This window comes from Pseudomonadota bacterium (assembly GCA_036141575.1).
Lineage (GTDB): Bacteria > Pseudomonadota > Alphaproteobacteria > UBA2136 > JAPKEQ01 > JAPKEQ01.
This window is the reverse complement of sequence record JAYZXF010000017.1, coordinates 1-105,141: the sequence shown is the minus strand read 5'-3', so window position 1 is coordinate 105,141 and position 105,141 is coordinate 1. Positions and strand designations below refer to the sequence as shown.

Genomic DNA, 105,141 nt, shown 5'->3' with positions numbered 1-105,141 from the left:
CTTAAGCGCCGGCTGCGCTTTGCTCCGCAAAGTACTAGGACACAATAGAAGTGTTGGCCTATGAGAGTGTGAGGCGAGTAGCCGAACCAAAACGTTCAGGCGTTTTGGGCGGTTTAAAAAAGCTAAAAGCAGGACGGAGTACTGTTTTTACAAGGAAGGTTTTAAACCAAGACTCTAGCTTGCGTTGAATTTTATTTTACAAATTTTATATTTGAAAAATAAAAGACAGGAAGCAAGCTACAAAAAACTAAGTAATCGGCTCAATGTAAACCGCTGTACCTGTTGCAGCAACAAGAAGCATTGTCTTATCACCACCTGATACCTCACCGTAGTCAATATCAATACCGATAATGGCGTTACACTCAGATTGCTGAGCCTGCACTTGGATTTCATGAAGAATAGATTCACGCGCATCTGCAAGAGCATTTTGGAACGCACCAGAGCGTCCACCAACAATATCACGTACTTTTGCAAAGTAATCCTTAAACAGGTTGGTACCCATGACCGCTTCACTGGCTACCATTGGGCCGTAACGGCGAATGGTGTAACCTTCAACATAAGGTGTTGTTGTGAGTAGCATTTTTATCTCTCCCCTTGGCCAATTTATCTATTGGCGCTTGTTCTTTTAAGAAAATTCGTTTTTACTAGTATGGTAACAAACCTAATTTTGAACAAGAAAAAGAACATAAACCATGTCTTACGAATCAGAAAAGCGCCAAATTAATATTGTATCTGTGATTATTCTGGCACTTTCAATTGCGGTCGCTTACCTGCTCTTCACAATGATGAGCCAGAAAGTAAAAATTGAAATTGCTCAGCAAGAAATTACCCGCCTTGAGTCTAACCTTGATATTTTCTCAAAATCTCTTGGCCAGCTTGAAGCAAAACAAAGCGTTTACATGAACAATGAAATCCCTGCTCCAATTAGCCTAGACGCCATTGGTGGCCCACAGTTAGATAACCTACAAGGTAGCCTAGATGAACTGAACAGCAGCCTGAGCATTGTTGACGACATGATGAAGGTTCTTGATGAACTTGCTATAAAAGCAAAAGAGCTTGAAGAAGCTGAAGCACGCGGCGAAGACGTAAGCGAGCAAATGGAAGAAATCAGTAAAGAGCTTAAAATGATGGAAGACAGCATGATGGAAATGACAGGTCTTACACCTGATAAAGTTTCTATGGATACTCACATGGACTCAATGATGGAGCCGATGATGGAACCAATGAATGAGCCGATGATGGACTCACTCACAGATGACATGCCTGAAGAGTTCTAAGCCTTCAAAATTTAAAAAGTCCCGCTACTGACGGGACTTTTTCTTTCGATGGGGAGACTGAAGAACAGCTCCAAGCAGGTTTAAGGCTTCATATGCCGCAGCAATAGCTTCTGGTGTTTCTTTATCAGGAAACTCTTCCAGATGGCGTTGATAAGCTCTTTTGAAGGTCTTCACGTCTTTGCCCCGATACTGGAAACAAATCGCAAGCTCCTTCTCTACAAATGCTTCACCCATAATGTTGACTGCCCCTTCATAAAAGAAAGGCACAAAATGCAAATGCATGAGGGCTTGCGTGTCTTTGTAAGGCGGGATGAAAAACCTATAATGATGCTGCTTCGCGAGACGAAACGCTTCATTGGCGCAATGGATCAGCGCCTTCACATGGCGTTCTTGGATACGACCCTCCATTACTGCCCATTAAAGGCACTACGCAAAAACGTCAGGTTTATCACAATGGCCTCACGCTCCGCATTACCTTCTTTTACACCGTCCAAGGTGGCAATAATCTTGTCCACATCATCACCGTCAATGGCATAGCTCTGGGCACGTAACATACGCAAGGATTCATCATCACCAAAGCGAGCTCTCAGCACAGCAACAGCATGAGATAAACCCATAGTACTCATAACGAAGAACATGCCCTTATCATGACCCGGGCCAGATTTATACAAATCCATTGTTGTCTCACACAACACTTGGATACGTTTAGCCGCCTTTTTGCCTTTACGGTCAAAAAGTGCGAATTTAATCTTCTGAGGAAGTGAAAACTGCATCAGAAAAACTCCTTGAAAACAAAAGATAAGAGATCAGAATTGATTTCAACATAGCGAGCCACTCATGTAACGTCAAACAAAAAGCCCCTTACACAAAAGGGGCTTTTCTCGATTTAGTCTGCAGAGCTCAAAAGGCGTGCCACGTCAAATACGCGATCACGGCTTACTTTGAACTCTGATTCAACACCGTCACCATCATAAGCATCAATGAGTTTGAGCACGGCCTCGCGGCACGGCTTATAACCAAGATCACTCAGAGCATGAGCCACACTGGCACTGCTCATCTGGTGATGTTTACGCAGCACGTCTACAGCAAGGCAAACAAACATCAAATTTAAAGTGGTGGTCCCTTTATGGGTCACAGCTCCGTCTTCGCTTACGCTAAATATTTCAAAGTCAAGCTCTTCAGCCTCTTTGAGCACTACGTCAAAATACGTCATAATCGCTTCATAAAGCTGCTCTAGCGTCGCGTCTTCCCACCGTTCAAAACCTAAAGGCATGAGGTTAGTCCTTAGAAAAAGAAAGAATTAGATTGAGATACACCCTCATCGTAAAGATTCACTACGACGCTGTCAAACTGAAATGCTATTCATAAAAAAGGAGCCCCATGAGGCCCCTTTTCTGTGTTCTTTAAGAACTTAAGCGCACGCACATTTGCCAAGGCAAAGGCCGTCTTCTTTATCTGCAGTGTACAGGCCTTTTGTGGCTAGGCTGTTCATTTTAGCGCGGTGCAGGAATGTTGCACGCGCGTTTTCAACAGCATCATCACGTCCGCCCCAAGCTTGTAGAGCCGCACCTTGAAGTGCACGTCCGTAAGAGAAGCTGAGTGGCCAAGGTAGGTCACCATCAAGTTTGTTCATCAAGTTCAGGTGCTCAGTTGCTTGGATATCTGTTTGACCACCAGATAGGAACACAACACCAGCAACGTCTGCAGGCACGCTTTCCTTCAGGCATTTAACAGTCATCTCTGCCACTTGCTGCGTTGTCGCGCACACGTCGCACACATGACCTTCAATGACCATGCTCGGCTTTAGCAGAACACCTTCAAGGTAAACACCATGCTCTTTAAGTTTAGCAAAGAGTGCTTTATGCACACGTGTTGTTGCTGCGTAAGCTTGGTCAATTGTATGAACAGCATCTGCGGCATCCATCAGCATTTCAGGCTCAACGATTGGCACAATACCCGCCTGCTGGCACATTTTTGCGTAGCGCGCGAGGCGGTCACAGTTTTCTTCAACACACTCAGCACTTGGCAGCGTATCTGTAATGCTAAATACGCTGCGCCACTTGGCAAAACGTGCACCCAGCTCAAAGTACTCAGCCAAACGCTCAGGTAAACCATCTAGGCCGTTTGTTACTTTTTCACCCGGCTTAAAAGCATCTTCTAGACCTTGGTCAACTTTAATACCTGGAATGACACCATGCGCCATCATATCTGTTGCAAATGTCATTTTGCCGTCTAGGCGTTCTTGACGAAGAGTCTCATCAAATAGAATTACACCACTAATGTATTCAGCTGCACCGCTTGTGCTAAAGAATAGATCGCGCATTGCACGACGGTTATCTTCTGTGTTTTCCATACCAATGCTCGCAAGGCGCTTACCAGCTGTGCCTGTGCTTTCATCAGCGGCAAGAATACCTTTTCCTGATTTCACCAGATTATCTGCGGTGGTTTTAAGAGCTGCTTTATCCATAAGAGATGTGCCTTCTTCTTGTTAAAAATTATTGGTTAAAAGGGTACGCCTAAAGTGCCATTGACGCAAGCAATAGCTTCTCGGCGTAAAAAAGGCCTGACGAGCAGGCCTTTTGAATATTTTGATATTAACGAGACATACCGTCGTCAACTTGCATTTCCATCTCACGTCCCGGCTTAAGCTCTGGGGCTTCACCTGTTGTACGAATGTAGCTATGACGCATATTCGTCATCACTGCCTGTACTTTTTCAGCTTGCTCCGGGCTAAAGTTACCATGCGCTTCTAGCTCTCCAACCGGCTGGCCGACCTCAAACTTTTGCCCCATAAAATGTACTGAATCTTGTAGCTGAGGTTCCTCACCTGAAACAGCACTTTTACGAGAAAGCTGAGTCACAACAACTTGACCGTCATGATCTCTTCCAAGCTGCATCATACACTCATCTCTACCAGGCATATGATCTTGGCTATATACTTCTTCAGCAAACAGCTGGCCATCTTGCTCTAGACCAAATGCAATTTGCTTCTCAAATACATGTCCAGGTGCCTCTCGCTCTGCTTTTTGATTCGCATGTACTGCTTCACCAACACCATGGTTAATATGTACGGCAGCAGTCTCTAGATACTTCTCCGCATTTTCAAATGTTTTATACGCTCTGTCAGAGGTCGCAAGTTCAAGGTCCTTTACCTCACCAGACATGGGGCCACCAACAGAAAAACGTACACCTTCAACATCAACATGTTCTGGATGTGTATAAGCTTCAAACTCTTCATTTCTACGGTCTTGGCTTAGGCCTTCATCAGCTTGCATGCGTTGAGCAAAACGTACTGTAGATGCACCAGAGCGATGAATTTCATCAATAACAAATGCACCATCCTCACCTTTAGAACCAGTAATGTAATAGGTATCTTTGTTTGGAGCATCAGCAGCAGACATAGCCTGACCTTCAGTCGCTTTTGCGCGCTGCTCCATTGTACCTTTGTGCAAAGCTTCAAAAGTTCCGTTATCCAGATCTCTTTCAAAAACCATTGTGTGCTTTTCAGACATTTTACTGTTCCTCCCTAAGGCCTACATAGACTGTTCAAATTCTCGAGTTGGCTGGTTACCAGCATCACGGTCTTCTGTACCGTGCACCCTTTCACTCCACTGTTGGCGTGATTGAGTCACAACCATTTCATTCATATCTACAGTGACAGGGACTTTTTCACCGAAAGCTTCCTGTGACTGACTAAAATCTGCGCGCATTTCATCGAATTCTCGCTGTGCTTGGTAATCCCCTGCTTTATCTGGATCTACCATGGTAATTTCATGACCTTCTTTAAGGAGCATACCATGAATTTCTTTTCCTTCAGGCTTAACATGATACTCAACATCACGCTCTGTGGCCTCACCTCTTGCAAAGGCTGCTTTAATCTCATCTGTATAGGCATCGTCACGTGTAAGTGAATTTACAACAAGCTTACCATCTTCATGCTCTTTAAACGTCACAACGTAACGTTCTCTTGTTTTATCCTCATGTGAAAGCCCAACATAGTTTGGGTCATGTTCCTTAAAAGGAGTAGAATACATCTTACCGTCGTTGGTAAATCCAACGACCATTTCTCCTTTTACGGATCTGTATCCATTTTGATCACGCATGTGCAGATTCCTCCTAAACCTAACTACCCTGAGTATTTATAGTGTGTAGAAAAAGCAAAACCCTGCCATTCCTGACAGGGTAAAGTATTTAAACTTTAAGTCTTTTTAGCTTTCAGACTTATATTGAGCACCAAGCACCCTGTAATGCTCAGCTGACCAAGGAAGATAGTCAATCTCATCTTGTGTCATATCACGCATCTTTTTCGCTGGCATTCCACTCCAAAGCTCGCCCTTTTTAACAACCTTACCCGGGCTAACGAGTGCACCAGCAGCAACCATAGCACCACTTTCTACACGCGCTCCATCCATAACAATTGCACCCATACCAACAAATGATTCCTCTTCAAGCACACAGCCATGCAAGATAGCGCCATGCCCAACCGTGACACGGTCACCAATTTCAAGAGAGAACTTTTTGTTTGTTACATGGCAAACCGTGCCATCTTGGATGTTTACGTTTTCACCAATACGCACATGATGCACATCACCACGAATGGCAACATTAAACCAAATGCTGGTCCCTGCCCCAATGTGGACATCACCCGCAATTGTGGCACTTGGCGCCACGTAAGCTGTTTCATCAATAGCTGGAAGCGTTCCCTTGAATGGTAGGATAAACGCCATATTTTAAGAATTCTGCGCTTTTTTCAGGAAACTTGCTGGCGCTTCAGCTGTTGAAGCCGTTTTCTGCTGCGTTTCTTGTGTATTTAGAGATGTTCCTGCAACCACGCGAGGTGTTTGCTGTGAAAGCTGTTCTGCTGCCTTTTCAAAACCGCCATGCGTTGGCGCTTTCTTTTGCAGAACAGGGCCAGAGTTTTTAGCAATTGAGCTATGCTGAACACAACGACCTTCTAGGCGAGCCCCTTCAGCAATGTGGATTGAACCATACTGTACAGAACCGCGGATGACTGCGCTTGCACGTAACTCTAAGCGTCCAGAAACATTTACATCGCCAAGGATTGCACCGTCACACACCAAATTGCTACACTGCACAGGGCCATTAACAACAGACCCTTTAGAGAGGATCACAGAGCCGTTTTTACCTGCATGTACGCCAACTTTACCGTCAATACGGCCGTCAATACGGAATGTACCAGAAAAGACAACATCACCGGTTACACGCATGCTCCCTGCCATATAGCAGTGTCCGTCGTGTAGACCTGGCTCTTCTACAATGTCGAGTGAGCCTGTGTTCTCTTTCTTCTTAAATGGCCACATGAAGTGTTTCCCTTAACGCATTATAATTGTTATTTTTCCCCAAGAACGCTACAGAATGCGCGTCCCTTAACCTTCTTAATATAGCAAATATGCGGATAAATTCCAATCAGAGATTTCTTAATTCTTTGCTTCATGTTCTCGCTTTTTTCATTCGCTACGCTGCTCCAAAAAGGCGATAACTCGCAAAGCATGGTCTTGGTTTAAACCCCTTACTTTCAAAAATAATGCTCCGCCTTATTTTTAAATGCTTTAAACCGCTCAAAACCTCTTAAGGTTTTGGCTCCGCTTCACTACGCACTCGTTTATGAAGCACCACGAAGACTTCTTTTAATATATTTCTAGCATATATAAAAAAGCAATTTTTGCAGGATAAAGAGCGCCATGTATGGACCAATACATAAGCAATGAAGCGTGTAAAAGATGATTTTTATATATGCTAGAAAGCTTTCCAGCAATGACCGACAAGCTCATTTGTCCCATCTTTGTAAGCACGCACATCAAGCATGCGGAGCTTATTATCAGGCAAAGTCACATCGAGACTGCCCTTCATTGTGTAAGACTTCTTGAACTTCACTTCTTTCACATCATCGCCGTCTTGAATTTCCATATTTTCAAGATCTGATGCTTTCACACCACTCATCACATTGACAACAATTTTATATTTTTTAGACGTTGTATTGTTCTGGTTTTGATGGAGGAAATTGACGCCATACTTAAGCGTTCCCTTATTCAGACTGGTGGTAATGTTATAACATTGAAGCTCACCCACTGTTTCTGATGGGTTTAGAATATCTTCGTAAAACTTGGTGCTGGCACGTAGATCAATCACTTCTTGCTCAAGCTGCTGGGCTTTATTGGCAAAAGATGAACGCGCATTTTCAGCAATGGCAATGCGGGCTGCAAGCTCACTACGTACAGCCTGCTCTTCTTCAAGCTCTGTTGTAATGCTCTTGAGCCTCGCCTTTAGAAGAGTGTTCTCTTCTTCCAGAGTATATACACCACTGGCTAGGCCTGTAATCTCTTCTTCCATACCCTGCGCCTTTTTAACGGCGTACGTTGGCATAATGTGGAAAATAATTGTGTAATGCGCCAGAGATGGCAGCACCAAAAACAGCATTAAGCATATCCAAAACAAAGGTTTACGGATCTTAAAATGACGCCCGCCTCTGCTGGTGTTATCTTGTGTGAAGATGGTAATGTGGTATGCCATGAGCCGGATGATACACAAACTATGCCGATTTTTCCATGCTCATTTTCAAATAATTCACTTGGCAAAATAAAACCTCTCAGGTAACAAAGGGATACACAAAATCTATCTTTTCCCTTTTTCTTTTGGAGGCTCTCTTATGAAACTTTCAGGCATCGCCCTTGAAGAGTACATTGTTGCCAGCATTGAAAAACAGCTGTGCTACTACTTTGTGTCAGACACAAGAGCATATAAACTTGCTGCACAGAACACCCAAGAAAATGTGCCCGTCAATGAAGACGACCTACTCCCCGTTACACTTGAAGAGTGGCAGTTTCTCTGCAAAATCATCTCTGATGGTCGCGCCCATTTAAATAGTAACTGGAAGCTTAGCCTCATGAAAGAGCAAGGCGCCACATTCTATCAAATTCTTGAGGCGTCCGCGCTCGACAGGCCCGAAACGCCGCCTCCAGCCTCGCCAACAGCTCTCAGCAATGATGAGATCATGCTCCTTAAAGCCATGACAGGCGCAGGCCCGCGCGTACGGCACTTCCCTGCTGGTCAGCATGTTAAGCGGGGGTGCATTAAGGAGTACTACGCCGCAGAGGATGCAGGCGAAGACACCTCTCACCTCATGGAAGACCATGACGCTTACTCTACATCAGAGCATATGAATGCCTGCTGCCTGATCCATAAATGGAGAGACAACAAACCCTACCATGGTGTTTGGTTTGCAGGCGACTGGGGCGTTGAGCTTGACTTTGATGAGAATGAAATGGTCATTCTACAAAGCCTGATTGATAAAGGCGTTGTCACCCTTGGTGAAAAGACCCCTTACTATCACCTCGAAGCTCAGAGCATCTTTTCGTTCTGGACGGCAGATGATTGAAGCGATTATTACCAGCCCTTCGGGGCTGTTTTTCATTTGTGTACTTGCATAACACCACCAAACTGAATACAATCCCAACATCTTACATCTCCCTCCCTTTTCTGAAAGGATCTCACATGTCTCAATCTCAAGCGGTTGCTGAAATGGTGAAGCGCATCCATGAGATGGATGTTCAATTCTTCATCACAGTCTCACATGGCGTTTACATCAACCAGCCTAAAAAGCAGGGTCATCTTGGTGAATCCAAACTGCCTGCTATTAGCCTGCGAGACTGGCAAGTGCTGTGCGAAGCCTTTGCTTGTAACGCACTCACAACCCTCTCAACAAAAGGCCGTTACGTAGAAGGCCTGCCCCTTTTTCAGGTTATTTTGGGGAACTATATCCACGCAAACCCTGAACCATTTGTGACCCCTCGCGCCTTCAGCAAAGAAGAACAGAACGTGATTCCTCTTCTGCGTGCCATTCAGCACCGTGAAGCAAGCGCTCTCATTTTTCAGCCGGAAACGGGCATTTATCACTGGTTTTATGAGGTAGAGGAAGGTTCCCCTCGCCGTCGCGAAAGCCAGCTTTCTCCCACAGAGATACAAGGCATTCAGCAGCTCGTCAAACGTGGCCTGCTCCATACAGGTGGCACATTTGAAGACTATTGGAGCCAAGAACCGCACCAGCGGGTCTACTGGGACCAATAAACGAACCTAAACAGCCCTTCGGGGCTGTTTTGTTTTGCAGGAAACACCTTGCCAAGCCTCTCTACTCCTTGTAAAAATAAGGCAACTCATATCTTTGATTTTCTTTTTCTCTGGAGCCTCTCCATGAAACGACTCAACAACGACGCCCTTTTGGTTTACGCCCGCATTTATACGCATCAGCGTTTCTACTTTGTGAATGAAGAGCACGGTTATTACCGCGATGCCCACAAAGGCGATGAACTTAAACCCATTCCGCCGAGAGAGTGGCAAGCACTGTGCGATGTCATTAACGCTGGCTATAGCGCACTTAAACCCAATATCTGCCGTGTGGTAGAGGGTAAAAGCTACATGCAAGCCATGGCAGAAAAATCTAAGGACAACGGCATTGAACTGGTGCCCTTTACATCTGAAGAAATGAAGTTTTTGAAATCGGCGACTCATAAATATTTTTATATTGCCCTCAAAGACAACCAATATGGCGGCACTTTTTTCAAAGCTGGAAGCAGCCACAACCCTTTCATTGATGTGAGCTATAAAGAAGAAGAACTTCTTCGAAACCTCATTCGGCGCCAAGTCATGTCGCTTGGCGATGTCTCTGATCTGAGCGACACATCCATTATCCGCATCATTCACGTGCGCGGAAAATAAAACGACAAGAAGAAACCCCGCAGCATAAGCTACGGGGTTCTTTTTTTCGATTACGCACAGCTTAGTCGCGAGGACCACAGCCGTTTTCGCCCATCCAGCGTGCATTCCAGTCATTCACATTGCCTTTGTGAACACCGAAATCTTCATAGCACAGATTGCCAGAACGCAGTGCGCTCTTCAGGTCACGGTAGTCCGAGTTGGACAGGCGCCCCGTTTTTTGGCCATGGCTGATCAGTTCTTCAGCGCGGGTACGGTTGGGGTTTGTGGCACGGGCTTCTTGTTTTTCAACAAGGGTCCAAAGATTCGACATGGATATATCCTCCGTTAGAGTCGAGAAAAAAGTCAGATAAAGATGAAATCTTCCACACTGTATACAAATGAAAATATTTAAGCAACAAAAAACCCCCGCAGTGCGGAGGTTTTTGAATGTGTCGGTCTCGAAAGATTAACGCTTCGAGAACTGAGGGCTACGACGAGCCTTCTTAAGACCGTATTTCTTACGCTCAACAACACGAGAGTCACGAGTGATAAAGCCACGTGCTTTAAGTGCTGGACGTAGGCTCTCATCGTATTCGATAAGCGCTTTAGTGATACCGTGACGGATTGCACCAGCTTGGCCAGATAGACCACCACCGTGTACGTTTACGTTCACATCAAATTTGCCTTCCATTTCCACAGTTTGGAAAGGTTGGCTAACAATCATACGAGATACTGGACGACCAAAGTAAGTTTCCATAGAGCGACCGTTAATTGTCACTTCACCTTTACCTTTAGTTAGCCATACACGAGCGACAGCGTCTTTACGCTTACCCGTTGAGTAAAACTTACCAGCTTTTTTGTTAGCGGCTTTAATGTTTTGTGCAATGCTCATTTACTTATTCCCCGCTTACTTGTGGTTTTTCTTAGCAACCATGCCGGCTACATCAAGAGTTTCAGGTTTTTGTGCAGTATGTGGGTGTTCAGTACCCGCGTACACGTATAGACGACCAAACTGAGCACGACCAAGCTTAGTTTTTGGAAGCATACGCTTCACACCACGCTGAACAACACGCTCAGGGTGCTTACCTTCAAGTTCTTTACCTGCGATCACAGATTTGATTCCACCTGGGAAGCCTGTGTGCCAGAAGAATTCCATTGTGCCCATCTTACGGCCTGTAAGACGTACTTTCTCAGCGTTTACAACAACAATGTTGTCGCCACAGTCAACGTGTGAAGTGAAGCTAGGCTTATGCTTACCACGTAGGTGTGATGCGATTACAGTTGATAGACGGCCTAGAGGCACATCAGTCGCGTCAACAACGTACCAGTTGTTTTCAGCGTTTGCAGGTTTCAAACTTTCAGTCAGTTTCATGACGGTCTTTACTCTTTTATAATGGTCGTTTTAACAAATATTTTTTGTGCCACTTATATAATTTCTTATACCCCTAAAAAGCTAGGGTTTTCGCACATGTTCTGTGTATTTAGGTGAAGTAGGATAAAAAGTCAATAGATTTTTCTGATTTTATTTGTTTTCTCACCTCCCCTTGACATTTAAATACATAATACGTATACAAAAAGTATCTATCATCTGAATTAACGCTTCCCTAACCTATGAGGTCTGTTGTGATTTTCTCAAACCCCTTCCTTTTTGTGCTCCTTCTTGTGGGCCTGATCATCGGCGCGTTCATCCTATTTGACCGTTTGGTCGGCAATACCACACTGGATGAAGAACGCCCAACCACCAGCCACAAAACATCTGGCGAGCTGGTTCCAACCATCTTTCTGATCGGCTGGGACTGGGTTGTTGGCAGTGCTGCCCGCCTGATTGCCAAGATTACCCGTCTGGAGAATCTGGGCCTGCGCTTTTTGCTGACCATCGCGATCAGTGTTGCAGGTTACTTTGGTACTGGCTACATGCTGAACACCTTCGGAAACGCTGGTATCTTTGCTATGATCTGGATTGGCGCCATTGCGCTTACCAGTGCAATTACCGCCGTGCGTGCCATGGAGCCCAATGAGCTCTACCTGATGGCAGGCTTGTTTGCCTTTTGGCTGACCACCGCATCTGGCCATGTTCATGCTGACGCTATCACCAATGAAATGGACTGGGTTCTGCCGGCTCTGGCTGGCATCATGTGGTTCCAATGGGTCTACGGCACAGTGAAAGAAGCAACCCGCTTCCGCATGTAACTCTTTTCATCGATAAAGCAAAGCCTCCCATTTGGGAGGCTTTGTTGTGTTCGATTCATCTAGCAGGCTCTTATATGCCCTGCGGCAATAAGCTCTTCGCCCGTAATTGTATGAAACTCATAGGGTCCCAAATGACGATAACTTTTCATAAAGGCTCTACGGATAGGCGCTGGATAGTAACGTGCAATGGCACGTGACGTATGCTGAAATGCAGGCGTTTCAGTATAGTTAGCTACTGAACTATCCCAAGGGCCATGGAACATAAAGCGAGTATAAGGCGCAGTGCACACATTGCTGACCCCAAGATACATCGTACAAGCCGAAATGCATTCAGGTGCAATAATACGTACACTTTGGTTACGGGCCTCAATCACATTTTCAATGTAATGAATACGCGGATAAACCAGCCCACCATCATCTTCAGTAATGGTAACAACACCGTTTTGTGTATTGCGTTTGGCAAGAGTGATATACCAGTCTTCTTCAGGAATAGCGACGGCACAAGCAGACAGAACAAGAAAAGAGAGCAGCAAAAAGCCGCGCAGACAGGTCTTAAGCATAATGACCTCACAAAAATAGAAACACCTCAGATCAAGGATAAGAAAACGGAAGACATATTTTCTATAGAATGCGTCAACTTTACAGAGCCGCTCTATACCTTTCAATGAAAAAAACTATTTAAAAAAAACTTCAGCAGCGCGCAAATAAAAAGCCCCCAACACAGGGGGCTTCTCGATTTTTTATAGCGCATGATCCTCAAGAGCTTGCTTCAGCTCGTCTTCGGTAATATCGAGCGCAGCATAGCGCTCTTTATTGGTTGGGTGCGTATTCATAATGGAAGAGGTTTCCTCCATTTCATCAATCGCATCCAGCGCTTTTTGTTGCATGTCTTCAAGCCATCCTTCTCTAGGGGGTGCCCCAGTTTGAGGGTGACGGAAATCTTTGTAGAGCTGCCCTTGCCTCACCTTCTTTTTCAGAAGCTCTTTAAAGGCAACAAAAGTCCAGTGCAGTGCAACCGCCATATCCATACGGTTTTCCCAGCCAATTAAAGCGGCAGCACCACCATCAGCCAAATACTCTCGGTAGCGTGAGTGCGTATTGAGCGCAATCTTCAATCCACGTAAATAGATGAAGGTAAACCCCAATAAAAACACAAGAAAGAAAACACTGTCAGCAGACTCTCCACCAGCCATAGCCATTGGAACAGACAAAATAAGAGCAAGCATAGCCATTGTCACCATATGCAGGATGGTTGCCCTCTCAACAAGGGTCATATCCCCGTGCAGCATATGAGACAGCTCATGAGCGATCACAGCACGTACACTTCTCTTCCCATAAAGAAAAGCACCTGTACTCAGGATAATATAGGGGTCCCGTCCAGGGGGATGGCTTGCAAAACCGTCAAAGCCTTCACTTTCAAACACAATAAGCTGAGGCCTCCAATCCACACCTGCACGCTGGCAAAGCTCCTCAATCATAAGGAGAGCCTGACGATATTGAGGTGAGGTTTCAGGAATAGCCTTACGCGCAAATTCTTCAGGTGCTGAGCGCACCGTTTTATAGGCTTGAAAGCGAGAAACACCAAAAAGCAAGACTGCGTAGAAAATGGCACTCATAAAGGTTCCTACCCCGCCATGCAGCCCAAGGGCAATACATATAATCACGGGATACATCATACCTAAAGCTAAATACCAGCTTCGCGCCTGTATGCTTTTTTCATGCCATAGGGCATAGGGCGCTTCATTGCGCCCAGCAGGAACTGTATAGCGCATGATAACGCCTCGTCAGTTAGGAAACATTAAAGAAGATTTAAGATATCTCTAACCTAAAGGCGTTTTTTAAAATTGGGTAGTTCTTTTTTAATTTTTAACTTAATAGCCAACAATATAGTGTATACCAAGCGATGCACTATTTCTGCAATTAAGAGGGTCATGATGAGAACAAGCCCTTTGACCAGAAGCTAAAGCATCAGACCAAGTCACATGGCTCTTACGCATATCATTAAAAATCTGATATAAAGCATTTGTATCCCCACGACGACCACATCTGAAAGCTGTTCCTTTAGCAACAGCTATTCTTTTATCAAAACTTCCATTCACCATACGGCCATTTAGAATGGTTTTATTTTGGTTTGCAACAGTACGGATTGTCACAGTATCAGAGTCAGAGACATGCCATCTCCCGCCAATTTTCACATAAGGCTGATAAGCATAACAATGGTCATAAGCATGATCTTCATCATCCCATTGCCAACCCCAGCCTCGGATATTACCGACAACTTGATATGTTTGATAATTTCCAGAGTCATTAATCTGATAGATACGTGCAGGAGAGCCACGAGTTACTCCACCGCCTCCAGTTTGCTCCCTGCCATGTTCCACATTAAAATATTGGTTTGTTGGCACAACCTCTGTTGCCATATCAATTTCATTTACTTCCCCAGAGCCAGACATCGCAGAACAGCCATCCACATCTGCCGCCTGATTTTCAGGCGTATACAGCATGTTTTTATCTGCACAGGTTTTAAAAGCGTCAATCATACGTACATTCTCTGTAATGCTTACCGCCTGAGCAGCAAGCTGAGCACGAGCAGTCGCAGCAAAACTATCCATAGAGGACTTTAAGGCTTGTACTTGACGAGCAATTCCTTCACTCGCTTGCACATAATTCACGATTCCAATCACACACACAGCAGTTAATGCTGATACTTTAAGCATATGCCTCACTTTGTAAGGGACCCCTCTTTTTTATAACCCTGCTTTCTCTTATAGGTTAACACACAAGCTCATATCTCCTAAAAAAAACACCCAAAACCTTGAATTTCATTAAAGGGATGATCACAATTTCATCACTACTGTAATCTTTCGTACATTTTAAGGAGAAAACACATGTATCTTGCATGGCTTCTTCTCTTGCCCCTTCTCACACCTCTCATTGCAAAAGCATTGAAGTATGACCTGAACTGGCAAGAAATCCTCATGCAGCTCGTTCTCGTGACAGCGCTGGTTTTTGGCGGCTACAAGCTGACCGAAAAAGGCATGATGGCTGATACCGAAATTTGGAACGGCTCAATTGCAGACAAAAAGCGTGTTCGCGTTTCCTGCGAACACAGCTACCAATGCAATTGTGTCACCGACAAAGACGGTAAACAGACCTGCCAAACATGCTATGAGCACTCTCACGACTATGACTGGCGTGTTTACACCAATGTTGGCGACTTCAACATTCGGCGTATCAACCGTCAGGGAACCAAAGAGCCACCCCGTTTCACGGAAGTGGTTATTGGTGAACCTGCTGCAACTGAGCACACCTATGATAACTACGTACAGGCCGCCAACGGCAGCCTCTACAAAACGCAAATGCTGGACTATGAGCATCTGGCCGACGTGCCTGAGTACCCACGCGTGTTCGACTACTACCGTGCACACCGGGTGCTGACTTCAGGCTTCAGCTTGAAAGATGCTGACCACTGGCAAGATCTGCTGAATCAGGAACTGATTCACCTTGGCCCAAGTAAACAGGCCAACGTGAACCTGATCATCACCACAGAGAAATCCCGTGAATATGTCTTCAAAGTTGAAGCCGCATGGGATGGTCTCAACAAGAATGATGTGGTGGTTATTCTGAGTGTTGACGCAACCGACACTATCAATTGGGCCCATGTGCTCACTTGGGCTGGCGGATACGGCAACGAAGAAATGGCAGTGTATCTGCGTGATGAACTTCAAAACATTGGCACTATTTCTGACCCGCATGCAATTGTGCACGCCATCTCCGAAGAGGTGGACGCACACTTTGTACGCCCACAGATGAAACAGTTTGCCTACCTCAAATCCCAGATCAACCCACCAACATGGGCTCTGGTCATGCTTTTCCTTGTTGGGATGGGCGCAAGTCTCGGTCTAACCCGTTACTTCCATCGCAACGACGTGCGTTTCCTCTAGGAGCACACAGGAAATATAATACTTGCTTGGGCGGTTTTCCGGCCAAGCTTTCACCCTTCCTTCTCAACCTTTCACATCATGGAGAATCATCATGAAAGGTCTTATTATCGCAGCAATCGTCGCAGTCCCTCTGGCTCTGGCAGGTGGCGTGGCCATTTCCACGTACAACACCGGCATCAGCCATGAGAATGGCATCATGGGCACCTACGATGAAAACAAAATCAAATACAACGCGTTCGCTCAGTCGGTGACCGAATCCGCTGGCGTGGCCGATGCCTACAAGGACGCGGTCGCAGAAGTGATTTCTGGTGCACTCCAGAACCGCTACGGTGATGGCGGTGCCAGCGCCCTGCTGCTGGCCCTGACCGAAGACAACCCCGAAGTCGACATGACCCTGTACAAAACCATTCAGGATCAGATCGAAATCGGCCGGACCACCTTCGCCAATGCGCAGAAACTGCTGATTGACAAGTGCGTCGCCTACACCAACTCGCTGGAGAAATTCCCCGGCAACCTGGTCTACGGCCTGATGAACTTCCCGGCCAAGGTCGACCCGAAGCAAAAAGAGCCCGGCAGCGTCTGTGCTCCGGTGGTCAGCGCCGCAACCAGCCAGACTTTCGAGACTGGTGAAGATGGCGGCGTCAACCCATTCGGCAACAACGACTAAAACGCCAAAGCAAATCGACGTAAATAAAGAAAGCCACCCTTCGGGGTGGCTTTTTTTTAGATAAATCCTTTAGCGCTCAGCTTCAATATCGCAGTTGAGCTCTCCAAGCTCCACTTCAACCTGCATACCAGCGTAACGGGCAAAAGACCCCTCGCCGTACTGCATTTCAAAGTTTGCTGCAATCTTCTCAGCCTGAATAGAATTAATATAAAACTGCTCAAGGTGACCAAGCTCATTAATACGACCAAGAATCTGTTGATCTACTTCATCATAGCTGACCATGCCGCGCTCAACCTGCTTAGCAACATTATCAAACTCTTTATAGTGCTCAAAAGCACGATCACTATAACCTTTATAAGCCTCAAATGCATTGTCCCCTTCATGGAGCTCGGCATAAGCTTGCATATAGCCCTGTGCCGCATCATCTTTAGGCTGAAACTGAACTTGATTATCAACCACAAAATCATTGGCTTGCCACTGCAAGTATTCCAGATCACTTGGAGAGCACACCTCGCTCATGCCATCAGGCACAGGTGCATTGGCATCGTAATTCAAGTTCGGAAAGTCGTGGTCATGTGCAGCAGCACTTGTCGCCGCCATTAAAGCGCCAACAGCTGCACTCCCTTTAAATACTTTACTCATGAAATCTATAAACCTCCCATTTCATGCTTATTTATAGGAACTTCCATTAATTTAAAAACCAATAATGTTTGTCACACGCAGTGTTGAAGCTCGCGAGTCACTATCATGATAAGATGCACGTGCATTCATACCATTGTGATACGTAATGTAATTAACCTTCATTCCCATATTTAAATCCCCTCCGTTATTATAACAGCTATGAGATGTACGCTTTACAATCGCAATTTGGTTTTGGAATGTGCCATTATAAACATGGCCTGCCACACGCGTTTTAGACACATTGGCAAGCTGTTCAATTTTAATAGAATCACCGTTTGTAGAAACCCAACCACTACCAATCTTTACATAAGTATTAGCATTCCAACAACTGAACTGACCCTCATCATGAGAACGACTACCACCACCAAAAAGATTACCAGAAATCAGGTAGTTGTTATAATTATCAGGATCATTAATACGATAAATCTGCGCATAAGAACGGCCACGTTTTGATGGAGACCCATTTGATGAATGCTCACTAAAGTTATAAGGGTGTAGCCACCGGCCTGTTGCCACAAGCTGGCTTGACACATCAATTTCATTGAGCGCTTGTGTTGAGGTGACGCGCTTACAGCCATCTGCATTCGCTGTCACATCATCAGGGGCATACATCATCCCGCTTTCAGCACAGGTCTCAAAAGAGTCAATAATTCTTACGTTTTCAGTAATACTCGCTGTATTGGACGCAATTTGCGCTCTTGCAGTTGCTGCAAACCCATCCATTGCTGTTTTAAGAGACTGAATTTGCCTTGCAATTCCTTCTGAAGCTTGCGCATTTACTGCACACAAAAGCGCCAACGACGCAATCCATACTGTGTGTCTCATTAAGATATTCCCTTAGTCATTTATAACCAACCTGATTTCTTATAGAGCGTAACACAAATAAAAAAGCCGCCCAACAGGGCGACTTCCATTTCGATTCAATCACATACAGGCATCAAGGCGTGCCTTCTTCGTCCTTTTCGGGCATCAGGCTTAGGCTTGAGTCAGGCAAAGCCCGAGCGGCAAGCAAAAGCGGAAGCACGAAATATCCAAAAGCCAGTCCAACGCAAAATGCAACAGGTGTTAGCAAGTTATCCTCCATAGCAGGTGACAAATAAAAAGGTAAACAGGTACTCAATAAGTATTTCAGAATGGGCGAATATACTGGATTTCCCAGACCTGTCAACCACAAAAGAAAAAGACCGCCCTGTAAAGGGGGGCCATATACTGTTTATTTTGCAGCATCAACATGTCTAATTTTGCCAGCTTTATAACGCGCGAGCATGCGTTCAACACGCTCTTTAGAGTATGGTTTTGACTCTGCCGTCATTTTTTCCATCGTCTCCTCCCAAAACCATTCGGATTCATCCAGGGTCAGAAACGTATAGCGCACCTCTGTTACAACAGGCTTAAAACGCGAATTCTGCTTACGAGGCGTTTTTGTAATCTGCTCCACAATGGTTAACCGGTTGTAGTGTTCACCATTTCCAGAAACAATGTCTTCATCATAGCAGGCAAAATGGTCTAAGCTTTTCCGGTAGCGCTCTTTGTCCCTTTCAGGCTGCCGGGCCTCATAAAAAGCGTTTACTTTAAGGAAGGCCTGCTCCATAAGCCACGAGGCAGCAATCCACATTCCAAAGATTTGAAACCCCAAACCAACATAAGGCAGCAACGGCTCAAGAAAGCTGAATACCATTGATTAAGTACTCCTAGAAAAAGAAAGAGAAGATAAATGTTGCAGGGCAGCATACAATCCACCTTTAATTTGTCAACAAAAACAAAGTCACCTTTATTTTTTTGATATTTTTTTGATTTCAGCCCTTGAAATTCTTCCACATCTGCAATATTTCCATTTGTGCAAAAGCACAGCCTGTGCGATACTACATTTAATAGGTAAATGAATAACCGTAATGGTAGCTCGCTACCATATAAGGAAAATTTAATGACAAAGAAAACAACAGAGAGCCCTTACAACCTACCTGAGGCTCTAAAAAAGATTTTGGAAAAGAACGGCATGTCTGCATCTGACCTGTCTCGCCAGTCTGGTGTGTCGATGGCAACGCTCTCACGCATCCTTGGCGGACAAGTAAGCCCTTCTCTAGATAACGTGGTTAAAATCGCCACGGTTCTTGGTGTATCGCTAGACAGCCTAACAGGCGGCACGACATCATTTGCAGCCGTAGCAGCCCCAACGACTGATGAAAAGCCAGACTCACGTGGTCGCCGTAAGGAAGACCAAGGCTTTAACCCAGAACAAGACATCCTTGTTAGCTACCAGTACGAGAACACAACATTCAGCCAAAACGAATGCGGTAACCTTCTTGTAAGCGCAGCAAACGGTGACTGGGTGGAAAGCTGGACAGGTTCTCTTGTAGACCACGAGACAGTGCCACAAGTAAAACTGCTTGAAACAAAGCGCGTAGATAGCTCTACAGTTAACGTAAGCCTGATCATCCCACAAGAAATGGTAGAAGCAGGCTCTATGGTCAGCCTTATTAGCGTGATCAGTGCCCCTATTACATCTACAGGTGCACGTATTGTTGATGCCCGCATTCCTGTTGGGCTTGCACGTACATTTAAAACACCTTCATACGGTGTGATTGGTATGCGTGACCTTGCCAGCAAGTACGGTCGCCCACTGCTAAGTAGCACAATGCGCCCAATGAACGGCCTATCACCTAAGATGTACGGCCGTGCGGTGTACGAAACACTTAAAGGCGGTGTAGATATGACTGCCGACCCAACCATGATGCACAGCCTGCCAGACAATAGCTGGCGCCGTCGCTTCCGTTTTGTGGCTGAAGCTGCCTTTGCTGCACAGCAAGAAACGGGCGAAGTGAAATACCACGCTGTGAACATTAGTGCCCCAACAGTTGAAGATATGACAGCTCGTGCAGAATATGCAAAAGAGCTTGGCATCAACATGATGATTGTTGATAGCTCTGCTGTCGGCTGGAGTGCTCTTGCAAGCATGGTGAACTGGTGTCAGAACAACGATGTGATTATTGGTGCCATGGGCGGACGTAGCCTCATGAGCGCAACAATGACAGAAGGCCTGATTGCGAAGCTTCTTCGCTTCACAGGTTGTGACATGGTAAGTATCGGTAGTCCACTGCGTGGTGATACGGGTAACCGCCGTCACGTGAAAGGTATTGTTGATATGCTTGTTGAAGATGCACCAAAAACATCTGTTGAAACAGGTATCATGTTTGACCAACCCTCTGTAGGTGGTGCCACTGTATGGCCTGCTGTGGGTGGTGGACACAACCCATGGCACTTCCCTCGCCTGATGGACGCAATGGGCGATGACATGATCATCCAGTGTGGTGGATCAGTAATGGGTCACCCTTGGGGCCTAGGCAGCGGTGCAACAGCTTGCCGTACGGCGATTGAAGCCATTGCACAAGCCCGTGGTGAAGGTCATAACCTAAGTGTTGACGGTCGTACAATTCTACAACGTGCAGCCCGCTACAACAGCGAACTGAAAGCCGCTCTAGAATTCTGGAACGAAGGAGCCTTCCTGTTTGGTGTTGTGAAAGGTGACGCAGCAACAGGTGCTAAGATTGAAGAAACAACAACAGCGCCAAAAGTTGTAACCCCACTGAAACCCGTAACTGATGACACTCGTCCAGGTTTGGATGACTAAGAAAGGATAAAAACAATGAGACGTTTTGAAACATTTTCATTCCTACCGCCTCTGACGAGTAACCAAGTGCACATGCAAGCACAAAACATGCTTGCAGAAGGCCAAGTGCCAATGATTGAGTTCTCAGATGCACCAACACCTGAAGAGGTGTACTGGAAAATCTGGCCAATTCCAGAGCACAAAGAAGTCAGCGCGAGCTGGGTGATGACGCAGGTTGATGCTTGCAGCCGTCGCTTCCCGTACTCGTACGTTAAACTCAGCGGATTTGATCCGAAGAAGAAAACATACGGTCAGAGCTTCCTTGTGAAAATTCCACTGGAAATGAACTAACTTCATATCTCTTGGAATAAAGCTTAAGCTTGAAATACCCAGCCTATATGGCTGGGTATTATTTTGATCATCTTCAAGTTTCAGCATTACGCTTGACGTATACGACTCTGCCCCGTAGGGTCAGCTCTGTTTTATAAATCTGTTTCTTTTTCCTTTTTTCTCAGGAGATATTCCTATGAATATGAATCTTGCTAAAGCTGAAAACTTTCTTGGTGCAGCCCAAATGGCTGTACGTGAAGCCAGTAAAGCACTCAAAGCCGATAATCTTGCTATGCTCACTGCAACTGCAGAAGCCGCCCTTGGCCTGTTTTCCGAAGTGAAAAACATGATTGTCCGCGGTGAAGTGAGCGCTGAAGAGATTGCCACTATGATTGGTATGCCAGCACATGCCTTGGCAACCGGCGAAAAAGGCCTGAAAGGCCTTGAGGATCTGATTGAAAGAACCAAAACTGAGAACCCTGGTGCTCTGATTGGTTTGAACCCGCTGGCAGAAGCCATGCGCACGTTCCTTGAGCTGGCCCGCGGCTAACCCCACCCTTACCTTAGGAGACCATACGCAGTACTGCTAAATCGAGATAAAGCCCCTTCCTATAAAGGGGCTTTTTCATTGCCACATGTTTAAAGCCACGATATAAAAAAAGAACTCTTCAATCTTTGAACACGTTTTATACAAGGAGATGCTTATGTCTCTGTTAGACACAAAGCTTAAAGGGCTCATTCAGCAGATCAATGATCCGCGCCAGAATGTCCTCTTGCAAATTTACCGTGATTTCCACGACCTCTTCCATACTGCTCCAGGCTCTACCCATAACCACCAAGCTTGGCCTGGCGGCTATGCAGACCATATTGCAGAAGGCCTTCGCATTAACGATGTGACCTATGACGGCATGGAACAGATTCGTCCACTGCCTTTTACCAAAGGCAGTGCTGCGGTTACGTTTTTCTTCCATGACATTGAGAAGATCTTCAAATTTGCAGACCCTACTGATCCGCGCGTGGCACACTGGCATACAGAGCTTCAACATGTTGTTCCAAAATATTGGGAATTCATTAAGAAGCGTATCATTCTTGAGCTCATGAAAACTTATGATTTTGAACTGACTGATAATGAGTGGAACGCGTTGAAATATACCCATGGTGAAGGTGATGATTACACCAACACCCACCGTGTCTCTTGCCCGCTTGCAGCCCATGTTGGCAACTGCGACCGCGCCAGTGCACGCCTCTGGCCAGAAGAAGGCCAAGGCCTCGGTTAAATCGAAATCAAAGACAGCTCTCGCAAGGGGGCTGTTTTTATATATTGACAGATCTCCTGCTTTCCCCTACTTTCTGCGCTCCTAACAACCCACCATACCGTTTTACAGAGAGGTTCTATGACTCTATTTACGCCTTTGGGTACTCTTCAAGCCATGCATACTTACACGCAGGCTTACGCCAACGTAACACGGCAAGCGCAAGAACAACTTGTTTTTACGCCTATGCGTCAATGCAGTGCCCTGATGGTGAACTTTGCACCAACGCCACCAGCCAAGCTGGCTGCAGCACTCATCCAGCAGCAGACTGAAAACACCATCACGCTTTCCAAAGCCATTGGCCAGTCCTTCTAAATCACTCGAAAGCAAAGCTTCCCAATTTGGGGAGCTTTTTTGTTTTTCATTTCCCATTTAAGTTTGACAATGCAACACCTTGGCGTATACAACAGGGGTGATTTTGATCTATCACCCTTCCCTTTTTTTAGACAATGGAGATTCTTATGTCTGAACAATCCCCTGAACTGCTGATGGCAAAAATTCAAGTGGAAGCCTCCAATATGATGGCTGCTGCAGAACGCGACGATGATGCTGGCGCAATTGAGCCTCTGGCCAATTTGGTTGCACTTTGTCAGGAGTATGTAGCTCTGCCCAATACCACCGTCTCGAACCTTGCACAAACCGTTTTCAGTGGTGAAGCTTTTGAGGTTCTGCAACAGCTGGAATACCTCCTGCCAGAATATGCAGAAGAAAAAGCAAAACTGCAGGCCAGAGGCGAAGCTGGCGAAGCTGAACTGCAGGTGGTTAATAGCACCATGCAGCTGCTTGTGATTTTGACCAAAGCCCTGTTTGAAGAGCGCGCCAAATACTACGACGCCTTCCTGGAAGCCAACGGCATTGGCTAAATCTGTTCAGGCTCTTAACAAGTAAGAGCCTGTTTCCCTCACCCCATTGACTGGAGAGTTTGATGACTGATACCCGCACAAATGAAGAGCTTTTGGAAGCTATTCAAGAGACAACCCGCCGCATGACGGAACATGGTAGCGAAGGCGAATTTGAAGCCGCCAATACCACCTCAGAAGAGCTGATTGCTCTGCTGGAAGAGTATCTGAAGCGTGACGATGTTGACTTCCTTGAGCTGATGAAAGCTCTGGCGCAAGGTCCGCGTTCGCCACTGGAAATGTTTGAAGAAGCCAAAGCCGCTGTGAACGAGTTCGCTGAAGACTTCGAAAAAACCGTCAAAGCCAATGGCCTCGGTTCTGCACAACTGCAGCAGCTGAAGAACATGTCTGTGATGGCCGGCATGCTGGCTCAGGCCTATGTGGCCCAACAACAGAAAATTTTTGAAAACTTTCTGACTGGTCTGCTGAACCCTGGAGGCAAATAAATCGATTTTTCGAAGCAGCCCTTTTTCAAGGGCTGCTTTTCATTTGACGTATACATTTTCCACTCGTAGGGTGGCTTTATTCAATATCTGTTTTTCTTTTTCTCCAACTTATGAGGCCCACCATGTCAACCACTGACATTATGGCTATTGCTGCAGAGTCTATTGAACTCTGGGGAGAGTCACTCACCCTCATCAAAGCTGAGGATTTTAGCGTTGCGAGCTTGAAACTGGACTTGGCCATTGTAAAAATGGATAAAGCGCTTGCACTGAAAGCCAAACATCCTGCGTTTGAGCATATGTTTGAAAAAGACGATGAGTTCCGAACCAACATTGAACGCATCGGGCTTATGGTCCAAGTGATTGGTGAAACACTCAAAGTGCTCCCCCCTCCGGGAACCTGTGGCGAGTCTCTCTATAACAAGCTGCTAAGCTTCTTTAAAAAGCTGTGTGATTACTATGATGAATCATGCCGCCTTTCCTCTATCTTTGATCCTTCCTGAAAGGTTTTCAGATGTCTCAAAACCTCTTTGAACTGACAAACTTGGTTTTTGAACGCCTTGGCGATGCTGCCATAGAGTTCTACCACGATCAAATGGGTACCGCGTCCTTGAAACGCCAATCTGCAAGAAAGGCGCTGGACACACTGGTCGCAAGCCATGAAAAAGGCGAAACCAACCCGTTTGCTGGTGACCCTGATGCTGTGAATTTTCTGTATGGTTCTCTCAGCCTGATGCTGGAAAAGCAAATGGCACTTGCCTATATGGGCGATACGCAAAACCTGAAGGTGTGCAATACCATTATCCAAGACCTTGTGGATCTGGGTATGGTGCTTGGCTTTACCATTACCATCTTTGATGAGAATGCCGATAAAGAGCCTGAAAGCACCCAGATGCAGGATCAATACATGACCACCTTCCTCAGACACTTTGAGGATGGTCATAACCCTGAACTGGACATTGATGGCAGTATTTGGAGCCTCAAGAAGGCTCGCTCACGGCTAGAGAGCTTTATCTCCACCGCAGGAAGCGCTGAAAAGCTGGTGAACATGATGAATGTTCCTGGCGATACGCCGAATGAACTGCTGACAAACTTGCTGGATCTGGTTCGCAATTGCCGTGCACATGCAGAGGCAGAAAGCAATCCGCAGGTTAAGTCCTACTGGAACCTGAAAGCTGAAATTGTCTCGATTGTTCGTGAATATTTCAGAGATCAGATCTACCCTTAAAAAATCGATTTTTCACCCTGCGTTTTACGTGGGGTGATTTTGTTTTCAGGAAAAGAAGTTGCTGCAAGAGCCAAAGGCCGTTACATTCAGCCCACACCACATCTCTTTTGACGTTTCCTCATTGTACGGACTTTCCAATGACTCAACCCACAATTATGCTCAACTCTCTGCATATGCATATTGAAAGGCGCCGCGCAACAGACCTGATGCGTGTGCTTTGGCGCCATAAATATGGCAATGAAAGCAATCAAGCCAACGCTGCGGCTGCCATGCTGACACTCAGACAAACCCTTGAGGTTTACTTGCTCTCAGGTGGCGATCCGCTGGACGTTGCGCCTATTTTTGAAATCAAACGCGCAGATGTGGCCAGCATGCTCCATGAAACCAGCAAAACCCATATGCACTGGCAAAATAGCGCAGATATCATCAGCGATAATGACAATCGCTCTGATGACCAAAAGATCAGCATTCGCATGGTTGCTGAAATTTACAAACTTCTGAAAGATAGCATCACTCAAAAGATGCACAAAACAGAAGGATAATCGATCACATGCAGAAGGCTCCCCATTTGGGGGAGCCTTTTTGCATCGTTAGTGCATTTGTGCTGGCTGAACGCCTGAGCCTTGAAGCGGTGGCGGCGCGCCAACCATCGTGTTCAGAAAATCCCGCGTAGCACTGCCAGATGCAGAGCGGATTTGGCCGTTCCCGCAATCAACAACCAAGCCGCAGCGTACCATGTAGCGCAACGCATTCACGGCATTGTGGTAGTTGCTGTGCGTGAAAACATACTTGAGCAGATGCACGTTCCAGCCGAACGGGCGCTCAGGAAAAGTGTGTTCATGAGCCAGAAGATCTTGGCCCCAGTAAGCCTGAATCTGGTTGAAGGACGCGCCAACCAGATTGATATCCTGAATATTCCAATTCATCTGTGCAGCACGATCAAGAATAGCAGACATAGGAAGTTACCTCGCTTAGATAAGGAAAGGAACGAAGAGAGTCTTATACAGTTATATAAAAGGTATATGAATGATTGCTTAGACGATCAACCCCTTGCACCCATTTCTACCATGGCGTCTTCTCTATCACGCTCTGTTTCCATATCAATTTCATGGATATTGACCTTGAGCTCTTGCCCGGTAATATGGGCACGCGAAGCAGCATCAAATAAAGAGCCAGCAGTATGCTCATTATAACGCGCCATTGGGTTGGCTTTTCTAAATCGTTCAGCAATGCGCCACTCTAAAGAACCTTCTGGTAATTCTGCTGCGGGTAGAATAATTTCTGTCCCTACACGACTGGCACCCTTATCTACATGACCAAGCAGCTGGCCTGCACGGTCTGTAAAGCTACCTTCTGCTGAAATAATACTGCCTTCAATCACATATGTTTTATGGAGAGATGGATCCATATGCGTTGCAGAATTTGGCTTCACACGGAGTACTGGCGGGTCATAGCTATGAATTTCAACGCCATCAAACTGTTTCAGCACTTCCATACCAATACCGCTCGCCACATTTCCGCCAAGGCTTTGCCCTGCAATCACAATATCGTAATCTTTTGTTTCTGCATGACGTTTCAGGTTTGCAATAGCGTACTGTACTTCAAGTGTCGCCATCTCTACCTGAGTGAGGCTATTTTTACCAACAGCTTCATAAGCTTCTTTAATGCCTGTTGCGTTTGCCTCATTGAGGCATGCAAAACCAATAATCACCTTTTTTGTGTCATGGTTAATAAACGCAGCAGACTGCAAACCACTGGATTGATGATCAATAAATCCTTCTGGAGCTTCATTACCCTTAATGTGTCTCTGCCCGTACTCTGGGAGAGGTGTATAGCCGCGCGGCATTAACATGCCTGAGCGCATAGATTGCTCCATATCGTAGAATTCTGCGTAGGCACAATCCTCTTTTAATGAACCATCTTTATTATAATAGAATGATTTCCACATACCGTTTTGCGCAACGCTATCGGCTGCCACACATACAGCAAGGTCATCACGAATATCACTCAGTTCTTCAACAGAAATAAAACGAGGGTCATCTTTATACTTATGCTCAGCATAGTTTAACCTGCTTGGAAAATCTGCTGTCGCAGTGCTCATAGGTGATTGTCCGGCTTCCTCAGCCGCGCTCTTTACAGCCGTTTGCGCCTTCTCTTTATATGCGGCAATTGCATCATGGCCTGGCTTCATGTTGAGAGGTTGCCCCATAAGAGCGTGCTTGAGATACTTAATCATGCGACAGATTTCCTTTTCATAACCTCTTATGGTTGTAAGCCAGAAATCGAGATCTTACATGTCAGTAAACATAGCGAGGATCAAAAAAGTCGCGTGTTTTTTCAGCTTCTTCAATCTTGTAGATGCCTTCCATATCTCCACGCTTGAGCCATGTTTGCACTTGAGCTTTTTGCTCTTCAATGGTGAGCTTATCGAGCTTGTCTTCAAGGGCTTCTACAAATAGCTCAACCTCAGCATAGGTCATGCGTTTAAAGTCACCTTTGAGTTGTTCGTATAGAATTTTACGAACCTGATTGCTGTTGATCCAGATTGGTGGCACAGGTGAGCGTTCAGCCATACGATGGTCAATATACGCCTGAAACACCATACGCGGTGTAATAGGATGTCCACCAAGAGAGCGATTAAAGAGCGTTGATGTTTGCGCTGAAAGTGTTCCGCTCACGCAGAGTGATAGCATCAGAATATGGAACCATTTCATGTTGTGCGTCTTTCTTGTTTTTATCTTCTTTATTTTATGGCATCTCACAAAAAATAGAAACGCCTTATTTTACTATTGCATTACAGGGTCATACATCCTATATAGCCATTATAACCTCATCTCAATGTCCCTCTAGACTCATGGAGTAAAGGCCATGAAAGATCTTCGTTACGCCACCATCGGCACCCTTCTTGAACCTCTGTTCTTTAGCAGAGAAACAAAAACTTCACATCAACTTCTGTTTGGCCCTGAGTACAAACGCTTTACAGAAAACCGCACCAAACGGCGCATTGTTGTGACAACACATATCACGTACACGCCCAAATGGAGCGACAAAGCGCCACTGGCACTCGGCCAAAGTGAAACAACCTTCCATGGACACTTGGTGTACTACCAAGACCATTCCACAGAAGCCATGTCGCCGCGCAAAGCCAGAGAACTGGACGCCCTATGGAAAGAGCGCACCGACAGTGTGGTTCATTTCCGCTTTGGACAACGTGCTGCATGATGACTCGATAAAAACACCTCGCTTATGCGGGGTGTTTTTGGTTATACCTTGAAAAGGTACCAAACTTTCTTATATATGACTTTATATACCACCTACTTACTGTTTTAACGGAGAGCTATCATGGCTAAAAGTGCAACTGATAGAATGGTTTCTTTTATACAGGGCCTCACGAAAGATGTAGAGAAAGCCTACCAAAACGCTAAACCGCTTTCGTGGGTATCAACAGATCCATGTAATTCACCCAAAGGCAAATGCTCATACCCTCGCAGCATCATGAGTGACGTAAGTCGCCACGATGCCATTGATGAAATCAAATGCAAAGAGGCATTCAGTAAACTTGAAGCGGCAGCAAAAGAAGCTGGCTATCAAGTAATGCATGCCAGCGGAAAAAAACGCATCCGCTTGCTGAAACAAATTGAAGCCCGTGGAGTTCTCATTGAAATACATTGGGATCGCCTATAAATCGATAAAAGCCCCTGCATCTGCAGGGGTTTTTTCGTTAACATACTCTCTTTTCAAACGGTCTAAAGCCAAACCAAAAAGCCAGCACACCACCAATAATGGCATAATCTTCTTGTGTGAGTGTAATGCCGTGGGATCTGGCATAGAGATACCAACCCATTGCGGCAAAGGTCACAACAGGGCGTACCATGCTACGTAGTCTATTACTAAACAGGTCCTCTTTCACAAAGGTTGCCGTATCATGGGCACGAGCATCCTTTACAAAATCATTCAATTGCGTGCGTGCGCGCTCATCTTTTGAGAGATAAGCATCCACGCCCTTAAGCACAGCACCTACCGTGCTTTCATCTACCCCTGCCCTACGTGCAATGGCACTTTTACCGTTACTGAGCACCGAAAGCACCCCTCCAGCTAAACCAAGTAAGCTCACTATTTCTCCCTCCTTCTTTCCCTATCATCATGAAATAAAAAGGGTCATCTGCGAAGAAGGCTTGCTTTTATGGCTTATGCCGCCTATACCTTTTGCATCTTATATTTTGTGTTCTGTTTTCTGGAGGAGGAAAACCTCAATGAGCTGGAAGTCCTTTGTTGACGCCTTTGCACGGCTGGTTCACCAATGCCTGACTGACTGCAATGAGCATGAAACCGTGATTCGGTTTGAACGGACCCCTGATGGCAAAATCAAACGCGTTGACCGCCTTTGCCGCGGCAGCACCGTGTATAACCGCACTGTCAGCCACACCAACCCTGTGAACGTCATCTATGACCAAACAAGCTGCTTTTCAAACGTGGCTAATGACGCTTTGGAAGCTGCCATTGAAGACGGCCTGCGCAACCAACTCTTCACCCAAGAACAGGTTGATGAGTCCCGCAAACGCTGCCGTAACTGCTAATCGATTAAGCCCCAGACCTTCTGGGGCTTTTTCATTTTGTCTTGACGTAAAGCGCCCCCTCACCGCATAGTGAGGCCACACACACTCTTTCATTCCTTTTCTGTAGGAGAAGAGCATGACTCTCCCTAAGACCCCTCTTTTTAGAACTGTTGGCGGCGTAATGCTATTTCGCCCCAAAGGTAAACTTCTGATTCTTGAAGATGCCTTAAAGCCCGGTGAATGGGAATGCCCCCAAGGCGGTATTAATCCTGGTGAAAGCATTATTGAAGGCGCTCTTCGTGAGCTTTATGAAGAAACCGCCATCAACCCTGAACATGTACAAAACATTGTACAGGTGCCCTTTTCAGGACAGTATATTTGGCGACGTGAAAAGCGCTTTGAATACGCTGAAAAGCACGGCATTGAGCCTGATACCATTGGCGTCGACCTCAACATTATCATCGGCACACTGCCACAGCGTGTAAAGGTGGATATCAGCCGCGCCAAAGACAAAGAATTTGCCAGCCACAAATGGATGAGCTTCTCAGACGCCCTGAAGCGCATTAAACCGCACAAAGGTCGTATTTATACGGAAGCCATTCAGTGGTATCGCCAACGTGAAAAAAACACCCCTGTTTAAACGATAAGATCCCCCCGCTTTTTAGCGGGGGTTTCTTTTTTGCCTTGAACTTTCCAGTGCTTAAATGTATACCAATACTCATTCTCTATCTCACCCTTCCCTTTTCCTTTTAGGAGATACCCATGCCTAAGGCCAATTATCTTGTGATTGTCGCAACTGCTGTTGTAACTGCTGTCGGCACTTTTGGTGCCACCACATTCTTCACCCAAACTTCAGCTGAAGAAGCTGCGGCCCTCCAAACCCAAGTGACCACGCTGGAAGACAGCCTTGCCTCTTTGGAAAACCGCCGTCAGTTTGCCATGGACCGCAACACAGCTCTGGAAGCCCAGAACAACGAACAGCGCATTCTTGCTGATCAACTGTCTGTGCAAAACCAAGCAGCCCGAACCAACTTGGAGGAAACCCAAGCCCATTTGAAGCTTCTGGCAGAGCAGTTCAGCCAAATTGAAGCTGAACTCAAGCGCGCGGATGCAACCATTGACGCAGCCGAGCAGCATGAAGAGCTGGCCCGCACCATTGCCCCCACACAGGACAATGGTGCTGTGCACATCACCACTGTTTTGGAAAAACGAGGCGATGTTCGCCTGATTCAGAATGAAACGGGCACCGTCACTTACATGTTCCGCCGCGGCCAACAGACCGTCCTGATGTACGATCTGGACCCACAAGGCATCAACGCTCTGGAAGAATGTATGGAAACCGGCAAATGCCTGCCAATGAGCGAGCACCCGCTGATGAGCCATCGCCAAGGCCACAATGATGGCAACGGTAGCCATATGGAGCAAAAGACCACCCTGTTCCAACTGGTCGACTGGGATGCCCGTCTGGTGTTCTTCTATTACACCCATGACACCGGCGCCCCCATTTCTGTCTATACCTTTGACGATTTGGACAATGGCCACCTGATGCATGCTGAAGCAGACCTGCTGCGTGAGCGCCTGATGGCAACGCCTCAGACCGCTGAATAAAACGACACAAGAAAACCCCCGCTATATGCGGGGGTTTTCTTTAGTTCGATAGAGACCTAGGTCTCGTCCTTGTCATAGGGCTTGGTTTTGCGGTAACCGCGCTGATGATACTTCAGCATCATCATGCCACCAAAGAAGGCAACAGCGCCAGCAGCCACAGCAGCAAGATCATATCCCATGGCAGCCAAGATAGCCGAGCCAAGAATGCCCAGAAGGGTAATGGCACAAGCCACATAGGTTTTCTTCAAATGCACGCGATGCGGCATTTCAGTCTCCTTTCTAAAGAGAATCAAACAGAACGAAAGAGTGATAGTGCCTTTTATATGGGAGTTCAGGCTTTCTATGTCAAGGCCCCAAGCAAAAAGCCCCCAAACATGGGGGCTTTTTATTCGTTTAACCGCGCACCAGATAGTGCGGATTTTGTACTTTCAGCTTAAAGGCTTGGCCAGGATTATCAAAAATCCGTTCTGCAATCTCTACAGCTTTCACCGTCACATGGTTATGCTTTGCTTTTTGCTCATCTGTGAGATGTTCAAAACTGTCAGAGGCAATCACCTCCCCCAGCTGAACCCAAAAGTACAGCGGATGCACATACAGAGCAGCTTCACGCCAACGGCTGACAGCCATGTGCGTCAAGATTTCAGCCTTAAAGTCTGTCAGAAGATCAAGACCATTACGCCGTGCAATTTTGAGCGCAAAAACAGCTTCATCACTACCGCAGCCACGCATCAGCTTCAACACTTCGTCTTTCGGGATACGGAACTCATCGGCCGTAAACGTGTCGACAAAAGCATCATCCACATCCTTATTCAGAGAAGAAAGCATCAAACGCGTGAAGATGGCATTAAAGCCAGGCATGTAATGCTCGCAAATGCCCTCTTGAATGAGGCCAAATGGCGTCTGCAAACGAATGAGCTCTTTGGTGGGGGCATTGAGTAGAAGCACTTGAGTTTTGCGTGCACCGTTAGCCATTTTCAGGTCCTTTTCCAGAAAGTTTAATGCGTTCTTCAAACACGGCCTGCGGGTTATCCAAGGCCTCGTTGAGGTATTTGCGGAGAATCAGAGTCACTTCACCGAAGATCAGTTTCTCTTCTTCATTGAACTTGGCTTCCTTATTTGCCATAGCCTCAATGCCGCCACCCATGCACAGATAGTGCAGAATAAATGCGGATTTAATGGCTTCAATATAGCGCCCCTCAGCAAGAGCAACAGGGCCAATGACACTGTGCATTTTGATATTGCTCGGACGCTTCATGCCCGTCATCAGAGCGTCATGCAGGTTGCCTGCAATATTTTGCCAATAGTCGAGGCTTCCCTCGCCCTTGAGCAGGTCTTCAAGCTCAAAGCCATCAATGATAGAAAAATCATCTACAAAATTTGGCATATTGGTTTCAAAAATCTCACCCAAAAAGCGGCGTGCCACATAGGCATTTACCCCCTTCAGGTAAGGTTCGAACATATCCTTTGCAAACAGAGCCAGCAGATAAGGATGGTTGATGTATTCCTCCGGCGGAGAATTGAGAAGTTTTGTACCCATAACATGGGTCCTCCAAAAAGTGAATGGGAGATAGATAAAGTTGCATACACTATAAAGAAGCTGCGGTCCCTTCGCAAGATGTTTATCTGCTTTTAGAGTAAATCCTATGGATGAAAACATGCAATTGATTCAAAAAGTAACGCCCCTTCTCAAAATCCATGAAGGGTTACGCCTTAAGCCATATACATGCACTGCTGGAAAACTCACCATTGGTTATGGCAGAAACCTTGATGATGTCGGCATCAGCAAAGCTGAAGCTGAGCACCTTCTCACACAAGATATCAACCGTGCCATTCATGATATCCGCAGCCTTATTTCTAATTTTGAGAGCCTCTCTCTTACCAGAAAAGCGGTATTGGTTAACATGATGTTTAACCTTGGCATGCGCCGTTTAAGTCAGTTTAAAAACATGATCCAAGCCATTGAAGAGTATAACTTTCAGAAAGCATCCTTTGAGATGTTAAATAGCCTGTGGGCGGTTCAAGTGGGTACAAGAGCCACTCAACTCGCAGATATGATGGAGCATGGTGTATAACACCTTGACACGAATCAACTTACTGTATACAAATAAAGCAACTTTTCCTCTCCCTTCCCGTTTAACAGGAGTTTTCCTATGAAACTTGATACCAGTTCTGTATATGACCCGCTCCCCAATTGTGAAGAGCCCAAACCGGAACCACCGAAGAAGAACCAAATCATGTTCCCTTCGTCCATTTGGCTTCCGTCGCGTGATGACATGGCACGAAACTTCCCACTGACACTGGGTGCTGTTGCCGCTATTCCTCTTATGATTTGGGGTATCTTTGCTGCATTGGGCGCGTTTTTCAGCATGTCCCTTTCTGGCTACTTGGTGGCCCTGCTGTTCTGTGGCCTCTGTATCATGAACGCAAAAGCTGTCTTACTGATTGCCCCCGATTACGGTAAGTCACGTATCATTCAGTATATTATGGCGGCTTGCATGACAGCCATGCTTGGCGTCTTCGGTATGCTCATCTCTGTGATGTTCAGAGCCTTGCTCTTTGATATTCACGAGCCCTCGCTGCTTGGCGCAGTGCTGCTGACATTGACCTTCCAGTGGACGGCCATGTGGTATATCTATGACTGGGGCAACAAGCTCTTTCCAAAAGAGTAGGACCCGCAAAATTCTGGAACTGGCTATAGAGATTAAGCCCATCGAAAAGTAAAAACCCCCGCATATAGCGGGGGTTTTCATCGTTTATTGCTTATGCAGCTTTCTGCTCTTGCTCAAGGGCTTTACCAAGCACCTCTTTGAGGTTCTTAGATACGCCTTCGCGCGCCAGCATACGCTCAATTTCAGCCTTCATCAGGGCAGCACGTGCCGTGTCCATTTTGTTCCATTTCAGGAACGGCGCCACAATGCGACCAGCCACACCAGGGTTAAAGCCGTCCACGTACATTACCTTATCGGCAAAGTATGTGTAGCCAGACCCATCAGCCTTATGGAACGCGCGGGTGTTGCCACCAAACGCCCCCCACAGAGAACGAATTTTGTTCGGGTTTTCACCGTCAAACGCGCTGTGGTTTTCCAGAGCTTTCACAGTTTCCAAAGCGTCTTCACTTGGCACTGTCGCATGCATAGAAAAGAAGGCATCCATCACTTGTGGATTGGAACGGAACTGACCTTCAAAGGCCTTGCACTCAATTTCTGCATCCACACCAGCATGAACAAGGGTACGCAGCGCGCCCACTTTATCCGTGTAGTTGGTTGCCTGCTCAAATTGAGCCTGCGCCATGTCAGTCACATAGTCTTCCATAGGTTTGTTGGTGTCCATATCAATCACAAAGCGATCCATCAAATCAGACAGATGTGACAAACACTGGTTTTTCAGTGCGCGACGACCTGCTTGTGCCCCATCAAAGGCCCATTTTTCTGGCACATTCAAACGTGTGTAATGTTCCATCAATGCACTCTGACAGCGACTCGCGATGATAAATTTCAGATAGTCGTACGCCTCATGGATTCTATCCAATGGGATGACATCATACTTCTCCATCAGTTCACTGATGGCAGGCAGCTTGATCATTTCCGCTTTGACTGCATCATCAATCCCATCATCCGCCAGAACTTGGTTGATCATGCGCATGATTGCGCTATCAGGCACAGTTCTGTTGCCATCAACCCAACCTTTCAGATGATCCATCAACAGACTTTGCACCATTTCGTAACGGTTGTAGCCGTCACTATCATGCTGCGCGAGGAACATCTTTTGCTCAAGGCTCAGGCCCGCTTCGGCGTAAATCGGTGCGCCAAAGTTACGGTTCAGAGAGAGCACAGGCTCTTCTGCCACATCTTCAAACACCAGCATCACGCTTTCGTCCATCAGGTTCACCAGCTCTTTTTCTGCATCAAACAGAGGCCAGCCGTCCTTAGTGCTGTTGGTTTGAACCTTCATAGGAATATCCTTCCCATCTGGCCCAACCAAGCCCAAGCGCACAGGAATATGCATAGCTTCGGTACCTGTGTTTGCCGGCGTTGCAGGAACAGACTGGGTCAGCGTAACAGTGAACGTTTTTGCGTCCGCGTCATACTGCGTTTGAGCCGTTACCGTTGGCGTACCAGCTTGGCTATACCACAACGCAAACTGTCTGAAATCAGCATCGTTTGCGTCGGCCATCGCTGCACGGAAATCATCACATGTTACGGCCTGGCCGTCATGACGATCAAAGTACAAGTCTGTGCCTTTACGGTAGCCTTCAGGGCCAAGCAAAGTATGATACATGCCAATCACTTCAGCACCTTTTTCATACACTGTTACCGTGTAGAAGTTGTCCATGCTCTCCACCACTTCAGGGCGGATTGGGTGAGCCATCGGACCAGAGGCTTCAGGAAATTGGCGTGCTTTCATGGCAGCAGCATTCACAATACGCTCAAGCGGCGCACTATGCAGATGGCTTGTAAACTGCTGATCACGGAAGACTGTGAGGCCTTCTTTCAGTGTCAGTTCAAACCAGCTTTTACATGTGACACGGTCACCTGTCCAGTTGTGGAAGTACTCGTGACCAATCACCGCTTCAATATACTTCAGGCGGTTGTCATCAGCCGTATCTTTATCACCAACCAAAAGGCTGTTATTAAAGATGTTCAGGCCTTTGTTTTCCATCGCACCAGCATTGAAGGTATCGGTCCCAACAATCATGAACAGATCCAGGTCATATTCACGACCGTAAGCTTCTTCGTCCCATTTGAAAGAACGAATCAACGAATCCATTGCATGACGAACACGCGGCAGCGTTTCCGTCGGCATCCAGATTTCCAGCTTTACATCACGGCCACTCATTGTTGTGAAGGAATCTTCCATCACATCAAAAGCGCAAGCCACAAGCGCGAACAGATAGCTCGGCTTTTTGTGCGGGTCATGCCAAACAGCATGGCCACCAGTTGTATCACCAGCAATGCGGTTACCGTTTGAGAGTACCGTTGGGAACTGCGCGGCGTCGGCGTTCAGCTCAACCTTGAAGGTTGTCATCACGTCCGGACGATCAGGCCACGGAGTAATACGGCGGAAACCTTCGCTTTCACACTGGGTGATAAACGTGCGGTTCCCTCCTTCACCATCCATATACAGGCCACTGCCCGTCTTGTTTTCGGCAGGGTTGATCTTCACCGTTGTTTCCAGCGTGAATTTGGCAGGCACATTCTTCAGAGTCAGAAGGTGGTTTTCTGTATCGAACACGTAGTCCGTCACAGTGTTGCCATCAATGAGGATCTGATCGATCTCCATCTCTTCTGCATTCAGAACCATGTCTGTGCCGCTCTCAGCATTTGTGTTCACCACAAACACTTTAGCGCGTACCACAGTGCCCATCTCTTTGAGGTCGAACGCAAGTTCAACTTCGCCAAGTTCAAATGGATACGGGGTGTAATCAGCACGCTTCATCGCGGTGCGTTTAATATCGGCCATTTTGGCTTCTCCTTCTTAGAAACTTATAGAAAAAAGGGTAACAGATTTGTAAATCTCCTTAAAGTATCAAAAACAAGTATACAAAACAAGCATAAAGGGGTTGAAACAGAAAGATTTACCGCCCCAAAAACTTGGTTTTATTTTGACAATTCAAACTTTTCATAGTATACAATCTGAAATATCAAACCTCTCCTCCCTTTCTTTGCATAAGGATTCTCCCTCATGAAAAAACTTTTGACTGTTACTGCCCTGACTGGCCTTTTGGTTTTAACAGGCTGTGGCGACGATGAAGAAACCAAGCAGAAAGCGCGCATTGAAGCCAATGCAGCCCTGCTGAAATCTCAACAGTTGCAGATTGATGCAACCGTTCCGCAAATTGCAGACCTCACAGCTCAGCTGGAAGCCCTGCAAACAGAACTGGCAACAGCCGAAAGCACCATTGCTGCCAAGAACGCTGCCGAGGCCCGACTGGCTGAGCTTCGTTCTGAATCTGCGGAACTGGAACAAGCATTGAACAGCATTGAAGAATTTCAGGCCCGTGCCAAGCTGGTCAACCCAGACGGTGATGGCATTTTGAAAGTCAATCCAGTGAGAAAAAACGGCAATTCCATGCGCACAGCTCGCTATGTTGATCCTGATTTCAACACGCTGATGTACAGGATTGGCGCTCAAGGATCAACAATCCTGCTGGACTCCATCTCTGCAACAGCAAGTGCCCGCATTCAAGAATGCATTAACGGCAATGGATGTTTGGCTCCTTCTGCAAGCACATATGCAGGTAGCAGCAGCACCTACCGTATCATTGACTGGGACGCTGGCCTTGTTGTGTATGGCTTTTACTCTGGCACAGAAAAGTTTGAAATTCGTCACTTTGAAGAGTTTGGCGAAGAGTTTGCCACGCGGATGCATGCTGAAGCTGACCTGCTTCGCAGCCGCCTGACCTCTCAATAAACAATCGAACATCAAAACCATCCCCTCTGGGGGTGGTTTTGCTTTGACAACAAACATCCTTCAGTGGTATACAATCAATAATATCAAACTCTTCCTTCTCTTTTCTTTAGGCTATGGAGACTTTTCCATGAAAAAACTTCTATTGGGTACCGCCCTCGTTTCTTTTGCTTTTCTGACTGGTTGTGGCGAAGATGAACGCGCTGCAAAAATTGCAGAGCAAGAGGCAACAATTGAAGCCAATCAAACACTGATTGGTGTTCAAGAAGAAACCTTCCGCCTCAACGTGGCCAAGCAGGCCTCTCTGGACGCTGACATTGCTGCAAAGCAAGCGGAACTGCAGAGCCTTCAAGCACAGGCTGACGCCCTTGCGCCCGTATTTTCTGAAGCTGAAAACGCAGCGCAAGCTGTGGCATCTGCCGAAGCACGCTTGGCTGAAATCCAAGCGGAATCTGACGCACTCAACGCAGCACTTGCACAAATTGAGACCTATCAAGCCCGTGCTTTAACCGTTGCGCCAGCCTCTTCAGAAGGTGTTGTACAGAGCCACGACGTCTCACCTGTAAAAAACTGGGACCTTTACCGTGTCTCAGACCGCTCAACAGGCCTGATCACGTATAAGTTCAGACGTGGTCAAGTCACTCTGAATTATGCAAACTTGAGCCCTCAAGCTCAAGAAGCTCTCACTGAATGCTACAATGCTGGAACATGCATGAAACTCAGCATGAGTTACAGTATCGAGGATGGTAATTACAGGGTAGACCGCCTTGTGGACTGGGACGCACGCGTTATATTCATCTATACTCTTACGGATGTAGGTGCTCCTGTGCAAGCCTTCTCGTTTGACGAACTGTTAAACGCAGAAGAGCTGCATGCCGAAGCAGACGCTCTGCGCGCAGAGCTGAACTCTCAGTAAAAAATCGAATATGAAACCACCCCTTTTTTCCAAGGGGTGGTTTTGTTTTGACAACACCTCTAAGTGCATGATACCCAATAAAGTAATCTCTGATCTCTCCACTCACTTTTCACATAATGGAGCTACTCTGTGAAACGCAACTTTAAAGGTATCAACTTTGCTCGTATCGGCTATTGGATTTGGAATAACCCGATGATAGCCCTCTGGATGCTCACCTGTTACGTGCTTGTCCCACTCACAATGCACATAAACTTGGCACTGTTCTTTATTGTGCCCAGCACCATGTACTTTACCAACCACTTCATGCAAACCACTCAGCTTTCTGAGCAAGAAAGCGAAAGGTTGAAAGGTTTAAGCCTCTACGGCGGGATTCTCTCTGTTGTAGGCACTTTTGCAATCTATTATGTTTGCAAAGAGTCAGGCGTAGCTACGCAAGCAACACATGACATGGCTGCAAAAGCTATGATTTCTGTGCTGTTCCTCTATTACGCTGCATACTTTTTTGCGGTTAAGGAATATGAAGGTGGTCTCACCTTTTATCAGCTGGTTAATAACAAGCTCAAAACTGCTGCAGATGACTGGGATCGCAAGAACCTAGACGACTAAAATAAATCCGATATATAAAGCCACTCCTTACGGGGTGGTTTTATTTTGACATATATAGCAAGGCAGGTTACACAGGCGGCAACACCTATCTCTATTTCCTGTTTCATATATCCCGAAAAGGATAATCCCAATGAAAAAGCTTTGGTTTTATAGTACAACCCTTGTGCTTTTAGCCTGTGCTTATGTACACTTCAACTACGCTGAGCCTATGGCTTTGCTGGTCTTCTTCGGCACACTTGTCCTTATGTTTTTTGAAGGCAAAAATGTGGGCCAAAGGCTCATCATCTTTCTTGTCGCGTGGTGGTTCTGCGCAATGGACCAAGCCATCGTGACAGAGTCTCGCTACGCCAATGAAACCATGTACGGCTTTAGCCTCGGCTGGCTGACATTGATTCTCTTTCTTGAGCGCTGGAAGTGCTTTCTATCTCTGCGTAAGGAGCGGATATAATCGAAATGTAAAACCTCCCCTACTGGGGAGGTTTTAGTTTAGGCCTTCTGAATACTCCTCTCATCTGGCTGTGTTTTTTGTCTGGTTGTAAGCAGGCCACTTTTTGCCATAACCACCAAACTTGCGCCTGCTGTGAGTGTCATTAATACAAGCAGTGCAACCATCGCTGCTTTAACACCGTAAGCTTCTGCCGTTGGCCCCGCTACAAATGTGAGCGGTACAAATGCGAGCCTGTGAAGGACACTCCCCACACTCATGACAGTAGACCTGCGGTCACTCTCAATACGGCGGTTCACAGCAGCTTCCATGAGTGGTCTGCCCATTCCCCACGCAAGTCCACCTAGGAACAGAGCGTAAATACCAGCCCCAAACGGAAGCAACACAGCAAGCCCGTATGAAAGCAGTGGCAGTGCCGCAATGATAGCCACCATTTGCACAAAACGCAGACGACCTTCTAGTGCGTAAGCAAGGCTTGAACCCAGCGCGTTTACCATCATGCCAATAGCCATCAGGATTCCGAACTGCTTGGTATCAATACCACCTTCAATCCAGTAGCTTTGGTGCAGGAAGAACATCAAGTTACATACCACAAACACACTACTACTGAAGAGCAGAATACTCGCGACTTCCTTGTGTCCGCCAAGGGCGTACTTCACCACGCTGGCCATTTCTTTCAACGCATTTTTCTTCCGCGTTTCTTTAAGGCGTGTTACCTCAACAAGTCCAAGAGAAGCTATAGCTGCAAGCGCCATTGCGAACGCACTCAAGATTGTTGGGATCTCAACACCCACGCTGTAAATGTAACCACCAGCCAGAGCACTCACTGCCGCACCCACCATGCCGTAAGCGTGCATGCGACCACTGATTTTACTGTACTGCGCCACACCAATTTTCTTTGTGCTTCTACTAAACAAGTTACCCAGCAGAACAGCTTTGTAGCGGCTACGTGACGGGCTATTTGTAAGCCATTGCGTGAGAGCTGGGCCACTTTCACTCACCTTGCTGCTATTTACATGAGCACCAGTGCCAGCCAAGCTAGTTGCTTTATTTCTTGAAGAGGCACGGCTACTTACGTAGCCAGCGCCACTTTGTGCCCCTTCGCTCAAAAGCTCTGAAGCTTTTGCTCGCACACTTGTGCTCGTGTCTCCTGTATCAACATTTGAGTTTTGTGCATCTGCACCAAGTAGACTATCGTAGATCAGCGCGCTCCCTGTACCACTCACAAAGCTCATACCAAGACCGCAAATAGCCTGTGCAATGACCATCAGCAGGAACCCTTCCCCGAGCCACATTACAACAAATCCAACCGTTTGAATAACAAACCCAAGAGCCAGCGTGTACTTACGCTTCCAGTGGTCACTAAGGTACCCGCTTGGTACTTCCATCATGACCATGGCCAAAGCAAACGCAGCTTCACTTACTAGAAACCCAGTAAGCCCTACGCTTTTTTGTGCGGCGTAATACACCACAATAATCGGCACAACAAACATGGCATTATTCAGGAAAGATAATGCGTTTGTAATGATAATGTTTTGTCTCGCAATCCTATTTGCGTCCAGTACGTCACTCATGACGTTTTCTCCTGTGGTTTTACCCCAGTTCTATGGACAGACTTTGCTTAAATATAAAAAATTCGACCCTAGAACTGGGTCGATTGTGTTGTTTTTATTCTGGTAACGACCCTTTTACCCGATGAAGCGATTACGTTTACACGTAAACATGCCATACATACCCCAAGTGGAGTGCATATGGTTCATCATAGGTTTTTGGTCGTTAAATCTTTTCATAACTAAAAGCATGACGCGTATTTTTAGGCGTTGCAACCCCTTTTTTGAGTTTTTTTCGCAACATAGGTCATTCTGGAAACAAACTCTTAGCGTCGCAATATAAAATGGCAGTTTAATTAATGCTATGATCCATAAAATATTACTGGGACTTGATAAAGGGGTATTGCTATGAAATACAAGAGTTTAATTATTACAGCAGTTGTTTGTACATCTGTTGGCTTTGCGGCGTTTGCACAAACGATACGTGGCGAAGGACTATCTCGCCAAGTTATCTCTCTTAAAAGCATGATGGAAAGCTTTGCCAATGACATCCGCCCACGCATCAACACACTAGAAACCGATGTTTCAGACCTTCAAGACCGTGAAAATGAACGTACGACGTGTAACAACATTTCTGGTGATTCCAGCATCTACTGGCCAAACCATCCAGAAGCAGATGCGACAACAGGCTGTGTTTCTCACGAAGACCTTGGTACAGGTGAAACTGTAACAACAGGTGCAGGCTGTCAAAACCGTACGGTATCATGGACAGCTAACGGCAGAACATGCAGTGGTAATGCGAGCTCAATTCCTGATGGGCTTACATATGTATTTAACTACAACACTGCCCCGAGTCCAACTTGCCAAAACAGATACACCACAGGCGTACGAGGACAAGCCACCTTTAGATGTAATAACGGAACATATGAGCATGTAACATCAGAGCCAACTGTTTGCGAAGGCGTATCAAGAAGCCATCCAGACTGGGGCGGCAGTTGTCGATAGATAAAGGACATTATGATGAAATTTCAGAAACTACTTATTGTAACAGTATTGAGCGCTTCGCTTGGTACAGCTGCCTTTTCACAAACGCGTGCAGGTGAAGGTATTTCTCGCCAAGTGGTCTCTCTCAAAAACATGATGGAAAGTTTTGCCAATGATATACGACCTCGCATTACAACCTTAGAAACTGAAATGAATGCTGCTGAAGCGCAAATTAACGCACTTACAGCTCAGGAAAACAGACGAACGGCTTGTAATGACCGTACTAATACAAGTATCTATTGGCCTGATCATCCTGATGCTAATGGAAATGGCTGCGTCTCTCATAATGACCTTGGTACAGGACAGACAACCACCACAACCAACCAAGGATGTGGTGTGCAAACTATTACATGGACAGGTAATGGGGCTACATGTATGGCAAGCACTCCTCCAACACCTGATTCTATTGAAATTATCATCAATGATCCTGACACAGGTTGCCGAGATCAATATCTAGGATCAGCTCGAGTACGTTGCTCTAATGGTTCATACTCATTTGTTGGAACGGGTAGAACATGTAGACGTACTTGGAATAGCTGTCGTTAATTAAACAAAAGAAAAAGCTATGAAATATACAAAACTTATTCTCACAACAACTCTCTGCGTCTCAGTAGGCGTGACTGCCTTTACGCAAACAACGCGCGGTGAAGGGCTGTCTCGTCAAATGACATCCCTCAAAAACATGATGGAAAGCTTTGCCAATAGTGTAAGGCCTCGCATTGATACACTTGAAAGTGAGATGGATACAGTTGAGGCGGAAATGGATGCCGCAGAAGCACAAATTAATGCACTTACCGCGCAAGAAAACAGACGTACGGCTTGTAATGACCGCAGCACTACAAGTATTTACTGGCCTGACCATCCTGAAGCCAATGGAAGTGGTTGTGTCTCTCATGAAGATCTCGGCGGCACGGATACTGTTTCATCAGGTAACGGATGTGGGCAAGTTACAATTACATGGACAGGTTCATATGGCAGCAGAGCACTCACGTGTACTGCACGCACATCTCCAACACCACATGGCGTCATTTCTTCAACATCTGATGCTTACGGCGGAGAATGTAGCCATGACACCAATTATGGTACAGCTTTTGTCCGTTGTAATAACGGTAGCTATGAAATTCAAAGTAATAGCTTCTGTCGCTACAACTCTAACGGCGAATGGCGCGGCGATTGCCGATAATCTAAAAGTCCCTCAACTGAGGGACTTTTTATTATGCTTAAGACTTGAAAAAGCGTGCCCCCTACCCCATTTTAAGGTGACGTAATATCTTCCTTCCCTAACCTTATGAGGTTTACCATGGCAAATACGCCTGCACCTTCCTCCGAAACCACCGCAACGAACATCGACCTCTCCTGGCAAAATGTCTTGGAGACGCTGACCACGTTTTTTGGCGGCTTGCCAGGCACCTTTATGGAGCTGTCAGCACTGATGCAGTACAGCATTGGTGCATTGACCCTCAGCATCCTCATTTCATGGATTGCGACACGCTATAACGCCAACCTCATCGGCAACATTTCGTTTTTGGGCATTCCCCTGTCCATTACCGCAATCTGCGCTGGCCTGGCTGGCTATAATGTTGAGGATTTCATCAACATCTTCTAAACGATTAAGACCCAAAGCTCTGCACATGTTGCAGGGCTTTGGCTTTTAGAGGTTGAAAGCATATAAGAGAAGCACTATATAAAAGCCATAACTTTCAATCTGCACCCCTTTCAAAGGATCAAAAACATGAGAACACATAGCCGTGTTTTAAGAGATCTCGCCTTCCTCAAATGGTTTACTTTTCGCCATGTTGAGAAAGAGATTCTTTCTGTTGCGCCAATTTACTTGGCCGCTCTCACCTTGATTGGTGTCTCACTTGCCTTCTTGGGCACAGGCTTTATCGTGGTGTTTTTGCTTGCTTACCTGATGAGCGCCAAATACACCGTTCATGACGAACAAAGCCTCGACATCATGATTCATGACTGCAATGCCAAAACTGGTGAGGAATTCGAAAAATTCCATGCAGAATGGCAAAAAACGTGGGATGCGCACCAAGCAGAAAACAAGCTTTACGGCCTTAAGGCTAAAGTGGCTTGCTGCTGCGTACCTGTCACATTTGGCGTCAGCCTAATTCACCCCAGCGGCCACCTGATTGGCTTTGCACTTGCCCTTTTCGTTTGGGATGTGCCCATGCCATGGCTGATGGAAAAGCGCAATGCTGTTGCCAACAGCTATCACGCTCTGAAAAAACGGGTTGATGAAATTGCCGTCCCAACTGATTAAGCGATAAAGTAAAACCCCTGCAATGTGCTGGGGTTTTACTTTTTGCCTCTTGAAAATAAAGGAAACCAACCCCATAACACAAGGTACTAACCCAATCTAAACCGTTCTTTGCATGAGGTACCTCCCATGAAACCGACATTCATCACACTTGCCAAGCAAGATTTTGCAATGTTTGCCCTCAACCACCTGAAAGGTGGACTCATTTTCTGGCAAACCTTTGCAACTGTTCTGACCTATGGCGGGCTCCTTTGGTTCTTTGGCAGCTATGCCATCGGCCTTCTCCCCCTTGTGCTGCTTGCCTGCTGGGCAAATAGCACCCAGCGTGGAGAAATCGTCGAGCCTCCCCATGGTGATATGACCTACTATGAAGGCGACCCTCAATGGGAAGAAGATACCCACAGGAGAGATTCGACGGCAACGTTTTCAAGGATGGGCGCCATGGCCATCCTAGTTATTTTAGCGATGGCATGGACCGTCACGACTCCGCCTGCATGGGCCGATACAAACCCGTATAGCATGCTCGAGCGTGCTCCCATTATGCACGGGCTAAACAGCGTTGCCTTTTTCATAGGCATCGTCTCCTGGTTCTTTTTTCTTGCTGAAAACAAGATCAAATCTTTTTCAGGCTCTTTCCAGAGCCAGTAACACACTTTCCCTGTGAGTTATCGATAAAACATAAAACACCCCGCTTTTGCGGGGTGTTTGCTTTTGCTTATAGCTACCTCTCATTCAACATATGGTGGTGCCTCATACATAGAACACTGAAAAACACGCCCATAACCATCAAGATCAACAACCCTGTCATCGCGACTTTTGCGTTATACATATCCGCGAGAGGCCCAGCCAGAAGCGTTAAAGGAATAAAGGCAAAGCGGTGCACCAAGCTCTTTACGCTCAAAACTGTTGCACGCCTTGAACTCCCCACACGGTGGTTAATTGCGCTATCCATAAGCGGCTGACCAATGCCCCAAGCAAAACCACCCAGCATAAGCGTATAAATACCCGCAGAGTATGGCAGTACAATAGAGAGCCCATAAAAGATAAAAGGCAGTGCCGCCATAAGGCTCACAATATGAATAAAGCGCAAACGTTCTTCCAGCTTATGCGCAAAAAATGCCCCTACAGCATTAAAGCCAACACCAATGGCCATCAGCACACCAAACCAAATTTCACTGATACCGCTTTCAATCCAGTAGCGCTGCTGTACCCATAGCATCAAATTACAAGTCACAAAGATGCTGGTAATAAAGGCAATCAAGCAGGCCAGCTCTTTATGGCCATGAAGCGTATATTTCATAACGCTCAACATATCTGCAAACGGGTTTTTCTGGACGGTCTCTTTATGACGCTCAGGCTCAATCATAAATACACAAATTAGTACAGCCAGCATAAGAGAGACAATAGAGATCAATACTGGGAACTCTGGATGGAGCGTATAAAGGTAGCCACCCACCAGAGCCGTACTCGATGAGCCAATCATACCAAACATAAGTCGGCGCCCATTAAGCTTACTAAACAGTTTTTCCCTCCCCTGAGAGAGCAAGGTATCGTATAGCAGCGCACTGTTGGTACCACTATTCAAGCTAGCGCCAATGCCAATAAGGCACTGCGCGAAAAGAACCATAGCAAAACCGCTCCCGAAAAAGAGCACACAAAGACCAATGGTCTTCCAAACCATGGCAATGGCAAGCACCTGCTTCCTGCGCCATACATCACTTAAATAACCGCTAGGAATTTCCATAAAGATCATCACCAGAGAAAACAGAGATTCACCAATTAAAAACCCAGTAAAGCCAACACCTTTTTGTGCCTCTAAATACAAAACCACAATCGGCACAATAAACATGGCATTATTTAAAAAGCCGAGCACATTGAGAAGATAGACGTTTCTGTTGAGGTGACTGTTCATACTTTTACTCTGTTGTGAGCGTCTAAAACAGGCAAGAAAAAACCACCCCCTGCACATGCAAAGGGTGGTTTTATGGTTCGATTATGTGCCTTTTGGCGCAAACATATGGTGCCTTGCCATACAGATGAAGCTGAGCGCCACACCTACAATCATGAACACCAACAAGCTCGCCATAGCAACCTTTGCGCTATAATCGTCTGCAAGTGGGCCAATCAAGAGGCTCAATGGCAGAAAGATCAAACGGTGTACTAGGCTTTTAACACTTAACACCGTTGCACGGCGATGGCTTTCAATGCGTTTATTGACAGCGGCATCCATAAGCGGCGTTCCCATACCATAGGCAAGGCCACCTAGCAATAAAGCAAAGATACCCAACCTATGCGGCATAAGCACAGCAAGCCCGTAAGCCACAAATGTCACAAACGTCAGTACACACACAATATGCACAAAGCGTAATTTGCTTTCTATACGGTGCGCAAAGCCCGCTCCAATGGCGTTAATACCCATACCAACAGCCATCAAAACACCAAACATGCTCTCAGGAATGCCACCATCAACCCAGTAGCGTTGGTGCAGCCAGAACATCAGGTTGGTTGTCACGAATACGCTGGTCATAAAGAGGATTAGGCATGCCACCTCTTTATGGCCGTGAAGGGTATATTTCATCACACTTACCATATCAGCAAGTGGATTTTTCTGTACCTCTTGCTTGTGACGGTTCGGCTCCACCAAAAACAGAGCAACCAAAGCAGCAAGCGCAACAGATACAACAGTAAGCATCGCTGGCAAATGCGGTTGAGCTTCATAAAAGAAACCACCCACAAGTGCACTCACAGCACCACCGATCATACCCCAAGTGTGTAAACCACCGCTATGCTTGGTATAAGCAGCAGCCTTGCCACGCTCTTGCAAGCTATCGTAAAGCAGTGCCCTGTTGGTACCACTGTAGAGGCTTACCCCTACTCCAACGATAGATTGTGCAAGCACCATCATGAAGAGTCCATCTCCTAACCAAAGGAGACCGAAACCAAGAATCTGCCAAGCCATACCAAGCCATAACACAGACTTACGGCGCCATACATCACTCAGGTAACCACTCGGAACTTCCATCAGAATAACCACCAGAGCGAAAGCCGCTTCCCCGATAAGGAAGCCTGTAAAACCGACGCTTTTATGCGCCTTGTAATACACCACAATAATCGGAATGACGAACATTGCGTTGTTTAAAAAGGCAAGTAGATTTAGTAAGTATGTGTTTCTATCAAGCGGATGCTGTGTGCGTAAAGTCCGCATAGGTCTGTCTCCTTATTGTTAGGGACCACAGTTACAGAGAGAGAATTTTAGAGTTTAAAAAACCGACCTTGGAACTGTTGGTCGGTGTTTATTGTATGAGACCGACCTACCGCTGAGGGTTACCACCAGTAATGGCAAGTTTACCTTCAGACACAACAAAATCACCCATAGAACGAGTGGCTTGATTTTGTGCTGGTACATACTGTCTCATACTTAAAGTGTATGCATAAAAAATAGGCATTGCAAGCCTGTGGTGAGATTTTTATTTTGACGGCCTCCCCTAACCACCTGTATACCTCGTTGTAATTCATAACCTTTCCTTCCCTTTTCTGGAGATACCTCCTCATGAAAACCTTGATTGCAAATACGATGGTTCTGGTGCGTGAGCGCGTAGAACTTCTGTTCATTCATGCTGTTGGGCTGGTGCTTTCAGCCTTTGCAGTGATCATGGCCCCCAGCCTTGCTGTTGCCACACCTTTCATTTTGGCAATTGGCGGCTTTATCCACTTTTGGGTTTGGAAGTTTACCGAGTACGGTACCAAATCTTTTGAAATGGCAGCCTATGAACGCAATGGCCTGATGGGCATATACTGCCTGTTCTTTGGCCTGATCAGTATGAACTTGTTCATGATGGGCTCTGCGACCAATACGCAGTTTACTCTGATTCAGCATATTCTTCTGGGCTACTACGTGGCAGCACGCCTTCTGCCCCGCCCTGTTGGCCGTGCAACTGAGTTTGTTTTTGAATGGCTGACCGATGCACTGGCGCCTTTCCGCGCTGCGGTTGCCCGTAAATGGGCTTCCATGTGGAAATGGGCTGAGAACAACAAAGCCTAATCGATATGAAAAGCTCCCCCATGTTTTGGGGGGCTTTTTCTTCATGCTAGGGTTGATTTAAAATAGAACCTCCCTATATCCACCTTAATACTTACATCTTCCTTCCCGCTACTTACACGGAGCTTCTTCATGAAATCCTATTTTGCAAATGCACTGAATTATGTGCTGAACTTTTCAGGTTATGTCGTAGGCCATCTATTCATGCTGGTTTATGTTATGGTCTCCTTCATTGACTTCACCCCTGCAACTGGCGCCATGATTTTTGGCCTGTGTGTTCACGGCCTTGCTCTCTCACATGGCGAGGACTACGAGTCCAACCCTCACCCTAAAAAGGGTAACCTGATGGACTACTACGCCATGCTGTTCATGACCTGCTTCTACGGGTTTGTCATCAGTCTGGTCCTCATGATTTTTGGCCTGAACTATATCGGCAAAATTTTACTAGTGATGTACCTACTCTTTGCGACCGTGCCCTTTTTGGGAGAAGCTTACATCCTGCTCCTGTCTAAAGCACTGAGTGTTTTTTCTTTTAAAGCCAAACAGAAGAAAGAAGACTTGCAGAAGTTTGCTGATGACAATGCGCCCCAATAAAGCCTAATCGATACGAAAAGCCCCGCTATGACAGCGGGGCTTTTTTTTGCCTACCTCTAAGCAACATTAAAACAGATCAATGTCATCATCGTCTGTAATGTTTACCTCTTCTTCAAGAGGTGTATCACCAGTTAGGCTAAACACCTGAACCTGGTAATCCATGTTATATGCGTATTGTGAAAGCGTACCTGCCACACTGTTTGTTGCGTCTACATCTGCTTTTAGAGTATCCATACGCGTGTTGAAGTCTTCAATGGCATCCACCATATTGCCGTAAGCTGTCATTTGGCTGTCCATGGTTTGGTTCAGGTGCTGCACCTTACCTTCTACATCACCAAGAATGGTACTTACACCATGAATTTCACCAACACTATCACGAACATTCTCTGCCATTTTTTCCATAGCAGATTTAATTTGTGCGTTAGACTTTGCTGCACTTTGTGCAAGCTTGCGAATTTCATCTGCAACAACAGCAAACCCTTGCCCAGCTTCACCTGCACGCGCAGCCTCAATGGCAGCGTTTAGGGATAGCAAGTTAATTTTGCCAGCAATCTCATCAATAGAGTCTGTTACGAAAGAAATTTCATCTGCATTGGTTTCAAGGTCTTTTACAGAAGCGTTTACGGCACTTAAGTTCCCTGTCATCTTCTGGATCATATGTGTTGCAACACGCGCGGCCTCGTTTGCGTTTGTTACCGCAGAGCTAGACGCATCCATTGCTGTTTGAATATGGCCAATACTCTTAACTTGATCGTGGCAAGATACACTCATGCGGCTCGAGTTAAGAGCCACCTTCTGCGTTTCTTCCATAAGGTCTTTAGAGGTACCGCGTACCGCTTGAATCACCCCTTCCAGGTGTTCTGTAACGTTATTGTACGTATCACCCAACTTAGAAAACTCATCATGACCGTACAGATCACAACGGCGAGACAGTTCACAGCTTTTAAGTGCTTCAAGAGCGGCTGTGACTTCATTTACGCCTTTGCGAATACGTCCAGCAATCATCCAACCAAACCACGTCATCAACAGAAGAAGGGAAACCACACCAAAGGTCCAAGCTGTAAAGCTTCTCAAAATCATATTTTGCTCTGCGAGCATCTCCGTGTTCACTTGCGCCCAAATGTGGCTAGAGAGGTCGTCTAGAGCCTTTATGCTACGTTCATAGGTGCCTTCATCTGTACCAGCAAGGTAAGCCATCACATCCTGCTCACCCATAGAGAATGAGAATCGCTCAACATCTGGTAGAGATTGACGAATCAGAGCGAGATATACTTCTGCTTTTCCTGCGGCATGAGGATAGGTTTTCACCTCTTGTGTGCCTTCTGGAAGCAGTTTTAATTGTGCTTGAAGCTCAATGCTAGACAATGCGTACGTCGCATCCATAGCTGTGAGGAGCGCTAAACTACGCTCAGCCATACTCGGTGACAGAGCAATCGCCTCTTCAAAAGCAATGCGTAAATCAGCCAAAATCTCTGTATAACTCTCATAAACGAGCGTTGCATCCGTTAATTCTTCAGATTTAATGCCAAAACGCAGGCGCTCTAAGAGCTCTGAGGTTTGAAGAATTTTTTCAATCAGAGCAGATTCAATCCCCTCGTCTTTAATCCATGAATTTTCTTTAGAAAGCTTATCCTGTGCCGCCTCTAAACGTGAGAAAGCAGCAGAGACATCTGCATGAATGTCTGCCAGCTTGTTTCTGTTCTCTCTAAAAGCACTCAGCGTATAAATCACGCTTTCACGTTGTTCTTCAACAAGGCTTGTGTGCAAGCTAAAGAGCGTGCGGTGTGTATCCAGCAGGCTTTGTTCTTCAGTGATCTGAACGTAGTCATACCCTTTAGGGTATAAAATATTAATACCTAGCGCACAAATGGCAATAACAGGCACCAGGCCAAACAGGTAAATACGAAACAGCAGGCTATCTACAAACCCTTCAAAACGGTCACGAAACGAAAGCCCATCTTTGAAAAAGGGCAAAGAAAAAGGCGTCAAACGGCGCATAAATTCTTACTTTTTATTATTATTTGTTCACCATCATAAACTAAAAACACCATAGTGAAAACCTTTGTTTCTTTGGGTCTTCAGAAGAATTTTTTTATTAATTTTAACTTTTTTGTTTGATCACCCTTGAAATTGTATGCAAGACTTATCATATCCTAATTACCAGCGAGGAAACAGACATCAAACTTCCAAGCTGCACTGGTACGGTCGCCCCAGTATAAAAAAACCTTAGTGCAGTTAGCACAAACCTACCTAACCTTTTTGGAGAAGCACGCCACACACGGATCGGCGCGCAGTCTCCTGAGCTGACTCTTCATAGCAAGAGAACGCTCAACTGCTCCCTAAAATTAGGGAAAACAGACTAAGTACACACAAACCAAAGCCTGTAATGGAGGAACATATTATGACAGCAAACTTTGAAGTGATGACATTGAGCGAAATGCTAGAAGACGTACCTGGCGTACTAAATGTTAAACAAGACCTTGAAGATGATACTAAGGCAACTGTTGAAATGAAAGACACAACAGTATCAAAAGGTTACCTAACACTTATGCTTAAAGCATCAGATGTTGATATTGAGCATAACGAAGGCAAAGGCACAATCCGCATGTCTGGTCGCCAAGACCGCATCCTGCGCCACGTTTCACCAAAGATGGTGAGCCACTAAGCCAAGCCTTTCAAACAGTTTTGCGCATGGATTTAGGACGTTCTTATTCCCCTCCTTATCCCCCTACCCAACGTCTTAAGTCCTTTCGCAAAATCCAAAAACTCCCTCTCACCCCGAGGGAGTTTTTATTTGTCTGATACTGCTTTATTTATATCTTGGTGGGGCGGTATTTTTTCTTCACTCTCAGCCCACTATTTTTCAAATATAAAATTTGTTAAATAGCGTACCCCGTGAAGTATGGTCTTGAAAATGCCCATTCTTTTGCATGCTGCACGCTTTCCAAGCGCTTGCATAACTGGGCATTTCCGCCGTAGCGCCTGAACGCTACGGCTACGCTGTCGCACCGCGATGCATGGGGAGACGGTAGAGGTGTTTGCCTTATAAGGTGCGAAACGAAGTGTAGCCAAAACCTTAAGAGGTTTTGATCGGTTTAAAGCAACTAAAAATAGAGCGGAGCGCTATTTTTGCAAAAATAAGCTTTAAACTAAGACCATACTTCACGGAGAGTTTCATTTTGAAAATTTTACATTTTCTAAATGGAAGGCTGAGAGTGAAGAATATAAATAAAGCAGCCAGTGGCTAGCACCAATACTTCACCACCTTCTCACCTCAGTATACCCATGCTCCAATACTTCCAAATATTTATGCATAAATAGGAAGGATATAAACACATGAGTCAACATGGTTTGAGCATTGCCAATCAGGCATTTCCAAGCTTTAGAAGCGACCTAAACAGTGCGCTCTCAGCTCTTAAAAGTATGAACAGCGGCACGACGGCGCCAAGTAGCCCTGTTGCGGGCATGCTGTGGTACGACACAGCAAACAGCCTGCTTAAAATGTACAATGGTAGCGCTTGGGACAACATTCCTGCCCCATCTACCGTAGACTTTGCAGCCCTTACAAACAGTGCGGTCGCAAGCACAGCTGAAGCTGAGGCTGGTACAGCGACTGATAAGCTTATGACACCAGAACGTACAGCTGAAGCGATTGCTGCCCTTGGTGGTGCAGGACTCAAGCATACGTTTGTAGGCCGCAGCGGTAGCCAAAGCATTAATACAAACACACTTACAAAAGTGCAGTTTAATAGCGCAATAGGTGACTTTACCGATAATGAAAGCTGGTTTGATACCACAACCAACCACCGTTTCCAGCCCACAGAATCAGGTTCATACCTTGTGCGTATGGACTGGAAGTTTAACAACGGTACGGATGGTGCTTATACATACGCTTCACTCTATAAAAATGGTTCAGCTCATACGCCATCACTTTGGGGTCTTTCTCAATATGCGGGCACAATTAAGTCCTCATTTTCTGCCAGCTACATTGTACAGATGAACGGCACAACAGATTACCTAGAAGGTTACGTTTGGCATAGCCATGGCAGCAATCAAAACCTGTCTCAATACACAGGTGACACGACATTTACAGCCATTAAGCTTTCAAACTAAGCGTCTAAAAAGGAATTTAATTATGAACCTCAATTTCATCTCAAAAGCCATTGATATTTACGGAAAAGAAAACGGAAAAACAATTAATAACATGACTGATTTTGTAATTATTCATGATGGTCAGAGTACTATTATTGATGGCTGGAACGTTGCAGGCCTTGCAGAGCCAACACTTGAAGAGTTGGCCCCATATGTCATGCAAGCAGAAGCAGAACATAATGCCACTGTTTATAAAACAGAGCGTAAAAAAGCTTACCCAGATATGGGTGAACAACTGGATGCCATCTGGAAAGGTTTTGCTGCTCTTGAAGCAAGTGGCACAACACTAGATGCATATACATCTGGCATGCTTGAAACTGTACAAGCCGTAAAAAGCATGTACCCAAAACCTTAGTAGGTTTACAGCACACAAAAAGGCCTCCCGTTTGGGAGGCCTTTTATTCGGTTTCAATACAGAGAATCAATCCTCTGTCGGCTTGTTCCAAGCTTCATCTTGATTATTGATCCACTTGCGTAAAGCGGTCATCAGCGAATCACGCGGCGTTTCAGGCGGAAGAACAATCCATGTATATGCCAGCGTAAAAACAAAAACTACGGGCGCAAACACCATGGCTTCGGGGTGCAGGGCCAGAATAGTTGCCAGAACAGAAAACAGGAAGAAGAAGATGCAAGCCGCCAAGTAATAAGACGATAAAGATTCATAGTGCTTATACTCAGGCTGCCTCTTGTTGTGGTTCTTTTTGGTTTTTTCATAGCCCGTCACACGACGACCGGCCCAAACCCCCATGGATAGAGTTGCATATGCAAACACAATCATTGGGCGGCCCAAAACGGCAACAACAGCCACAGTTGCCAGAAAAGCTGGCACCATAAGCACCCAGTAGTTAGAAATTAGATTCAGGTGGCTAAAAAAGCCACCTACGAGCCGCTCCAAAAAGCTGCTCCCACTCAGTGTCTTGACCTTCATGATGACCTCATGGGTTAGAGAACGTGATAAAAGATTGAATAATCAACATAAATGTATACAAAGTAAACATCCCTGTCAACATAAAGAAAGCTCCACAAGGGAGCTTTCTTCAATCGATTCAAACAGCTTAGTCTTGGCCACTGCCATTCCACTGTTCATCAGCTTTGTAGACAGCCTCTTTGAAGCGCTCAAGCAGCGTTGGACGGCTTTCATAGGGCTCAATGATAATCCACTCATACAGCGCCATAACGCCAAGGGGAATCAATAGAGTCCAGCCGTTTCCACCCAGCCCTTCATCATAGTAGATGCCGGTCATAATGGCACTTGCAATCAAACAGACAGCAGCCACAATAATGCCCCAACCATACTGGGAACCTAGACGGTCAAACTTTCCACCAACACTGGCTTCAGGGCTGCTGCTACCATAATAAAGATCATGGTAGTTTTGATAGCTTGTGATGTAGTGTACACCCCAATAGCCGATGATATAGCCAATAAACACAAGCCAGGCCTGTGTAAATCCCAATACCACCAGAAGCAGAAGTGTCCATGGCCCCATCCAAAATGGATGATCCACATGGAATTTAACGGGCTTAATTAAAAGCCCTGCAAGGGTAAACCTTGGTCCTTTCATGGGAAAACCTTATATGTAAAAACGAGAAAGATAGATGAGTTGCTGCCCTCTGTATACCACCCCTCCTTTTAGACAGCAATAAAAACCCTAAACTTTTGGAAACCCTTTAAAAAGAAGATGCGAAAGGATCTGCAAGGCAGCATACAACAAGCCTACAAAGCCTATCCTTACCACAGAATAGAAATCACCAGTATTAATATATAATACTGGCTAAATATATTCAGGGTGTCCCTTGTACATAAGGACTGTGCCGCCAATTACTGCTTTATTTATATCTTGAAAAGGCACGGCTACGCTGTAGCCTACCCTACACTGTGCCTTTTCGCTCGGCGCTCTTATGCGCCGGCTACGCTATCGCTCTGCGAAACATGAAGATATAGCTGAAGCGCTGACCTTCCCCATCATATAAGGTGTTGCCCTGCACACAAGCACTCTGCCTGCCACAGGCTGTTTTGTGTATGTTTAGCTGCCCCGCCGCACGCTCCGCGTGCTGGTGAGGCTTACCCTGCGAGGCAGCATCGAAAGCGCTGGCGCTTTCGGCTCACTGCATTCGCAAAGTAATATGAATCAACAGAGGTATCGGCCTCATAGAGTGCCCAGTGAAACGAAGCCAAAAGTTTAAGAACTTTTGAACGGCATAAAACAGCTCTGCCCAGATTGTGAAAGATGGGCAGGCAAAAGAAGCTTTATGCCAAGACCATAGCTTGTGTTGGATTTTATTTTGTAAAATCTACGATTTTCAAAATGAAAGACAGAGAGCAAGCCAAACTAGTGAATCATTGTTTTATCAACCATGTGCGTTGGTTCAGGCATGTCTTCGCCGTCCCCTTCATCGCCCATAGCTTGGCTGTACTTCCATTTCAGATCTGCAAGCTGGCTCACAAACTGAATGTGATGGCCCAGCATCGTATGGAAGTTCTCTAGAACCTCAGTATCGTTTGTCACCATGTTCACCGTACGAAGGCGCTGCTCAATGAGGCCAAGTTCTGGCGTTGTGAGCGTTTCTTCATCTGGTAGAACCAACGGTTCACCCAGCACATCTGCTGGTACAAGGTTTTCAATCACCGCCTCAGGTACAAAGTTCAGGCTCACCTCAAGCGTTGTCCCGCCCTCCTCAATCCTGTCGAGCAGCTCATACACCATAAACATACGGTGGTCACTGATATCACTAAAGATGTTGCGGTCAAAGTTTTGGCTCAGAATAGCCGTTACACCAATTTGGCCCATTTCAGATAGGTCATACACAAAGAAGACACCGCTATCTTCTACAATCACATTGCCTTTTTGCAGGTCAAACGTGTGCGATTCTTCTTTATGGTCAATAATCTCAACAGTCTGATGCTCACCTGCTTGGTACACATGTGTCTCACCAAGTGAAAACAGCTCACCATCCACCTGCATTTGGGTGAGAAGCAAAAAGTCCTCACCGTGCTCTGCTAGAGGCGTAAACTCAACCATGGCATCTTCAAGGGCTTGTAGCATGGCCTTTTTATTTCCAGCAAACTGGATTGGGCCACCTTCTTGCTCTTGCGCTACCTCTACTTCTGCCTTAGCAAGCGTAAACGCATCCTCAAGGATGTCGCTGTAGCTGCTATCTAGCATTGTAATAAGGAGGTCTTGTTCCATTTCAGGGTCATCCATCATATGCACCACATGCGCCGCATGGCGGTAAAATAAGCATTCAAATGGATCAGCTAAAATTTCAGTGAGTTCTTCAAAAGAGATATGTTTTGCAGTTGTCATATATATATTTTGTCCTCCTTCACAAGTAAAAGCAAGTGTTAAGGCACTGAAACATGCTCAATTTATGGGCTATGTTCTTCTTATTGATACATTTTTCTAGGCTCACGCTTGAAACTGACGCCCCCCATAACCATATCTTTATTATTCATGGTAAATAGGGAGATAAACCACGTCATGTCACAGGATCAAAACATTCAGCACGAGCTGCTTAATGAAGACAATCTATTTGTTGGCCACGGTCCAACATCTACACAATCTGGTAAATTGATTCATTCAACAAACATGTCTGGCCCAAGCCGTGATGAGGAACCTCATACACCAAACGATGACTATGAGGGCGATAAATATTTTGAAGACAATCCAGCAGAACGCAGCACGCCTGCATTTGATGAGCTTGTTGCAGATAGCATGACTGATAGACAGTTTGATGCCGTGCGTGATCTTTGCTGCCTGCCAAGAGACGTACGTGAGAATGACCCTGCGTATCAAAACCTTCTAGAGGATGTGACACAAAACATGGTCTACGTTCTTGAAGAGCGTAATGAAGGGTTTGACTTTGCCGATGAAACAAACGGCCTTGGAGATAGAGATGTTGAAGAGCTTTCTCCAGAAAAACGACAAGAGATTATACGCGGTGCCCTTGGCGGTGCCACTGACCGCTACGAAGAGCTCAGCCTGCGTGCCAATTACCAGCCAATGAGCGCTGAAGATGACTCTCACCCACCTCTAGACGAGGTAGAAAAAGCTGAACTGCGTGATTATGAAGCAGAGATCCGCCGCGCTGTTGCAGATTATTACGATGTAGACCCTATGCGTGGCAACGAAGAGCCTGATCTTTCCAACCGAGAGGTACCAGCGCTCCAAGCCGCTATGGACTCTTTTGAAGCTGGTGTAAACCGCAGTAACCATTACAAACGTTACTGGTCTAACAATACAGATTTTCAAGATGCAGATATTGAGTACATGGACCTCAAAGCCATCCAAGATGAACGAGACCTTTATGAGAAAGACCCTGAAGGGTACTGGGACGAAGAGCCACGTGGCCTAGATGAAGCTGAAAAAGAGGAAATGGCGAGACTTCAAGAGGTTCTTGAACAGCACCAACCTGATGCTGCAGAAATGCATGCCCGCGAGCAAGAGTTTCTAGACGATGTAAAAGCCAAGCTACAAGAGCGAGGCTACGACCTAGATAGCCTTGAAGAGCCTGACATGGCTAGTGACTTTGGCCGCTAAAAAAACGCCATTCAAATCCCCTGCACTGTGCGGGGGATTTTTACTTTCTTGTAAGAGTTTGACAGAGCCTGCGCCAAGACGTATACCAAATATATATCACATCTCTTTTTATGTTTTCTGACATGGAGCACCACAATGGACAAACCATTTGGCGATAAACTTCGCGACGCAGCACAATCCAAAAACTTGGCCACTCTCGAAGAAAAAATTCGTGAACTGATTCCGCAGCTGGAAGATATCTTCTCTGGCATGGCTGATGAAGGTCAAACGTACAAAGGCCACAACCTTCTGGAAGAAGGCCAATGGTTGAAGAACCTTCTCCTCACAAAAGATCTGGTTGAAAACTCTAAGGCATGGGCACTCCTTCAAGCACGTGCTAAGGAGCTGAACGTATGCATTCGGCTCTACGAGCATCATGGCTATGAACTAAATGTCACATTTCACCTGAATGAAACATTTGATGGCAAACAGTTTGTTCCAGACAAGTCTTCTACTGGTCCAAGCATCATCGTCTAGACCATAAATCGATAAAAAAAATCCCCCACGGTTTGAGTGGGGGATTTTTTATGTAGGAGAAAATAGCCTACCTCTCATGGCTTTTATCTTCTTCTTGTTCCATTGGAACCACGTTTTGCTCGGCTTGCGCCTCTTTGCGAGCTTGAATAGCGAGTCTCTTTTCCCTCTGTATTTCTAGATGTTCTGAAAGCTTAATAAAGCCTTCAACTGTCGAGGTATCAATATCTGCTTTTGTTTTTACATCTGTCATATCTTCCCCTCTCCTCTAGGCTGCCTTAGCATTTAAGTCTTGTAAAATACGTTGTAGTTCATTCATGGTTGGGCAAGCAAACGTACGTGGATTTGGCCCAGCCAGCGGAATCAAATCACCATAAGTACTCATACCGCATGGTAGAAGATCGCCCATAACATTTACACTACTGAACTCGTGATAGCTCACCTGCACACACCCACCAAGGTGCGTTGTGATTGGATCCCCATGAATAAGGAACCTGGTCGATTTAAACTCTGCCGGACGACTTAAGTCTCGTATATCAAGCATACCATCACGTTGAATCAGAAGCGTATGCTGTCCTGCCTCATACGTGTGCGTATTCTTATCAATCGTCTCAACTTCAATTGTTGTATCTGTATTAAAGAAAATACCGCGTACAGGTGCAATATTCACCATGTGCATCTTCTTCACATACATGTAATCTGAGCCGTCAATCTCTTGTAGCTCTACGCCAAGCGAAATAAGCGTATCTTCAATATCAAGTGCTGGAGCTTCAACAATACACTGCTGCGCTGAGGCGTGCAGGTTATCTGTTTCATTAAAGTAGATATGGTAGCTTTTTCTCAACTTAATCATTTCATCAAGAATGCGCTGCGCCACAGGCCCCATACGCATGTGGAGTTTCATGAGTGATGGATTAGACGGATGATCATCTTTCAAAATCAAATGACGTATATCAATAAAGTATACGGAGTCTTGGCTGCTTTCGTGCAGCTTCCGTTTTAATCCTTTATAGCTGAGTGTCGGAACCATTTTACCTATTATTATCCCTATTTTCCCTGTTACCCTATCTGTTTATAGGGGGACATAGAAATGCAACTTAGATTTGTCTGACAGCGGGCAGGTTAAGAATGTGCCCCATACATAAACACTGTTTCTACCAATGCCTGTTTTCTTTATATCTTGGCGGGGCGCCTCACTTCGTTCGGGCGTCACATTACATTGCGCCCCACCGCTCGGCGCCCTTAAGCGCCGGCTCGCTAATTGCTCGCGAAGCATGAAGACATAGCCGAGGTTTTATCCTTATAGAGCGGGAGCGAATGCGACCCAAAACGTTCAGGCGTTTTGAGCGGTTTAAAACAATTAAAAGCAGAGCGGAGCAATGCTTTTGAAAATGAAAGTTTTAAACCATGATACTACTTTGCGGGCTATCGTCTTTTTGAAGTAGCGCAGCGAATGAAAAAAGCGAGAGCGTAAAGCAAAGAATAAAAAAATTTCCAAATACGAGGCTGAGAGCAAGCACCAAAGCAATGTCAGCCTCCCCTTTTTTATCAATCACATAAATCATTAAGGGTTTTATACCAGGGGAGGAAATCCACATGCACACAACATTTGAATTGACATCAAAAAGCGGCATTTTAAAGCTGAAGAACTCAGAGATGTACGCTGATCGCTATCTTACGCTAGAGCTACACAATGATAATGGTATGGTAAAAGCTGTTGATCTTTCTCTTGCTGAACTTGAGCGCGCACTTAAAAAGCAAAAGAAGCTCACAGAAGTTAGCAGTACTTGGAAAGACGAGATGTCTCATAAGGCCACCTTCAGCATGAAAGAAGATTCAGGCACACTCTTTGTAACGCTCCATGAACAAGCCGCTAGCGAAGACGGATACCGCGAAACAGAATACCGTGAAGCCACTTTTGAAAAACATGACATGATTGAACTCATTGAACGCTATAAAATGGCCAATCCATACAAACCTCTCAGGTCTCCAACTGAGCTTGCCCGTTGGGATAAAGACTGGACATAAAGAAAACACCCCGCATTATGCGGGGTGTTTCATTTCGATTAAAGCGCACCTTGCAAACTGGCAAACAGTTTCTGTTCGCTGTCGCGGGCGCCATCTAGGCTTTTCTGTGTTGCCACCAACTCTTCTTCCAACTGCCCCACTCTGGAGCGTGTGTAGTTCAAAGAATCAATGAGGTTCAACACCTGGCCCAGCGTCTCATAAGAGTGCTTTTGTTTCATGTAAGCGACGACTGCGTCGGAATCTATACCTGTCTGCAGCAGCGCTATACGTGTATAAGCACGCCTATTCGCATAAGCCTGATTTTGCCAAGATGTTTGAATGGGCTTTTTCAACGCCACACTCGCAAAAATAAAACTTACAACAGGCGCCCCTACCATCAAGTAGCGCAAATAAATCGCGTCAGGCTGGCTGTGCAGGGCAATCTTTACAGCAAACAATAAAAGCAACACGCCGCCAATGCCATAAAACATGATGACTTCTTGCGCTTTCACTCTTTCACGATTGCCGTTTTCCTTCGGCTCAACAATCCAGTAGAAGAAACGGAAAACAACAGCAAACAAACTGAGTAGAACAGCGTAGAGAACACCAGCAATATCTGGTAGATATGCCCCTTCTTGCAACTCCCAAAATGGCAGTTTCAAAGTATCTAGGCTAAAAAAGCCCCAAAAGACACCTCCAACAATCAAGAAGAGTATCCAGATGCCACAAGCATTCAAAACGCTCTTTAAAAAGCGTCGCATGTGAGTAATCTCCATAAAAAACAGAAGAAAAGATGATGTATACCTTCAACTTACAGGAAGGCCTCACCTCTTACAACACATTTCAAGCGTTTAGAGTTGACAGAAAAATCAGCTTTGCATACCTTCAGGGCAATTCATATCCTGTTTTTCTTTTCACTTTCTGGAGCTCTATCTTATGAAAACCAAAGCAAAACCCTTTCTTACCCTTGGCAAACACACTCCTATTCATGTGATTGCGGTCATCGCATTCATGATTTTGCTCTCACAGTTTGCCCTGTTCATTGCAATTTTGGCCGTAACGACGTTCTACTCGTTTTGGATGAACCTAGACGCCTATTGGCGCATGTTTTATGACAAGGATCCGAAAAAAGAGTGGCGTGACCCTTCTGGTTACTATGTCTCAACAATCTTTTTCACCGCTCTTTTCTGCGTAGGCCTGCCTTTTGGCGCCTGGCTGGTTATGGGTCAAAGCCTGCTTTACATGCTGGTAACCATAGGTGCCGTCAACCTGTTTACGGCGTTCTATGGCTATGGCTGGGGCAGCGCGTTTGACACCAAAGACGAAGATTAATCGATTAAAAAAGCCCCTCACTTGAGGGGCTTTTTTTTAATGAGATGTTAACCGCGTAGGTTCCAAGATTCCACGTGCCACTGGCCATGCTCATTACATTTAAGAATGCCGCAAGCGCCTGTTTTTAACTTTAAACCGTGCTCACTTGCAAAGCGGTTAAAGTCACCTGTTACATGCGGGGCAAAGCGCGCAATACCGTTACTTGTTACAGCCCAAACCACGCCACCTTTATGGTGTTCAATTGCACGATCAGCAAGATCATTCCACCCGTCAATGACCCCTCCAATATCAAGGTTCCACCCATCAGGAACAAGCGCTTCTTTCTCCCACTTCTCAATGGCCTCTTCACCAAGACGAGAGACAACGACGCTCTCAGGCTGGTTTTCATCCTTACCGTAATCAATCTCACGCAGAAACTCTTCTACATCTGGAAAAGATGACGTACCCGCCGCTTCTGTTGCAATGTGCGCCGTTTGAATGGTGCGTTGCAACGGGCCACTTACAACCCAGTTTGGAGACAGACCTTTTTCTTTTAACATTACACCAAGCTTTTCTGCCTGCTGTTGGCCTGTTTCTGTAAGGGGCATATCTGTGCGCGCGCCAACGCGGCGTGGCTCTTCCCCTGCTTCAAATGTATTTCCGTGGCGAATCACAACCAATGTTGTCATGCTGCTAATCCTTGTTCTTGCTTGGCGGCTCTGGCGAGCACGCCTTCCATTTGCGTTTGATAGCCCTGCATCTCTTCTGAGACTATGCGGAGCTTATCCACCGCTTTTTTAATCACTTTAAGCTCTGCCACAATACCTTCTGTTGAAACGGTCTCGTCTGTTTCTTCTGGCATAAGCGTATTGAGCTGCTCGGTGTGTTCTACCACATCACGCATATTTTGCCCCATACTTTGCAGAGATTTTTGGCTTTCATTGTTAACTTCCGTCACAGACTTCACACTGTTTTGAATTTCGCCAGTCGCTTTTGCTGTCATAGACGAGAGCTTTTTAATCTCATCCGCAACCACACTAAAGCCAACACCAGCGTCTCCTGCACGGGCAGCCTCAATACTTGCGTTAAGAGCAAGCAGGTTTGTTTTGCTGGCAATATCACCAATCATAGTATTGGCGCTTACAATCTGTGTGAGCGCTTCTTCCATTTGTGTCATAACGCCTTGGGCTTCACGTGTGGCTTTTGCATTCTTCTTTGCCAGATGAAGCACCCCTTGAGATGAGAACTTCACCTTCCCAAAAGCTTCTTTAGAATCCTTTTGCTCATCCATAAGCCCTTTTACCATTGGGAAGAGTGTATCAAGCTCTTTCTTCAATGTGTCTATCTTCATAAAGCCTTGCTTAAACTTTTCAGAAAGGTTGTAAAAATCTTCATAAAACGCCTCATGCATCATCGGCTCATCTGATGGGATATAACTTAGACTCTCATCAGACAAATGCGGCTTCTCTTCTTCCTGCGTGGTAAAAGGCAGTAGCATAACCAACATACAAACACTCACAACAAAAGCAGCCATAAAGGCGAGCGTTGACTCATTCATCACTTCAGGATGTAGCATCGTAATGGTCCAGAACTGGGTCATTAGGACACCAACAGAGGCAAACATCAGAAGAACTTTAGGAGAAGCTTTTTTGGGTTTCATATGGGTTTTCGCTTTTTATATTTTTATAGGCGTAGGGGCAGTGTAGCGGAGTCTGTGATTTTTTCCAATAAGTATCCCCCCTCTTCGCACCTTATGTTCCCCCTCCTATACTCTCCCTAAACCTTAAAGAAGGGCTCCCTTATGACACGCGCACTCTCTAGCTATAATGCCGCAGCCACATCAGGCAAAACAGTACACCCTGTTATCTTTGTGAAAATTGACTATACAGACAACCCTGTTTACGCCCATAGCGATACAGGCACCCTTAGCTTTCATGGAGAGACCTTTACCGGTGTAGGGCAGCTTGGCAGTATCAGTGGTATTGAAGAACAAGGTGACCTTGCCGCCTCAGGGCTTACCATGACCCTTGCAGGGATTGACCCTACCCTTCTCTCTCAAGCTATGCATGCGCCCCACCAAGGTAGACCCGTTCATGTATGGATTGGCTACTTAGATGAGAACCGTACATTGGTTGATACCCCGCACCTGATTTTTAGAGGCAGGCTTGATACCCATACCCTTACCCTAGGGGAACAAGCTATTTTGACTCTTACCGCAGAGAACAGGCTTGTTGACTGGAGCCGTCCACGTACCCTGCGCTTTAATGCAGAAAGTCAAAAAACACGATTTCCCGCTGATGAAGGCTTTGCCTTTGTGGCCCAAGCCACAGAGAAGACCATCCTATGGGGCCGTGCGTAATATATGAACGTACAGGCATGGGAGGTTTTAGAACAGTATAGAACCCTTCCGTTTATATGGGGTACAAGTGATTGCTTCCTCTTTGCTTGCCATATACAAGATGCTCTGTATGGTACGGATTCCTACTTAGAGCATAAAGGCAAGTATCACTCTAAGCGTAGTGCCATTACCTACTTTGCTCATCAGACACATACACGCTCTTTTACAGAAGCCATTCAAACCATATGGCATGTCTCTTCCCCTATACGTGGCTGCATTGCCCTTAAAGGAACGGCCTGCGGCATTTATTTGGGCCAAACATCTGCCTTTAGACACAGTAAAGGGCTCACAATTTTGCCTAGTTCTTCAGCAGATACTTTTTTAAAACCGAAAAACCCTTGCAAAACCCTATAAATCTTTATAAAAAAGGGACAAACTGATCTGTTATCCCTTTCTTTTTTAAATGAGTAAAGCCTATGCGCATTCATCAAATCATCTATACCCTCAAAGGGTTCATGGAAGAAAAGACTCTTTTCTCCAATACGCTGCAGGTTCTGGTTCAAAACACCAACTGGTCGCCAGAAATGTTTGCCGCCTATTTTAACGTCGATAATGACGTGTTCTATCAGTGGCTGGGTGGAAGTAATATTCCAGACCGAGCACGCCAAGTTGCCTATATCGAGAGTATCGCCGCCTTTATGGATATCGATATTACGCGCATTGCAGAAACGTTGAGAAAACTGGAACTGCACCAAAGCACGCCCAGCAACAACAACTTTGTTGATGCCATGCAGGCCATTGACTTTAGCTTCTTCAGCAAAGAGCTGATTGGCAAAGGCATGTTTGGCCCTCACGCAACGGCACGGCAAGCTGGTTCAAAAATCAGCAACTTCAAAAAGCGTCGCGGTATGCCCACCATCACCTTGCAAAAGGATATGACAGAAGGTGCAGCCCGTGCTATTGAGGTGCAATTTCTCTCACCGTTTGAGAGAGTCACCAAAGTGGACGATGTCGAGAAGCTCCCCAAACCGGAAATTCTGCCCTCATCCAGCACCGCATAACACGAAATAAAAACATCTCCCCAACGGGGGATGTTTTTTGTTGCATAACGGGCTCTCTTCCGCTAAAACCTCCTACGCATTTTATCTTTTTAACTTTTCCTATTTTCCTAACTATCTGAAAGGCCCCGAATGTTGACTGCCCTAACGATACTCATTGTTGTTCTGGCCCTTGCCTGTGGCTCAATGAGTTATGTTCCGAGTATTTACAATGAGTACAGCCCTGAGATGGAAAAGCAGCACCACATTACATTTGCCCTAATTGGCGCATTTTGTATTGTCCTAATGCTCTTTACAGCAAGCATGTCTATGCCTCATGCTGGCGCTGCTGCTTTGTGCTCTATTGCGGCGTTTATTTTTGGCCGCAAACGCGCTGAGATGAACGACTCCATCGATTAAACTGAAAAGCCCCCGCACATGCGGGGGCTTTCTTTTTCGTGTCAGTACATCTGTGCTGCACGCTCATCATCGGTTTTGTTCACGTCAATGCCGTGCACGTTTTTGTCATAGGAGCGCGTCAGCGGATCGCAGTGGTCATAGCGGTTATAGCCGGGATCACCTGGCTTTGGGCCTTGCGGCTTGCTCTTCGTTTTGTCAGGGCCGCAAATGGCAGTTTTCACACGTTGGCACAAAGACATAGCGTTTACCTCTCTAGGCTATGAAAAATGACATAGATATGAATCCACTCTTAGGTATAGGCTTTCTTAAAAAGATACAAGCTTTTCAAGCACTTTTTTATTGCCTCTTTCCGCAAAACTTCTTATACATGTATACAGATCAAATCTTTTTCTCTTTTCCCCTAATTTTGAAAGGACGACAGATGATCTATCTTCTCATCCTTTTTGGGATGATGTACGTAGGTGCAGCTTATCTCATCAGCGCATTGCTGGCAGAGCTCATCTATAACATTAAACCTGAAAAAGCTTCCTCCAACCCTTTGATGGATTACGTAGCAAATCCGGCACTTATTGCTGTTTTTGTCTGGCTTGGATTTAAATTCCCCGTAGCACTCTTCACCCTATCCGTTGGCTCTTTTGTGCTGTTTAGCATTATTGCTCTCGGCGTTGCCGTCTTTAACTTTCGGCACGTTTATAACTTCCACCTCAGCAAGGAGAAATAATATGCTTGCCCCCTTCCTCTTCGTGATGATTGCTGTTCTTTCTGGTATCAGTGGTTACGCTACAACTGCCCTTGAGCGCCCCATGCGCCATTTGAGCAGCCAAGTACGCATCGCCAACAAATTTAGCCTTTATGGCACAGTTGCTGCTGGCAGTGTTGGCGTTCTCATTTGCGGTGCCATCATAGCGACAGAATCTTTCTGGATGCTACTTCCTGCGGTTATTCTGGCTGTGGTGTCCTTTTACACCGTGGCCCTGAAAAACACCAATTGCCTCACAGTTGCCAGCTAAAACTATGGGACCTCTGGTGGCTTTTGGTCTTATCCCTGTGATCATGGCATTTGTTGCTGGCTTTGTATTTCTGACGGTTTCTGAAGGAGACATCACAGAAGCAACGGCAGCCATGAAAGGCCAAATCAAAACAACAGGTATTCTGTCTCTTGCTGGTGTCGTGGTCTGTGCCTATGCGCTGATTCAAGGCATCACCTTCCTTGTCACGTTCGGTATTGCTATGTCAGCACCGCTTGCATTTGTGCTTGGCACATGCGCTGCCGCACACAAACGACAGTAAAATCGAACGATATAAAAAGCCCCCAAAATAGGGGGCTTTTTTTGTTTTCTTTTACAACCTTTAATCTATAATAGCCGCCATGCGTACATTTTTACTTTTGACATCTACTATCCTGGCAAGTGCCCATCTCTATGCTGAAGACGCACTGGAACCACGTGCGGATGTAAGTTGGCAAGCCGGTAATGAACGCTCTATTCTCCTTAATGAGTTTTGGGTGCCGCTGCAACAGTCGGGCGACCGTGTTGTTTATGGTGATATTCGCCTCATGGATGATGATAAGAACAACAGTGAGTTCAACGCAGGTATTGGTTATAGGCAAATCACCTGCTGCAACGGCCTTGGTAAAGGAGTTGCAGGCGCACATGCATGGCTTGACCGCCGTCAAACCAACCTTGGCTCTAACTTTATGCAGATGACACTTGGCGCTGAATGGTTGACTGAGTCTATGGACTACCGCATGAACGCTTACGTGCCTTTTTCTAAAAAGCAAAGGCATGTCACAAGCACATCTTCAGGCGCGCAGCTTGCTGGTACAGGCATCAGTGTTAATACGCCTGGTCTCATTCAAGAAGAGCCACAATATGGTCTTGATATTGAAGCTGGTTACGAGCTTGGTTACAAATCTGACTGGATCAGAAAGAATACTGATAGCTTCCGTGTATATGGTGGCCTGTACTACTTTGATAGTGCCAACGCAGAAAAAACAGCGGGATGGCGTACTCGTACAGAGCTTGCCATTACCCCAGACTTCCAAATTGGCACCATTTACCAAAAAGATGACCAGCGCGGTGATCAAGGTTTTCTTGAGGCGACTTTGCGCTTTCCATTCAAAAACAAACAGAGCTACCGCAGTAAAGGCCTCTACGCACGCCTAGATGATAGTCCTGAGCGTGATATTGACATTGTCGCAGGTACAACCGTTATTGAGAGTGGCGTGGCAACAGCCCTTATTAATGACCAAACAGGTACAGCGCAGGAAATTCTTCATGTAGATAACACAGCCGCAGCAGGTGGTGATGGGAGTGTTGAAACTCCATTTAACACGCTTGCAGATGCCAGAGCAGCAGCCTCAGCACATACCATTATTTATGTACACACAGGTGCAGGGACCGCAGGTCAAAACCAAGGCATTACACTCGACCTTGCTGGCCTCCAACTGATTGGTGCAGGCTCAGACCTAACCTTTAATGCAGATATTTACAGCACAGAAAATGGCTTTACACCAAACAGCAATGTTCTTATTGCTGCAACGGTAGCCCCTACTCTTACAAACATGAACGCCAATAGCGACGGGATTACCATTAGTGCTGATAATGTACGTGTCTCAGGCCTAAACGTAACAGGCGCAACACGTGACGGTATTTTGGTCGAAGCAGATGGTGCTGGCGCCAGTGCACAAAATGTAGAAATTGAAAACGTCACTGTTTCAGGCAATAGGCATGGTATTTACGTACACGGCCTGAATGATGGTGCGGCCTCTGTAAAAATTGAAGGCACAGTTGCAGCAGGAAACACCCAGCACGGAATTGCCATTTATGATGATACGGGCAGCACTTTTGATGTGGACCTTGGTGGTGGATCTCAAAATTCACTTGGTCTCAACACCCTGGCTGGTAACACCATGGAAGACCTTGCCATTGAGTATGATGGCCGTACACTGAGCGCACAAAACAACTGGTGGGGCCAAGCCACAGGTGCTGATGAAGACGCACCGAACATTGGCATTAACCCTCAAATTTATTATGGTGCGCCAATACATGATGGACTTGTAAGTCATCACGTGCTGAGCAGCTCATGGATTAGCAGTGCTGCTTATGACCGTGTTTCAGGGGATGCGAACACACTCGCTGGCGGGCTTTCCGCAGCAGATGTAGAAGCCTGTGGTGGTTCTGAATGTCTACAACTTGATGCTCAAAATGATCATATTTCAATTGATGATGCCAGCCACCTACCAACGTCAGATATGACAATTATGACATGGGTTGAACAGCCTAACCTTGTAAACTGGTATGACCATGTTTCAAACAATTGGAACGCTGGTGCCAACCCTAACTCATGGAACTTATTTGTGAATGGAGCAGGACGTCTAATATTTGGTACATGGGGTGTTCAAACAGGCGGCGCGCAAAGAACTGCCATAACAGCAAATGGTACGTTTGCAGCTGGGCAGATGAACCTGATCACAGGTACGTATGATGGCACAACTTACCGGGCTTCGGTGAATGCCTCTGGTTGGGTTGACCGCGTTGAAGCTGGCATTACCCATAGGAATGACCTCCCTGTCCGCATCGGAGAGCTTGGACAGCCTACAACCAATGACTACTACATCAGAGAGGTACGTTTTTATGATCGCGCCCTTGGTGATGCTGAAGTGACGGAGCTTTACCGTATGGATACAACATCATCTGTTGATGGTTCTAACTTTAGAACCTCTGCACCATAAGACATACTCAAGTAAAAGCCCCCTATTTGGGGGCTTTTGTTATTTATAATAAATGTTGAATATTGGCATATGAAAAACACCTTTAGGAAAAAATAAGTACTGAATTTTTGCTAAATTGTAAGCGCAGTGTATTGATAATACATAAGCGAGCAAAATTACAAAAAGGCAGTTCTCTTATTTTTTTCTACCAAGCACCAAGCTGGCTGAGCGCTTCTGGCACCGCCTCAAAGTGGTGATCAGGACTTTCTACAATCTCAAGCAGGTAGTCTTGGTGCTTTGCGGTTCGCAGCAGTGCAATGGCATCTGCGGTACTGAGCATGCAACTCATTGAATCCATCATCTCTTCTGCACGTGACGCGTTGATTAACATAATATCTACTGTTAAGTTTTCATGGTCACATTCAAACAACAGATAACTATCATCTGGCCTAGATAGTTTTAGAAACGCCTGATACGGCAAAGTCTCTAAATCATCTGTAAAGGGTAATACATGGGCTGACATTTTCGCTTTCCTCTTCTCTATTTTTTTATCTCATTTAGCAAGTTTTATATTTATTAAACGGCACTGTATACACATCTATAGTTCATCGCATTAATGACACTTCAACCTTGCTGACACCCTTACCTGTCATTTTTTTGTCATCCCCCACTTGAAAACGCTTGAAGCCACCCCCATACAAAGCATAGGGACCACAAAAGTGGTTAACAGGGATAAGTTAAATGTGGTGACAATTCAAACTGTCACATGGAGGGTAACCATGGATTTAAATAAACATAATGACATTGAGCAATACCTAGAAGATTTCGCTGAAAAAGGTGGCGCTGTTTCTAGAGATGTAGACGGTACAATGTACTTCCAAAGAGAAGACGGCGTAGATATGCTCTGCCTAGAAGACGACCGCTCAGAATTTGATAGAGGTGCAGATCCTGCACTCGATCAAAAAAATTATGACATTGCTGAAGAGTACCTTACACAAGGTGAACTCCAAATTAATGACTCTCCAGACTTTGAAGCTTTGCGCGATGATGCACGACAAACCATGACAATGGAACGCGCAGAGCAATTTGCAGATATGGACCATGAAGAAGGTCTAAGCCAAGAGTTTAGTCTCGCGGACTAACCAAAGCTTCATCAAAAAACACCCCTCATTTGGGGTGTTTTTGTTGCATCTAAAATAAACTCTCCTATATAACTATGCATATATACAACCTTTCTTCCCTTGTTTCCCTAACTACAGGTATGTCCAGTCTATGCATAAACCTCTCTTCTATGTGTTCGCAGATCTCTGCTACACCCCTGAAGATAAACCCTTCCCTGAAACTCATGAGGCGCGCATGCGCTACCATGAAGAGCTCAAAGGGAGGCTAATTTATGCATCCCTTGACGCCCAAACCTGCAACAGCCAAGACGCTGACTTTGTCCACTACTGCTGCTTTACTTTTTTCGGCACCACTTTTGTACTGAAAGAGGACAGCACACCTGACAAGCTCATGGCTGAATACCTGCAAGGTGACAGCGCTGGCAATACGCTGCGCGCCATTGGCCCTTACCCTTCATATAATGAAAGGGCTCAAAACACCTACCTTCACCACCTCTCACATGCCTATAACAACCGGCAGTCCTGTGCAGAGGCAACATCCATTCGCATGATTGAAACGCTCGCCGAGCATTCCATTTTCAATCCTGCGCCACGCTCCCAAGGAACTTCACATGCTTGATATTCCCATTCAACTTTTTCATCTGGAAGACGCATCCGCACCTGACAGCAATTGCCCGCTGTTTGATGTCAGCCTGACAGATGAAACTGCACCGGAAGATTTGCTTAAGCTGCGGCTTGACTATGCTCTCACCAAGGCACAAGCAGCCATCTCTGGCAGCATCTTCTGGTTTACGTACAAAGGCTGCGTGTTCTTTGTTTCGTACAAAACCAACACCATCCAATCTGTTATGGAATACACGAACGGCAACGGCCAAGTGGCATTTGTTGGCCCGTCGTCGTCTCAGCAGGTTGTCAAATCTCTGTACGACGGCATGCGTAAAGATGCCGCCGCACAAGAGGCTGAACCCTACCCGCCCGAGGCAGAAGCCATTACCATCCCTGAACGCATTTTGAGCCAAGAAGGCGTAATGCGCACCATGATGGCTTTGGACCATGCTTACAAAACAGCTGGCGACAGCAAAACTGTCAGCTTTGAGCTGGATGGGCAAACCTTCTACGTAAACCAAAACAGCGCCATTGGCGGCCTGCGCATTGAAGCCTCCCGTAACAAGGATGCCAAACATGTTGGCCCCGCTCCCACCAAGGAGACCGCGGACTTTTTGGAAACGCTCATGAACAAAGAGCACCAAGAAGAACTGGGCAAGTTTTACAAAGGCTTGCATGACGCCATGTCTAGCAGCCCTGATGACACCACACGTGAAATGCTTGAAAGCATTATCCACTTAGTACCTCTCAGCTAAATCGATAAAAAAATACCCCGCCAAACGGCGGGGTATTTTTTTCGTTTATGCAGCATCCTGAAGAATGCGGTGAATCAAAAGATTCAGGCATGCGCCAGATGCATCTTGCGGGTGAACAGCTTCACCAGCGTAGTTACACACGCCGTCGCCGCCCATGGCAGAGCTGGAGATATCCAGCATACTGAAGTCAATCTCTTCACCGTAGCAAAGTTTGGCCATTTCATGCAGGAACACCGCCGCAACACCACTGGCTGCACCCTTGCCCGACACACTGTTGACATAGTCAGCAATCTGCGAGCTTTGGATGTTCTTATAGAACAGATCATCCAACGGCAGCGACCAAACAAGGTCACCGCTGGTGTCACCAGCAAACTCTGTTGCGCTGTCACAGTCACCTGCGCCAGCCCACAGCGGGATACGGCTACCGCCAAACACGGATTTACCCAGCGCCGTCAGAGTACCCAGTGCAATCAATGCATTCGGTGCCTCTGGATACTGCGTGGACATGGCCAGCATGGCATCCGCCAAAAGCAAACGGCCCTCGGCATCAGTGTTGGTGATTTCAACGCTCTTGCCTTTGAACGGGTAAATGTCACCCGTCCGCATGGCGGTGGAGCTCACTGCGTTTTCAGCCATGCTGAAACCCAGTACAACGTTCACCTTCGGCTTTGCAATGCTCAGCCATTTCAACAGGCCAACACCCAAAGCAGCTGCGCCCATGTCCTTCTTCATCTTGGAAACAGATGCGGAAGGTTTCATGTTCATGCCGCCAGAGTCAAACGTACAGCCCTTAAAAGCCAGACCTAGGTCAAGCTCGTCAGAGTCATCATTGCCTTTGTAAAGCACTGTCACCAGCTGCGGCGTGTTTTCACTGCTGCGGCCAATCACCTCGGTGAAGTTGTTCTTCTGTAGATGGTAGCCGCGTCTGCTAAAGGCAGAGTTGCCTTGAGTGACGCGTTCAATTTGATTGGCAATGCCGCTTGGCGTCGCAATATTTGCCGGAGCAACTACCAACTGACGCGCTTTTGCAATGCCAAGCGCTGCGGCTTGGAACACGTCCACATGCGCATCTGGCACGCTGACCGTTATCACGGCTGCATCAGATTTCATGGAAAATGCAGGAACACCTTGGCCAAACCCAATGGCAAATTCATGCACATTTTTGGCCTTTGGGGACATGCACAGAGCATACTTGCCGGTCTTTTGGGCCAATTTCTTGGCCGTACGCACGCCAGCAGCGCGCGCCTTTTCAGGTGTGCTCAAGTCTCCAATGGAAACTTGAACGGGGGTGGAGTCACTTGCATCAGTGGTGACTTGGAGTCGGTCTTTCAACATTTAGAACCTCGTGAGAGTAAGAGAAGGATGGAAAGGGCAGAAGCCCTTCCCCTTAACTTTTAGGCAGGGCCAAAAAGTTTTTATCGCGTGCGGCGGCTTGGAAAGTGGGAACATCTTTTTCCCACATACCAACACCATATTGCTCATTGGAATCACCATACTTGGACAGCCAGCCAACAACGCCTTTTGCCAAAGCCTCGGCAAAAGGGAACTGGTAAGGCAACTCAATTGCTGTTTTGTACGGATGATGCTGAGCGACAAAAGCCCCCAGCAAAGCACCTGTAAATTCAGCAGCATCAGCGGTTTTGATCGCATCAAAATCCACCTGCGGATCATTCATCCATTTGAACGAACTATAAACAAACAAGCTCATAGAACATCTCCTTCGTTTAGGGAAAAGTAAACACAGATAAAGAAAGAGCAAAGATCGCCCTTTCTGGTTATATCTGGATTATAGGGATGATAGAGCCTTTTACAACCCTTAAGCGGATTTAAGTAAAGCCTCTGCACGTGCAAGATCTTCAGGGCTATCCACACCGTTCATAGCGGGGCGGCCTTCGTAATCTACCGTTGTTGTGTAAATCTCAATGTCATTCTCAAGAAAGCGGAGTTGCTCTAGACCTTCTAGGGCTTCAAAGTGCCCCTCAGGAAGGGTCACAAACTTTTTAAGGGCGTCTAAACGGTACCCGTACAAGCCAATATGACGATACACGGGGCTAAATTCGGTATTTACGCGGAGTTTTTCTTCCTTACGGATGGCTGGAATAATGTGCTTACTGAACCATTTGGCTTTGCCGTTTTTGCCCATTACACATGTTGTACCGCTGTAAGGTGTGGTCTTTTTCTGTTCACGCAGGTTATCCAGTGCGTCCCAAGTAAGGTTTACAACAGGCGTTGCCACGTCAGCTTCTGGGTTATCACGGAAAACATCAATCACGCTACGCACAAAGTCAGCTGGTGTAAACGGTGCATCACCTTGTAAGTTAATAACAATATCAGGCTGTACCTTCATTTTGAGGGCCGCTTGGAGTACGCGGTCACTTCCTGTTTTGCAGGTATCATCTGTCATAATCGCTTCAGCGCCACAAGCTTCAGCATGGGCGATAATATCTTCATGGTCTGTTGCCACAGCAACCTGTACATGAGAGAGACCTTCCGCTGCATCTGTTGCGATATCAATTACGCGAGAGAGCATGCTCTGGCCCGCAATGAGTTTAAGAGGCTTACCTGGTAGCCTTGTAGAGCCAAAGCGTGCAGGGATAATAATAGCGATATTTTGTGTCATGGCGCCATCATACCCCCTACCCCACAAAAAAACCACCCCCGAGTTGGGGATGGTTCAAAATCGATTTACACCATGTGCGGATGCACAAACTTGTGGTACATCATCGTAACAGGCAATGTTAGGGCCAGCGGGATAATAGCCGTTGCTGCGCCAAACTGCTGGAAAGACATATCCCAAAAGATATAACCGAGCATTGCGTAGCCGAAAAGGCATGTGATACGCAGAATGTGCATCATCACCTCAGACACTTTGGTGTGCCAGAGCTGCCAGCTCATATAGGCAAACAGAGCGTACAGGAAAGTGTTTGTGAAGATCATCAGGTAATCAATCGTCTGCATAGCAAGACCTCGCAAGTTGATGAGAAAAAAGAAGAACAGATGTAAGAACACCCACAACGTATACAAACCACCCTTTCCCGTCAAATGAAAACCGCCCCGTAGGGCGGCTTTCTTATTTCGATTCAGCTTGTTAGCTTTTGGTAGATGCACCAGGGTGCACTTTACGCACATTGAACAAAGCCACCAACATAAAGCAGAAGCTCCGCAGAGCCTCCAAACGCGGTTTGCTATATTCACTGGCATCACCGCCACGTAGTTGCTTGTGGTACTGACCATACATGTCTTGCATTTGGCTGGCCATTTCTTCGGCTTGTGCCCAACGCTCTTCAGACAAAGGATACTCACGTGTTGGCACTTCACCGTCTTTCAGGCGACCTGCAACTTGCTTCAACGCTGTGATGGCAACCTGAGCGTCTTGCTCACAGACTTCATAGCTCTCCAAACACGGTGTTGCATCTTGCTTGAACGCTGCCACCATGCTTTCTTGCGCTTTTTCAACAGCATTTTGTGCATCATCTTGCAAGTTTGAGAGAGACTCACTGACAATACCAGTAAACAGCTCAGCACAGAACTCTTCGATGAGTTCATAGTAAGCAATGAGCCCTGCAAGTGTTGCCTCTGCATCAAAAGAAGGTTCAGGCAAAGAACCCAAACGCTCCAAGTTTTCAGCATGCGCTTTCTTGTTATGCTTTGCAGCTTTACGCACAATTTTCACGCCTTGGCCGTTGCTGATGACATCAACAAACAGCTTAGGGTCACCACCAAAAGCGATATAACGGTTCAGTGCATACGTGGCCATACGAATTTCCACATGCGTCTTGGGAGCATCTACAAAGATGCGCCCCTGCATATAGGAATGAAGCACAACCCGGTAGCGGGCAACACTCTCTGCAGCCACAATCGCCAAAGTGTCTTGAGCTGCTTTTACAACAGCCATAACAGTCTCCTTTCAGGGAAAAATGGGACGAACATAGATTACGATATATAAACAGGGTATGGGATGTATCTGGTCTCAGTCAAGGGCCGGACATAAAAAAAGGCCTCCCCGAAGGGAGGCCTAGTTCAGGGAGGGATCTTGAAAAATCTCTTCCCCTCAGGGGTGCTTTAGGAGTCACGTCACAGGGAGGAGGAGGCAACGCGCCTTCTACTAAAGCACCCCTGCGGGTCATCCGAACTCTAGTTCGTGCGAATCGGGAGGAAATGCACTCACGAGTTCTGGATTCTAACCCTTGTTCCCCCTTCACAAGAGGAATTTCACGGTAAAACGGTACACACAGTGTCCGTATATAAAGGTATGGTGATTCAAGATGCCATTTTCAAGGCATAAAATTCACTTTTTATGAGAAAAAATCAACTTCCTTTGATACACTCCAAATAAGCTGTTTACAGACAAGGAAAAAACTGTATACTACTTTTCTGATTTAAACGGGTAATAAGGATAAGGTCTCAACATGACTGCAACAAATACCGCTCAAGTTACGTCTATTTACGAAAGACGTATTCTACAAATGCTAGGCAACCACCTAGAGACTGTAGAAACAACGATTAAGAACAACACAGACACAATTGAAGCTATGGCTGACGCTTGTGTTGCTGCCTTTGAAAACGGCAACAAGCTTATGTTCTGTGGTAACGGTGGTAGCGCCGCTGACGCGCAACACTTTAGCGCTGAGTTCGTGATTCGTTTTGTAGATGACCGCCCTTCTCTTCCTGCAATTGCCCTTAACACAGATACAAGTGCTGTGACAGCTTGTGGTAACGACTACGGTTACGACTTTGTGTTCAGCCGCCAGATTGAAGGCCTTGGTAACAAGGGTGATGTTCTGTTTGCAATCTCTACAAGTGGCACAAGCCCGAACGTTGTGAAAGCCATTGAAGCTGCCAAGAAGAAAGGCATCACTGTGATTGGCCTGACGGGTAAAAACGGTGGGATCGTTCGCGATACTTCTGACATTGCTTTCCACGTTGAAGATAAAACAACGATGCACATTCAAGAAACGCACACAACTGCACTACACATGATGTGCTCTCTTGTTGAAAGCAAAATGGGCTACGCAAAATAACCCCCTTCTATAAGGACTATTCTTTTGAATAATAAAAACAAAAAAGATACAGATTTGAAAAAAGAGCTCTCTTGGGGGCTCTTTAAATCAGAAGACAAAAAACTGGTGATGAACTTTATTATCATTCCGGTGGTTTGTATCACTCTTCTTTTAGGACTTGCACTGCTTAACCTTTAACAGGTAACATAAGGGATACGAATACCAATCTTTCCCTAACGTTTTCTGTGGAGGTTCCCTTCATGTCACAACTCCCTCGCTCTGCCGATGGACTCAATGATGATGCACGCCGCGAGCTCGAAAATCTAAATCGCGCCTTTCCCATCTATCGCCTACAAAAGCTGGATGGCGACGCGTCTTTCCCCCTCATGATCCGTAATATGTCAGGGTCATATCAACGCTACAAAAAAGCACAAGGCACGCCTATTGCTATGTGCCAAACGCTGTTTCCTGGTAAGCATATTGATGCTGTTCTGTCATTCCTCAACTATGAGGCCACTGCTGCAATCGGCATGCTTTCAGAACTCAAAAGTAAGCCTGCTGCTTTGCGCAACAGAGCTATGCTACAAGCTTGGCAAGAGGATTACATCATGCTCCAAGATATGGAAGCATTTCTCAAGCCATTGGTACGGCAAAACTTGCCCACATACGAACCGTGGGATCCGAATGATCCGCACACACACTTCTAAACTCTTTCCAACGGAGGTATCCAATGGGTGACAATTGCGATCCCAATAATTGCAGCCGCTGCGACCGGTACGCCGAGCGTATCGCTGCGTTTAAACAGGACATCAAAGATGCGCCTCACTTTAATGCAAACGAAACCAGAGATATGCTGGCCCTTTTTGACCTCATGAACCAAGACAAGCAACGCTCTGTTGTGCGTGGTTATGCTCTGTTTCAGAAGTTCAAAGATGACCAGACTCTGTCGAGCGAAGTGCGCCAAAAGCTGAAAGCCAGCAAAGACTACCAAGCCTTTGTAAGCTTTTACAAAGCCGCGCGCTAACTCAATCGACCCTAAAAAACCCCGCAGTTGCGGGGTTTTTTGCTATTTACTAAACCTTACAAAGCGCACCACATTTTGGTGGTTCACTTCGAGTGGCGCTTCAGGTGCCGCGCTGGCTTGCTCTTCAAGGGCATCCATATAAATTTCTGCCACAATATCTGCTTCTTTTTCAGGTGAAAGAGACACCTTCTGCACAACAGTCTCTTCCTTCACATCACGCAGTGCATCTACAAGAAGTTGATGATCAATGCCTACACCTCTATCCGCACTCAGCATTGGCCCCTGCCCGCATAGAATCCAATCCACACTAAAGCCATTTTTAAACAATGCTTCAAGCACATCAAATGTGGGGGTTCTATTGCCGCTCTCAAACTCTTGCCAACTTCTATAGCTTCTATAACCAAGGCGTGCAGCCATTTGCGCTTGGGTCAGTCCAAGTGAGGTTCTCAGTGCCTTCAGTCTGGCTGTAATTGATTGTTCTGGTGTTTGCATCTCAAAAAATTCCATAATTATGCATAAGCACAAACCATTGAAATTAAACAACTTAACTTCAAATCCTAAAGTGTGAACCCTGCACACGAAAAATATTTCCGTTGCAAATACACACACTTTAGCGCTTTATACACACATATTGTTATTATTGGTCGCTCTTACAAGGGGCATAGCAACAAAATATGTGTTTAGAATACAAAATATGTTAGTAAACAGGCAAGATTTTTCTCTGAATTTCGCTTCTTTTCAGGAGAAGCCTGCCCTTTCTGCCCCTGACGATCTCTCATGGACCGCAGAATCCCTCAGTTTCTTTACAGGCCTTACATATATCGGACAGGCCATAAATAACACCTGCTCATGGTGGGTGAGCTATCCGCAAAGCAAGGCTTACATGGTTAGAAACCTTGAATCATCAAGAAAAAGCAATGTGCTAAATATTTTAAATTTGCAAGATATCGCACAGACACCCCACACACATCTTTTGTGTCATTTGCATGATTTTGAAATTAAAGAGAAGGAATAAGCCCATGCACTTGCCTTCTGAAGCAAAAAATGTATACTGTCCTGATACAAATATCTTTCTCTTCTCTTTTCTAGCTCAAGAGGTTCCCTATGTGGGAGTACATACTCGAGGTCTGGACTTGGCTAAGCTTGCTTACCTTTTCCGCAGCCCTCAACATTCTTGGGTTTATGGGCGTTTGCATGGCATATACCCTTGCCTACAACCGGCTCAAGCACCGTGGACGACTGATCCTCATTCTGTTCACAGTGGTTGTTGTGACCGTGGTTATTTCAGGCGCCTTCTTTCCGCAAAGCATGGCAATTGCGCTGCTCCAGCATCCACTGGCTCTCGCGTTCAACGCCTTGCTCATTCACGGAATCATGGCAAAATACAGTGTCAAAATCACACGTTTTCTGGAAAAATTCCCCATCATTGTCAAGTTGGGCATCCTTCCGAATACGTCATTGCTGATCCTGAAGAGTCTCTGTCTGGTTCTCGCACTACCCATGACCCTTTGGTTTGCAACATCCATTCTTTTGGTTGTTTACTTTGCCGTAATGGGCTTCAAGCAAACCAGATCTTCCGCCGAAGAAGAGGACGCCTAGGCGCCCTTCTCTTCTCTTCTTTCACACCTGCTATTCATAGAAGGATTTATTCCTATGCTTATGTTTTACGAAGGATGGGAACTCGCGCTGATGTTCCTGCTTGTGGTTGGCGTTTTGTTTCTGCCCAGCATTTTGGGCGCCGTTTTTGGCTTTATCAACGCCATGAAAACCAACAGCACCAACCTGCTGCTGTCCTGCATCATTCTGCCAATCATCGCTATTTTGGGTTTGTTTGTCTCGGTTTCCACAACTCTGCACGAACAGATTGGCCCCACTATGATGACAAGCGCCATGGCACTGCTGACCTACATCTTTGCACGCTACGTCGTTTGGCCAAAAGTCAACGAGTGGGACCAAGGACAATTCCTCAAGGTCACTGTCACCGTGTTGTTTACCGCAGCCACAATGGCAGCCTCGCCTTGGGCCTTTGGACTGGTCTTTTAATCGATTCGCACCTCCCGTCTGCTTTGCAGACCGGGGGTGTTTTTTTGTTGAGCAGTGTTAGAGGTATAGAGTGCTCCTTTAACATAGCTTTTTCACATATAGCTTCGCATACGCGCTTAGATCTTTTTCTCTTGCGCTCAAAACGTATGTCTTGGGCTCCGCCCGCTCAAAATTGCTCAGGACAGAGCAATTTAGCTCGCGCACTTGCGCTCGTAATGCCTGAGGAGACGCTCTGCAATGAACAATAACAACCTCACCATTTGGATGCCGCTTTATGTTGGAGATTACCTCCGCGAGACCCGCCATTTTAATGCTCAAGAGCATGGCGCTTACATGTTGCTACTTATGGCCCACTGGGTTCGCGGTGAAGACGGCCTGCCAAGCAGTAACAAGCGCCTCGCCTTTATGGCCAGCTGCACGCAAAGCCAGTGGAGCAAAGTCCGCCCCACTCTAGAACCTCTTTTTACAGTGACAGACACAGCATGGCACCACCCACGCCTGATGATTGAAATTGGAAAGCGTGCAAGCAAAAGCGCTGCCGCGCGCAAAAACGCCCTAAAACGTTGGAACAAAACGGAGGAGAACCATGACACAACCCCTCACCCAAAACCGAAGCACACCGCCATGCAGAGCGTCACTCACGCATGGACTTCCGGTGCCTGTGATGCGGTTTATAAACGTACACGAGGTGTATGATATGACAGGCCAAGATAAATCTCAACTCAGTGCCATGAGCGTGGCGCAAGTCATGACAGAACAAGACTGGCACACCTTAGAGGAGTGCCTGAACAAAACAAATGAGTCTCTTACTGAAGGTGAACCTGAGCGCACCATGGGCCGCATTATGGCCCTACTGGCTCATTTCTTTATTACGCCGCTGCCAGAAAAACTCCACAGCGCCGTGTTTAGTGACTGGCTCAGTGTACTTGCCCCTTACCCAAACTGGGCCATTGAGCGCGCTTGTGAAAACTGGCTCATGCACCAAAACAAAAAACCTTTCCCAAGAGATATTCTCAGCCGCGTAAAGGAGGAAATCCTCCCATACACAAGGCTCAGAGACGCCCTCTCCCTCATCAACCAACATCAATCAAACATATAAATAACAGGAGAAAAACAATGAATGCCCAAACTCAAACTCTCTCTCGCAAACGCTTTATTATTAAAGTGCCTCTCACAAACCCTAAGTATGAAGGCTATATTACAGGCCTTGTTAAAGGTGGCGGAAAACACATGATTGATAGCAGTGAAACCGCTCAACTTGAAGGCTTTACACTGTTTAAACAGCGCATGCCTGAGTTTAACTTTGTCAGCTGCCTTACTGAAGACGTGGTAAAAATCACCAAACACACTACGTTCTGGACACAGGACGGTATGGCCGTTACTGGCCAAGAAGGTAAGGACCTCGCCCTTGATGTAGACCTCTTTGCCCTCACTCACATGTTTAGTGACAGGCGCGGCCCCGCTGACCCAGAAGTCTTTTACGGAGAAGGCAAAAAGACCCATATTAAAAACCGTATTGATGCCTTTTTGGAGCAAGACAATCTGCAAGTCCTAGAAATAGAAACCACACCAAGTGAAATTCATCGTAAGCATGTGAACGGTCGCCCCCTGACCTTCCCTCTCGTAGATGGTGTGCCGCAAATCATTCATAAAAGTGGCGACGATCTCATTGATACACGCTTCCTATGGGGTATGGACCCAATGACTGTGCCGCTCAAAGAATTCTTTGCTTACGATGAAAGTGCGGGTGATTTTTCTCAAGACGAATGGAAGTAACCAAAACAAAAAATAAACAGCCCCAAAGTGAGGGCTGTTTACTTTTGGAAAAAGCTTGATAGCTCAGCCCTTCAATGGTATACACACTTTATCAACCATCTCTTTTTCCTTTCCCTAACCACGGAGAACTCCTATGAAAAAACTGCTTCTGGCTTCGGCCCTGACTCTTGCAGCTGGCGCTGTTTCTGCTGAGACCATCATTCTGGATGAAACATCTCAAGCTTTGACAACTGATCGTAACTATCTGATCTCTACCGTCATTAGCATCAACACTGTGACAGAGCAAGTCTGTCATATCTCTATGGCAGGCAACTATAGATTTGCACAAAGCCTTAGCCAAAACTGCGAACGCTTTCAAGAAATGCCTGACTACGCACAAGCCAACATTCTGATTGCGCTTGAAGCCACAGGCCACGCATGGCGCCCCACGGTACCGGAAAGCTTCCGTGACCAAGCTGGCAACATTGCAGATGGCATCGCGGATGGCGCAGCCGGCCTATTGAATAAATGGCGCGGCGGCGAGAACGAATAACACGAGATACAGCAAAGCCACCTTCATGAAAGGTGGCTTTGTCCCCTTGACAGAAAGGTACTCAGCCCCCATGTCATCTTTGTCACAACTCTTCCGTTCCTTTCACTATGAGGTTTTCATGTCCATTAAACTGAATACGTCCCCTGCTGGCCTTGGGTGGATCCTTCTGGATTACACACTCGACAAGCCGCTGCATGCGCTCGGTTATGCCGTAGCAACTGCCATGACGATCGCATCTATCTACTTCACCCTTGCCGTTGGCGCGTGGGCCATTTTCCCGGTTCTCACTTTGCTGGCCATGTCCAGCTGGGTGACCAAACGGAATGTCCCCAAGATCAAGAAAATGTTTACCTTACCGCACATCGCTGAGGTGTCCAAAGGCTGGCAAGCTGTGTTTATCACAGCGCAAATCTTCTTGTTGAAAGCTGCTGCTGCGGGCTTCATCGGTCTCATCGTCTGCTTGCTTCTGGCATTCCTGCTGGATGCAAATACCGTCATCACCATTGCGGTGTACTGTGCGGTTGCTGCGTGCTGGGCTCCCATCCTGAGCGCACAAGACCCAGAGCCACTGATCAAAAAACTGATCGCGGGGTCTCAGGCGACACGTGAGTTTTGCCAAGCCGTCTATGGCAATACAAATGGCACGCGTCAAAGCGTCAGTAAACGTGCTGCTGCAGCTGGCCAATCCATACGCCAAGGCGTTACATCGGCACGCCATGCTGTAGGCCAACGCATCACAGATACGCGTCAGTCCATTCAGCAAAGCGCCACACAAGCACGCCAAGCAGTGCGTGAACGCGCCCAAGCTGCCAAGCAAGAACTTCAAGATTAAGTTTCCTTGCTAAACGATTGAAAATGCCCCTTCTTCAAGGGGCATTTTTGTATATCCAGCACCAAAAAAGGCTGCACTTTTCTTTCCTGCCTGTTTATGTGTACCGCTAACGGCAGCAGCAACGACGACATAAACTTTCAAGTGAAGCAAAAAAACAAGAGATGCAATTTGGCTTCATCCTATCAAAAAACACCATGTATACACATTCTTTTGACGACAAAAACCTAGAAGGTTTCTGGGAAGTTTGCTAGGATGAAACTCAGGGAATATTTCGAGAAGGAAGAATAAAAAGTATATGTGCGGACTCGCTGGATTTGTAGGCTCGTTTGAGCCAGCACTACTCAAAAACATGACAGATGCCATTGCCCACCGCGGGCCTGATGGTGAAGGCCACTGGATTGATGGCATGCAAGGTGTTGGCCTTGGCCACCGTCGCCTGTCTATTATTGACCTCAGCGACGCGGCAGCACAGCCAATGAGTGCCGTACGTAACCGTTACGTTGTCGTGTTCAACGGTGAAATTTATAACTACCGTTCTCTTGCGGCTGATCTCAAACGCCGCGGTTACCAATTTAATGAAAACTCTGATACCGCTATTTTGGGCCCTCTTTACGATAGCTACGGCCCGAACATGCTCGGCAAGCTGAATGGTATCTTCTCATTCGCCATTTGGGATAGAAAAGACCAAACTCTGTTTGTGGCCCGTGACCACCTTGGTATTAAACCACTTTACTATGCCCTTTGTGAAAAAGGCCTCCTATTTGCTAGTGAAATGAAAGCGCTTCTTCAACATGAAGAGCTACCACGCACTATGAACCCAACAGCGATGTTCAACAGCCTCACATACCTATGGAGCGCTGGTGAAGACACAATGTTTAAAGACGTGAAGAAACTTCTGCCCGGCCATTATATGCTCTACAGCGAAGAAGGTATGCGCACAAAACAGTGGTACAGCCCACCTCTTCCTGAGTTGGATAAAAAAGGCCAACCTGTTTACGATAAATCTATTAAGCCTGTCCATCTGCTTGACCTGTTTGATGATGTGGTCCGTGACCAACTGGTTGCAGATGTGCCTGTTGGGGCATTCCTTTCAGGTGGTGTAGATAGTAGCGCCATTGTTGCCAGTGTTATGGCACAGGACAAACGCCCCCTTAAAACTTTCTGTATTGGCTTTGAAGATAGCCGCTACAAGAAAGAAGGCTTTAGTGACGACAGCGCTTACGCCCGCATGGTGGCAAAACATACAGGTGCTATTCTTGAAAACGTCATTGCAGAACCAGACGGCATGAAGCACCTGAGTGAAATGGTGTACGCTCTGGATGAGCCACAGGCCGACCCTGCTCCACTTTACGTGGCAGCGATTTCTAAAAAGGCCCGTGAGCACAACATTAAAGTATTGATGAGCGGAACTGGTGGAGATGACATCTTCAGTGGATACCGTCGTCACCAAGCGATTCTATTGATGCAAGCCCTAGACGGCATGCCGTCAGGCCTTAAAGGTACACTTTCAGCTGGCCTTGGCCTTATTCAAGCACCAAGCTTTATGAAACGTCGTGCTCAACGCCTACGCTACATCCTTGGTAATAACATTCATGATGCACTCCTTAGCGCCTTCCATAGCACGCCAGCAGGCATGACACTCAGCCTCCTAAGCGATGACATGAAGCAAGAGTTTGCAAACTACAATGGTGGGTTCCTAAACGAAGTGCGTAACATGTCTGTGCCAAGCAGCCATGACGGCCTTGGTGAGACTGTTCCTCTTAAGAACCATCACCCTCTGAACCAAATGCTATTTATGGAGCAGCACGGCTTCCTCCCAGACCATAACCTGAATTACACAGATAAACTCGGTATGGCTGAAGGGGTTGAGATTCGTGTACCTTTCCTAGATCCACGCCTTCTGACTTTTGCATCCAAACTACCCATTAACCAGAAGTGTAACGGTAAGCGTGCCAAAATTATGCTGAAGAAAGCGATGGAGCCAAGACTTCCAAAGCAAGTTCTTTACCGCTCTAAGGCTGGCTTTGGTGCCCCTGTGCGCAGCTGGATTGTAGATGATAACGCCGACATGGTACGAGATATTCTTATGGGTGAAAAAGCACATACACGCGGCTGGTACGATGTAAACGGCATTGAAGACCTGTTTAACGCCACGAAAGCTGGCAAGGTTGATGGTGCTTATACGCTCCTCTCTCTGCTTACGGTAGAGCTTTGGGCGCAGCAGTTTATGGATAGCGCCCTGCCAAAACGTATGGTTGCATAAGCAAGATATAACTGAACACCCCGCACACTGCGGGGTGTTTGTTTTTCCATTTCTTTTTTGACACTCAGTACCCCGCCCCTTTATACATAAAGTACATTCACTTTCTGTCCCGTTTATATGGATATAACACCATGCCCAACATCTGGATTTGGATGCTTTGGAAAAGGCTCCATACGCCCTTTAATATCATCCTGCATTTATGGATGGTCATCACGCTCTATATCTCGCTTCATCCGCTTTATGCGACACTCACTCTTATGGCTTACCCCATGGTGTGGTTTACCATCGAAGCATTCAGCTACAAGTTCGAGATGTTCCTCTATCGTTACATTGATAGCCAGACCTATAACCTTCATGGTTGGTCTGTTCTTGCAAAATGGGGAGGTGGCGGATTTGGCGGCCTAATCTGTGCCTGCATTTACGGTACACCCCTCGCCTTTTTTGCTGGCGTACTTGTAGGGTGGATCGTGTGCCTAAGCGCCGCTTATAAGATTTATGGGATGATAGCTCTGCGTTTTGCACTCTCATAGGCCATAAAAAAAACTGTGCCATGTACACAGCCTATTTGCCTGTCACTTGCTGTTTTTATGTATATCTTGCAAAGGCACGGCTACACTGTAGCCTACCCTACTTTGTGCCTTTGCGCTCAAAAACTTGCGCACCAAGACCATACATGGCGGCAAATTTTATTTTTGAAGTTTACAATTTCAAAAATAAAAGATGGAGAGCCATAAAAAATAACCGACAAAGCAAAACCACCCCATGCGGGGTGGTTTCTTGTTTTCGATTGGGCAAGGCCCTAAGCGTAAGCAGCCACCGAGTCCTTGCCTTCAAAGAAAGGCAAGATCATTGCTGCATCACCGTAAGGGCACACAACACATTTGTCTGTGTCTGCACCGTCTACAGCTTTCTTCATTTCATCAGTCGAGATGTCCCACAGGATGTCGGTCACCTTGTGAACGACGCCGACGTAAGTGCACCCGCTGACATTGCTGCGCTCTGCTGTCCTCGGGTCTTCTTCCATCGCCTCTTCATCGGCGTCAAAAAAATAGAACCCGAAGGCATTGCTGGGAATGGCGGTTCTGGAGAGAACTTTACGTTCATCAACCATTTCCCACATTTCAGTTCCCGGCAGAATCATCGCGCGGTAAGTTTTAAGTGCCATGAGATATCTCCTCGTGTCTGGCAGTCCAAAAAACGGTACGCAAGGTTATTGCGTTCCTTATATTATGGTGGTGATATTCCTGAATTCAAGGCGAAGATAAAAGAACACCCCCACGCATAACGTAGGGGTGTTCTTAAGTCGATTTTAAGAGCGCGTACGCTCCTTAGTTTCAAGCTTCTCAAACACTTGCTTCATGCTTTGTTTTGCGATGCGCGCTGCGTCAGCAGCAAGCACATGTGCTTCAATAGAGCGGCGAAGTTCATTCAGCTCTTCCCAATTCCCGTGGTCAATAGCACTCATAAGGTCGTGGCGTGCGCCATAGCCCAGTTCAATCAAGCGTGACTTCAAACGCTCACGAACACGTGGTGTCATCACAATTTTACTCTCACTCACGGTTACGCTCCTTTTCTTCAGCCAGCAGCTCTGCAGCTGTTTTATTGGCAAAAGCTGCACCCGTAGACACATTCACACCGTAACCATTCATGGTGTTCATCAGTGTATTGTAAGCATCTGTTTGACGCTCTGTAAGATCACTAATAACCAGACACTGACCTTTCAAGGCAGCCACCTCGGCATAGGTGCGGCCTTTAAACGCCGTCTCAATATCATGAGGCATAAAGGCGCCTTGTACACGCAGCACTTCAGCGGTCTCTTCTTTCAGTTCATCAAAGTGTTCAGCTTGCCAATCCGAACGAAAAGCACGCTTGAACCACAGCCCCAAAAGAATACCAACGCCCAAACTGCCAAATGCAACAAGTCCAGTCACAATGACCCACATATAGTTTCCATGTGTGGATGTTGCATCCGCAAGCAGAGCAAACCCAAGCACAGGAAGGATAATGGGCACAATGGCCAGAATGGCGTTCTTTTCATAGTAAGGCGGCAAAGGCGCGTTACTGGGTTTTGTGAGGTAGCCTTGGGCAATCCAAGAGCCAACACCCACAGCACCCAAAAAAGTCACGCCACCAGCAAGCCAATACAAATATGTATCTGCCCACGCTGTTGCAGCTTGCATAAGTTCACCAGAAACCATCAGTAGCTCTGAGGTAATACCAGCAAACAGAATCGCAAAAGGAATCAACATATACCACATGGCTTTACCAAGCCCACGTGCATACCAGTACAGAATCGCTCTCATAGCGAACCTCCGTAGAAAACATTAAAACAAGATAGAAATGTGCCTGTTTTATACGTGTTTTCAAAGCAGAGGTCAATGTTGAATACAAAAAACAAAGCCCCCAAGAGGGCTTTAATTTAAAAGACTTCCACAGCACTCAAACGAATGGTTACCGTACCATCTGCCCCGCTCTCATAACGGGCTTGGTTATTATCGACCAATCGCATGAGTGCGCCAGTGTTTGAAACTTGAATACCTACGCCATCTGCAAAGGTACCACGCAGAGGTGGCGTAATGTTCACCTCTGCCTCACCACTGGCATTACTATTTACATTACTCACCACACGTTTAAGCTCATCACCAATTTGAATAAAATCACCAGCTTGCAAAATACCTGCGGTTGATGCTGTCCAGCCTCTGGTGTTCAGCGTGCTGCCTGTTTGGCCTGCGCCATCAAGCACAGGTGCGCCTGTAGCAACGCCTAGAGCTGTACCTGCTTCCACATCACCCAGCGTAAAGAAATGGCCATGCGCCTGCACATCTTCTAGCCATGAGAGGATGGGGCGAGCGTGTTGCATCGCCATAGGTGCAAGGGTCACTTCACTCATCCATCTACTACCGCCCCTCACCTGCTGCTGAGAGGCTCTACTTAGCGGACTTTCAAACACACTCACATGACCTTCTAAAGCAAAGCTCTGCTCTTCAATTGGAAAGTATGCTGGGAGGGAAACTGTTGTCATCTGGTTTAAACCTTTCTTAAAACTATGCTTGGTTACTCATGGCTTTGGCAGCGCGACCACCGCGCCCTACGGCCTGCATCACACTCGCTGTGGCACGCTTCTCAATAGCCGGGATGGCATTCATCAGTTCTGACTTCACTGTACCGGCTACACCCGCACTAATACTGAAGTTATTGTTGACAGTTACACCGCTCCCTCCTGACACCCCAATACGATGATTTGGCACCACTGAGCCCGCCACCTTAGGGACAAATACTTCAGGGCCACGCTCACCAATTAGCGTTGGGCGGTGCGGGCTGACTGTCCCGCCGCCCGCTTTTCCAAAAATTCCGCCAATACTGGCGCCAATCGCATTTGAGATGCCAGAGCTATCTCCTGGAAGAGTTGAGCCAAGTGCTTGCCCTGCAAAATTCCCTGCAATTTCAGATATTAAATCAGAAAAATTACTCAGTTCCACCCGACCTTCTTTTAGGCTTTCAAGCAGACCTTTTTTAAGGCTACTGGAAGTTTTTTGACTAAAATTATCAATGCGGCTCTCTGCTTGCTTTAAAGGGGCCTCAAGGCCACTGGCATCTGCTTTAATTTGGTAAATCAGCTCTTCCATTTGAAGACTCATGAGTACTCTCCTGACAGTTATATATTGAATGCACACCTACCCTTTCAGCTTAAAGACCTGCTTACATATTGATAAGGTGTTGATTTTTAATTTGTGAACCCCCATATAAGTATAAGGAAGTAAATACACTTTTGGTGTACAGGGAGAGGTCATATATCTCATGGGCATGATAGATAAGCTCAAAAGTTTAGCAAAGTTAAGGACTGGCAAGTCCATTACTGTTGAACCTGACGTTGAGCACACTTCTGTAAATTTCCCAGAGGGAATGGACCCTGTAAGCCTCGAACTCAACGAACAAAGAGAGTTGCTAAAAGCTTTTTATAAACACAAGATTAAAGAAAGCCTTTATCAGCACCATTTGAAGAAAGAAGCTGAAAAAATATGAGCGCATCGCAAGCCTTAGAAAAAATCTATGAGCTTCCTTTTGAGGATCAAGAGGCCATGATTGATAGATACGCTGGCCAAATGGCTGACATTCATATGCAAAAGCTTTACCCCACTCCAGCAGAAATGGCGAAGATGCGTGAAGAAATCGCCAATGACAATGAAGACCTGAGTATTAACCTCAGAAATGCTGAACGTGATGCCCGCGCTAAAGAAACGGTCGCAAAAGAATATACAAAAGACAGACCTTCAGAACTTGCTAAAGCAGAAAAAACAGCCTCACTTGCCAACCCATCTTATGCCAACCTAGCCGCACAAAATGGTGATATGACAAGATCCATTGAAGATGATACTGGTATGGTGATTAGGCTCAATGAGCATGACACAAGAGAGCTCGATAGATTTCATACCCAATGTAAAGACCGCGCCCACGAAGCTGTAAAAGGCACCAACCCAAGGCTTGATGCTGTACTTGCTGAAAAAGCTATGGGCTCTGATCAGCCGATTAAAGACGCCATTGCCCATACTAAAGAACGCCAAGAAGAGCGTGTCCGTGACGTTGCTGAGGATGCAAGACTCCATGCTGGTGGTCATGAAGCCATTGAGGCAACCATGCAAGAAGAAGCCATGGATGGCGCCCTAAGAGGTGATAAAGAGGCCTTGAATGCTGATCATATGCATCAAGATAAAGACCTTGCTGAATATATTGTGAACCCAGCAGGTGAAGAATACACAGATAAAGAGATTGCTGAACGTATTGCTGAGGAGAAACGCGCAGAACAAGAAGATGGGCTTATCAATACCCTTAAGCGAGGTGTTGATAAAACAGTTGATCTAGGCGAAGACGCTTTTGATGCTGTATTTGATATGGATGATGGCTTCAGTCGCTAACGAATACTCTGCCCTGTACGTCCAAAGCGTTCAGTGAGAGACGCTAAATCTGATTTACTTATAGGGGGGTCTAGCCCTTCTTTTGTTTTATAGGCTTGCCATAGAATTTTAAACTCACTCGGGCTCATCTGCCAAAACTCATGTATAGATACACCAAAGCCAAGCACAGCCACTTGCAAGTAGGCGTCATACGGGAGTTTAGTCATCAAGAGAGAGCGTGCCTTCTAGCACTACTTTCATAAGGGCATGGACGCTTGGGAGCACCTTTACAAGGCCTTCTGAGAGGATAAGATCTCCAAGCACCTCTTCTTCCACCCTCTCTACCATGCAAGCGTTTAAAATAGCTGCGGCATGGGTCACCTGCAAAGTTCCATCTAAGGCCTGTGCAGCGAGCTCTAATATAGAGCACTGGGTTTTAAGCTCAATATGGCAAAGTGCCCCAAAGGTTGGCTTTAAGATATAACATTTGCCTTGCAGGGTGCAAAGCACTTCTCCAGTTGGGGACATATCATACTCCTTATTTCAATTTAGAAGAGCAGAGAGACAGGCATGTGTGAAGGGGGATCTTTTCTTCTTCACTCTCACCACACCATTTTTCAAATATAAAATTTTCAAAATAGTGTGCCCCGTGAAGTATGGTCTTGAAAATGCCCTTATCTTTGCATGCTGCACGCTTTCTAAGCGCTTGCATAATTGGGCATTTTCGCCGTAGCGCCTGAACGCTACGGCTCTCTTATTCAGCTCGCAAAGTACTAGGAAACAACTGAAATGTTGGCCTTGTAGAGTGGGAGCGTTAGCGACCCAAAAGCCTCAGGGCTTTTGAGCGGTTTAAAGCAGTTAAAAATAAGATGGAGCATTATTTTTACTAAAAACGCTTTAAACCAAGACTATAGCTTGCGATGGGTTTTATTTTGCAAATTTTATATTTGAAAAATGAGAAACAGGAAGCAAGTAAAGCAAGAATCCCCTTGATAAAATTCCTCATCGGCGTATAAGGAACCCAATACATCTATCTACTGTTCCTTTCCACCATCCTAGCACAAGGAGATATTGCTATGGGAGTAACCCTTGGATTTTTGAATGCAGGTGAGCCCACCTATGAGGCTGCCCGCAAGAGCTCTCAAGACAAGCGCCTTGCTGAACGCATCAAAAAGATCACCAACTCAGGGAAATCTGTACCGGTCAGTGCATTGCCTTTGCATTGCCAAGCCTTTGCGCAATCTGGCAACTGCCTGGACCTGCCGCAGGACTACCACGCCGCTTATGTGGAAGCCATGCAGATGTTCGCCGCACTGGAAACACCATTTGGCAAAGAAGCTCTGACGGCGCTGGGCCAATCGTTCCAGTGCAACGCGTATCCTGAACTGGATAGCTTCTACCTGACTGCAAAAACCAGCATTCAGAAACGCACTGTTCGTGTGCTCAGCACCATTGGTGAAATCTACGGCACCAAGCTGCCGTCTGCTTTTTATCAAGTCATTTTGCAAACAGCGTTTGCAGATGATGACATGTTCCCCATGTTCAAAGATGAAGAGCTCCTGATGCAAGACCGCATTATGGATGCCGCGCTGCACGCCGTGTTGCTTGTTACCCCGGTAAGCTTGCACATCCAGAGCGTTTTCAGCCAAGAAGGGCTGCGCTTTAACCATGTTATGGCATGCAGCTGCTGGATGGAAGCCACCAATGCACCGTCCTTTGATATCCCTGCCCCTGAAGGGGAAGTGAAGCTGGCCCTATTGCAAAACGTGATTGCTGCCACCCTTGAGCAATACGGCGTCAACGCCGTGACCATGCCCAAGTAAATCGATACCAGAAAAGCCCCCGTATATTTCGGGGGCTTTTTTGCACCCTAAGGGTTGATTTTTAACACAACATCCCCTATACCCACGGTACTTACTATCTTACTGTCCCTATTCTTTCCGCATGACAAGGAGAATTCTCTATGCGTAAACTTGCAGTGCTTCATGCACGCATCAGCCTGAACCCAGTATACGCAACCCTGTTTGTACTGACATCATTGACCCTTGCTCTCACCGGCCTCGGTCGCTTTGGCACAGAGTCTCTCATTCAAAACACCCCCATCGTTGGATGGGTGGCTAGCCAAGCTGCTACCTACCTTGGGTTCGTGTTCGATTACATTGATCCCATTTGGTACCTCAACAACATGGTCCCAATATTCTGGGCTGGCACAGCTTTTGCCGCTCTGAATATTTTGGTTGTGTTTTCGGCGCCTTACCTGCTACGGGGCGAAAAGCAACTGAAACTCAAAAGCCACTTTGACTTCAAACATGTCATTCGTACGCTTTTCCCAACAGTTGTTTTTGTGACCTATCCGATGCTTCTGGCACAAGGGCTGGCAAATAGTGGCGTTGAAGGCGCTGCTGCTTTTGCTGATCAAGCCTATGCGATGTCATTTTTTGCTGACAATGTGCTTATCTACGGTTTCATTGCTTCTGGCATTCAAATCGTGCATGGCTCGGCCTATGCTTTCCTCAAAGGCAAGTATAACCGTCACATTGCCTATAGCAAAGTGGAGTCTATTGAAGCAGACCTGCGCGCCGTTGGCATTGAAGATGAAAATCTGGCCGCCAAACTGCAAGGCATGAATGCAAAGAAAATCGGCTCCCTTGCCATGGCAGCTCAAAAAGCTGTACATGACCGCAAGGCCGCTGAAGAATTTGCTGCCGAACAGGATGCACGTATGCGTCAGCTGGGCGAAGAAGACATCGCCAACCAAAACCTTCTGCGCAAGCTGCTGAGCGAAGCATCGGCAACGCCAAAAGCACCCACTGCTGAACAGCCCGCAGACGCTCCCAAAGGTCCTGTTCTGATTGAACTGGACGATGAACCTGAAGCTTCGCATGGCGAAGCACAAAAGGTTTAAACGATTTAGAAAAGTCCCCCAGAAATGGGGGACTTTTTGTTTGTGTTTAATACTTCTTCACTCTCAGCCTCGTATTTTTCAAATGTAAAATCTATAAAATACGATTCCCCGTGAAGCACAATCTTGAAAACGCCCTTTTTTTGAATGCTGCGCGCTTTCCAAGCGCTTACATACATGGACGTTTCCGCTCGGCGCCCTGAGCACTATTCGTGCTCACATTTGAAGTAGTGGAACGCATAAAAAAAGCGAAAGCGTAAAGCAAAGATATAAAGAAACAAGAAAACACCACCTTATCACCATATGCCCTCTCATTCACACTACCTCTACAAATCAGATAAATCCAAGAGGCATACATGGCAGATAGTACCCTACCCTTGATTCAAGCCCTACTCGGCAAGCTAAAAGAAGATTCATCACTTACGCCTCTTTTAGGGGAACGTGTCTATACAGCTCTGCCAGAAAATGTGAGCTTTCCGTGCGCCCAGATTGATACAGCCAGCGCCCCATTTGAAACCATCACATCCAGCGGTATGAACCATGAAATCCGCATTACGATTTTCAGCCGTTCGCATGGCGCAAAAGAGGCTTTAGAACTCAGAAGCCTCACCCATGATGCACTGCATAACGGCAGCCTCAGCATAGATGGTTTTAAGCTCATTAACATGCGTAGCATTGGCCCGAACCGTACGCACCTCATGCGTGATAACGCCACATGGCGCAGCACACTCAGGCTCACAGTTAAAGTTTCAGACTCAATTTAAAAATAGCATTTAACCAACTGATATTTAAGTAAGAAGAACACACTCATGTCAGCACAAAAAGGAAAAGATTTACTTCTAAAAGTAGAAGACTCTCAAGGTTCAGGCACCTTTACCGTTGTCGGTGGACTCCGCGCCACAAGCTTTAACATCAACAATGAGCTGATTGATGCAACGCATAAAGGAAGTGCTGGTAAACGTACCCTGCTTGAAGGCGCTGGCATCCAAAGTATGAGCGTAAGCGGCAGTGGCCTGTTTGAGGATGATGCGCCGTTTGCACGTGTACGTGATGCAGCTGAAAACAATACGCACCTGAACTATCAAATTCTTGTACCAGGTAGCTCTGACAGAACCTACGAAGGTGCCTTTATGATCACACGTTTTGATTACAGCGGTGACTACAACGGTGAAGTGGCTTATACCCTCACACTTGAAAGTAGTGGTGCCATTACTGCCAGCTAAACACGTCCAAGTTGCCCCCTACAAAGAACTCGCCTCTAAGGCGAGTTCTTTTCCTGTAGAACAATCATGAATAGAATAATAAATTCAACACCTTGAAGTATACAGCAAATTACACCATAATTTATACATGGATGGGAATGGGGATTCTCAGGGCAACTACTAATACGGGAAATGAATATTAATGAACCTTATGAGCGCAGTCTTCACAGGACAAGATCACTGTGTGACAAAAGATGGCAAGAAGAAGCCGTCTCAAGCAAGCGCATTTACTGAGGCCATGTTTGACGAATTCCGTAAGGAACATGTCGCAGCAAAAGGCCATGGCGATGTTCAAGTCAAGGAAAGCAAAGAGATATTCAAGAAACCCAAAGCACGCACCATTGCCAATGACAAAACAATGGAACAAGAGCTAGCTACAACACCGCCACTTACATATTAAGTTTTCTACCAAACAAAAAAGCACCTCTCGAGGTGCTTTTTTGTTTATAATTTGGGTGTACGGTAGGTGGTTTCCATATCCATATTTTCAGGAAGGTACTCTTCAGGGATATGGTCTTTAAAGAGTACAATAAAACACCCTGCGATAATAAAAACCATGCCAAAGACAGCAATACCTTGTGTTGCTGGCTTCATCCATCTGTAACTTGAAGCTTGTTCTGTATTTTCAACAGGAGTGCCGTAAGTGTTTTCTCCAATTTCACCGGGAATAAGAAGCAAACACATCTGGATACAAAGAATAACTGCAATAGCAATTTGTGTCATCATGCCGTTTTCAAGAGGCGTCAGCATAGCAAAAAGAATCATAATAAGAATAACCCAGTAAGGGTAACCAATGTCTTGCACACGGCGCATCATAATAGAAACATTTGAAATTGCCATGCAGATAAGAACAAGGCTTACAAAAACAGCCTCTGCAAGCTTTGGTGTTACGCCCAATGCACTCACCAACTGAACGAGTAACGGTAACAATGTAAAAATAGCAAGAGCCATCACAACAATACGTACATGAATCAAAGCATAATGCAGGCGTCCGAGGCGCCCTTTAATGCCCCACATATCCTCAAGAGATAAGAATTTAATCTGATTTTTTTCCATGAAGGCGAGTATAGCAGATTAATTCTCGCCGTGCTCTTGATTATTTGTAGAACAGCTTCTATCTTTACGGACATAAACTATCTTTTTCGTCACGTTCAAAAAAGGAGTCCTCATGCTCTTACCCATACTTTTTGGGGCTTTTGGCGTTGTCATTTCAGGAGCTGGCTCTCTCAGCTACTTCATGTATAACAACGCCACTCTCTGCTTTGTGTGCTATGGAGCTGCAATCTTGCTGTTCTTTCTTGCCAATGCAACCCGCCCCAGCCCTAAACCTCAAGAAAACCCAATAGAGGATCATCATGCTTAAATTTATAGCAGGCCTAACGGTTACCGTAGGTACCCTTGGCTATATCACTTGGATTTTTGAGGACATCCTCAAAATCCCCGATGAAGACAAACTGAAAAACCGCAGTAAGCGCGCCGCAAAAAATTTGTGGCATGCAAGCAAAAACACAGCATGCCAAGTGCGTTCTATGCGGCAAGATATCAATGCTGAACGGCAGAAAAACCGGCAAATCCCCGATTTTAACCGCACGGTTTTGGTGCCTTCAGATGACCCAAACATTGAAGTTGATAGCCGTGGCCGCCGTTACGCTGTAAATGGAACCTTGTTTGATTAGAACGAAAAAAGGTGCCCTTTGGGCATCTTTTGTTTTTCAGCTATTGAAAACAGCTTTTTAAGCTCTTATATATTAATTACTATACTTCACCTTTCTTTCCGCTACCTCGCATGATAGGAGAATTCTCACATGCAAACCACCTTCGCAAAACTCTCGGATGTTGTCTTCAGCTTTGGCATGACCATCACCGTTGCCGCTGCCAGTATCATGAGCCTCTTCGGCTACGACCCTGAAAGCGCTGGCATCACCCTGATGCTTGGATTTGCTATGTCCACGGGCATGGCAAGCATTGCCGCCGTCAAAGAGTATCTGCAGGAACTTCGTGCAGAACATAACGGCCACGTCTCGGGCTATATTTCTGGCTCAATTGATGAGATTGTCGCTGCTGCCAAAGCTGCTGCAGAGTCTGTCAAATCCAAAAATTTCCGTTCTTACACTGTGAGCGGCCGCACTTACGTTGATGACTTCGATGCCATCAAACACAAGATGCGCGAAGAACAAGCCTCACGTTCAGCAGCACAAGCTGCCATTGCTGAACGCTATGAAAACAGCTACGCCCAAGCCGCGTAAATCACACGAAGAAACACCCCGCATTTGCGGGGTGTTTTGGTTTTTCGATACTCTACTTTGAGCTGCTCTCCACCTTCCCTTTTAAAAATATAAAATTTTCAAAAGGAAATTTGCCGCTGCTTTTAGTCTTGGCATAAAGCTTTTATGACTGCCCATCTCTCCCGGTATGGGCAGAGCTACTTTATGCCGCCGCAACCTCTTAAGGCTGCGACTCGGCTACTCGCCTCGCATTTGTTTGAGCATTAACTTTTCTTCGTCAGGCACTCATTGAGCATTTGGTGGCTTTTATAGCCAAGCCGTGCACCAGAAACCACCATAAGGGCTGTAATCCCAAACATCAGGAGGTCACTCAGGTACCACAGGCCAAACCATGTCATCAGGAAACCGCTGACAAACATCAGCGCCGTCATAAGTGTGGTAATCCCAAAGTGCAAGCAAGCCCCCGCCACATTCAGGTTATGAATGTCTTTCAGCAGGTATAGCGCCAGCCCGGCGTGAAGCACAAAGCTAAAAGCAGCAATACCACTCACCCAGTAACCAGGTGAGATACCGCAAAAGTCACTTGCGCCCATCATAGACATCATCTGAGCATGCTCAGCAAGAGAGTGATTGTGGTGACCAGCACCAAACGCCATCATAATGCCCATGCCAATAAGGAATAGCCCACCTATCAGACCACCAATGGCTTCAAGCACTTTGGCTTGCTTATCAAAGACACGGCGCAGAGCATCTACGGCCAGAGCAATAAACAAAAGCAAGCTATGGCCGAGCATATTGATGCCATCTGCACTGATGACAGATAGACCAATCAGCCGACCAAGAATCACTTCAGCGCCAGCAAATACCAGCATCAGCACGGTAGCAATAAATAGCCGACTTTGCAGCGTTAAGTTTTTGAGCATACGGGTGCTCCTTTAGAAAACGAAAAGAAAGGTTGTGTGTGGAAGATGTTGTACGCCGACAGATAGGTTTTGTAAACCTTTCTATTCCTCACCATCCCCCACAAACACGCCCATATCAGGGTAAGGCTTATCTTCTGTTCCGTTGATACGGTCATGGATAGGCGCAAAGATTTTACTAAATATGCCAATGTTTTCATCACGGATACGCATCATATCAGGCATGACCGTGTTCACTGCGGTTTGGCGAATCCCCTCACCAGCTCTCGCTGTGGCGAGAATGGCGTTATTAATACTTTTACGCATACGCTCCCACTCGTGATCGGATAGCTTTTTCAAATCACTATCTAACGGGTCGGTACGCGGGTCGTAGGAATCTTCAAACTCTGTTTCATGCATCACCACCACACGGTACACCTTCAGCTGCCCTTCATCAGTAATGCTGTAATCCACCACAGGAATCACAGGGATTTGAATGACAACCTCACTGCCCTCACCGCGCTTTACACGTGTCTGGGTGCTACCAGGCCTGCCACGCATACGCCTGTTGTGATAACGGCTATATTTAAAGAAGTCTTCGTCTGACAAATCTTCATCTAGCGCCCAGTCATAAGGCGTGGTGTACCTTTGATATTTATCAGGGTCTACGGCGCGAGGGGAAATCATAATCGCCTCTTTATATTTTTGAGGAAGGCCTGCGCGCAGGCGCAAAAGCTCAGAGGTAATAATATTATCTAGATCATGAAACTGCGCTGCAACCTTTTCATGTGATCTCACCTTATTAAAGGCACGTACATACTTCATGCCCTCTTCACGGGTTTTGGCATGTTTAGGAATGGCGTCTTTTATGCGCTTAAATTCACCAGAGAAATCAATTGGCATCAGACGCCCTCCCTTATAGATTTATGACGTAAAAAGACGCATTTTTAACCACGTGTTGGCGCATCAAACGTGAGATTAAGACGCAAGTAGGCCGTCCCAAGTGTGCGGCGTTCTGCATCAAGGCGCGCTATCGCGTTCACAACAGCTGTGCGGCCATCAACCTCTACACGATAGTTTTCTGGAGAAGAGACATCCAGTTCCTCACGAAAGCGGATCCATGCCACCATGTTTTGGGTACTTTGAGGAATCACACCGCCCTCAAGGCTAGAGCCACCAGCTTGTACGTTTAACACTGCCCATACGGTATCCAGATCGCTCCAGCTCGCATTCTCACTGCCGTAGCCGTCATTACTTAAGGTGCGCTGTTGCAGGGTGATACGGTTTTTCGCTTCAGATGAAAAAGAAAACATAAGCCTCTCCCCTCTATACAAGCGTTGGGCGTTGGTACGGTTGGCAGAGTGTTTCTACCATGGGGTGCGCCAGCATAGCATCAGCAAGGCCACGGGCTTCATACATATGTGACGCTTGTAGGAGCACGGCATGGGCGAGGTCATCTGGCATATCATCTGCCTGTGTACCATGACCCACCGTACATGTGAGCCTCACTTGCTTGGCAGAAAGCACGCCTGTATCTAGCTGAGACAGGTTCACCTCGCCCGTGTCTGTATCTACAATCGCGTCTGCAACATTCAGAGAGGTCAGATCACCGTTTGTATCACGCACGTCTAGCGCATCTAAAGAGACAAGCGGGCCAATAGGCAGCATGATGTTCTTTTTAAAAGCTGTACTCAAACGCACTTGGCGTTGGATGAGTTTGGTATCGCCCTTTGCTTCAACAAGCTTTGTTGCGGCATCCAGCAGAGACAGTAGAAGTGTATCCTCTGCACTTCCATCAATACGCAGATGCTCCTTAAGGGTGCTGAGAGACACTGCTGGCACAGCAGGTTTAGAGAGATCAATCAGGCTCATGATTTTGCCCCTTTCTTAACAATTGACATTTCAGGCGCACATCTTTTTGCCTTTGTCAGTTTTTCTTCAATTTCTTTCAAATAGCCCGCTTGAATGAGTGAGACTGCCAGTTCTTTACGAAGGCTTAAAACATCGCCTGTTTTGTACTGTTTCACTTGCACACCATCATTTGAGATCGCCACAGGGCGAATGCATTTCACTTTCATGAGAGGCCTCACTTTCATTTGTTTTCTGGGCTTTTTACTTACCACCAGTATGAAAGCCACCTCTCAAGGTGCGAAGATGTCAGGAAATAATCATGCTCCTTTTGATCCCCCTCTATAAATAAAAAGGACTTAGGGTGAAGTCCGAGGTTTGGGCAATAAAGGCCAAACACCAAAATTAGGGTAGATGCTTGGGAGGGTATCAATGACACAAAAAGATGATCTTATTCAGTTCTTGCTCAGTGATCAGGCCACTGCGAATGACTTTGCGCGCTATTTGCCAGAGCTCGACGCTGCTGACCTTCAGCTGGTGTACAGCAAACTGAACAATATGATTGACCACCAGGAGACCGATAACTGGTACATGCAACGAGACGTGCGTGCGGTGGACACTCAGATTTCTGCATTCCGATTTGACTTTGAGCGCGTACGCCGCGCTATGGAACAGGTTTCGCAGCAGCTTACATTTGTCTTTTGCCGCATCTTCCGTGACCCTGTAGGCGCACAGCGTAACTGCTGGGGCCACGAGCAAAAATACGGTATCGATAAAACACACAAAACATTTAAATCATCTCCAGCCACATTTGGTGACATGAAAGGGTCTCCCCTTTCTAAGCTTTGGAGAGGTGAGCGTTACGTTGCCGAGCAAACACGCAAGAAAACCAATTACAACGAGCTACGCCGCTACTATGACCAAGGCGCGCGTAAGCTTCACGCTATTAAACGCCACGTACAAGGCGGCGGTAGCAGCGAATAAACGTATTTTGGGAGGAATACACCATGGACAATCAAGAACTCGATTTTAGTGATCTAAAGACACTGGACACAGTAAGTGAAACCGATGATAGCGGTGAGCCTCTTGGTGCTCTAGATGTTCCTCTTGAAGAGCAAAAGGCTTCTGCAGAAACGAAACTTGCTGCAGGCCAAGCCAAACTCCAAGATTTAGAAGAGAAAGCCATGAGCGTTGAGCGCGAGCTTGAAGCCCGAGGCATCAGCGTCGATAAGGACCGTGATATGGATCGCGGCATCGAGCAAGGTCAAGAGCAAGGGATTGAGTTTGACCGCTAACCAGTTTTGTTCAATAGGAGCTGCGTAGCATCACATGCGCATCTCCGCTTCCTAGGACAACGGAAGAGATTAGTCCCTCTTCCCACTCGCCCCGACGGCTCTGCCATCGGGGCATTTTTTTACCCCTGGCCCTTGCGTAAAAGCCTATGAATTCCCATACCTTTTAGACACAGGGAGAAAATATGCACAAAGCTTTACAAAAAGCACGTGATCAGAAGCGTCACGGCCGATATATCCAAGAAGAACAAGCGCTCACTTTAGATGAAGTGATTGAGCAAGGCATTGCCGATCTAAAAGCGCGTCTGGCAGATGAAAACAGGCTCACTGTGCAGGATGTGATTGAACATAAAAAGCGTGAGCTTTCCTCAAGCACAGCTACCTCAAACATTCAAGTTTTTGACCGCACAGCCTCTTACACAAAAGCGGGTTTCCCTGAAGCCTCTCACCTTGAAGTTATGGCTGAAGCACAAGGCCTAACTTTACACCAAAGCCGCTATACAAGAGACATGCTTGCAGGTGCCATGTATCCAACAGGCGTCATGCTCGGCCCTATCGATACCACCATGAAAAATGGCAGACCTTCCCCTATTATTTTCACACCATCAACAGGGGTTGGCAGTGTTGGCTTTTCAAACACCAGAAAATCAAACACAGTACGCCAGTTACCCGCAGACCTTGAACCCCTGTTTTATGCCTATATTACAAACCATGAAGAAGGCCATGCACTCGATTGCAAATTCCCTGCACATGAAGTGGATCATTCCAGCATTTACAGACAGGTATTTAAAGACGATATTGATGAAATTGAACGTATATCCGATGCTGTAGAAGGTAAAGAAGTTGCCCTTTCTAAAGTTGCACAGACGCGAGATGAATGGTTAAGAAGCCTGAATGAAACAAGACAAGATGTTTATGGCCTTTTAAAAACAACAGAGTTTGCAAAAGAGCGTGGATACAGCGTAGATGACGTTTTAACTCTCATTGACTACGTACATGATATGCGTATTACAACTCCTGCTGAGTCTATGAAAAAATACACCGTTCATAAAGGCATTGCTGCGACAAGGCGCCTGATTGAAACCAAAGGTTTTGATGCCGTTGAACATGTTGAAAACATGGGATACCCAACAACACCAAAAGAAGAAGAAATTTTTAATATGCATGAACGCGCTCTGCATTTTGGTGTTAGAGAGTGGGTTTATAACCGCGAACTGTACATGGATGGAGGCGCTTATGTTGCTTTCATTCATACAATTGAACATGACACTTTCCCTGCAGAAGATAGTCTAAACGAAGCTCAGAAAAAAGAGCTTCAAAACACCATGGCTGAGCGCGAAAAAGCGACACAACGCATTTTAAGACCGCAAGCTGCCGAACAAATTACGCTAGAAGATGCGAGAACGCTCAATGCCATTATTGCAAGGCAATCCAATGCTGAACGCCAAGGCTTAGAGCTGCTTTCTATCAGTGATGGTGTTTGTGCTGCCCTTGAAGAGTACACAGAAAATGGTGAGATTGATACTGTCTTTGGACGTTTTACACAGTCTAAAAACGCGTATATGAACCGCATTGCCCTCTCTGACACAGGTGATTTTTTGAATGAGATGCCAGATCCTGAAGAAAAAATTACGTCACCGAAAGCGGTTCTATACATAGATCAAGTGAATGACGGGAGCAAAAACCCACAAAAGCTTCTCATCAGCATTCGTAAAGGTGAAGGCAAAGGTCAATTTATTATGGAATCGAGCCCAGCCCCTCAAGATAAATACACAATGGCAAAAGTTGCAGAGACAGCCTACGAGAATAACGTGGTCTTTTGCCACCCTGAGGATGTTACTCCCGTGAAAGCAATGGCTGCAGCTGCTCATTCATACGAAACACTTCAAGACCCAAGCGATGCATATCAACGCACAAAGTTTGATGGCGCCCTTGAAGATAAAACAGCACGTAAAGCATACTTGACGTTGGTTGATATGTTTGAAGGAAAAATTCATCACCTTGATGCATATGACACCGTGATTGATCACTTAAAAGAGTCAGCAGAACTCGACAGTGAAGACGTTTACCTCGCCCCCATGAAAGAAGCAGAAGACGAGATGGAACTCGACAGATAACAAAAAAGCATGCCTGAGGGCATGCTTTTTCATTTCGATTTCATAACACCTTAAAGGCCAAAGCGGTCAACAGGGTAAAACTGTACCCCATCAGGCGAAAATGGCGCATTGTCAAAGTTGAAGATAATTGCCATTCTGCGGCCCAGGTTATTTGCACGGGCTTCTTGCAGGGCGTTGGTCATCAACTGTTCATAGGCATATTGTACGCGTGCGGCGTCCGACCAGTTGTTTTGTGTGACTTCATCAAAATGTGCTTTATGCACACTCACCAAAATAAAGCCAAAATCACTGTCGGTGCCGGCAGTCATGGCGCCAGAGCGGATTTGCTCACCCAAAGAAAGAAGAGAGCCATCTTTCTTTTTCAGTTCGGGAATTGTTGTCTTGCCACCCACATGGTGCACCATACGCAGCAAACTGGTAAATTTACCCCGTCCTTCAGGTCCAGACATGCTAAAAAAGCGTTTACCTGCATGAAGTGCAGAGTTGAGGTCACGGCCATTGGTAATCTCGCGCATAGAGAAAAATCTCCTCAGCTGGAAAAAAGAAAAAAAGATAAGAATTACCCGCTGAATACACCTTACCCTAGAAAAAAGCAAGGAGTAATTAGCTTTCTTGCTTAAAAACACAGCAAAAGCAAGCACTCTAGAAAAAAAGGCTCCTCATACGATTCCTCATTTGATGTATGCAGTTTTTCCCTCTACATTAAGGCCATCCACACACCTTTTTTCCCTTTTTCTGGAGAGACAGATGACCTCCCTACCAAGACAGGATCGCTTTGATGCGGCCTACGCTGTCTGGACATATGTCCGACAGAGAAATAACTTCCTAGACCGCTGGCATAACCATATGCAGTTCCCTGCTGTGCAAGCCTATTTGGCCCTGAAGCGCGAAACTGTTAAGCGTATGGTTCTTGAAGGCATTAACGCACATGACTGCCTGCCTGATGAGCGTAGCCCTGCTCAAATGGTGAAAGATGACTTCTTCAACAGCTTCCGCCGGATTGGTGAGACCTACACCGAACCCACACTGGAAGATGTGGCAGGATCCATCCATGAACCCAATGCCCACTTCTTCGCTCTGCTGCTTCATGCGCTGCATGATGATGGCTGGGTTGAAGCGACTGGCATTGACAAGGTCATTCATGCGTATACGCAGCTGCCTGTGCATAAGCGCATGGAAGTGACTGAAGCGGTGATCCGTATGCGCTTTCTGCCCGTTGATGATAAAACTTTCAGCACCAGCAGAAGCACATGGAAAGAATTTATTAGCTACGCTCTGCGTGTTTATAAAGACTACCGCCTTGTACCCGAATAAGAAACACCCCGCATTTGCGGGGTGTTTTTCTCGATTTATACGTCCTGAAACTCAAGACGTAAACTTTGGAAATACAAGTTTCCATAGCAGTGAAAAAGCATTAACCAATCTCTGTGTTCATCCAGAAGATAGCCAATACCGCCAACACTTTCAGGCAGTTCTGCAGCCAGGCGCTTTTGCTCTTTTAGCGGATAACGCGCAAAACCTTTCAGCACTTTCAAGGTTGTGGTTTTATCTGCATCAAGCTCTTCCATGCAAAACTTCACTAATTTTCGTGCAAACGCAAAGCTACGCGGGTCTGTATCATCCAGCTTGTCATCAAAAGGCTTTCGCCACTCTTCTGCTGTCAGCTGACCTCTCATAAAATGCTGAAACAGAATTTTATCGGCACCTTTTGCATTTTGACCAGCCCCTTTAAGAAGCGCTTGAGCGGTCTCCTCATTATAAAGACGGAAACGCTCAATCTGGCCTTCTTCCATGCGCTCTGCATAAGGCCAGTTTACCCAGCCTTCAAGCAAACGGACAACGGCGCTGTAGCTATTACGTTTTGGAGTTCGAGACATTAAAACCTCATTAAAAATAGAAAAAGAAGATATGTTAGCTAAGCGCTTTATAAAGCAGCTTGAAGAAACACACAATTAAAAAGCCCCCAACATGGGGGCTTTCTCGTTTTTTTAAGACTGACGCAACAGCATGCGTTGGAAGGCATCATTCATGGTTTCCATAGAAATACCATAGCCTTTATTGTCTAGCGTGTGCATACCCACATGCATGGCTGCAATGGCATTTCCTTTTGTCAGCACAGGGCTGCCAGACGTGCCAGCAGGTGTGGGTGCCTCAAGTTGGTATGTCCAAACATTCGGGCGCGTTGGCGGTACACGACGACTAAAGAACAGCTCAGGCTGCTCCACCTCGCCGGTTGTGGCTGCGGGGACTGTTTCAGGGTCAAAAGCGACCATATCTGCGTGATACTCCCGGCAGACCGACAGTTTGATATTCGGCTGGGGTGGAACCTGCAAACGTGGAAAGACGGGGAAGCCGTGAGGCTCCTTGCACACCACAAAGGCAATATCCTCTTCCCTGAATG

General features: G+C 46.3%; 145 protein-coding genes. 81 read left to right on the top strand and 64 right to left on the bottom strand.

Translation table 11 applies throughout. The features are described 5' to 3' along the window. Nucleotides 1–247: 247 nt before the first annotated feature. A complete protein-coding gene (locus VX730_08015; GenBank protein MEC9292330.1) occupies nucleotides 248–580 on the bottom strand; it encodes a heavy metal-binding domain-containing protein in 333 nt (110 codons plus the stop codon). A 112-nt stretch (nucleotides 581–692) separates the two neighbouring features. Between VX730_08015 and VX730_08010 the strand changes: the two genes are divergently transcribed. Then, a complete protein-coding gene (locus VX730_08010) occupies nucleotides 693–1,277 on the top strand; it encodes a hypothetical protein (GenBank protein ID MEC9292329.1) in 585 nt (194 codons plus the stop codon). 24 nt (nucleotides 1,278–1,301) lie between these two features. Here the strand turns inward: VX730_08010 and VX730_08005 are convergent, their stop codons facing one another. The 9 genes from VX730_08005 to VX730_07965 all read right to left on the bottom strand — a co-directional run bounded on the left by VX730_08005 (nucleotide 1,302) and on the right by VX730_07965 (nucleotide 7,808). Next, nucleotides 1,302–1,658 (bottom strand): hypothetical protein, encoded by a 357-nt coding sequence (locus VX730_08005; protein MEC9292328.1) that lies wholly within the window; start codon nucleotides 1,656–1,658, stop codon nucleotides 1,302–1,304. A gap of 26 nt (nucleotides 1,659–1,684) precedes the next feature. After that, nucleotides 1,685–2,050: a hypothetical protein gene (locus tag VX730_08000; protein MEC9292327.1), complete on the bottom strand. Its 366-nt coding sequence runs from the start codon at nucleotides 2,048–2,050 to the stop codon at nucleotides 1,685–1,687. A gap of 113 nt (nucleotides 2,051–2,163) precedes the next feature. Then, nucleotides 2,164–2,550: a hypothetical protein gene (locus VX730_07995; GenBank protein MEC9292326.1), complete on the bottom strand. Its 387-nt coding sequence runs from the start codon at nucleotides 2,548–2,550 to the stop codon at nucleotides 2,164–2,166. Between the two features lie 138 nt (nucleotides 2,551–2,688). Next, nucleotides 2,689–3,744, bottom strand: coding sequence for a class I fructose-bisphosphate aldolase (locus tag VX730_07990; GenBank protein ID MEC9292325.1), 1,056 nt, complete (start codon nucleotides 3,742–3,744; stop codon nucleotides 2,689–2,691). Nucleotides 3,745–3,871: 127 nt separating this feature from the next. After that, on the bottom strand, nucleotides 3,872–4,789 hold the full coding sequence (locus VX730_07985; protein ID MEC9292324.1) for a hypothetical protein: 918 nt from the start codon (nucleotides 4,787–4,789) through the stop codon (nucleotides 3,872–3,874). Between the two features lie 21 nt (nucleotides 4,790–4,810). After that, the gene (locus tag VX730_07980; protein MEC9292323.1) at nucleotides 4,811–5,380 is read right to left on the bottom strand and encodes a hypothetical protein; all 570 of its coding nucleotides are present in this window, start codon (nucleotides 5,378–5,380) and stop codon (nucleotides 4,811–4,813) included. 105 nt (nucleotides 5,381–5,485) lie between these two features. After that, nucleotides 5,486–6,004 (bottom strand): gamma carbonic anhydrase family protein, encoded by a 519-nt coding sequence (locus VX730_07975; protein ID MEC9292322.1) that lies wholly within the window; start codon nucleotides 6,002–6,004, stop codon nucleotides 5,486–5,488. Nucleotides 6,005–6,007: 3 nt separating this feature from the next. Beyond that, the gene (locus VX730_07970; protein ID MEC9292321.1) at nucleotides 6,008–6,598 is read right to left on the bottom strand and encodes a polymer-forming cytoskeletal protein; all 591 of its coding nucleotides are present in this window, start codon (nucleotides 6,596–6,598) and stop codon (nucleotides 6,008–6,010) included. A gap of 436 nt (nucleotides 6,599–7,034) precedes the next feature. Further along, complete coding sequence (locus tag VX730_07965; protein ID MEC9292320.1) at nucleotides 7,035–7,808, bottom strand: DUF6776 family protein; 774 nt, start codon at nucleotides 7,806–7,808, stop codon at nucleotides 7,035–7,037. A gap of 136 nt (nucleotides 7,809–7,944) precedes the next feature. On the opposite strand from VX730_07965, the gene VX730_07960 reads away from it, so the two are divergent. From VX730_07960 to VX730_07950, 3 genes are all read left to right on the top strand, one after another. Next, nucleotides 7,945–8,673 carry a hypothetical protein gene (locus tag VX730_07960; GenBank protein MEC9292319.1) on the top strand — a complete coding sequence of 243 codons (729 nt, stop codon included), beginning with the start codon at nucleotides 7,945–7,947 and terminating at the stop codon, nucleotides 8,671–8,673. Nucleotides 8,674–8,789: 116 nt separating this feature from the next. Then, nucleotides 8,790–9,362, top strand: a complete 573-nt coding sequence (locus VX730_07955) for a hypothetical protein (protein MEC9292318.1) — start codon at nucleotides 8,790–8,792, stop codon at nucleotides 9,360–9,362. Between the two features lie 123 nt (nucleotides 9,363–9,485). After that, nucleotides 9,486–10,010 carry a hypothetical protein gene (locus VX730_07950; GenBank protein ID MEC9292317.1) on the top strand — a complete coding sequence of 175 codons (525 nt, stop codon included), beginning with the start codon at nucleotides 9,486–9,488 and terminating at the stop codon, nucleotides 10,008–10,010. Between the two features lie 61 nt (nucleotides 10,011–10,071). Here VX730_07950 and VX730_07945 read toward each other — a convergent pair whose 3' ends face one another. From VX730_07945 to rplM, 3 genes are all read right to left on the bottom strand, one after another. Continuing rightward, nucleotides 10,072–10,320, bottom strand: coding sequence for a hypothetical protein (locus tag VX730_07945; protein ID MEC9292316.1), 249 nt, complete (start codon nucleotides 10,318–10,320; stop codon nucleotides 10,072–10,074). A gap of 135 nt (nucleotides 10,321–10,455) precedes the next feature. Beyond that, the gene (gene rpsI, locus VX730_07940; GenBank protein MEC9292315.1) at nucleotides 10,456–10,881 is read right to left on the bottom strand and encodes a 30S ribosomal protein S9; all 426 of its coding nucleotides are present in this window, start codon (nucleotides 10,879–10,881) and stop codon (nucleotides 10,456–10,458) included. Between the two features lie 15 nt (nucleotides 10,882–10,896). Beyond that, on the bottom strand, nucleotides 10,897–11,361 hold the full coding sequence (gene rplM / locus VX730_07935) for a 50S ribosomal protein L13 (GenBank protein MEC9292314.1): 465 nt from the start codon (nucleotides 11,359–11,361) through the stop codon (nucleotides 10,897–10,899). Between the two features lie 239 nt (nucleotides 11,362–11,600). On the opposite strand from rplM, the gene VX730_07930 reads away from it, so the two are divergent. Further along, the gene (locus VX730_07930) at nucleotides 11,601–12,179 is read left to right on the top strand and encodes a hypothetical protein (GenBank protein MEC9292313.1); all 579 of its coding nucleotides are present in this window, start codon (nucleotides 11,601–11,603) and stop codon (nucleotides 12,177–12,179) included. A gap of 59 nt (nucleotides 12,180–12,238) precedes the next feature. On the opposite strand, the gene VX730_07925 is transcribed toward VX730_07930, so the two are convergent. The 3 genes from VX730_07925 to VX730_07915 form a co-directional block, all read right to left on the bottom strand. Beyond that, nucleotides 12,239–12,739 carry a hypothetical protein gene (locus VX730_07925; protein MEC9292312.1) on the bottom strand — a complete coding sequence of 167 codons (501 nt, stop codon included), beginning with the start codon at nucleotides 12,737–12,739 and terminating at the stop codon, nucleotides 12,239–12,241. 180 nt (nucleotides 12,740–12,919) lie between these two features. Further along, on the bottom strand, nucleotides 12,920–13,795 hold the full coding sequence (locus VX730_07920; GenBank protein MEC9292311.1) for a M48 family metallopeptidase: 876 nt from the start codon (nucleotides 13,793–13,795) through the stop codon (nucleotides 12,920–12,922). Nucleotides 13,796–14,050: 255 nt separating this feature from the next. Continuing rightward, nucleotides 14,051–14,896, bottom strand: coding sequence for a hypothetical protein (locus VX730_07915; protein ID MEC9292310.1), 846 nt, complete (start codon nucleotides 14,894–14,896; stop codon nucleotides 14,051–14,053). Nucleotides 14,897–15,067: 171 nt separating this feature from the next. On the opposite strand from VX730_07915, the gene VX730_07910 reads away from it, so the two are divergent. Further along, nucleotides 15,068–16,123, top strand: coding sequence for a hypothetical protein (locus tag VX730_07910; GenBank protein MEC9292309.1), 1,056 nt, complete (start codon nucleotides 15,068–15,070; stop codon nucleotides 16,121–16,123). Nucleotides 16,124–16,214: 91 nt separating this feature from the next. After that, the gene (locus tag VX730_07905) at nucleotides 16,215–16,790 is read left to right on the top strand and encodes a hypothetical protein (GenBank protein ID MEC9292308.1); all 576 of its coding nucleotides are present in this window, start codon (nucleotides 16,215–16,217) and stop codon (nucleotides 16,788–16,790) included. Between the two features lie 69 nt (nucleotides 16,791–16,859). On the opposite strand, the gene VX730_07900 is transcribed toward VX730_07905, so the two are convergent. From VX730_07900 to VX730_07890, 3 genes are all read right to left on the bottom strand, one after another. Then, the gene (locus VX730_07900) at nucleotides 16,860–17,432 is read right to left on the bottom strand and encodes a hypothetical protein (protein ID MEC9292307.1); all 573 of its coding nucleotides are present in this window, start codon (nucleotides 17,430–17,432) and stop codon (nucleotides 16,860–16,862) included. A gap of 51 nt (nucleotides 17,433–17,483) precedes the next feature. After that, complete coding sequence (locus tag VX730_07895; protein ID MEC9292306.1) at nucleotides 17,484–18,296, bottom strand: hypothetical protein; 813 nt, start codon at nucleotides 18,294–18,296, stop codon at nucleotides 17,484–17,486. 388 nt (nucleotides 18,297–18,684) lie between these two features. Next, entirely contained in the window at nucleotides 18,685–19,149 is a 465-nt protein-coding gene (locus VX730_07890; protein ID MEC9292305.1) for a hypothetical protein, read from the bottom strand. Between the two features lie 246 nt (nucleotides 19,150–19,395). Here VX730_07890 and VX730_07885 point away from each other — a divergent pair, with 246 nt between their 5' ends. From VX730_07885 to VX730_07840, 10 genes are all read left to right on the top strand, one after another. Beyond that, complete coding sequence (locus VX730_07885; GenBank protein ID MEC9292304.1) at nucleotides 19,396–21,099, top strand: RuBisCO large subunit C-terminal-like domain-containing protein; 1,704 nt, start codon at nucleotides 19,396–19,398, stop codon at nucleotides 21,097–21,099. A gap of 15 nt (nucleotides 21,100–21,114) precedes the next feature. Further along, on the top strand, nucleotides 21,115–21,429 hold the full coding sequence (locus VX730_07880; GenBank protein MEC9292303.1) for a ribulose bisphosphate carboxylase small subunit: 315 nt from the start codon (nucleotides 21,115–21,117) through the stop codon (nucleotides 21,427–21,429). 175 nt (nucleotides 21,430–21,604) lie between these two features. Then, nucleotides 21,605–21,958 carry a hypothetical protein gene (locus VX730_07875; GenBank protein MEC9292302.1) on the top strand — a complete coding sequence of 118 codons (354 nt, stop codon included), beginning with the start codon at nucleotides 21,605–21,607 and terminating at the stop codon, nucleotides 21,956–21,958. Between the two features lie 154 nt (nucleotides 21,959–22,112). Next, the gene (locus tag VX730_07870; protein MEC9292301.1) at nucleotides 22,113–22,685 is read left to right on the top strand and encodes a hypothetical protein; all 573 of its coding nucleotides are present in this window, start codon (nucleotides 22,113–22,115) and stop codon (nucleotides 22,683–22,685) included. 117 nt (nucleotides 22,686–22,802) lie between these two features. Beyond that, on the top strand, nucleotides 22,803–23,036 hold the full coding sequence (locus VX730_07865; GenBank protein ID MEC9292300.1) for a hypothetical protein: 234 nt from the start codon (nucleotides 22,803–22,805) through the stop codon (nucleotides 23,034–23,036). A 146-nt stretch (nucleotides 23,037–23,182) separates the two neighbouring features. Next, nucleotides 23,183–23,584: a hypothetical protein gene (locus tag VX730_07860; GenBank protein MEC9292299.1), complete on the top strand. Its 402-nt coding sequence runs from the start codon at nucleotides 23,183–23,185 to the stop codon at nucleotides 23,582–23,584. Nucleotides 23,585–23,646: 62 nt separating this feature from the next. Next, on the top strand, nucleotides 23,647–24,066 hold the full coding sequence (locus tag VX730_07855) for a hypothetical protein (protein MEC9292298.1): 420 nt from the start codon (nucleotides 23,647–23,649) through the stop codon (nucleotides 24,064–24,066). 122 nt (nucleotides 24,067–24,188) lie between these two features. Next, the gene (locus VX730_07850) at nucleotides 24,189–24,566 is read left to right on the top strand and encodes a hypothetical protein (protein MEC9292297.1); all 378 of its coding nucleotides are present in this window, start codon (nucleotides 24,189–24,191) and stop codon (nucleotides 24,564–24,566) included. An 11-nt stretch (nucleotides 24,567–24,577) separates the two neighbouring features. Beyond that, nucleotides 24,578–25,291, top strand: a complete 714-nt coding sequence (locus VX730_07845; GenBank protein ID MEC9292296.1) for a hypothetical protein — start codon at nucleotides 24,578–24,580, stop codon at nucleotides 25,289–25,291. 137 nt (nucleotides 25,292–25,428) lie between these two features. Beyond that, nucleotides 25,429–25,833: a hypothetical protein gene (locus VX730_07840; protein ID MEC9292295.1), complete on the top strand. Its 405-nt coding sequence runs from the start codon at nucleotides 25,429–25,431 to the stop codon at nucleotides 25,831–25,833. 48 nt (nucleotides 25,834–25,881) lie between these two features. Here VX730_07840 and VX730_07835 read toward each other — a convergent pair whose 3' ends face one another. The 3 genes from VX730_07835 to VX730_07825 form a co-directional block, all read right to left on the bottom strand. Then, nucleotides 25,882–26,247, bottom strand: coding sequence for a hypothetical protein (locus VX730_07835; GenBank protein MEC9292294.1), 366 nt, complete (start codon nucleotides 26,245–26,247; stop codon nucleotides 25,882–25,884). Between the two features lie 86 nt (nucleotides 26,248–26,333). Then, a complete protein-coding gene (locus VX730_07830) occupies nucleotides 26,334–27,527 on the bottom strand; it encodes a hypothetical protein (GenBank protein ID MEC9292293.1) in 1,194 nt (397 codons plus the stop codon). Between the two features lie 61 nt (nucleotides 27,528–27,588). Then, on the bottom strand, nucleotides 27,589–28,005 hold the full coding sequence (locus VX730_07825; GenBank protein ID MEC9292292.1) for a hypothetical protein: 417 nt from the start codon (nucleotides 28,003–28,005) through the stop codon (nucleotides 27,589–27,591). Nucleotides 28,006–28,159: 154 nt separating this feature from the next. Here VX730_07825 and VX730_07820 point away from each other — a divergent pair, with 154 nt between their 5' ends. Both VX730_07820 and VX730_07815 read left to right on the top strand, forming a co-directional pair. Beyond that, complete coding sequence (locus tag VX730_07820; GenBank protein MEC9292291.1) at nucleotides 28,160–28,513, top strand: hypothetical protein; 354 nt, start codon at nucleotides 28,160–28,162, stop codon at nucleotides 28,511–28,513. Nucleotides 28,514–28,633: 120 nt separating this feature from the next. After that, nucleotides 28,634–28,975, top strand: a complete 342-nt coding sequence (locus VX730_07815) for a hypothetical protein (protein MEC9292290.1) — start codon at nucleotides 28,634–28,636, stop codon at nucleotides 28,973–28,975. 37 nt (nucleotides 28,976–29,012) lie between these two features. On the opposite strand, the gene VX730_07810 is transcribed toward VX730_07815, so the two are convergent. Then, complete coding sequence (locus VX730_07810; GenBank protein MEC9292289.1) at nucleotides 29,013–29,405, bottom strand: hypothetical protein; 393 nt, start codon at nucleotides 29,403–29,405, stop codon at nucleotides 29,013–29,015. A gap of 139 nt (nucleotides 29,406–29,544) precedes the next feature. Here VX730_07810 and VX730_07805 point away from each other — a divergent pair, with 139 nt between their 5' ends. From VX730_07805 to VX730_07795, 3 genes are all read left to right on the top strand, one after another. Then, entirely contained in the window at nucleotides 29,545–29,868 is a 324-nt protein-coding gene (locus tag VX730_07805) for a hypothetical protein (GenBank protein MEC9292288.1), read from the top strand. A gap of 115 nt (nucleotides 29,869–29,983) precedes the next feature. Next, a complete protein-coding gene (locus VX730_07800; GenBank protein ID MEC9292287.1) occupies nucleotides 29,984–30,487 on the top strand; it encodes an NUDIX domain-containing protein in 504 nt (167 codons plus the stop codon). 122 nt (nucleotides 30,488–30,609) lie between these two features. Continuing rightward, on the top strand, nucleotides 30,610–31,455 hold the full coding sequence (locus VX730_07795) for a hypothetical protein (protein MEC9292286.1): 846 nt from the start codon (nucleotides 30,610–30,612) through the stop codon (nucleotides 31,453–31,455). 56 nt (nucleotides 31,456–31,511) lie between these two features. Here the strand turns inward: VX730_07795 and VX730_07790 are convergent, their stop codons facing one another. The 3 genes from VX730_07790 to VX730_07780 form a co-directional block, all read right to left on the bottom strand. Next, nucleotides 31,512–31,721: a hypothetical protein gene (locus tag VX730_07790; protein MEC9292285.1), complete on the bottom strand. Its 210-nt coding sequence runs from the start codon at nucleotides 31,719–31,721 to the stop codon at nucleotides 31,512–31,514. A gap of 127 nt (nucleotides 31,722–31,848) precedes the next feature. Beyond that, the gene (locus tag VX730_07785) at nucleotides 31,849–32,427 is read right to left on the bottom strand and encodes a hypothetical protein (protein MEC9292284.1); all 579 of its coding nucleotides are present in this window, start codon (nucleotides 32,425–32,427) and stop codon (nucleotides 31,849–31,851) included. Continuing rightward, nucleotides 32,420–32,992 carry a hypothetical protein gene (locus tag VX730_07780; GenBank protein ID MEC9292283.1) on the bottom strand — a complete coding sequence of 191 codons (573 nt, stop codon included), beginning with the start codon at nucleotides 32,990–32,992 and terminating at the stop codon, nucleotides 32,420–32,422. Before VX730_07780 ends, VX730_07785 begins: the two co-directional genes overlap by 8 nt. A 106-nt stretch (nucleotides 32,993–33,098) precedes the next feature. Here VX730_07780 and VX730_07775 point away from each other — a divergent pair, with 106 nt between their 5' ends. Then, a complete protein-coding gene (locus VX730_07775; protein ID MEC9292282.1) occupies nucleotides 33,099–33,527 on the top strand; it encodes a glycoside hydrolase family protein in 429 nt (142 codons plus the stop codon). A 78-nt stretch (nucleotides 33,528–33,605) separates the two neighbouring features. Next, on the top strand, nucleotides 33,606–34,124 hold the full coding sequence (locus VX730_07770) for a hypothetical protein (protein ID MEC9292281.1): 519 nt from the start codon (nucleotides 33,606–33,608) through the stop codon (nucleotides 34,122–34,124). Between the two features lie 91 nt (nucleotides 34,125–34,215). Here the strand turns inward: VX730_07770 and pepN are convergent, their stop codons facing one another. Further along, nucleotides 34,216–36,915 (bottom strand): aminopeptidase N, encoded by a 2,700-nt coding sequence (pepN, locus tag VX730_07765; protein MEC9292280.1) that lies wholly within the window; start codon nucleotides 36,913–36,915, stop codon nucleotides 34,216–34,218. Nucleotides 36,916–37,137: 222 nt separating this feature from the next. Between pepN and VX730_07760 the strand changes: the two genes are divergently transcribed. From VX730_07760 to VX730_07745, 4 genes are all read left to right on the top strand, one after another. After that, nucleotides 37,138–37,866 carry a hypothetical protein gene (locus tag VX730_07760; GenBank protein ID MEC9292279.1) on the top strand — a complete coding sequence of 243 codons (729 nt, stop codon included), beginning with the start codon at nucleotides 37,138–37,140 and terminating at the stop codon, nucleotides 37,864–37,866. Nucleotides 37,867–37,993: 127 nt separating this feature from the next. Then, the gene (locus tag VX730_07755) at nucleotides 37,994–38,779 is read left to right on the top strand and encodes a hypothetical protein (GenBank protein ID MEC9292278.1); all 786 of its coding nucleotides are present in this window, start codon (nucleotides 37,994–37,996) and stop codon (nucleotides 38,777–38,779) included. A gap of 129 nt (nucleotides 38,780–38,908) precedes the next feature. Next, nucleotides 38,909–39,385 carry a hypothetical protein gene (locus VX730_07750; protein MEC9292277.1) on the top strand — a complete coding sequence of 159 codons (477 nt, stop codon included), beginning with the start codon at nucleotides 38,909–38,911 and terminating at the stop codon, nucleotides 39,383–39,385. Between the two features lie 130 nt (nucleotides 39,386–39,515). Continuing rightward, complete coding sequence (locus tag VX730_07745) at nucleotides 39,516–39,833, top strand: hypothetical protein (GenBank protein ID MEC9292276.1); 318 nt, start codon at nucleotides 39,516–39,518, stop codon at nucleotides 39,831–39,833. Nucleotides 39,834–39,871: 38 nt separating this feature from the next. Here VX730_07745 and VX730_07740 read toward each other — a convergent pair whose 3' ends face one another. Continuing rightward, nucleotides 39,872–41,404 (bottom strand): MFS transporter, encoded by a 1,533-nt coding sequence (locus VX730_07740; GenBank protein ID MEC9292275.1) that lies wholly within the window; start codon nucleotides 41,402–41,404, stop codon nucleotides 39,872–39,874. A gap of 384 nt (nucleotides 41,405–41,788) precedes the next feature. Here VX730_07740 and VX730_07735 point away from each other — a divergent pair, with 384 nt between their 5' ends. The 6 genes from VX730_07735 (at nucleotide 41,789) to VX730_07710 (ending at nucleotide 45,338) form a co-directional block, all read left to right on the top strand. Next, nucleotides 41,789–42,385, top strand: a complete 597-nt coding sequence (locus VX730_07735; GenBank protein ID MEC9292274.1) for a hypothetical protein — start codon at nucleotides 41,789–41,791, stop codon at nucleotides 42,383–42,385. 12 nt (nucleotides 42,386–42,397) lie between these two features. Beyond that, nucleotides 42,398–42,970, top strand: coding sequence for a hypothetical protein (locus tag VX730_07730; protein ID MEC9292273.1), 573 nt, complete (start codon nucleotides 42,398–42,400; stop codon nucleotides 42,968–42,970). A gap of 19 nt (nucleotides 42,971–42,989) precedes the next feature. Next, nucleotides 42,990–43,607, top strand: coding sequence for a hypothetical protein (locus VX730_07725; protein ID MEC9292272.1), 618 nt, complete (start codon nucleotides 42,990–42,992; stop codon nucleotides 43,605–43,607). Nucleotides 43,608–43,724: 117 nt separating this feature from the next. Then, nucleotides 43,725–44,030, top strand: coding sequence for a hypothetical protein (locus tag VX730_07720; protein MEC9292271.1), 306 nt, complete (start codon nucleotides 43,725–43,727; stop codon nucleotides 44,028–44,030). A 126-nt stretch (nucleotides 44,031–44,156) separates the two neighbouring features. Beyond that, nucleotides 44,157–44,693, top strand: coding sequence for a hypothetical protein (locus VX730_07715; protein MEC9292270.1), 537 nt, complete (start codon nucleotides 44,157–44,159; stop codon nucleotides 44,691–44,693). Between the two features lie 126 nt (nucleotides 44,694–44,819). Further along, a complete protein-coding gene (locus VX730_07710; GenBank protein MEC9292269.1) occupies nucleotides 44,820–45,338 on the top strand; it encodes a hypothetical protein in 519 nt (172 codons plus the stop codon). A 73-nt stretch (nucleotides 45,339–45,411) separates the two neighbouring features. On the opposite strand, the gene VX730_07705 is transcribed toward VX730_07710, so the two are convergent. Both VX730_07705 and VX730_07700 read right to left on the bottom strand, forming a co-directional pair. After that, entirely contained in the window at nucleotides 45,412–46,602 is a 1,191-nt protein-coding gene (locus VX730_07705) for an MFS transporter (GenBank protein ID MEC9292268.1), read from the bottom strand. Between the two features lie 81 nt (nucleotides 46,603–46,683). Further along, complete coding sequence (locus VX730_07700) at nucleotides 46,684–47,895, bottom strand: MFS transporter (GenBank protein ID MEC9292267.1); 1,212 nt, start codon at nucleotides 47,893–47,895, stop codon at nucleotides 46,684–46,686. A 345-nt stretch (nucleotides 47,896–48,240) separates the two neighbouring features. On the opposite strand from VX730_07700, the gene VX730_07695 reads away from it, so the two are divergent. Both VX730_07695 and VX730_07690 read left to right on the top strand, forming a co-directional pair. Then, entirely contained in the window at nucleotides 48,241–48,732 is a 492-nt protein-coding gene (locus VX730_07695; protein ID MEC9292266.1) for a hypothetical protein, read from the top strand. Between the two features lie 129 nt (nucleotides 48,733–48,861). Further along, nucleotides 48,862–49,323 (top strand): hypothetical protein, encoded by a 462-nt coding sequence (locus VX730_07690; GenBank protein ID MEC9292265.1) that lies wholly within the window; start codon nucleotides 48,862–48,864, stop codon nucleotides 49,321–49,323. Between the two features lie 66 nt (nucleotides 49,324–49,389). On the opposite strand, the gene VX730_07685 is transcribed toward VX730_07690, so the two are convergent. Further along, nucleotides 49,390–51,321 carry a methyl-accepting chemotaxis protein gene (locus VX730_07685; protein ID MEC9292264.1) on the bottom strand — a complete coding sequence of 644 codons (1,932 nt, stop codon included), beginning with the start codon at nucleotides 51,319–51,321 and terminating at the stop codon, nucleotides 49,390–49,392. Between the two features lie 403 nt (nucleotides 51,322–51,724). Between VX730_07685 and VX730_07680 the strand changes: the two genes are divergently transcribed. The 3 genes from VX730_07680 (at nucleotide 51,725) to VX730_07670 (ending at nucleotide 53,830) form a co-directional block, all read left to right on the top strand. Continuing rightward, the gene (locus VX730_07680) at nucleotides 51,725–51,988 is read left to right on the top strand and encodes a hypothetical protein (protein ID MEC9292263.1); all 264 of its coding nucleotides are present in this window, start codon (nucleotides 51,725–51,727) and stop codon (nucleotides 51,986–51,988) included. Between the two features lie 671 nt (nucleotides 51,989–52,659). Further along, nucleotides 52,660–53,436 (top strand): hypothetical protein, encoded by a 777-nt coding sequence (locus VX730_07675; GenBank protein ID MEC9292262.1) that lies wholly within the window; start codon nucleotides 52,660–52,662, stop codon nucleotides 53,434–53,436. A gap of 22 nt (nucleotides 53,437–53,458) precedes the next feature. Further along, nucleotides 53,459–53,830 (top strand): hypothetical protein, encoded by a 372-nt coding sequence (locus tag VX730_07670; GenBank protein ID MEC9292261.1) that lies wholly within the window; start codon nucleotides 53,459–53,461, stop codon nucleotides 53,828–53,830. Nucleotides 53,831–53,896: 66 nt separating this feature from the next. Here the strand turns inward: VX730_07670 and VX730_07665 are convergent, their stop codons facing one another. The 3 genes from VX730_07665 to VX730_07655 form a co-directional block, all read right to left on the bottom strand. Next, complete coding sequence (locus tag VX730_07665) at nucleotides 53,897–54,403, bottom strand: hypothetical protein (protein ID MEC9292260.1); 507 nt, start codon at nucleotides 54,401–54,403, stop codon at nucleotides 53,897–53,899. 127 nt (nucleotides 54,404–54,530) lie between these two features. Beyond that, nucleotides 54,531–55,037 (bottom strand): hypothetical protein, encoded by a 507-nt coding sequence (locus tag VX730_07660; GenBank protein MEC9292259.1) that lies wholly within the window; start codon nucleotides 55,035–55,037, stop codon nucleotides 54,531–54,533. Between the two features lie 768 nt (nucleotides 55,038–55,805). Then, complete coding sequence (locus VX730_07655; protein ID MEC9292258.1) at nucleotides 55,806–56,780, bottom strand: hypothetical protein; 975 nt, start codon at nucleotides 56,778–56,780, stop codon at nucleotides 55,806–55,808. Between the two features lie 174 nt (nucleotides 56,781–56,954). Here VX730_07655 and VX730_07650 point away from each other — a divergent pair, with 174 nt between their 5' ends. Beyond that, nucleotides 56,955–58,013 (top strand): hypothetical protein, encoded by a 1,059-nt coding sequence (locus VX730_07650; protein MEC9292257.1) that lies wholly within the window; start codon nucleotides 56,955–56,957, stop codon nucleotides 58,011–58,013. A gap of 135 nt (nucleotides 58,014–58,148) precedes the next feature. Beyond that, on the top strand, nucleotides 58,149–58,529 hold the full coding sequence (locus VX730_07645; GenBank protein ID MEC9292256.1) for a hypothetical protein: 381 nt from the start codon (nucleotides 58,149–58,151) through the stop codon (nucleotides 58,527–58,529). Nucleotides 58,530–58,596: 67 nt separating this feature from the next. Here VX730_07645 and VX730_07640 read toward each other — a convergent pair whose 3' ends face one another. The 3 genes from VX730_07640 to VX730_07630 form a co-directional block, all read right to left on the bottom strand. Beyond that, nucleotides 58,597–58,779 carry a hypothetical protein gene (locus VX730_07640; GenBank protein ID MEC9292255.1) on the bottom strand — a complete coding sequence of 61 codons (183 nt, stop codon included), beginning with the start codon at nucleotides 58,777–58,779 and terminating at the stop codon, nucleotides 58,597–58,599. A gap of 15 nt (nucleotides 58,780–58,794) precedes the next feature. Then, entirely contained in the window at nucleotides 58,795–59,430 is a 636-nt protein-coding gene (locus VX730_07635; protein MEC9292254.1) for a hypothetical protein, read from the bottom strand. 496 nt (nucleotides 59,431–59,926) lie between these two features. Then, complete coding sequence (locus VX730_07630; GenBank protein ID MEC9292253.1) at nucleotides 59,927–60,091, bottom strand: hypothetical protein; 165 nt, start codon at nucleotides 60,089–60,091, stop codon at nucleotides 59,927–59,929. A 31-nt stretch (nucleotides 60,092–60,122) separates the two neighbouring features. Here VX730_07630 and VX730_07625 point away from each other — a divergent pair, with 31 nt between their 5' ends. Further along, a complete protein-coding gene (locus tag VX730_07625) occupies nucleotides 60,123–60,554 on the top strand; it encodes a hypothetical protein (GenBank protein MEC9292252.1) in 432 nt (143 codons plus the stop codon). Nucleotides 60,555–60,592: 38 nt separating this feature from the next. On the opposite strand, the gene VX730_07620 is transcribed toward VX730_07625, so the two are convergent. After that, nucleotides 60,593–61,294 (bottom strand): hypothetical protein, encoded by a 702-nt coding sequence (locus VX730_07620; protein ID MEC9292251.1) that lies wholly within the window; start codon nucleotides 61,292–61,294, stop codon nucleotides 60,593–60,595. A gap of 175 nt (nucleotides 61,295–61,469) precedes the next feature. On the opposite strand from VX730_07620, the gene VX730_07615 reads away from it, so the two are divergent. Then, entirely contained in the window at nucleotides 61,470–61,865 is a 396-nt protein-coding gene (locus tag VX730_07615; protein ID MEC9292250.1) for a hypothetical protein, read from the top strand. Nucleotides 61,866–61,912: 47 nt separating this feature from the next. Here the strand turns inward: VX730_07615 and VX730_07610 are convergent, their stop codons facing one another. Beyond that, nucleotides 61,913–62,533 carry a histidine phosphatase family protein gene (locus VX730_07610; GenBank protein MEC9292249.1) on the bottom strand — a complete coding sequence of 207 codons (621 nt, stop codon included), beginning with the start codon at nucleotides 62,531–62,533 and terminating at the stop codon, nucleotides 61,913–61,915. Beyond that, nucleotides 62,530–63,504, bottom strand: a complete 975-nt coding sequence (locus VX730_07605; protein MEC9292248.1) for a methyl-accepting chemotaxis protein — start codon at nucleotides 63,502–63,504, stop codon at nucleotides 62,530–62,532. Before VX730_07605 ends, VX730_07610 begins: the two co-directional genes overlap by 4 nt. A 141-nt stretch (nucleotides 63,505–63,645) precedes the next feature. Between VX730_07605 and VX730_07600 the strand changes: the two genes are divergently transcribed. From VX730_07600 to VX730_07590, 3 genes are all read left to right on the top strand, one after another. Further along, nucleotides 63,646–64,203, top strand: a complete 558-nt coding sequence (locus VX730_07600; protein MEC9292247.1) for a hypothetical protein — start codon at nucleotides 63,646–63,648, stop codon at nucleotides 64,201–64,203. Nucleotides 64,204–64,658: 455 nt separating this feature from the next. Then, a complete protein-coding gene (locus VX730_07595; GenBank protein ID MEC9292246.1) occupies nucleotides 64,659–65,243 on the top strand; it encodes a hypothetical protein in 585 nt (194 codons plus the stop codon). A 129-nt stretch (nucleotides 65,244–65,372) separates the two neighbouring features. Further along, nucleotides 65,373–65,639: a hypothetical protein gene (locus VX730_07590; GenBank protein MEC9292245.1), complete on the top strand. Its 267-nt coding sequence runs from the start codon at nucleotides 65,373–65,375 to the stop codon at nucleotides 65,637–65,639. A gap of 41 nt (nucleotides 65,640–65,680) precedes the next feature. Here the strand turns inward: VX730_07590 and VX730_07585 are convergent, their stop codons facing one another. Then, nucleotides 65,681–65,878 carry a hypothetical protein gene (locus VX730_07585; protein ID MEC9292244.1) on the bottom strand — a complete coding sequence of 66 codons (198 nt, stop codon included), beginning with the start codon at nucleotides 65,876–65,878 and terminating at the stop codon, nucleotides 65,681–65,683. Between the two features lie 182 nt (nucleotides 65,879–66,060). Here VX730_07585 and VX730_07580 point away from each other — a divergent pair, with 182 nt between their 5' ends. The 4 genes from VX730_07580 to VX730_07565 all read left to right on the top strand — a co-directional run bounded on the left by VX730_07580 (nucleotide 66,061) and on the right by VX730_07565 (nucleotide 69,372). Continuing rightward, nucleotides 66,061–66,360, top strand: coding sequence for a hypothetical protein (locus VX730_07580; protein MEC9292243.1), 300 nt, complete (start codon nucleotides 66,061–66,063; stop codon nucleotides 66,358–66,360). 1 nt (nucleotide 66,361) lies between these two features. Then, nucleotides 66,362–66,649 carry a hypothetical protein gene (locus VX730_07575; protein MEC9292242.1) on the top strand — a complete coding sequence of 96 codons (288 nt, stop codon included), beginning with the start codon at nucleotides 66,362–66,364 and terminating at the stop codon, nucleotides 66,647–66,649. A gap of 4 nt (nucleotides 66,650–66,653) precedes the next feature. After that, complete coding sequence (locus VX730_07570; GenBank protein ID MEC9292241.1) at nucleotides 66,654–66,929, top strand: hypothetical protein; 276 nt, start codon at nucleotides 66,654–66,656, stop codon at nucleotides 66,927–66,929. A 79-nt stretch (nucleotides 66,930–67,008) separates the two neighbouring features. After that, on the top strand, nucleotides 67,009–69,372 hold the full coding sequence (locus VX730_07565) for a LamG-like jellyroll fold domain-containing protein (GenBank protein ID MEC9292240.1): 2,364 nt from the start codon (nucleotides 67,009–67,011) through the stop codon (nucleotides 69,370–69,372). Between the two features lie 184 nt (nucleotides 69,373–69,556). Here VX730_07565 and VX730_07560 read toward each other — a convergent pair whose 3' ends face one another. Beyond that, nucleotides 69,557–69,874 carry a hypothetical protein gene (locus VX730_07560; GenBank protein ID MEC9292239.1) on the bottom strand — a complete coding sequence of 106 codons (318 nt, stop codon included), beginning with the start codon at nucleotides 69,872–69,874 and terminating at the stop codon, nucleotides 69,557–69,559. Nucleotides 69,875–70,130: 256 nt separating this feature from the next. Between VX730_07560 and VX730_07555 the strand changes: the two genes are divergently transcribed. The 3 genes from VX730_07555 to VX730_07545 all read left to right on the top strand — a co-directional run bounded on the left by VX730_07555 (nucleotide 70,131) and on the right by VX730_07545 (nucleotide 71,833). Beyond that, nucleotides 70,131–70,493, top strand: coding sequence for a hypothetical protein (locus VX730_07555; GenBank protein MEC9292238.1), 363 nt, complete (start codon nucleotides 70,131–70,133; stop codon nucleotides 70,491–70,493). A 130-nt stretch (nucleotides 70,494–70,623) separates the two neighbouring features. Beyond that, entirely contained in the window at nucleotides 70,624–71,091 is a 468-nt protein-coding gene (locus tag VX730_07550) for a hypothetical protein (protein ID MEC9292237.1), read from the top strand. Beyond that, nucleotides 71,084–71,833: a hypothetical protein gene (locus VX730_07545; protein MEC9292236.1), complete on the top strand. Its 750-nt coding sequence runs from the start codon at nucleotides 71,084–71,086 to the stop codon at nucleotides 71,831–71,833. Before VX730_07550 ends, VX730_07545 begins: the two co-directional genes overlap by 8 nt. Nucleotides 71,834–71,878: 45 nt before the next feature. On the opposite strand, the gene VX730_07540 is transcribed toward VX730_07545, so the two are convergent. From VX730_07540 to VX730_07520, 5 genes are all read right to left on the bottom strand, one after another. Further along, complete coding sequence (locus tag VX730_07540; protein ID MEC9292235.1) at nucleotides 71,879–73,168, bottom strand: hypothetical protein; 1,290 nt, start codon at nucleotides 73,166–73,168, stop codon at nucleotides 71,879–71,881. A 52-nt stretch (nucleotides 73,169–73,220) separates the two neighbouring features. Continuing rightward, complete coding sequence (locus tag VX730_07535) at nucleotides 73,221–73,541, bottom strand: hypothetical protein (protein ID MEC9292234.1); 321 nt, start codon at nucleotides 73,539–73,541, stop codon at nucleotides 73,221–73,223. Nucleotides 73,542–73,649: 108 nt separating this feature from the next. Continuing rightward, the gene (locus tag VX730_07530; protein ID MEC9292233.1) at nucleotides 73,650–74,453 is read right to left on the bottom strand and encodes a 3-deoxy-manno-octulosonate cytidylyltransferase; all 804 of its coding nucleotides are present in this window, start codon (nucleotides 74,451–74,453) and stop codon (nucleotides 73,650–73,652) included. Between the two features lie 65 nt (nucleotides 74,454–74,518). Then, nucleotides 74,519–74,791: a hypothetical protein gene (locus VX730_07525; GenBank protein ID MEC9292232.1), complete on the bottom strand. Its 273-nt coding sequence runs from the start codon at nucleotides 74,789–74,791 to the stop codon at nucleotides 74,519–74,521. Between the two features lie 130 nt (nucleotides 74,792–74,921). Further along, nucleotides 74,922–75,728, bottom strand: a complete 807-nt coding sequence (locus VX730_07520) for a hypothetical protein (protein ID MEC9292231.1) — start codon at nucleotides 75,726–75,728, stop codon at nucleotides 74,922–74,924. Nucleotides 75,729–76,242: 514 nt separating this feature from the next. On the opposite strand from VX730_07520, the gene VX730_07515 reads away from it, so the two are divergent. The 4 genes from VX730_07515 (at nucleotide 76,243) to VX730_07500 (ending at nucleotide 77,857) form a co-directional block, all read left to right on the top strand. Beyond that, nucleotides 76,243–76,854: a D-sedoheptulose 7-phosphate isomerase gene (locus VX730_07515; protein ID MEC9292230.1), complete on the top strand. Its 612-nt coding sequence runs from the start codon at nucleotides 76,243–76,245 to the stop codon at nucleotides 76,852–76,854. Between the two features lie 24 nt (nucleotides 76,855–76,878). Next, nucleotides 76,879–77,031: a hypothetical protein gene (locus tag VX730_07510; protein ID MEC9292229.1), complete on the top strand. Its 153-nt coding sequence runs from the start codon at nucleotides 76,879–76,881 to the stop codon at nucleotides 77,029–77,031. A 62-nt stretch (nucleotides 77,032–77,093) separates the two neighbouring features. Next, nucleotides 77,094–77,540, top strand: coding sequence for a hypothetical protein (locus tag VX730_07505; protein MEC9292228.1), 447 nt, complete (start codon nucleotides 77,094–77,096; stop codon nucleotides 77,538–77,540). 23 nt (nucleotides 77,541–77,563) lie between these two features. Continuing rightward, nucleotides 77,564–77,857 carry a hypothetical protein gene (locus VX730_07500; protein ID MEC9292227.1) on the top strand — a complete coding sequence of 98 codons (294 nt, stop codon included), beginning with the start codon at nucleotides 77,564–77,566 and terminating at the stop codon, nucleotides 77,855–77,857. 42 nt (nucleotides 77,858–77,899) lie between these two features. Here the strand turns inward: VX730_07500 and VX730_07495 are convergent, their stop codons facing one another. Continuing rightward, entirely contained in the window at nucleotides 77,900–78,349 is a 450-nt protein-coding gene (locus VX730_07495; protein MEC9292226.1) for a helix-turn-helix transcriptional regulator, read from the bottom strand. Nucleotides 78,350–78,488: 139 nt separating this feature from the next. Here VX730_07495 and VX730_07490 point away from each other — a divergent pair, with 139 nt between their 5' ends. From VX730_07490 to VX730_07445, 10 genes are all read left to right on the top strand, one after another. After that, nucleotides 78,489–78,872: a hypothetical protein gene (locus tag VX730_07490; GenBank protein ID MEC9292225.1), complete on the top strand. Its 384-nt coding sequence runs from the start codon at nucleotides 78,489–78,491 to the stop codon at nucleotides 78,870–78,872. A gap of 179 nt (nucleotides 78,873–79,051) precedes the next feature. After that, nucleotides 79,052–79,456, top strand: a complete 405-nt coding sequence (locus tag VX730_07485; GenBank protein MEC9292224.1) for a hypothetical protein — start codon at nucleotides 79,052–79,054, stop codon at nucleotides 79,454–79,456. A 54-nt stretch (nucleotides 79,457–79,510) separates the two neighbouring features. Beyond that, nucleotides 79,511–79,900, top strand: coding sequence for a hypothetical protein (locus VX730_07480; GenBank protein ID MEC9292223.1), 390 nt, complete (start codon nucleotides 79,511–79,513; stop codon nucleotides 79,898–79,900). A gap of 237 nt (nucleotides 79,901–80,137) precedes the next feature. Further along, nucleotides 80,138–80,596, top strand: coding sequence for a DUF1376 domain-containing protein (locus VX730_07475; GenBank protein MEC9292222.1), 459 nt, complete (start codon nucleotides 80,138–80,140; stop codon nucleotides 80,594–80,596). Between the two features lies 1 nt (nucleotide 80,597). Further along, nucleotides 80,598–80,999: a hypothetical protein gene (locus VX730_07470; GenBank protein MEC9292221.1), complete on the top strand. Its 402-nt coding sequence runs from the start codon at nucleotides 80,598–80,600 to the stop codon at nucleotides 80,997–80,999. 17 nt (nucleotides 81,000–81,016) lie between these two features. Next, nucleotides 81,017–81,676: a hypothetical protein gene (locus VX730_07465; GenBank protein ID MEC9292220.1), complete on the top strand. Its 660-nt coding sequence runs from the start codon at nucleotides 81,017–81,019 to the stop codon at nucleotides 81,674–81,676. Nucleotides 81,677–81,809: 133 nt separating this feature from the next. Continuing rightward, nucleotides 81,810–82,208: a hypothetical protein gene (locus VX730_07460; protein ID MEC9292219.1), complete on the top strand. Its 399-nt coding sequence runs from the start codon at nucleotides 81,810–81,812 to the stop codon at nucleotides 82,206–82,208. Between the two features lie 343 nt (nucleotides 82,209–82,551). Next, nucleotides 82,552–83,040: a hypothetical protein gene (locus VX730_07455; protein ID MEC9292218.1), complete on the top strand. Its 489-nt coding sequence runs from the start codon at nucleotides 82,552–82,554 to the stop codon at nucleotides 83,038–83,040. Between the two features lie 295 nt (nucleotides 83,041–83,335). Beyond that, nucleotides 83,336–85,303, top strand: coding sequence for an asparagine synthase (glutamine-hydrolyzing) (gene asnB / locus VX730_07450; protein ID MEC9292217.1), 1,968 nt, complete (start codon nucleotides 83,336–83,338; stop codon nucleotides 85,301–85,303). Between the two features lie 131 nt (nucleotides 85,304–85,434). Then, the gene (locus VX730_07445) at nucleotides 85,435–85,833 is read left to right on the top strand and encodes a hypothetical protein (protein ID MEC9292216.1); all 399 of its coding nucleotides are present in this window, start codon (nucleotides 85,435–85,437) and stop codon (nucleotides 85,831–85,833) included. 269 nt (nucleotides 85,834–86,102) lie between these two features. Here VX730_07445 and VX730_07440 read toward each other — a convergent pair whose 3' ends face one another. From VX730_07440 to VX730_07420, 5 genes are all read right to left on the bottom strand, one after another. Continuing rightward, nucleotides 86,103–86,468, bottom strand: coding sequence for a hypothetical protein (locus tag VX730_07440; protein ID MEC9292215.1), 366 nt, complete (start codon nucleotides 86,466–86,468; stop codon nucleotides 86,103–86,105). A gap of 144 nt (nucleotides 86,469–86,612) precedes the next feature. Beyond that, nucleotides 86,613–86,861, bottom strand: a complete 249-nt coding sequence (locus tag VX730_07435; protein ID MEC9292214.1) for a hypothetical protein — start codon at nucleotides 86,859–86,861, stop codon at nucleotides 86,613–86,615. Next, nucleotides 86,854–87,606, bottom strand: a complete 753-nt coding sequence (locus VX730_07430) for a hypothetical protein (GenBank protein MEC9292213.1) — start codon at nucleotides 87,604–87,606, stop codon at nucleotides 86,854–86,856. Before VX730_07430 ends, VX730_07435 begins: the two co-directional genes overlap by 8 nt. A gap of 116 nt (nucleotides 87,607–87,722) precedes the next feature. Next, nucleotides 87,723–88,325, bottom strand: a complete 603-nt coding sequence (locus tag VX730_07425) for a hypothetical protein (GenBank protein ID MEC9292212.1) — start codon at nucleotides 88,323–88,325, stop codon at nucleotides 87,723–87,725. Nucleotides 88,326–88,347: 22 nt separating this feature from the next. Then, the gene (locus tag VX730_07420; GenBank protein ID MEC9292211.1) at nucleotides 88,348–88,941 is read right to left on the bottom strand and encodes a hypothetical protein; all 594 of its coding nucleotides are present in this window, start codon (nucleotides 88,939–88,941) and stop codon (nucleotides 88,348–88,350) included. A 160-nt stretch (nucleotides 88,942–89,101) separates the two neighbouring features. Between VX730_07420 and VX730_07415 the strand changes: the two genes are divergently transcribed. Both VX730_07415 and VX730_07410 read left to right on the top strand, forming a co-directional pair. Then, nucleotides 89,102–89,326 carry a hypothetical protein gene (locus tag VX730_07415; GenBank protein ID MEC9292210.1) on the top strand — a complete coding sequence of 75 codons (225 nt, stop codon included), beginning with the start codon at nucleotides 89,102–89,104 and terminating at the stop codon, nucleotides 89,324–89,326. Between the two features lie 56 nt (nucleotides 89,327–89,382). After that, the gene (locus tag VX730_07410) at nucleotides 89,383–90,216 is read left to right on the top strand and encodes a hypothetical protein (protein MEC9292209.1); all 834 of its coding nucleotides are present in this window, start codon (nucleotides 89,383–89,385) and stop codon (nucleotides 90,214–90,216) included. Here the strand turns inward: VX730_07410 and VX730_07405 are convergent. Together VX730_07405 and VX730_07400 are read right to left on the bottom strand one after the other, a co-directional pair. Continuing rightward, nucleotides 90,213–90,422 carry a phage tail assembly chaperone gene (locus tag VX730_07405; protein ID MEC9292208.1) on the bottom strand — a complete coding sequence of 70 codons (210 nt, stop codon included), beginning with the start codon at nucleotides 90,420–90,422 and terminating at the stop codon, nucleotides 90,213–90,215. The two genes, VX730_07410 and VX730_07405, sit on opposite strands and share 4 nt — an antisense overlap. Then, a complete protein-coding gene (locus tag VX730_07400; protein MEC9292207.1) occupies nucleotides 90,415–90,723 on the bottom strand; it encodes a GTA-gp10 family protein in 309 nt (102 codons plus the stop codon). The genes VX730_07405 and VX730_07400 overlap by 8 nt, the downstream gene beginning before the upstream one ends. Before the next feature lie 548 nt (nucleotides 90,724–91,271). Here VX730_07400 and VX730_07395 point away from each other — a divergent pair. From VX730_07395 to VX730_07375, 5 genes are all read left to right on the top strand, one after another. Beyond that, nucleotides 91,272–92,018, top strand: a complete 747-nt coding sequence (locus VX730_07395) for a hypothetical protein (GenBank protein MEC9292206.1) — start codon at nucleotides 91,272–91,274, stop codon at nucleotides 92,016–92,018. 140 nt (nucleotides 92,019–92,158) lie between these two features. Then, nucleotides 92,159–93,100: a hypothetical protein gene (locus tag VX730_07390; GenBank protein MEC9292205.1), complete on the top strand. Its 942-nt coding sequence runs from the start codon at nucleotides 92,159–92,161 to the stop codon at nucleotides 93,098–93,100. 353 nt (nucleotides 93,101–93,453) lie between these two features. Further along, nucleotides 93,454–93,861, top strand: a complete 408-nt coding sequence (locus VX730_07385) for a DUF3168 domain-containing protein (GenBank protein MEC9292204.1) — start codon at nucleotides 93,454–93,456, stop codon at nucleotides 93,859–93,861. 45 nt (nucleotides 93,862–93,906) lie between these two features. Continuing rightward, nucleotides 93,907–94,320, top strand: a complete 414-nt coding sequence (locus VX730_07380; protein ID MEC9292203.1) for a phage major tail protein, TP901-1 family — start codon at nucleotides 93,907–93,909, stop codon at nucleotides 94,318–94,320. 181 nt (nucleotides 94,321–94,501) lie between these two features. After that, nucleotides 94,502–94,759, top strand: coding sequence for a hypothetical protein (locus tag VX730_07375; protein ID MEC9292202.1), 258 nt, complete (start codon nucleotides 94,502–94,504; stop codon nucleotides 94,757–94,759). A gap of 44 nt (nucleotides 94,760–94,803) precedes the next feature. Here VX730_07375 and VX730_07370 read toward each other — a convergent pair whose 3' ends face one another. Beyond that, nucleotides 94,804–95,415: a DUF805 domain-containing protein gene (locus VX730_07370; protein MEC9292201.1), complete on the bottom strand. Its 612-nt coding sequence runs from the start codon at nucleotides 95,413–95,415 to the stop codon at nucleotides 94,804–94,806. A gap of 112 nt (nucleotides 95,416–95,527) precedes the next feature. Here VX730_07370 and VX730_07365 point away from each other — a divergent pair, with 112 nt between their 5' ends. The 3 genes from VX730_07365 to VX730_07355 all read left to right on the top strand — a co-directional run bounded on the left by VX730_07365 (nucleotide 95,528) and on the right by VX730_07355 (nucleotide 96,605). Then, on the top strand, nucleotides 95,528–95,722 hold the full coding sequence (locus VX730_07365; GenBank protein ID MEC9292200.1) for a hypothetical protein: 195 nt from the start codon (nucleotides 95,528–95,530) through the stop codon (nucleotides 95,720–95,722). Further along, entirely contained in the window at nucleotides 95,715–96,035 is a 321-nt protein-coding gene (locus tag VX730_07360) for a hypothetical protein (protein ID MEC9292199.1), read from the top strand. Before VX730_07365 ends, VX730_07360 begins: the two co-directional genes overlap by 8 nt. Nucleotides 96,036–96,164: 129 nt before the next feature. After that, nucleotides 96,165–96,605 carry a hypothetical protein gene (locus VX730_07355; GenBank protein MEC9292198.1) on the top strand — a complete coding sequence of 147 codons (441 nt, stop codon included), beginning with the start codon at nucleotides 96,165–96,167 and terminating at the stop codon, nucleotides 96,603–96,605. A 242-nt stretch (nucleotides 96,606–96,847) separates the two neighbouring features. Here VX730_07355 and VX730_07350 read toward each other — a convergent pair whose 3' ends face one another. From VX730_07350 to VX730_07330, 5 genes are all read right to left on the bottom strand, one after another. Further along, nucleotides 96,848–97,507, bottom strand: coding sequence for a cation transporter (locus tag VX730_07350; protein MEC9292197.1), 660 nt, complete (start codon nucleotides 97,505–97,507; stop codon nucleotides 96,848–96,850). An 81-nt stretch (nucleotides 97,508–97,588) separates the two neighbouring features. Beyond that, nucleotides 97,589–98,386 (bottom strand): hypothetical protein, encoded by a 798-nt coding sequence (locus VX730_07345; GenBank protein ID MEC9292196.1) that lies wholly within the window; start codon nucleotides 98,384–98,386, stop codon nucleotides 97,589–97,591. A 44-nt stretch (nucleotides 98,387–98,430) separates the two neighbouring features. Next, nucleotides 98,431–98,796, bottom strand: a complete 366-nt coding sequence (locus VX730_07340; GenBank protein MEC9292195.1) for a phage head closure protein — start codon at nucleotides 98,794–98,796, stop codon at nucleotides 98,431–98,433. Nucleotides 98,797–98,809: 13 nt separating this feature from the next. Beyond that, nucleotides 98,810–99,355: a head-tail connector protein gene (locus VX730_07335; protein MEC9292194.1), complete on the bottom strand. Its 546-nt coding sequence runs from the start codon at nucleotides 99,353–99,355 to the stop codon at nucleotides 98,810–98,812. Next, complete coding sequence (locus VX730_07330) at nucleotides 99,352–99,561, bottom strand: hypothetical protein (protein ID MEC9292193.1); 210 nt, start codon at nucleotides 99,559–99,561, stop codon at nucleotides 99,352–99,354. The genes VX730_07335 and VX730_07330 overlap by 4 nt, the downstream gene beginning before the upstream one ends. 202 nt (nucleotides 99,562–99,763) lie before the next feature. On the opposite strand from VX730_07330, the gene VX730_07325 reads away from it, so the two are divergent. The 3 genes from VX730_07325 (at nucleotide 99,764) to VX730_07315 (ending at nucleotide 102,740) form a co-directional block, all read left to right on the top strand. After that, nucleotides 99,764–100,315: a hypothetical protein gene (locus VX730_07325; GenBank protein ID MEC9292192.1), complete on the top strand. Its 552-nt coding sequence runs from the start codon at nucleotides 99,764–99,766 to the stop codon at nucleotides 100,313–100,315. A gap of 23 nt (nucleotides 100,316–100,338) precedes the next feature. Further along, complete coding sequence (locus VX730_07320) at nucleotides 100,339–100,626, top strand: hypothetical protein (GenBank protein ID MEC9292191.1); 288 nt, start codon at nucleotides 100,339–100,341, stop codon at nucleotides 100,624–100,626. A 182-nt stretch (nucleotides 100,627–100,808) separates the two neighbouring features. Beyond that, a complete protein-coding gene (locus VX730_07315) occupies nucleotides 100,809–102,740 on the top strand; it encodes a hypothetical protein (GenBank protein ID MEC9292190.1) in 1,932 nt (643 codons plus the stop codon). A gap of 50 nt (nucleotides 102,741–102,790) precedes the next feature. Here VX730_07315 and VX730_07310 read toward each other — a convergent pair whose 3' ends face one another. After that, complete coding sequence (locus VX730_07310) at nucleotides 102,791–103,255, bottom strand: hypothetical protein (GenBank protein MEC9292189.1); 465 nt, start codon at nucleotides 103,253–103,255, stop codon at nucleotides 102,791–102,793. Nucleotides 103,256–103,487: 232 nt separating this feature from the next. Between VX730_07310 and VX730_07305 the strand changes: the two genes are divergently transcribed. After that, on the top strand, nucleotides 103,488–104,054 hold the full coding sequence (locus VX730_07305; protein ID MEC9292188.1) for a hypothetical protein: 567 nt from the start codon (nucleotides 103,488–103,490) through the stop codon (nucleotides 104,052–104,054). 35 nt (nucleotides 104,055–104,089) lie between these two features. Here VX730_07305 and VX730_07300 read toward each other — a convergent pair whose 3' ends face one another. Together VX730_07300 and VX730_07295 are read right to left on the bottom strand one after the other, a co-directional pair. Beyond that, nucleotides 104,090–104,617, bottom strand: coding sequence for a hypothetical protein (locus VX730_07300; GenBank protein MEC9292187.1), 528 nt, complete (start codon nucleotides 104,615–104,617; stop codon nucleotides 104,090–104,092). Nucleotides 104,618–104,728: 111 nt separating this feature from the next. After that, nucleotides 104,729–105,141, bottom strand: a 413-nt coding sequence (locus tag VX730_07295; GenBank protein MEC9292186.1) for a hypothetical protein, incomplete at its 5' end; no start/stop codon positions are given.

Excerpts from the sequence above, each read along its gene's own strand:
- VX730_08015 (MEC9292330.1), bottom strand. The coding sequence starts at position 580 with ATGCTACTCACAACAACACCTTATGTTGAAGGTTACACCATTCGCCGT.
- VX730_08010 (MEC9292329.1), top strand. The coding sequence starts at position 693 with ATGTCTTACGAATCAGAAAAGCGCCAAATTAATATTGTATCTGTGATT.
- VX730_08000 (MEC9292327.1), bottom strand. The coding sequence starts at position 2,050 with ATGCAGTTTTCACTTCCTCAGAAGATTAAATTCGCACTTTTTGACCGT.
- VX730_07995 (MEC9292326.1), bottom strand. The coding sequence starts at position 2,550 with ATGCCTTTAGGTTTTGAACGGTGGGAAGACGCGACGCTAGAGCAGCTT.
- VX730_07990 (MEC9292325.1), bottom strand. The coding sequence starts at position 3,744 with ATGGATAAAGCAGCTCTTAAAACCACCGCAGATAATCTGGTGAAATCA.
- VX730_07985 (MEC9292324.1), bottom strand. The coding sequence starts at position 4,789 with ATGTCTGAAAAGCACACAATGGTTTTTGAAAGAGATCTGGATAACGGA.
- VX730_07980 (MEC9292323.1), bottom strand. The coding sequence starts at position 5,380 with ATGCGTGATCAAAATGGATACAGATCCGTAAAAGGAGAAATGGTCGTT.
- VX730_07975 (MEC9292322.1), bottom strand. The coding sequence starts at position 6,004 with ATGGCGTTTATCCTACCATTCAAGGGAACGCTTCCAGCTATTGATGAA.
- VX730_07970 (MEC9292321.1), bottom strand. The coding sequence starts at position 6,598 with ATGTGGCCATTTAAGAAGAAAGAGAACACAGGCTCACTCGACATTGTA.
- VX730_07965 (MEC9292320.1), bottom strand. The coding sequence starts at position 7,808 with ATGGCATACCACATTACCATCTTCACACAAGATAACACCAGCAGAGGC.
- VX730_07960 (MEC9292319.1), top strand. The coding sequence starts at position 7,945 with ATGAAACTTTCAGGCATCGCCCTTGAAGAGTACATTGTTGCCAGCATT.
- VX730_07955 (MEC9292318.1), top strand. The coding sequence starts at position 8,790 with ATGTCTCAATCTCAAGCGGTTGCTGAAATGGTGAAGCGCATCCATGAG.
- VX730_07950 (MEC9292317.1), top strand. The coding sequence starts at position 9,486 with ATGAAACGACTCAACAACGACGCCCTTTTGGTTTACGCCCGCATTTAT.
- VX730_07945 (MEC9292316.1), bottom strand. The coding sequence starts at position 10,320 with ATGTCGAATCTTTGGACCCTTGTTGAAAAACAAGAAGCCCGTGCCACA.
- rpsI (MEC9292315.1), bottom strand. The coding sequence starts at position 10,881 with ATGAGCATTGCACAAAACATTAAAGCCGCTAACAAAAAAGCTGGTAAG.
- rplM (MEC9292314.1), bottom strand. The coding sequence starts at position 11,361 with ATGAAACTGACTGAAAGTTTGAAACCTGCAAACGCTGAAAACAACTGG.
- VX730_07930 (MEC9292313.1), top strand. The coding sequence starts at position 11,601 with ATGAGGTCTGTTGTGATTTTCTCAAACCCCTTCCTTTTTGTGCTCCTT.
- VX730_07925 (MEC9292312.1), bottom strand. The coding sequence starts at position 12,739 with ATGCTTAAGACCTGTCTGCGCGGCTTTTTGCTGCTCTCTTTTCTTGTT.
- VX730_07920 (MEC9292311.1), bottom strand. The coding sequence starts at position 13,795 with ATGAGTGCCATTTTCTACGCAGTCTTGCTTTTTGGTGTTTCTCGCTTT.
- VX730_07915 (MEC9292310.1), bottom strand. The coding sequence starts at position 14,896 with ATGCTTAAAGTATCAGCATTAACTGCTGTGTGTGTGATTGGAATCGTG.
- VX730_07910 (MEC9292309.1), top strand. The coding sequence starts at position 15,068 with ATGTATCTTGCATGGCTTCTTCTCTTGCCCCTTCTCACACCTCTCATT.
- VX730_07905 (MEC9292308.1), top strand. The coding sequence starts at position 16,215 with ATGAAAGGTCTTATTATCGCAGCAATCGTCGCAGTCCCTCTGGCTCTG.
- VX730_07900 (MEC9292307.1), bottom strand. The coding sequence starts at position 17,432 with ATGAGTAAAGTATTTAAAGGGAGTGCAGCTGTTGGCGCTTTAATGGCG.
- VX730_07895 (MEC9292306.1), bottom strand. The coding sequence starts at position 18,296 with ATGAGACACACAGTATGGATTGCGTCGTTGGCGCTTTTGTGTGCAGTA.
- VX730_07890 (MEC9292305.1), bottom strand. The coding sequence starts at position 19,149 with ATGGTATTCAGCTTTCTTGAGCCGTTGCTGCCTTATGTTGGTTTGGGG.
- VX730_07885 (MEC9292304.1), top strand. The coding sequence starts at position 19,396 with ATGACAAAGAAAACAACAGAGAGCCCTTACAACCTACCTGAGGCTCTA.
- VX730_07880 (MEC9292303.1), top strand. The coding sequence starts at position 21,115 with ATGAGACGTTTTGAAACATTTTCATTCCTACCGCCTCTGACGAGTAAC.
- VX730_07875 (MEC9292302.1), top strand. The coding sequence starts at position 21,605 with ATGAATATGAATCTTGCTAAAGCTGAAAACTTTCTTGGTGCAGCCCAA.
- VX730_07870 (MEC9292301.1), top strand. The coding sequence starts at position 22,113 with ATGTCTCTGTTAGACACAAAGCTTAAAGGGCTCATTCAGCAGATCAAT.
- VX730_07865 (MEC9292300.1), top strand. The coding sequence starts at position 22,803 with ATGACTCTATTTACGCCTTTGGGTACTCTTCAAGCCATGCATACTTAC.
- VX730_07860 (MEC9292299.1), top strand. The coding sequence starts at position 23,183 with ATGTCTGAACAATCCCCTGAACTGCTGATGGCAAAAATTCAAGTGGAA.
- VX730_07855 (MEC9292298.1), top strand. The coding sequence starts at position 23,647 with ATGACTGATACCCGCACAAATGAAGAGCTTTTGGAAGCTATTCAAGAG.
- VX730_07850 (MEC9292297.1), top strand. The coding sequence starts at position 24,189 with ATGTCAACCACTGACATTATGGCTATTGCTGCAGAGTCTATTGAACTC.
- VX730_07845 (MEC9292296.1), top strand. The coding sequence starts at position 24,578 with ATGTCTCAAAACCTCTTTGAACTGACAAACTTGGTTTTTGAACGCCTT.
- VX730_07840 (MEC9292295.1), top strand. The coding sequence starts at position 25,429 with ATGACTCAACCCACAATTATGCTCAACTCTCTGCATATGCATATTGAA.
- VX730_07835 (MEC9292294.1), bottom strand. The coding sequence starts at position 26,247 with ATGTCTGCTATTCTTGATCGTGCTGCACAGATGAATTGGAATATTCAG.
- VX730_07830 (MEC9292293.1), bottom strand. The coding sequence starts at position 27,527 with ATGATTAAGTATCTCAAGCACGCTCTTATGGGGCAACCTCTCAACATG.
- VX730_07825 (MEC9292292.1), bottom strand. The coding sequence starts at position 28,005 with ATGAAATGGTTCCATATTCTGATGCTATCACTCTGCGTGAGCGGAACA.
- VX730_07820 (MEC9292291.1), top strand. The coding sequence starts at position 28,160 with ATGAAAGATCTTCGTTACGCCACCATCGGCACCCTTCTTGAACCTCTG.
- VX730_07815 (MEC9292290.1), top strand. The coding sequence starts at position 28,634 with ATGGCTAAAAGTGCAACTGATAGAATGGTTTCTTTTATACAGGGCCTC.
- VX730_07805 (MEC9292288.1), top strand. The coding sequence starts at position 29,545 with ATGAGCTGGAAGTCCTTTGTTGACGCCTTTGCACGGCTGGTTCACCAA.
- VX730_07800 (MEC9292287.1), top strand. The coding sequence starts at position 29,984 with ATGACTCTCCCTAAGACCCCTCTTTTTAGAACTGTTGGCGGCGTAATG.
- VX730_07795 (MEC9292286.1), top strand. The coding sequence starts at position 30,610 with ATGCCTAAGGCCAATTATCTTGTGATTGTCGCAACTGCTGTTGTAACT.
- VX730_07790 (MEC9292285.1), bottom strand. The coding sequence starts at position 31,721 with ATGCCGCATCGCGTGCATTTGAAGAAAACCTATGTGGCTTGTGCCATT.
- VX730_07785 (MEC9292284.1), bottom strand. The coding sequence starts at position 32,427 with ATGGCTAACGGTGCACGCAAAACTCAAGTGCTTCTACTCAATGCCCCC.
- VX730_07780 (MEC9292283.1), bottom strand. The coding sequence starts at position 32,992 with ATGGGTACAAAACTTCTCAATTCTCCGCCGGAGGAATACATCAACCAT.
- VX730_07775 (MEC9292282.1), top strand. The coding sequence starts at position 33,099 with ATGGATGAAAACATGCAATTGATTCAAAAAGTAACGCCCCTTCTCAAA.
- VX730_07770 (MEC9292281.1), top strand. The coding sequence starts at position 33,606 with ATGAAACTTGATACCAGTTCTGTATATGACCCGCTCCCCAATTGTGAA.
- pepN (MEC9292280.1), bottom strand. The coding sequence starts at position 36,915 with ATGGCCGATATTAAACGCACCGCGATGAAGCGTGCTGATTACACCCCG.
- VX730_07760 (MEC9292279.1), top strand. The coding sequence starts at position 37,138 with ATGAAAAAACTTTTGACTGTTACTGCCCTGACTGGCCTTTTGGTTTTA.
- VX730_07755 (MEC9292278.1), top strand. The coding sequence starts at position 37,994 with ATGAAAAAACTTCTATTGGGTACCGCCCTCGTTTCTTTTGCTTTTCTG.
- VX730_07745 (MEC9292276.1), top strand. The coding sequence starts at position 39,516 with ATGAAAAAGCTTTGGTTTTATAGTACAACCCTTGTGCTTTTAGCCTGT.
- VX730_07740 (MEC9292275.1), bottom strand. The coding sequence starts at position 41,404 with ATGAGTGACGTACTGGACGCAAATAGGATTGCGAGACAAAACATTATC.
- VX730_07735 (MEC9292274.1), top strand. The coding sequence starts at position 41,789 with ATGAAATACAAGAGTTTAATTATTACAGCAGTTGTTTGTACATCTGTT.
- VX730_07730 (MEC9292273.1), top strand. The coding sequence starts at position 42,398 with ATGATGAAATTTCAGAAACTACTTATTGTAACAGTATTGAGCGCTTCG.
- VX730_07725 (MEC9292272.1), top strand. The coding sequence starts at position 42,990 with ATGAAATATACAAAACTTATTCTCACAACAACTCTCTGCGTCTCAGTA.
- VX730_07720 (MEC9292271.1), top strand. The coding sequence starts at position 43,725 with ATGGCAAATACGCCTGCACCTTCCTCCGAAACCACCGCAACGAACATC.
- VX730_07715 (MEC9292270.1), top strand. The coding sequence starts at position 44,157 with ATGAGAACACATAGCCGTGTTTTAAGAGATCTCGCCTTCCTCAAATGG.
- VX730_07710 (MEC9292269.1), top strand. The coding sequence starts at position 44,820 with ATGAAACCGACATTCATCACACTTGCCAAGCAAGATTTTGCAATGTTT.
- VX730_07705 (MEC9292268.1), bottom strand. The coding sequence starts at position 46,602 with ATGAACAGTCACCTCAACAGAAACGTCTATCTTCTCAATGTGCTCGGC.
- VX730_07700 (MEC9292267.1), bottom strand. The coding sequence starts at position 47,895 with ATGCGGACTTTACGCACACAGCATCCGCTTGATAGAAACACATACTTA.
- VX730_07695 (MEC9292266.1), top strand. The coding sequence starts at position 48,241 with ATGAAAACCTTGATTGCAAATACGATGGTTCTGGTGCGTGAGCGCGTA.
- VX730_07690 (MEC9292265.1), top strand. The coding sequence starts at position 48,862 with ATGAAATCCTATTTTGCAAATGCACTGAATTATGTGCTGAACTTTTCA.
- VX730_07685 (MEC9292264.1), bottom strand. The coding sequence starts at position 51,321 with ATGCGCCGTTTGACGCCTTTTTCTTTGCCCTTTTTCAAAGATGGGCTT.
- VX730_07680 (MEC9292263.1), top strand. The coding sequence starts at position 51,725 with ATGACAGCAAACTTTGAAGTGATGACATTGAGCGAAATGCTAGAAGAC.
- VX730_07675 (MEC9292262.1), top strand. The coding sequence starts at position 52,660 with ATGAGTCAACATGGTTTGAGCATTGCCAATCAGGCATTTCCAAGCTTT.
- VX730_07670 (MEC9292261.1), top strand. The coding sequence starts at position 53,459 with ATGAACCTCAATTTCATCTCAAAAGCCATTGATATTTACGGAAAAGAA.
- VX730_07665 (MEC9292260.1), bottom strand. The coding sequence starts at position 54,403 with ATGAAGGTCAAGACACTGAGTGGGAGCAGCTTTTTGGAGCGGCTCGTA.
- VX730_07660 (MEC9292259.1), bottom strand. The coding sequence starts at position 55,037 with ATGAAAGGACCAAGGTTTACCCTTGCAGGGCTTTTAATTAAGCCCGTT.
- VX730_07655 (MEC9292258.1), bottom strand. The coding sequence starts at position 56,780 with ATGACAACTGCAAAACATATCTCTTTTGAAGAACTCACTGAAATTTTA.
- VX730_07650 (MEC9292257.1), top strand. The coding sequence starts at position 56,955 with ATGTCACAGGATCAAAACATTCAGCACGAGCTGCTTAATGAAGACAAT.
- VX730_07645 (MEC9292256.1), top strand. The coding sequence starts at position 58,149 with ATGGACAAACCATTTGGCGATAAACTTCGCGACGCAGCACAATCCAAA.
- VX730_07640 (MEC9292255.1), bottom strand. The coding sequence starts at position 58,779 with ATGACAGATGTAAAAACAAAAGCAGATATTGATACCTCGACAGTTGAA.
- VX730_07635 (MEC9292254.1), bottom strand. The coding sequence starts at position 59,430 with ATGAAACTCCACATGCGTATGGGGCCTGTGGCGCAGCGCATTCTTGAT.
- VX730_07630 (MEC9292253.1), bottom strand. The coding sequence starts at position 60,091 with ATGATTTATGTGATTGATAAAAAAGGGGAGGCTGACATTGCTTTGGTG.
- VX730_07625 (MEC9292252.1), top strand. The coding sequence starts at position 60,123 with ATGCACACAACATTTGAATTGACATCAAAAAGCGGCATTTTAAAGCTG.
- VX730_07620 (MEC9292251.1), bottom strand. The coding sequence starts at position 61,294 with ATGCGACGCTTTTTAAAGAGCGTTTTGAATGCTTGTGGCATCTGGATA.
- VX730_07615 (MEC9292250.1), top strand. The coding sequence starts at position 61,470 with ATGAAAACCAAAGCAAAACCCTTTCTTACCCTTGGCAAACACACTCCT.
- VX730_07610 (MEC9292249.1), bottom strand. The coding sequence starts at position 62,533 with ATGACAACATTGGTTGTGATTCGCCACGGAAATACATTTGAAGCAGGG.
- VX730_07605 (MEC9292248.1), bottom strand. The coding sequence starts at position 63,504 with ATGAAACCCAAAAAAGCTTCTCCTAAAGTTCTTCTGATGTTTGCCTCT.
- VX730_07600 (MEC9292247.1), top strand. The coding sequence starts at position 63,646 with ATGACACGCGCACTCTCTAGCTATAATGCCGCAGCCACATCAGGCAAA.
- VX730_07595 (MEC9292246.1), top strand. The coding sequence starts at position 64,659 with ATGCGCATTCATCAAATCATCTATACCCTCAAAGGGTTCATGGAAGAA.
- VX730_07590 (MEC9292245.1), top strand. The coding sequence starts at position 65,373 with ATGTTGACTGCCCTAACGATACTCATTGTTGTTCTGGCCCTTGCCTGT.
- VX730_07585 (MEC9292244.1), bottom strand. The coding sequence starts at position 65,878 with ATGTCTTTGTGCCAACGTGTGAAAACTGCCATTTGCGGCCCTGACAAA.
- VX730_07580 (MEC9292243.1), top strand. The coding sequence starts at position 66,061 with ATGATCTATCTTCTCATCCTTTTTGGGATGATGTACGTAGGTGCAGCT.
- VX730_07575 (MEC9292242.1), top strand. The coding sequence starts at position 66,362 with ATGCTTGCCCCCTTCCTCTTCGTGATGATTGCTGTTCTTTCTGGTATC.
- VX730_07570 (MEC9292241.1), top strand. The coding sequence starts at position 66,654 with ATGGGACCTCTGGTGGCTTTTGGTCTTATCCCTGTGATCATGGCATTT.
- VX730_07565 (MEC9292240.1), top strand. The coding sequence starts at position 67,009 with ATGCGTACATTTTTACTTTTGACATCTACTATCCTGGCAAGTGCCCAT.
- VX730_07560 (MEC9292239.1), bottom strand. The coding sequence starts at position 69,874 with ATGTCAGCCCATGTATTACCCTTTACAGATGATTTAGAGACTTTGCCG.
- VX730_07555 (MEC9292238.1), top strand. The coding sequence starts at position 70,131 with ATGGATTTAAATAAACATAATGACATTGAGCAATACCTAGAAGATTTC.
- VX730_07550 (MEC9292237.1), top strand. The coding sequence starts at position 70,624 with ATGCATAAACCTCTCTTCTATGTGTTCGCAGATCTCTGCTACACCCCT.
- VX730_07545 (MEC9292236.1), top strand. The coding sequence starts at position 71,084 with ATGCTTGATATTCCCATTCAACTTTTTCATCTGGAAGACGCATCCGCA.
- VX730_07540 (MEC9292235.1), bottom strand. The coding sequence starts at position 73,168 with ATGTTGAAAGACCGACTCCAAGTCACCACTGATGCAAGTGACTCCACC.
- VX730_07535 (MEC9292234.1), bottom strand. The coding sequence starts at position 73,541 with ATGAGCTTGTTTGTTTATAGTTCGTTCAAATGGATGAATGATCCGCAG.
- VX730_07530 (MEC9292233.1), bottom strand. The coding sequence starts at position 74,453 with ATGACACAAAATATCGCTATTATTATCCCTGCACGCTTTGGCTCTACA.
- VX730_07525 (MEC9292232.1), bottom strand. The coding sequence starts at position 74,791 with ATGCAGACGATTGATTACCTGATGATCTTCACAAACACTTTCCTGTAC.
- VX730_07520 (MEC9292231.1), bottom strand. The coding sequence starts at position 75,728 with ATGGCTGTTGTAAAAGCAGCTCAAGACACTTTGGCGATTGTGGCTGCA.
- VX730_07515 (MEC9292230.1), top strand. The coding sequence starts at position 76,243 with ATGACTGCAACAAATACCGCTCAAGTTACGTCTATTTACGAAAGACGT.
- VX730_07505 (MEC9292228.1), top strand. The coding sequence starts at position 77,094 with ATGTCACAACTCCCTCGCTCTGCCGATGGACTCAATGATGATGCACGC.
- VX730_07500 (MEC9292227.1), top strand. The coding sequence starts at position 77,564 with ATGGGTGACAATTGCGATCCCAATAATTGCAGCCGCTGCGACCGGTAC.
- VX730_07495 (MEC9292226.1), bottom strand. The coding sequence starts at position 78,349 with ATGCAAACACCAGAACAATCAATTACAGCCAGACTGAAGGCACTGAGA.
- VX730_07485 (MEC9292224.1), top strand. The coding sequence starts at position 79,052 with ATGGCATATACCCTTGCCTACAACCGGCTCAAGCACCGTGGACGACTG.
- VX730_07480 (MEC9292223.1), top strand. The coding sequence starts at position 79,511 with ATGCTTATGTTTTACGAAGGATGGGAACTCGCGCTGATGTTCCTGCTT.
- VX730_07475 (MEC9292222.1), top strand. The coding sequence starts at position 80,138 with ATGAACAATAACAACCTCACCATTTGGATGCCGCTTTATGTTGGAGAT.
- VX730_07470 (MEC9292221.1), top strand. The coding sequence starts at position 80,598 with ATGACAGGCCAAGATAAATCTCAACTCAGTGCCATGAGCGTGGCGCAA.
- VX730_07465 (MEC9292220.1), top strand. The coding sequence starts at position 81,017 with ATGAATGCCCAAACTCAAACTCTCTCTCGCAAACGCTTTATTATTAAA.
- VX730_07460 (MEC9292219.1), top strand. The coding sequence starts at position 81,810 with ATGAAAAAACTGCTTCTGGCTTCGGCCCTGACTCTTGCAGCTGGCGCT.
- VX730_07455 (MEC9292218.1), top strand. The coding sequence starts at position 82,552 with ATGTTTACCTTACCGCACATCGCTGAGGTGTCCAAAGGCTGGCAAGCT.
- asnB (MEC9292217.1), top strand. The coding sequence starts at position 83,336 with ATGTGCGGACTCGCTGGATTTGTAGGCTCGTTTGAGCCAGCACTACTC.
- VX730_07445 (MEC9292216.1), top strand. The coding sequence starts at position 85,435 with ATGCCCAACATCTGGATTTGGATGCTTTGGAAAAGGCTCCATACGCCC.
- VX730_07440 (MEC9292215.1), bottom strand. The coding sequence starts at position 86,468 with ATGGCACTTAAAACTTACCGCGCGATGATTCTGCCGGGAACTGAAATG.
- VX730_07430 (MEC9292213.1), bottom strand. The coding sequence starts at position 87,606 with ATGAGAGCGATTCTGTACTGGTATGCACGTGGGCTTGGTAAAGCCATG.
- VX730_07425 (MEC9292212.1), bottom strand. The coding sequence starts at position 88,325 with ATGACAACAGTTTCCCTCCCAGCATACTTTCCAATTGAAGAGCAGAGC.
- VX730_07420 (MEC9292211.1), bottom strand. The coding sequence starts at position 88,941 with ATGAGTCTTCAAATGGAAGAGCTGATTTACCAAATTAAAGCAGATGCC.
- VX730_07415 (MEC9292210.1), top strand. The coding sequence starts at position 89,102 with ATGGGCATGATAGATAAGCTCAAAAGTTTAGCAAAGTTAAGGACTGGC.
- VX730_07410 (MEC9292209.1), top strand. The coding sequence starts at position 89,383 with ATGATTGATAGATACGCTGGCCAAATGGCTGACATTCATATGCAAAAG.
- VX730_07405 (MEC9292208.1), bottom strand. The coding sequence starts at position 90,422 with ATGACTAAACTCCCGTATGACGCCTACTTGCAAGTGGCTGTGCTTGGC.
- VX730_07400 (MEC9292207.1), bottom strand. The coding sequence starts at position 90,723 with ATGTCCCCAACTGGAGAAGTGCTTTGCACCCTGCAAGGCAAATGTTAT.
- VX730_07395 (MEC9292206.1), top strand. The coding sequence starts at position 91,272 with ATGGGAGTAACCCTTGGATTTTTGAATGCAGGTGAGCCCACCTATGAG.
- VX730_07390 (MEC9292205.1), top strand. The coding sequence starts at position 92,159 with ATGCGTAAACTTGCAGTGCTTCATGCACGCATCAGCCTGAACCCAGTA.
- VX730_07385 (MEC9292204.1), top strand. The coding sequence starts at position 93,454 with ATGGCAGATAGTACCCTACCCTTGATTCAAGCCCTACTCGGCAAGCTA.
- VX730_07380 (MEC9292203.1), top strand. The coding sequence starts at position 93,907 with ATGTCAGCACAAAAAGGAAAAGATTTACTTCTAAAAGTAGAAGACTCT.
- VX730_07375 (MEC9292202.1), top strand. The coding sequence starts at position 94,502 with ATGAACCTTATGAGCGCAGTCTTCACAGGACAAGATCACTGTGTGACA.
- VX730_07370 (MEC9292201.1), bottom strand. The coding sequence starts at position 95,415 with ATGGAAAAAAATCAGATTAAATTCTTATCTCTTGAGGATATGTGGGGC.
- VX730_07365 (MEC9292200.1), top strand. The coding sequence starts at position 95,528 with ATGCTCTTACCCATACTTTTTGGGGCTTTTGGCGTTGTCATTTCAGGA.
- VX730_07360 (MEC9292199.1), top strand. The coding sequence starts at position 95,715 with ATGCTTAAATTTATAGCAGGCCTAACGGTTACCGTAGGTACCCTTGGC.
- VX730_07355 (MEC9292198.1), top strand. The coding sequence starts at position 96,165 with ATGCAAACCACCTTCGCAAAACTCTCGGATGTTGTCTTCAGCTTTGGC.
- VX730_07350 (MEC9292197.1), bottom strand. The coding sequence starts at position 97,507 with ATGCTCAAAAACTTAACGCTGCAAAGTCGGCTATTTATTGCTACCGTG.
- VX730_07345 (MEC9292196.1), bottom strand. The coding sequence starts at position 98,386 with ATGCCAATTGATTTCTCTGGTGAATTTAAGCGCATAAAAGACGCCATT.
- VX730_07340 (MEC9292195.1), bottom strand. The coding sequence starts at position 98,796 with ATGTTTTCTTTTTCATCTGAAGCGAAAAACCGTATCACCCTGCAACAG.
- VX730_07335 (MEC9292194.1), bottom strand. The coding sequence starts at position 99,355 with ATGAGCCTGATTGATCTCTCTAAACCTGCTGTGCCAGCAGTGTCTCTC.
- VX730_07330 (MEC9292193.1), bottom strand. The coding sequence starts at position 99,561 with ATGAAAGTGAAATGCATTCGCCCTGTGGCGATCTCAAATGATGGTGTG.
- VX730_07325 (MEC9292192.1), top strand. The coding sequence starts at position 99,764 with ATGACACAAAAAGATGATCTTATTCAGTTCTTGCTCAGTGATCAGGCC.
- VX730_07320 (MEC9292191.1), top strand. The coding sequence starts at position 100,339 with ATGGACAATCAAGAACTCGATTTTAGTGATCTAAAGACACTGGACACA.
- VX730_07315 (MEC9292190.1), top strand. The coding sequence starts at position 100,809 with ATGCACAAAGCTTTACAAAAAGCACGTGATCAGAAGCGTCACGGCCGA.
- VX730_07310 (MEC9292189.1), bottom strand. The coding sequence starts at position 103,255 with ATGCGCGAGATTACCAATGGCCGTGACCTCAACTCTGCACTTCATGCA.
- VX730_07305 (MEC9292188.1), top strand. The coding sequence starts at position 103,488 with ATGACCTCCCTACCAAGACAGGATCGCTTTGATGCGGCCTACGCTGTC.
- VX730_07300 (MEC9292187.1), bottom strand. The coding sequence starts at position 104,617 with ATGTCTCGAACTCCAAAACGTAATAGCTACAGCGCCGTTGTCCGTTTG.